Here is a 115,343-nt window from a genome sequence, read left to right as displayed (position 1 = left end):
CCTGGCGGGCAGCGGCAAGATCGATACCGGCAGCCTGCACGTGGCCCTGGAAACCGCCTATCAGATGGCCGAGACCCGTATATGACCGAGCATTACCAACACCGGGCGCGCAAGCGCTTCGGGCAAAACTTCCTGCACGACGCTGGCGTGATCGACCGCATCCTGCGCTCCATCCATGCCAAACCTGAAGACCGTCTGCTGGAAATCGGTCCGGGCCAGGGCGCGCTGACCCAAGGCCTGCTGGCCAGCGGCGGCCAACTGGACGTGGTGGAACTGGACAAGGACCTGATCCCGATCCTCAACCAGCAGTTCGCCGGCAAGCCCAACTTCAACCTGCATCAGGGTGATGCGCTGAAGTTCGACTTCAACACCCTCAATGCCGCGCCCAACAGCCTGCGTGTGGTGGGTAACCTGCCGTACAACATCTCCACGCCGCTGATTTTCCACCTGCTGAACAACGCCGGCATCATCCGCGACATGCACTTCATGCTGCAAAAGGAAGTAGTTGAACGTCTGGCCGCGGGTCCTGGCGGTGGTGATTGGGGCCGTCTGTCGATCATGGTTCAGTACCATTGCCGCGTCGAGCACCTGTTCAACGTGGGCCCTGGCGCGTTCAACCCGCCGCCTAAGGTCGACTCGGCCATCGTGCGCCTGGTGCCCCACGCCGTGTTGCCACACCCGGCCAAGGACCACAAGTTGCTGGAGCGCGTGGTGCGCGAGGCCTTCAACCAACGCCGCAAGACCCTGCGCAACACGCTCAAGGCGCTGCTGAGCAATGCCGAGATCGAAGCTGCCGGCGTCGATGGCGGCCTGCGTCCCGAGCAACTGGACCTCGCCGCGTTCGTGCGCCTGGCCGACCAGTTGGCGATCCAGCCTGCGCCAGCCGCAGACTGACAGCGCCGGGCTAGGCCAGACACATGTCTGGCCTAGTGCCCTCCTCTTGGCCTAGACTGACCCGCATCTGCTGTCCTCCGCTTTTAAGGCCTCTTGCATGTCCGATCCTCGCTACCAGATCGACGTCAGCGTCGTCACCCGCTTCCTGGCGGACCAATCCCAACCTGAACACAACCGCTTTGCCTTTGCCTACACCATCACGGTGAAAAACAACGGACTGGTGCCGGCCAAGCTGCTGTCGCGCCACTGGGTGATCACCGACGGTGACGGTCAGGTCGAAGAAGTTCGCGGTGCCGGCGTGGTGGGTCAGCAACCATTGATCGACAGCGGCGCCAGCCATACCTATAGCAGCGGCACGGTGATGACCTCCAAAGTCGGCACCATGCAAGGCTCGTATCAGATGAAAGCCACCGACGGCAAGTTGTTCGACGCCATCATCGCGCCCTTCCGCCTTGCCGTGCCGGGAGCCCTGCACTGATGGCGACGTACGCGGTCGGCGACCTGCAGGGCTGCCTCGAACCGCTCAAATGCCTGCTTGAACGCGTAGCCTTCAACCCAACCCACGATCGCCTGTGGCTGGTCGGCGATCTGGTCAATCGCGGCCCGAAATCCCTGGAAACGCTGCGCTATTTGTATAGCCTGCGCGACGCTCTAGTCTGCGTATTGGGTAATCACGACCTTCATCTGCTGGCCGCCGGCAATAACATCGAGCGTCTGAAAAAGGGCGATACCCTTCGGGAAATCCTCGAAGCGCCGGATCGCACCGAGCTGCTCGACTGGCTGCGCCGGCAGAAAGTCATGCATTACGACGAAGGCCGCAACATGGCCTTGGTCCATGCTGGCATCCCGCCGCAGTGGACACTGAAGAAAGCCCTCAAGTGCGCCGCCGAAGTCGAAAGCGCCCTGGCCGATGACAACCTGTACACCGCCTACCTCGACGGCATGTACGGCAACGAACCAGTAAAGTGGAACAACGACCTCACCGGCGTCACGCGCCTGCGGGTCATCACCAACTACTTCACGCGCATGCGTTTCTGTACCGCCGAGGGCAAGCTCGACCTCAAGAGCAAGGAAGGCGCTGAAACCGCGCTGCCGGGCTACAAGCCGTGGTTCGCTCACAAAGAGCGCAAGACCCGTGACACCAAGATCATTTTTGGCCATTGGGCGGCCCTTGAGGGCAAGTGCGATGAACCCGGCGTGTTCGCCCTCGACACCGGTTGCGTGTGGGGCGGCGCCATGACCCTGATGAACATCGACACCGGCGAGCGTTATAGCTGCCAGTGCGAATCCCCTCTTCCCGTTACACTGCCGGCTACTGCCAAGCCATAGGAGCCCGCCATGAGCGAATTCAAACGCATCCCCCCTGAACAAGCCCAGGCCCTGCGCGAGCAAGGCGCCGTGGTTGTCGACATTCGTGACCAGCCGACTTATGCGGCCGCCCACATCACCGGCGCCCGGCACCTGGACAACGTCAACATCGCCGATTTCATCCGCGCCGCCGACCTCGACGCGCCGGTGATCGTGGCCTGTTATCACGGCAACTCCAGTCAGAGCGCAGCGGCCTATCTGATCAGCCAGGGTTTCTCCGACGTCTATAGCCTGGACGGCGGCTTTGAACTGTGGCGTACGACTTATCCTGCGGAAATTTCTTCCGGCAATTCGCAATAATTTTTTTCACACCCCGCTACCCCGCGTGACGCTTGGGCTCGCGCCGTTTCTGACGAACGGCGCAGCCAAACTAATTGCGCATCGCGCCTTGACCTCTCTGATTCCGAACTATCCTTAAGCGCAGGCCATCCGAATCAGGGGAGAGCCGGTACACCGGCGTGCGGGTCATCGGTAGCGTTTCAGGGTGTTCTGGGGGGAAAACGGCCATTGGCGTCTGCCAATGTCTGCCAGCATCGACTGATTGATCCGGCGTCGGCTCCACGTATCGAGCGAGGTGACGACGTCATGAGTATATTCAGCCACTTCCAACAACGCTTCGCATCCACACAGCAGGAAGAACTCACGCTGCAAGAGTATCTCGAGCTGTGCAAACAGGATCGCAGCACCTACGCGTCTGCCGCCGAACGCCTGCTGCTGGCAATTGGCGAGCCAGAGCTGATAGACACCTCGAACAATTCGCGCCTGTCGCGAATATTCTCCAACAAGGTGATCCGCCGCTATCCGGCCTTTGAAGACTTCCACGGCATGGAAGAATGCATCGACCAGATCGTTTCCTACTTCCGCCATGCTGCCCAAGGTTTGGAGGAGAAGAAACAGATCCTCTATCTGCTTGGCCCCGTCGGCGGTGGTAAATCGTCCTTGGCCGAAAAACTCAAACAACTGATCGAAAAAGTGCCCTTCTACGCCATCAAGGGCTCACCGGTCTTCGAGTCGCCCCTGGGCCTGTTCAACGCCACGGAAGATGGCGCGATCCTCGAAGAAGACTTCGGCATCCCGCGCCGCTACCTCAACACCATCATGTCGCCCTGGGCCACCAAGCGCCTGGCCGAGTTCGGCGGTGACATCAGCCAGTTCCGCGTGGTCAAGCTCTACCCATCGATCCTCAACCAGATCGGCGTGGCCAAGACCGAGCCGGGCGACGAGAACAACCAGGACATCTCGGCGCTGGTGGGCAAGGTCGATATCCGCAAGCTTGAAGAATTCCCACAGAACGACGCTGACGCCTACAGCTACTCAGGCGCACTGTGCCGGGCCAACCAGGGCCTGATGGAGTTCGTGGAGATGTTCAAGGCACCGATCAAGGTGCTGCACCCATTGCTCACCGCGACCCAGGAAGGCAACTACAACAGCACCGAAGGCCTGGGCGCGATTCCGTTCACCGGGATCCTGCTGGCGCACTCCAACGAATCGGAGTGGCACACCTTCCGCAACAACAAGAACAACGAAGCCTTCATCGACCGGATCTATATCGTCAAGGTGCCGTACTGCCTGCGGGTCAGCGATGAAATCAAGATCTACGACAAGCTCCTGTTCAACAGCTCCCTGGCCAAGGCGCACTGCGCACCCGACACCCTGAAGATGCTCGCCCAGTTCACGGTGCTGTCGCGCCTCAAGGAGCCGGAAAACTCGAACATCTACTCGAAGATGCGCGTGTACGACGGCGAAAACCTCAAGGATACCGACCCCAAGGCCAAGTCGATCCAGGAATACCGCGACACCGCCGGTGTGGATGAGGGCATGAACGGTCTGTCGACACGTTTTGCGTTCAAGATACTGTCCAAGGTCTTCAACTTCGACCCCCACGAAATTGCGGCCAACCCGGTGCACTTGCTCTACGTGCTGGAACAGCAGATCGAACAGGAGCAATTTCAGGCCGAAACCCGCGAACGCTACCTGCGTTTCCTCAAGGAATACCTGGCGCCGCGCTACATCGAGTTCATCGGCAAGGAAATCCAGACTGCGTACCTGGAGTCCTACAGCGAATACGGTCAGAACATCTTCGACCGCTACGTGCTGTACGCCGACTTCTGGATCCAGGACCAGGAGTACCGCGACCCGGAAACCGGCGAAATCCTCAACCGCGTGGCCCTCAACGAGGAACTGGAAAAGATCGAAAAACCCGCCGGCATCAGCAACCCGAAAGATTTCCGCAACGAAATCGTCAACTTCGTGTTGCGCGCCCGCGCCAACAACAATGGCAAGAACCCAACCTGGCTCAGCTACGAGAAGCTGCGGGTGGTCATCGAGAAAAAAATGTTCTCCAACACCGAGGACCTGCTGCCGGTCATCAGCTTCAACGCCAAGGCCAGCAAGGAGGATCAGCAAAAACACAACGACTTCGTCACACGCATGGTCGAGCGCGGCTACACCGACAAACAGGTACGACTGCTCTCCGAGTGGTATCTGCGGGTTCGCAAATCGCAGTAAGGCAGCGACAGGCGTGAACTGCCGGGCCACTGGCCTGGCAGCTGACCGCTTGTCTCTAAGCTTCCAGCTCGCGGCTTGAAGCTTGTAACGTGAAGCTGCCCGGAGGGCTCCCCATGAGCTATGTGATCGACCGACGCCTCAATGGCAAGAACAAGAGCACGGTAAACCGCCAGCGTTTCCTGCGGCGTTACCGTGACCACATCAAAAAGGCCGTCGAAGAGGCCGTCAGCCGCCGTTCCATCACGGACATGGAGCACGGCGAGCAGATTAGCATTCCTGGACGGGACATCGACGAACCGGTGCTGCACCACGGCCGGGGCGGCAAACAGACCGTCGTTCATCCCGGCAATAAGGAATTCACGACCGGCGAACATATCCAGCGCCCCCAAGGCGGTGGCGGCGGTAAAGGGCCGGGCAAGGCGGGCAATTCTGGCGAAGGCATGGATGAGTTCGTGTTCCAGATCACCCAGGAAGAATTCCTCGAATTCATGTTCGAAGACCTGGAACTGCCCAACCTGGTCAAACGCAACCTGACCGGCACCGACACCTTCAAAACCGTGCGGGCCGGGATCAGCAACGAGGGTAACCCGTCCCGCATCAACATCATCCGCACCCTGCGCTCGGCCCATGCGCGGCGCATCGCCCTGTCGGGCAGCAGCCGCGCCAAACTGAGGGACGCCAAGGAAGAGCTGGCACGGTTGAAGCGTGAAGAGCCGGACAACTTCGGCGATATCCAGGAAATAGAGGCGGAAATCGAGAAACTAAGCGCACGTATTCACCGCGTGCCATTCCTCGACACCTTCGACTTGAAATACAACCTGCTGGTCAAACAACCCAACCCCAGCTCCAAGGCGGTGATGTTCTGCCTGATGGACGTGTCGGGCTCCATGACTCAAGCCACCAAGGACATCGCCAAACGCTTCTTCATTCTGTTGTACCTGTTCCTGAAGCGGAACTACGACAAGATCGACGTCGTATTCATCCGCCACCACACCAGCGCCCGAGAAGTCGACGAAGAGGAATTCTTCTACTCGCGGGAAACCGGCGGCACCATCGTTTCCAGTGCGTTGAAACTGATGCAGGAGATCATGGCCGAGCGCTATCCGGCCAATGAATGGAACATCTACGCCGCCCAGGCCTCGGACGGTGACAACTGGAACGACGACTCCCCAATCTGCCGTGACATCCTGATCAACCAGATCATGCCGTTCGTGCAGTACTACACTTACGTTGAAATCACCCCCCGTGAGCACCAGGCCCTGTGGTTCGAATACGAGCGCATCGGCGAAGCCTTTGCCGACACGTTCGCTCAGCAGCAACTGGTCTCGGCCGGCGATATCTACCCGGTCTTCCGTGAACTCTTCCAGCGCAGGTTAGTGACATGACCGCCAAAAAAGAGCAAAGACGCCAACCGATCTCCACGGGTTCCGAGTGGACCTTTGAACTGATCCAGGCCTATGACCGGGAAATCAGCCGCATTGCGGCGGGTTATGCCCTGGACACCTATCCCAACCAGATCGAGGTGATTACCGCCGAACAGATGATGGATGCCTACGCCTCGGTCGGCATGCCACTGGGTTATCACCATTGGTCCTACGGCAAACACTTCCTCAGCACCGAAAAGTCCTACACCCGCGGTCAGATGGGCCTGGCCTACGAGATCGTGATCAACTCCGACCCTTGCATCGCCTACCTGATGGAAGAGAACACCATCTGCATGCAGGCGCTGGTGGTGGCGCATGCCTGCTATGGGCATAACAGTTTCTTCAAGGGCAACTACCTGTTCCGCACCTGGACCGACGCCAGTTCGATCATCGATTACCTGGTGTTCGCCAAGCAGTACATCATGCAATGCGAGGAGCGCCACGGCATCGATGCGGTGGAGGACCTGCTCGACTCCTGCCATGCGCTGATGAACTACGGCGTCGACCGCTACAAACGCCCGTATCCGATCTCCGCCGAGGAAGAACGCCTGCGCCAGAAGGAGCGTGAGGAACACCTGCAGAAACAGATTAACGACCTGTGGCGCACCATTCCCAAGCGCGCCGGCAAGAATAGCGACAAGGATAATGCGCGCTTCCCCGCCGAACCGCAGGAGAACATCCTCTATTTCCTGGAAAAACACGCGCCGCTGCTGGAACCCTGGCAGCGGGAAATCGTGCGTATCGTGCGCAAGATCGCCCAGTACTTTTATCCACAACGCCAAACCCAGGTGATGAACGAAGGCTGGGCCACGTTCTGGCACTACACGTTGATGAATGACCTGTATGACGAAGGCCTGGTCACCGACGGTTTCATGATGGAGTTCCTCACCTCCCACACCAGCGTGGTGTTCCAGCCCGGCTTCGACAGCCCTTACTACAATGGCATCAACCCCTATGCCTTGGGCTTTGCCATGTACCGCGATATCCGGCGCATGTGTGAACACCCCACCGAGGAGGACCGCCGCTGGTTCCCGGAAATCGCCGGCAGCGATTGGCTGTCCACCATAAAATTCGCCATGAGCAGCTTCAAGGACGAGAGTTTTATCCTGCAGTACCTGTCACCGCAGGTCATTCGAGACCTGAAACTGTTCAGTATTCTCGATGATGACCTCAAGGATGACCTGGTGGTGCCGGCCATCCACGATGAACCCGGCTATCGCACCATCCGCGAAACCCTGGCGGCCCAGTACAACCTGGGTAACCGCGAGCCCAACGTGCAGATCTACAGCATCGATGTACGCGGCGACCGCTCGCTGACCTTGCGTCACCAGCAGCACGACCGCAAACCCCTGGGCGAGTCCACCGAGGAAGTGCTCAAGCACCTGCACAGGCTTTGGGGCTTTGATATTCACTTGGAAACCCTGCAGGGCGACCAGGTGATGAAAACCCACCACGTGCCACCGCGCACCGATCACAACGACAACGACTACGGCCGCCTGGACCTGGCCGTCGTTCATCTCTGAAACAGCAAAGCCTCCATTGGCCAGGCACAGGCGGTATCCTGTGCCGCTAATGGAGGCTTTTTCATGAAAATCTACAAAGTCGGCGGTGCGGTGCGGGATCGCCTCTTGGGTATCCCGGTGACCGATATCGACCGCGTCGTGGTGGGCGCGACTGCCGAAGAGATGCTCGCCAAGGGCTACAAGCCGGTGGGTGCTGACTTCCCGGTATTTCTGGACCCAAAAAACGGTGACGAGTACGCCCTCGCCCGCACTGAGCGCAAAAGCGGCCGGGGTTATGGCGGCTTTGTATTTCACGCCAGCCCCGAGGTGACGCTGGAAGAAGACCTGATCCGCCGCGACCTGACGATCAACGCTATGGCGGAAGACGACGACGGTAACTTGACCGACCCTTATCACGGTCAGCGAGATCTTGAAGCCCGCATTCTGCGCCATGTTTCTCCGGCGTTCGCCGAAGATCCACTGCGAGTGCTGCGTGTTGCACGCTTCGCCGCACGTTACGCGGCACTGGGGTTTATCGTCGCACCAGAAACACTTGAACTGATGCGCCAGCTCAGCGAATCCGGCGAATTGGAGGCGCTGACGCCTGAGCGCAGTTGGAAAGAAATCTCCCGCGCACTGATGGAAGACCAACCCCACGTGTTCATCCAGGTACTGCGCGACTGCGATGCACTGAAAACCTTGATGCCAGAAGTGAATATCCTGTTCGGCGTCCCACAACCGGAAGCCCATCACCCGGAAATCGACACCGGCATTCACACCTTGAGCGTGCTGGAACAAGCGGCCTTGCACCAGCAGCCCCTTACCGTGCGCTGGGCCTGCCTGCTGCACGATCTGGGCAAAGGCACGACGCCTGTGGATAAGTTGCCGCAGCACATCGCCCATGAACAGCGGGGTTTGAAGCTGGTCAAGGCCGTCAATGAACGCTTCAAGGTGCCAAGGGATTGCCAGGAATTGGCGTTGCTGGTGGGCCAATATCACACCCACGGTCATCGTGCGCTGGAGCTGAAAGCCTCGACGTTGCTGGAGTTGCTGCAAAGTTTCGACGTTTACCGTCGGCCGCAGCGCTTTGAGGAATTCGTGGTCGCTTGCGAAATGGACGCCCGAGGCCGCAAGGGTCTGGAGCAGAGAAGTTATCCACAAGCGGATTATTTGCGTGGGGCCGCGAAGGCAGCTCGCGAAGTGGCCGTTGCCCCCTTGCTGGAGAAGGGTTTCAAAGGCCCTGAGCTGGGCGAGGCGCTCAAGCGCGAACGGCTCAAGACCCTAAAAATCTACAAAGAACACCACGCACTGTAGGAGCCCGGCTTGCTGGCGATAGCGAGCTCAGGAACGCCATCGCCGGCAAGCCAGCTCCTACAGGAGAATGTTCGGCGTGAGTTGCTGGCCCTGCCATTCAAATGCGACAGGCGCCAGCACCTGGTCAATCTGCGCCTCGCGCCACAACTCGGCCAACGTCTTGCCCGCCTCAGGGTGCACACGTTCCGGCGCCATCAACGACAGCGGCCACAGCACAAAGGCGTTCTTGAGGATTTCTACACGCGGCAGGATCAATCCATCGAAGTTACCCACCAGATCGCCGTACAACAGCACATCGATATCCAGCGGCAGGCCCTTGCGATCCGGCGCGTAGCGACCGTTGTCGGCCTCGATGAGTTTCAACCGCCGGTCCAGCTCCATCAGCGGCAGGTCGGTGTAGGCCGACACCACCAGATTAAAGAACGGCCCGCTCTTGATGCCCACCGGCTGGCTTTCAAACACCGCTGAACAGCGCACATCCGTCAAAAAACTCGCCAGCGCATCCAGGCCAGCGCAGAGGTGAGACTCGCGCTCGATATTGCTGCCTAGACCTAGGTAAACCTGAGTTAGCGGCATCCGCGCTCGATCTCCACGCCCACACCCTTGGCCGCCGGAACGGCGCCTGGCTTGGTCAACTTGAGGTGCAACCAGGGAATCTGAAATTCACTCATCAGCACTTCGGCCAACCGTTCGGCAAAGGTTTCCACCAATTGGTACTGGGATAGTTCGGCAAAGGCCTGGATACGCGCGGATACACTGGCGTAATCCAGCGCCAACGTCAGGTCATCACCGGCCGCGGCCGGGCGGTTATCCCAGGCGAAGCTCAGGTCCAGGCGCAGACATTGACGGATTCCGCGCTCCCAGTCGTAGGCCCCGATCACGGTGTCGACTTCCAGGCCTTCGATAAACACTCTGTCCAAGCACTCTTCTCCGCAGCACGACAAGGGCGCGATGCCCCGTTAGAATCAGGGCGTCCTCGCCCGGAATAGTTAGCATGTTTTGGTCACTGGCGATTTTCGCCTACCTGCTCGGCTCGCTGTCCTTCGCCATTTTGCTCAGCCGCCTGACGGGAAATCCCGACCCGCGAATGAGTGGCTCAGGCAATGCCGGTGCCACCAATATGTTGCGCCTGGCCGGCAAGAAACTCGCCGTACTGACGCTGCTGGGCGACCTCTGCAAGGGCCTGTTGCCCGTGCTGATCGCCAGCCTCGCCGGCTTGACCCTGCAACAGCAGGCCTGGATCGGCGTATGCGCGGTCCTCGGCCACCTGTTTCCCCTGTACTTCCGCTTTCGCGGCGGCAAAGGCGTCGCCACGGCAGCCGGCATGTTGCTCGGGATCTACCCGCCGGCGGCGTTGCTGGCCGTACTCGCCTGGCTGCTGACGTTCTACCTGACCCGCACCAGCTCGCTCGCCGCGTTGATCGCCACCCCGCTCACCCTGCCGCTACTGGCCTGGCAAGAACCGGCGGCACTGCTGCCAATGAGCGTGCTGACACTGCTGATCGTCTGGCGCCACCGGGGCAATTTACGCGACCTGTTTGCCGGGCGCGAACGGCATTTTTAAATACCGTCGATGAGCCCGGCCCACCTTGCAGCCTTACAACGGCGACAACTGCTCCATCGGCCAGCGCGCCTGCACGCTGATTGCAAGACTTTCATGCTGACCAGCCTGCAGGCGCTGGCAACCGGCATAGGCGATCATCGCGCCGTTGTCGGTGCAGAACTCGGGGCGCGCGTAGAACACGTCGCCCTTCATGTCGCCGAGCATTTTTTCCAGCGAAGTGCGCAAGGCCTTGTTGGCGCTGACGCCGCCTGCGATCACCAGGCGCTTCATGCCCGCCTGTTTCAAGGCGCGCTTGCACTTGATGGTCAAAGTCTCCACCACGGCCTGCTGGAACGCCAGAGCGATGTCGCAACGGGCTTGCTCGCTGTCGTCTCCGGCGCTGACGCTTTGCTGCCAGGTGTTCAGCGCAGAGGTTTTTAAACCGCTGAAGCTGAACATCAGGCCCGGGCGATCGCACATTGGTCGCGGGAAGGTGTAGCGACCGGCAACACCTTTTTCGGCGAGACGGGCGATTTCCGGACCACCGGGATAATTGAGGCCCATCATCTTCGCGGTCTTGTCGAAGGCTTCGCCGGCGGCGTCGTCCAAGGATTCACCCAAAAGGGTGTATTGGCCGATTCCGTCCACCTGAACCAACTGCGTATGGCCGCCGGAAACCAACAATGCGACGAACGGGAACTCTGGCGGTGTTTTTTCCAGCATCGGTGCCAGTAAATGGCCTTCCATATGGTGCACGCCGAGGGCCGGAATACCCCATGCAAATGCCAGCGCCTGGGCACAAGAGGCCCCAACCAGCAGGGCTCCGACCAATCCGGGGCCTGCGGTGTAGGCGATGGCGTCGATCTCGGTCGGCACGCAGCCGGCCTCATCCAACACCTGGCGGATCAGGGGCAGCATGCGCTTGACGTGATCACGGCTGGCCAGCTCCGGCACCACGCCACCATAGGCACGGTGCAGGTCGATCTGACTGAACAGTGCATCGGCCAAGAGCCCGCGTTCACTGTCGTAAAGTGCGACACCGGTTTCGTCGCAGGAGGTTTCAAGTCCCAGTACTAGCATGGGTTTGCGCCTTGTAGAGGCTGAATTCGAAGGCGAGCATAATAGTCGCCACTCCCCCTCCCGACTAGCGGTTTTCGATCAGAGGCTTTGCATTCCGGGCAATGAGGGGTTAACATCCGCAACCCTTAAAAACCGACGACCTCAGCCGCGAATTTTTTGCGACGAGAACGTTGATCCCGGTAATGAAAGAAGGTAGCTCTGGATGCCAGCCGTCAAAGTTAAAGAGAACGAACCCTTCGACGTAGCTCTGCGTCGTTTCAAGCGCTCCTGCGAAAAAGCCGGTGTACTGGCTGAAGTTCGTAGCCGCGAATTTTACGAGAAGCCAACTTCTGAGCGTAAGCGTAAAGCAGCAGCCGCTGTTAAGCGTCACGCCAAGAAAGTTCAGCGCGAACAGCGCCGCGCCGTTCGTCTGTACTAATACACAGACGTTCATAGCAAGCTTCTGCCAAGCCCGGCCCTCAGCCGGGCTAATGGCATTTGCGGATATCGCTTGATGCTTCACTGTTGACGCCGCACATGCGACCGATACAACTGCTTCACACGTCAGGACTGGCTCTTTTGCCAGCGGTGCACGTCTCTTCTGACGAGCCTATCAAGGCTACTGACGAGCACACTTATTCTTCAAACAGGCGATCAACAGTATCGACTGTGCCCGACGACGAGCTTCCGAGGCCGCCATTGGCCAAGACCGGATGCCGGGGCAACATTTCCATGCCAAAAACCTGATTGAAACTAACGTCAGTGAATGAACGGCAGATACACTTCCTGAATGCCCAAGCAGACAACTGATGAACGAGCCACGCACTGCGTGCGCTTGAGCAATCATTGGGCCCTCATTGACACGCAGTGATGACGAGAACGCCATGGCCGGGCTGATTCCCCAGAGCTTTATTGACGACCTTCTGAACCGCACCGACATCGTCGATGTTGTCAGCTCGCGCGTGCAACTGAAAAAAGCCGGCAAAAACTACACCGCCTGCTGCCCGTTCCACAAAGAGAAAACCCCGTCATTCAGCGTCAGCCCCGACAAGCAGTTCTATTACTGCTTCGGCTGCGGCGCAGGCGGCAACGCCCTGGGTTTTCTCATGGACCACGACAACCTGGATTTCCCCCAGGCTATCGAGGACCTGGCAAAAACCGCGGGCATGGAAGTCCCTCGGGAAGAAAGCGGGCGGCCGCACAAGCCGCGCCAACCCACTGATTCGCCGCTTTACCCGCTGCTGACGGCAGCTGCCGACTTTTACCGTCAGGCGCTTAAAAGCCATCCGCAGCGCAAGGCCGCCGTCGACTATTTGAAAGGTCGCGGCCTCACCGGGGAAATCGCCCGGGACTTCGGCCTGGGGTTCGCCCCGCCCGGCTGGGACAACCTGTACAAGCACTTGAGCAGCGACACCCTCCAGCAAAAAGCCATGATCGACGCCGGCCTGCTGGTGGAAAACGCCGAGACCGGCAAACGTTATGACCGCTTCCGCGACCGGGTGATGTTCCCGATCCGCGACAGCCGCGGGCGCATCATCGCCTTTGGTGGCCGAGTACTGGGGGACGACAAACCCAAGTACCTGAACTCCCCGGAAACTCCGGTATTCCATAAGGGGCAGGAGCTCTACGGCCTGTTCGAGGCGCGCAAGAACAACCGCAACCTCGATGAGATCATCGTGGTTGAGGGCTATATGGACGTGATCGCGCTCGCCCAACAGGGCCTGCGCAATGCCGTCGCCACGCTGGGCACCGCGACCAGCGAAGAACACATGAAGCGCCTGTTTCGCGTGGTACCCAGCGTGCTGTTCTGCTTCGACGGCGACCAGGCCGGCCGCAACGCCGCCTGGCGCGCACTCGAGGCCACGCTGTCGAGCCTGCAAGACGGACGTCGCGCACGCTTCCTGTTCCTGCCCGAAGGCGAAGACCCGGATACCCTGGTCCGCTCCGAAGGCACTGACGCCTTCCGCGCGCGCATCAACCAGCATGCACAACCGCTGGCCGACTACTTCTTCCAGCAACTGACCGAAGAAGCCGACCCGCGCTCCCTCGAAGGCAAGGCCCACATGGCCACCCTCGCGGCGCCGCTGATCGACAAGGTTCCCGGCGCCAACCTGAAATCACTGATGCGCATGCGCCTGCAGGAAATCACCGGGTTAAGCGGCGAAGCCGTCAGCCAACTGGTGCACAACGCGCCGCATGACGCACCGCCGCCGACCTACGACCCAGGCATGGATTACGACGCCATGCCGGACTATTCCGACTTCCATCAACCGCAGGAGGCCTACGCGCCCCAGCAGGACTGGACACCGAAAAAGTCTGGCAGCGACGGCAAGAAATGGGAAAAGAAACCCTGGAGCAAGAATGGCAAGCGCGGAGACCGTGACGAGGCTTATGCCCCGCGAACGCCTGTCGCCGTAGAAGCGCCAACGCTCATTGCCCTGCGCACGCTCATCCATCACCCGCAACTGGCGGAAAAGGTCGAGAGTGCTGATCATTTTGCCAATGCGAGCAACACTTACGCCCAGGTACTGATCGCCTTGATCGAGGCGGTACAGAAAAATCCTAAGCTAAACTCAATCCAGTTGATGGCGCGCTGGCACGGCACCGAACAGGGCCGACTATTGAAAGCCCTCGCGGAAAAGGAGTGGCTAATTGACGGCGATAACCTTGAACAACAGTTTTTAGACACCATTACTAGGTTATCCGCGGGTCAGCACACGCAGACCCTCGATGACCTGATCAAGAAAGCAAGGCAGCCGGATTTATCGGCTGAAGAGAAGATTCAGATAGCAAAACAGATGCGCGACCTCTTAAAACAGAACGTTTGCACATCAAACCCGACCTCAACTGGCGCGTGAGGTCATAGCTCAGGTATAATCCTCGGCTTGTTTTTTGCCCGCCAAGACCTTCAGTGGATAGGGTGTTATGTCCGGAAAAGCGCAACAGCAGTCTCGTATCAAAGAGTTGATCGTTCTCGGTCGTGAGCAGGGTTACCTGACTTACGCGGAGGTCAACGACCACCTGCCTGAGGATATTTCAGATCCAGAGCAGGTGGAAGACATCATCCGCATGATTAACGACATGGGGATCAACGTATTCGAAGCTGCGCCAGATAAGGATTCCCTTATGCTGGCGGACGCCGATACCGACGAGGCTGCCGCTGAAGAAGCGGCCGCCGCGCTGGCTGCTGTGGAGACCGATATCGGTCGTACCACCGACCCTGTGCGCATGTATATGCGTGAAATGGGCACCGTCGAGCTGCTGACACGTGAAGGCGAAATCGAAATCGCCAAGCGTATCGAAGAGGGCATTCGTGAAGTGATGGGCGCAATCGCGCACTTCCCTGGCACGGTTGACCATATTCTCTCCGAGTACACCCGCGTCACCACCGAAGGTGGCCGCCTGTCCGACGTGCTGAGTGGCTACATCGACCCGGACGACGGCATTGCGCCGCCTGCCGCCGAAGTGCCGCCACCAGTCGACGCCAAGGCTGCGAAAGCGGACGACGACTCCGAAGACGACGACGCTGAAGCCAGCGGCGACGACGAAGATGAAGTTGAAAGCGGTCCAGACCCAATCGTCGCTGCCCAGCGTTTCGGTGCGGTTTCCGATCAAATGGAAATCACCCGCAAGGCCCTGAAAAAGCACGGTCGCGCCAACAAGCAGGCAATCGCCGAGCTGCTGGCCCTGGCTGAGCTGTTCATGCCGATCAAGCTGGTGCCGAAGCAATTCGAAGGCCTGGTTGAGCGGGTTCGCAGCGCCCTGGAGCGCCTGCGTGCACAAGAGCGTGCGATCATGCAGCTCTGTGTCCGTGACGCGCGCATGCCGCGTGCCGACTTCCTGCGTCAGTTCCCGAGCAACGAAGTAGATGAAAGCTGGACCGACGCACTGGCCAAGGGCAAGGCGAAATACGCCGAAGCCATTGGTCGCCTGCAGCCGGACATCATCCGTTGCCAGCAAAAGCTGCAAGCATTGGAGACCGAAACCGGTCTGACGATTGCCGAGATCAAGGACATCAACCGTCGCATGTCGATCGGTGAGGCCAAGGCCCGCCGCGCGAAGAAAGAGATGGTTGAAGCGAACTTGCGTCTGGTGATCTCCATCGCCAAGAAGTACACCAACCGTGGCCTGCAATTCCTCGACCTGATCCAGGAAGGCAACATCGGCTTGATGAAGGCTGTGGACAAGTTCGAATACCGTCGTGGTTACAAGTTCTCGACTTATGCCACCTGGTGGATCCGTCAGGCGATCACTCGCTCGATCGCCGACCAGGCCCGCACCATCCGTATTCCGGTGCACATGATCGAGACGATCAACAAGCTCAACCGTATTTCCCGGCAGATGTTGCAGGAAATGGGTCGCGAACCGACCCCGGAAGAGCTGGGCGAACGCATGGAAATGCCTGAGGATAAAATCCGCAAGGTATTGAAGATCGCTAAAGAGCCGATCTCCATGGAAACCCCGATTGGTGATGACGAAGACTCCCACCTGGGTGACTTCATCGAAGACTCGACCATGCAGTCGCCAATCGATGTCGCCACCGTTGAGAGCCTGAAAGAAGCGACTCGCGACGTACTGTCCGGCCTCACTGCCCGTGAAGCCAAGGTACTGCGCATGCGTTTCGGCATCGACATGAATACCGACCACACCCTTGAGGAAGTCGGTAAGCAGTTTGACGTGACCCGTGAGCGGATCCGTCAGATCGAAGCCAAGGCGCTGCGCAAGTTGCGCCACCCGACGCGAAGCGAGCATCTGCGCTCCTTCCTCGACGAGTGATACCAGAACCCCCGGCCCAGGCCGGGGGTTTTGTTTTGTATCGATAAAACCTTGCGCAACACCCCTCCCCCGCAATGCCCGTCTACACTCGAAACATTCCCCGTGCCATAACGAGACCGTTATGCCCAGATTGCCGGCTGTGTTTTTGCTGTGGCTGCTGACCTGGACCGCAACGGCTGGCGCGTTGACTCTTAGCGATGATGAGCGTGACTGGCTGGCGGACCATCAGGAGTTGCGCCTCGGGGTGGATGCGTCATGGCCACCCTTTGAATACCGTGACGAAAGTGGCCGCTACCAAGGCTTGGCGGCAGATTATGTGCGCCTGATCCAGGATCGCCTCGGCGTGCGCGTCAAGTTGATTGAGCCTGCAAACTGGAGTGCGGTCCTGGAGCAGGCCCGCAACAACCAACTCGACCTGCTGCCGGGCATCATGTCCACACCGGAACGCCAGGGCTATATGGCGTTCACCCGGCCTTACCTGGACTTCCCCATCGTTATCTTGGCCCATGAAGGTGGCGCCAAACCGCGCACCCTGAAAGACCTCTACGGCTTGAAGATTGCCGTGGTGGAAAACTACGCCCCCCATGAGCTGCTGCGCACCCATCACCCCGATCTCAACCTGGTGGCCATGCCGAATGTCAGCTCGACGTTGCAAGCCCTCGCCACCGATGAAGTAGATGCAGTGGTCGGCGATCTCGCCTCCAGTGTCTGGAGCCTGCGCCAACTCAAGCTCGATGGCTTGTACGTCAGCGGCGAAACCCCCTACCGCTACCAACTGGCGATGGGCGTACCGCGTGACAATAAAATGCTGGTGGGCATCCTGGACAAGGTACTCGCGGACCTCAGCCCGCAAGAAACCGACGCCATCCAGCAACATTGGGTCGGCAGCTTTACCGATCACCGCACCTTCTGGACCGACCTGCTGCTTTACGGGCTGCCTGCCGTGCTGTTGCTGAGCACCGTGTTGGCCGTGGTGATTCGGATCAACCGTCGTCTCAGTTCGGAAATTTCCCGCCGTGTCGCCCTCGAACAGGAGCTGCGCAGCAGCGAGTACCACTATCGCGGTTTAGTGGAGAGCCTGTCCGCCATCGCCTGGGAAGCCAATGTCACCGATTTCACCTACAGCTACGTGTCGCCCCACGCCGAAGAATTGCTGGGCTATCCGCGCGCCCATTGGCTGATCCCGGGGTTCTGGCGCAACATCATTCACCCCGCCGACCTGACCCGCGCCGAAGCCTACTGCTATCGCGAAACCCGCGCCAACCGTGACCACAGCATTGATTACCGAGTGATCACTGCTGACGGCCGTTGCTTGTGGGTGCGCGACATTGTCAGCCTGATCGAACATGGTCATGAGCCGGTTCTGCGCGGCTTGATGATCGATATCAGTGAGGCTAAGCGCACTGAAGAGGCTTTGCAGCTGTCCGAGCAGAAATTCGCCTCGGTGTTCCAGCAATGCCCGGACATGCTGGTGATTGCACGGCTGTCTGATGGCTGCCTGCTGGAAGTGAACAAGGCATTCGAAGACCAGATTGGCCTGACGGCCGAACAGGTCGTTGGTAAAGCCGCCACCGAGCTGAATATCTGGGGCATCAAAGGCGTCGGTCCCGACCTGCTGCAACGGGTGCAGACCACTAGCATCCGCAACCTGGAAATGCCCTTTCTGCGCAGCAATGGTCAGGCGTTCACTGGGCTGATCTCCGCCGAGCCGTTCCAACTCGACACCACAGAGGCCATAGTTGTGGTGGTGCGCGACATCACCCAACTCAAGGAAACCCAACAACAACTGCAAACCTCCGAAGAGAAATTTGCCAAGGCCTTCCACGCCTCCCCCGACGGCTTGCTGCTGAGCCGACAGCGCGATGGGTTGTTGATTGAAGTGAACGACGGTTTCAGCCGGATCACCGGCTTCACCAGCGCCACCTCTCTCGAACAATCCACCTTGGACCTGGGCATCTGGGTCGACCTCAACGAACGCAAACACATGCTGGAGATGATGCAGCGTGATGGTTTTGTGCGTGACTTCATCTGCCATATACGCCGCAGCGATGGGCAGATCCGCTTGTGCGAGCTGTCCAGCCGCCCGCTGCCGATTGGCGATGAAGACTGCATGCTGACCATCGCGCGGGACATCACCGAGCGCCAGTTGATGCAGGAAAAACTGCAACAGGCCGCCACGGTGTTCGAGAGCACGGCCGAAGGCGTGTTGATCACTGACACCCGGCAGAACATCAGCGCCGTCAACCGTGCCTTCACCGAGATCACCGGCTACAGCGAGGCCGAAGCCCTCGGCCACACCCCGCGCCTGCTGGCCTCCGGCCTGCATGACAGCGCCTTCTATGCCGCCATGTGGCATCAGTTGACCGCCCAGGGACACTGGCAAGGCGAGATCTCCAACCGCCGCAAGAACGGCGAAGTGTACCCAAGCTGGTTGACGATCAGTGCCGTGCGCAACCGCGACCAGTTGATCACGCACTTCGTCGCGGTGTTTGCCGACATCTCCAGCCTCAAGCTGGCTCAAGCCCGCCTCGACTACCAGGCGCATCACGACCCGTTGACCGGCCTGCCCAACCGCACGCTGTTCGAAAGCCGACTGCAAGCGGCCCTTAACGGGCACCAAGAAACGGGCAAACAAGGCGCCGTGCTGTTTCTCGACCTGGACCGCTTCAAACACATCAACGACAGCCTCGGCCATCCGATCGGCGACTTGCTACTCAAAGACATCGCCGTGCGCCTCAAGGAACAACTGCGCGACATCGACACCGTCGCCCGCCTGGGCGGTGACGAGTTCATCATCCTGCTCCCCGGCCTGCAGCACGCCAGCGACGCCCAGTACCTCGCCAATAAACTGCTGGCCTGCTTCACCCCCCCATTCCAGGCCGGTGAGCACGAGTTTTTTATCAGCGCCAGCATCGGCACCAGCCTCTACCCCGAGGACGGCACCGACGTCGCCACCCTGGTCAAGAACGCCGACGCGGCGATGTATCGCTCAAAGGCCAAGGGCCGTAACCGGGTCGAAAGCTATACCCGCGACCTGACTGCCCAGGCCAACGAACGCGTGGCACTGGAGCACGAACTGCGCCGCGCCATCGAGCGCGATGAGCTGAGCCTCTACTACCAGCCCAAGCTGAGCCTGACGACCCACGAACTGATCGGCGCCGAAGCCCTGATACGCTGGCGCCATCCCACCTTTGGCGACGTGCCCCCCGAACACTTCATCGCCCTGGCCGAAGAAAACGGCATGATCCTGCAGATTGGCGACTGGGTGCTGGAACAAGCCTGCCGGCAAATGCACGCCTGGCAAGGCCACTTCGACGATTTCGGCCCGCTGTCGGTCAACCTGGCCGGCGCGCAATTACGTCATCCCGGCTTATTGGGCCGCATCAAACAGCTGCTGCATGACTACCAACTCGACCCCGGTCGCCTGCAACTGGAGATCACCGAAAACTTCATCATGAGCCAGGCCGAAGAAGCGCTGGAGGTGTTGCACCAGCTCAAAGAGCTCGGCGTACAGCTTGCCATTGATGACTTTGGCACCGGCTATTCATCCCTCAGCTACCTCAAGCGCCTGCCCCTGGACTTCCTCAAGATCGACCAATCCTTCGTCCGCGGCCTGCCCGACGACCCCCACGACGCCGCCATCGTCCGCGCCATCATCGCCCTGGGCCACAGCATGCAATTCACCATCATCGCCGAAGGCGTGGAGAACCCCGCACAGCAAGCTTTCCTGGCCGCTGAAGGCTGCGAACAGATGCAAGGCTACATCGTCAGCCTGCCGCTACCGCCGGAGCTTTTTGCTGCTACGTTTCTTCGTATGCGCATTGAGGATTATTCGGATGGCACAGCGGGTAAACCATCGTTATAATCCGCGACCTACTGAGGGCCTATAGCTCAGTTGGTCAGAGCAGAGGACTCATAATCCTTTGGTCCACGGTTCAAGTCCGTGTGGGCCCACCAAACAAGAAAGCCGCGCATTGCGCGGCTTTTGTGTGTCTGGAAGCCTGTAATATGCTTCCCGCCCCCGCCCATACTCTGGAGCCCCCCCTTGTCCGCCCTAGATGAAATCGACCGCCAACTGATCGCCGCCCTGCAGCTCAACGCCCGCGAAAGCGTGGCCATGCTCGCCCGGCAGCTGGGCATCGCGCGCACTACCGTGACGTCGCGCCTGGCGCGCCTGGAGAAAACCCAGGTGATCACCGGTTATGGCGTGCGCCTCGGGCAGCGGGTGGTCGATGGTGGTTTGCAGGCTTATGTGGGCATCACCGTACAAGCGCGCTCGGGCAAAGAGGTGTTGCGCCGGTTGAGTGCCATGGCCCAGGTGCAGCAGTTGTGCGCGGTGAGTGGCGAGTTCGATTACGTCGCGTGGCTGCGCACCGATTCGCCGGAACAGTTGGACCAATTGCTCGATCAGATTGGCAGCGTCGACGGCGTGGAGAAAACCACCACTTCGATCATCCTCAGTAACAAATTGGATCGCGGACAACCAATCTGATCACCGCCCTCGTCACTCTGACTAAAAACAGAGCAATTTGACGACACTTTGCGTCTTATTAACGAACGCTACGCTCTCTAAACTGGCTGCCATCTTTTCCTATACTCAGCGGGTCACGCCCGCCTAGTCGCCAGTAAGGTCAGCCATGAGCATTCCGTCCAGCACCCTCAGCAAGACCAATCGCCACCCCGCCGACGGTAAGAAGCCCATCACCATCTTTGGCCCGGACTTCCCGTTCGCCTTCGATGACTGGATTGAACACCCGGCCGGCCTGGGTAGTATTCCTGCGGCCAACCACGGTGCCGAAGTGGCGATCGTCGGCGCCGGGATCGCGGGCCTGGTGGCCGCCTACGAGCTGATGAAACTGGGCCTCAAGCCGGTGGTGTACGAAGCCTCGAAAATGGGCGGACGCCTGCGTTCCCAAGCCTTCGAAGGTGCCGAAGGCATCATTGCCGAGCTGGGTGGCATGCGCTTTCCAGTGTCGTCCACCGCGTTCTACCACTACGTGGACAAGCTCGGACTGGAAACCAAACCCTTCCCCAACCCACTGACCCCGGCGTCCGGCAGCACGGTCATCGACCTTGAAGGCCAGACCCACTACGCGCAAAAACTCTCTGACTTGCCGGTGCTGTTCCAGGAAGTGGCCGACGCCTGGGCTGATGCCCTGGAAGCCGGTTCGCAGTTCGGTGATATCCAGCAAGCCATCCGCGACCGTGACGTGCCGCGCCTCAAGGAGCTGTGGAACAAGCTCGTGCCGCTGTGGGATGACCGCACCTTCTACGACTTCGTCGCCACCTCCAAGGCATTTGCCAAATTGTCCTTCCATCACCGCGAAGTGTTTGGCCAGGTCGGTTTCGGCACTGGCGGCTGGGACTCGGACTTCCCCAACTCCATGCTGGAAATCTTCCGTGTGGTGATGACCAACTGCGATGACCACCAACATCTGGTGGTCGGCGGCGTGGCTCAGGTGCCGATGGGTATCTGGCGTCATGTGCCGGAGCGCTGCGCCCACTGGCCGGCCGGCACCAGCCTGAGTTCGCTGCATCGCGGAGCGCCAAGGGCCGGGGTGAAGCGCATCGCCCATGCCGCCGATGGCCGTTTCGCCGTCACCGACAACTATGGCGACACCCGCGAATACGCCGCGGTGCTGACCACCTGCCAAAGCTGGCTGCTGACCACCCAGATCGAATGCGACGAAACCCTGTTCTCGCAAAAAATGTGGATGGCCCTGGACCGCACGCGCTACATGCAATCGTCGAAAACCTTCGTGATGGTCGACCGGCCATTCTGGAAAGACAAAGACCCAGAGACCGGCCGCGACCTGATGAGCATGACCCTCACCGACCGCCTGACCCGTGGCACCTACCTGTTCGATAACGGCGACGACAAGCCGGGAGTAATCTGCTTGTCGTACTCGTGGATGAGCGACGCGCTTAAAATGCTGCCGCAGCCCATCGATAAGCGTGTGAAGCTGGCCCTCGACGCCCTGAAAAAGATCTACCCGAAAGTCGATATCAAGGCGCGCATCATCGGCGACCCGATCACCGTGTCATGGGAAGCCGACCCGCATTTCCTCGGGGCCTTCAAGGGCGCGCTGCCCGGCCACTATCGCTACAACCAGCGCATGTATGCGCACTTTATGCAGAAGGACATGCCCGCCGAACAACGTGGGATTTTCATTGCCGGTGATGATGTGTCCTGGACCCCAGCCTGGGTCGAAGGCGCGGTGCAGACCTCGCTGAACGCGGTGTGGGGCATCATGACCCACTTCGGTGGCAGCACTCACCCGGAGAACCCAGGGCCGGGTGACGTATTCGATGAAATCGGGCCGATCGCCCTGGCCGATTAAGGAGTTGAACATGCGCGTCGCCCTGTACCAATGCCCACCGCTACCGTTGGATGTGGCCGGTAACCTCCAGCGCCTGCACGCTTTGGCGCATGAGGCCTCCAGTGCCGATGTGCTGGTGCTGCCGGAGATGTTCCTCACCGGCTACAACATCGGCGCCGAGGCGGTTGGCGCCTTGGCCGAGGCGCAGGATGGTCCGTCGGCACAGGCGATCGCCGAACTGGCCAAAGGCGCCGGGCTGGCGATTCTCTACGGCTACCCGGAACGGGCCGAGGATGGCCAGATCTACAACGCCGTGCAGTTGATCAACGCCCACGGCCAGCGCATGTGCAACTACCGCAAGACGCACCTGTTTGGTGATCTGGACCATTCGATGTTCAGCGCCGGCGACGATGATTTCCCACTGGTGGAGCTCAACGGCTGGAAGCTGGGTTTCCTGATCTGTTACGACCTGGAGTTCCCGGAAAACACCCGGCGCCTGGCCCTGGCCGGTGCCGAGCTGATCTTGGTGCCCACCGCCAACATGGTGCCATTTGACTTTGTCGCCGACGTCACCGTGCGGGCACGGGCCTTTGAAAACCAATGTTATGTGGCCTACGCCAACTATTGCGGGCACGAAGGCGAGATCCAGTACTGCGGGCAAAGCAGCATCGCCGCGCCGAATGGCCAGCGCATTGCCCAGGCGGGCCTGGATGAAGCCTTGATCGTCGGGGAGCTGGATCGTCAGTCGATCCTGGATGCCCGTGCCGCCAATCACTACTTGCAGGACCGTCGCCCCGAGCTGTATGGCGCGCTGCACAAGCCCTGATCCAGCCGGTTTGTTAGCATAGGCCTATTCTACGTTTCGGAACTGCCCATGCCTGCGCCGGCCCACCCTCATCACCGTCACCTGACCCTCGCCAATGGCTTGCGGGTTTCCTTGCAACATGCGCTACGTCTGAAACGTTGCGCCGCCGTTTTGCGCGTAGGCGCAGGCAGCCACGATGTGCCGCTGGCGTGGCCAGGGTTGGCGCATTTCCTAGAGCATTTGCTGTTCCTGGGCACCGAGCGTTTTCCCACGAACGATGGGCTGATGGCCTACGTGCAACGTCATGGCGGCCAGGTCAATGCCAGCACCCGTGAGCGCACCACGGATTTTTTCTTTGAATTGCCGGACGCAATGTCTGCCGGCGGTTTGGAGCGCTTGGGCGACATGCTGACCCACCCACGCCTGGCCCTGGAGGATCAACTGCGCGAGCGCGAAGTGCTGCACGCCGAGTATGTCGCCTGGGCCCAGGATGCCAGGGCACAGCAGCAGGTCGCGTTGCTGGAGGGGCTTGCGGCTGACCACCCGCTGCGGGGTTTTCATGCGGGTAACCGCGATAGCCTACCGGTGGAGCGTGAGGCATTTCAGCGGGCGTTGAGTGAATTCCACGCGCAGTTCTATCAGAGCGGGCAGATGACATTGAGCCTGGCGGGCCCGCAATCACTGGAAGAACTGGAAACCTTGGCGCAACGATTCAGTGAACAGCTGAGTTCTGGACCTCTGCGCCCACAATCCGCCCCGCCGGCATTAATGCAGGGTGATGCGCAGAGCTATCAGCACATCACCCTGCATCACCTGCACCACGTCATGACCTGTGATGCGCCACGCAAAGCACTTGAGTTTCTCTGCACCTGGCTCAACGCCTCGGGACCCGGCGGGTTGCTGGCTGAACTGAAAGCGCGGCAACTGGCGAGTGCACTGCAGGCGTCAGTGATTTATCAGTTCGCCGGGCAAGCCGTGTTGGATATCGACTTCACCATTCAAGGTGAATCAGCCACGCAGATCGAGGCGTTGCTGCACGACTGGCTGAGCTTTTTCGCACACAGCGACTGGACTTCATTGCGTGAAGAGTTCGCGCTGCTGGCCGCTCGTCAACAGCAGGTCCAAGGCGCCCTTGCGTTGGCCCGGAACGACAGCCAAGACCTATCGGAACAGGACGTTGTCGCCCTCAAGGCCATGCTTGATTCGCTGCACCTGCCAGAATCCACACACACTTGGCAGTTGCCGCCGAACAACCCGTTCCTGCGCCCACCGGCCAAGGAAGAACGCGCCGGCCTAATTCGCGGCCAGACCAGCGCTCACCGTGGCTTGCGCACCTTTGCCCAGGATCGCTCCCGTGGACGTAGGGAAGTGTCGGCGCTGACCTTCAGTCAGGCATTGGCAGGCGATGGCGATGAAGGCGCGCTGTATCTGCAATGGCAATCAGCCCCTTCCGGCCTGGAAAACGCTTTGCAGCCGTTGCGCGAGCATGCCGGTCAGGCGGGCGTCGAATTGTCGTTCGAAAGCCTGGGCCAAGACTGGCGGGTGAAAATGATTGGGCTACTGGAGCCCATGCCAGCCGTGTTGGACGTGTTGGCAAAAGGCCTGAATGAACCGCAAGAGGCTCAACCCGACTCACCGCAGATGATTGCCATCCGTGAATTGCTCAAGGCGCTGCCCGCTTGCTGCAACGGCCACAATCCCGAATCGGCATCCTGGTCCACTGCGCGCTGGCAAGGCCTGGGACTGGGCTTCTCCGCAGCGCATGAAGCCGCGATCAAGTCCGCAGCGGCCCGCCTGCCAGGGCAACCCGCGAATCTCACTCAGCGCGTGCCGTCTCTCAGCGATCAACGTATCTGGCACGCGATAAAAACCGACTCTGACGAAGCCGCATTGCTGCTGTTTTGCCCAACGCCGAGTCAATCCCTGGCGGACGAAGCCGCTTGGCGACTGCTTGGCCATCTGATCCAAGGCCCGTTCTACCAGCGCCTGCGCGTTGAGCTGCAAATCGGCTACGCCGTGTTCAGCGGTATCCGACAGATCAATGGCCAGACCGGTCTGCTATTCGGCGTGCAATCCCCCAGCGTGTCGCTGGAAGTCCTCGTTGATCACCTGCAAGTATTCCTGAAACAACTACCGGCACTGATCGATAGCAGCGACGACTTGGGCAACACGGCTTTGGCGCAGCAATTCTCAGCACAGACACTGCCCAACGCCCAAGCCGCCGAATTGTTGTGGCACGCCCATCTGGCGGGCCACTCGTCGGGTTACTTGGTTGACCTTCAATCCCACATCCAAACCTGCACCCGCGAAGCAGTGCAGCTTGCCGCCCAGCAACTGAACGACGCCGCAGGCGGCTGGCGTTGCGTGGCCAACGGCCCGCGCCTCTCGGATGCCTGGCAAGCAGCAGACTGATCATTGCCGCCGCTGCAAAAGCCTTTTTCCACCAAGACAGCGCTAACTTGAAAAGAATTGCGTAACATTCCTACGCACACATCTGAACATCTCCGACTGGAGGTGGACTATATGTATTACTTGGTAGTAAACGTCCCATCCCTTCGTAGGAGTAAGAATATGACCTGGTCCAAACCTGCTTACACTGATCTGCGCATCGGTTTCGAAGTCACCATGTACTTCGCCAGCCGTTAATCCGCTGGGTAATACAACGCCTCGGTTCGCCCGGGGCGTTTTTGTTTTGAGCTTGATGGAGCTGCCATGTTTGTCCAGATTCTAGGTTCCGCCGCCGGCGGTGGTTTCCCGCAGTGGAACTGCAACTGCGTGAACTGCGCGGGTTTTCGTGATGGCAGCCTACGGGCCCAGGCGCGCACCCAGTCGTCCATCGCGATCTCCGACGATGGCGTGAACTGGGTGCTGTGCAATGCCTCGCCGGATATCCGCGCGCAACTCCAGGGCTTTGCACCGATGCAACCCGGGCGCGCCCTGCGGGATACCGGCATCAGCGCGATCATCTTGATGGACAGCCAGATCGACCACACCACCGGCCTGTTGAGCCTGCGCGAAGGCTGCCCACACCAAGTGTGGTGCACCGACATGGTCCATGAAGACCTGAGCACCGGCTTCCCGTTGTTCACCATGCTCACCCACTGGAACGGCGGCCTGGCTTGGAACCGCATCGAGCTGGACGCCAGCTTCAGCATCCCGGCCTGCCCCAACCTGCGCTTTACCCCACTGCCACTGCGCAGTGCCGCGCCGCCCTACTCGCCGCACCGCTTCGACCCGCACCCCGGCGATAACATCGGCCTGATCGTCGAAGACCTGCGCACCGGCGGCAAACTCTTCTACGCGCCAGGCCTGGGGAAGGTCGACGCGCCGTTGCTGGAGATCATGGCCGGCAGCGACTGCCTACTGGTAGATGGCACGATGTGGGATGACGACGAAATGCAGCGCCGTGGCGTCGGCACCCGCACTGGCCGCGAGATGGGCCACCTGGCGCAAAACGGCCCCGGCGGCATGCTGGAAGTGCTGGAGCAATTGCCCAAGCAGCGCAAAGTACTTATCCACATCAACAACACCAACCCGATCCTCGATGAAGACTCCGCCGAGCGAGCGGAACTGGTGCGGCGCAATGTCGAAGTGGCTTACGACGGCATGAGCATTGAATTGTAGGAGCGATCGAAATGACTGACATGCCGTTGACCACCGTTGAATTCGAAGCCGCCCTGCGGGCCAAGGGCGCCTTCTACCATATCCATCACCCGTACCATGTGGCGATGTACGAAGGCCGCGCGACCCGCGAGCAGATCCAGGGCTGGGTTGCCAACCGGTTCTACTATCAGGTGAACATCCCCCTGAAAGACGCTGCGATCCTGGCCAATTGCCCGGACCGCGAGATCCGCCGCGAGTGGATCCAGCGCCTGCTCGACCACGACGGCGCCCCCGGTGAAGACGGCGGTATCGAAGCCTGGTTGCGCCTGGGCCAGGCCGTTGGCCTCGACCCGGACCAACTGCGCTCGCAGGAATTGGTACTGCCCGGCGTACGATTTGCGGTAGACGCCTACGTCAACTTCGCCCGTCGCGCCAGTTGGCAGGAAGCCGCCAGCAGTTCGCTGACTGAGCTGTTCGCGCCGCAAATCCACCAGTCGCGCCTCGACAGCTGGCCGCAGCATTACCCGTGGATCGACCCGGCCGGTTATGAATATTTCCGCACCCGCCTGGGCCAGGCCCGTCGCGATGTGGAACATGGTTTGGCGATCACCCTGCAGCACTACACCACCCGTGAAGGCCAGGAGCGCATGCTGGAAATTCTCCAGTTCAAACTGGATATTTTGTGGAGCATGCTGGATGCCATGAGCATGGCCTACGAACTCAAGCGTCCGCCGTATCACAGCGTGACCGAACAGCGGGTTTGGCATAAAGGGATCCCCCTATGAGCTTTGATCGCAGCAAGAAACCCACCTGGCGCCAGGGCTATCGCTATCAGTACGAACCCGCGCAAAAAGGCCATGTGTTGCTCTACCCCGAAGGCATGATCAAGCTCAACGACAGCGCTGCCCTGATCGGTGGTTTGATCGACGGCGAGCGCGACGTGTCGGCGATCATTGCCGAGCTGGATAAACAGTTCCCCGGCGTGCCAGAACTCGGTAAAGACATCGAGGATTTCATGGAGGTCGCCCGTGCAGAGCACTGGATTACCCTTGCCTGAAAAACCGCCGGTTGGCTTGCCGCTGTGGTTACTGGCCGAGCTGACCTACCGCTGCCCGTTGCAGTGCCCGTACTGCTCCAACCCGCTGGACTTTGCCGAGCAGGGCAAGGAACTGAGTACCGAGCAATGGTTCAAGGTGTTTCGCGAAGCCCGCGAGATGGGCGCGGCACAACTGGGGTTTTCCGGTGGTGAGCCGTTGGTGCGTCAGGATCTGGCCGAGCTGATCGCCGAGGCGCGCAGGCTGGGGTTCTACACCAACCTGATCACCTCCGGCATCGGCTTGACCGAGCAGAAGATCAGCGACTTCAAGAAAGCCGGCCTGGACCATATCCAGATCAGCTTCCAGGCCAGCGACGAACAGGTGAACAACCTGCTGGCCGGCTCGAAAAAAGCCTTCGCGCAAAAGCTGGAAATGGCCCGTGCCGTGAAGGCCCACGGCTACCCGATGGTGCTGAACTTCGTCACCCATCGGCACAATATCGACAAGATCGACCGCATCATCGAGCTGTGTATTGCGCTGGAAGCGGACTTCGTCGAGCTCGCCACCTGCCAGTTCTACGGCTGGGCCCAACTCAATCGCGTCGGGCTGTTGCCGACCCAGGCACAACTGGTGCGTGCCGAGCGCATCACCAACGAATACCGCGCCAAGCTGGAAGCCGAAGGTCACCCGTGCAAGCTGATCTTCGTCACACCGGATTACTACGAAGAACGCCCGAAAGCCTGCATGAACGGCTGGGGCAGTATCTTTCTGACCGTGACACCGGACGGCACCGCCCTGCCCTGTCACGGCGCCCGACAGATGCCGGTGCAATTTCCCAATGTGCGCGACCACAGCATGCAGCACATCTGGTACGACTCGTTCGGCTTCAACCGCTTTCGCGGCTACGACTGGATGCCCGAGCCATGCCGGTCATGCGATGAAAAGGAAAAGGATTTCGGCGGCTGCCGATGCCAGGCCTTCATGCTCACGGGGGACGCGAGCAATGCCGACCCGGTATGCAGCAAGTCCGAGCAGCACGGCATCATCCTGCAAGCGCGGGAAGAAGCCGAACACGCCACCCAGACCATCGAGCAGTTGGCCTTTCGCAACGAGCGCAACTCACGGCTCATCGCAAAAGGCTGACGGCCTCAGCGCTTGGCGATGATGTACACGGCGTGAATGATGCCCGGGAAGTACCCGCACAAGGTCAGCAGGATGTTCAGCCAGAATGCCCCGGCGAAACCCACTTGCAGGAACACACCCAGTGGCGGCAGCAGAATAGCGATGATGATACGAATGATATCCAAGGGTTCAGCTCCAGAAAATCGGCTCGTGTGAGCCGTGTAGCTAATCGACCTTGGGCGTTCGTGAGGGTTCAGTGGGATCTGGCGTTGGGCCATCCATCATTGCACAGGCAAAAAAACGCCCCCAGCCAAAAGAATCAGGCCGGAGGCGCCGCGTAGACCGCGAGACGGTTCAGAAATAAGGGGGTTAAACGGCGATACCCTTGCGGCATTGCAGTTGGGCGGTACGCACGCGGGAGAAGGCGCGGGCCAGGCGCAGGAGCATTTCGTCGATGTTGCTTTTGCTCACGGTCAGGGCCGGGGTGAAGCGCAGGCAGTTGGGTTGCGGAGCTTGGAGGATCAGGCCTTCGTGCAGCGCCGCTTTTACAACAGCATCCGCAGAATCATCCGACAACGTCAGGCCCCACATCAGGCCATGGCCACGCAATTGACCATGGTCGTAGCGGTAGGCCAGGCGGGCAAGACCTTCGCCCAGGTACAGGCCGGTCTCACGCACGTGATCCATAAAGCCGTGCTCCAGCACGGAGTCGAGTACTGCCAGCCCGGCCGAAGCCATCAGCGCATTACCGTGGTGAGTACCTTCCAACTCGCCCACGTCGAAGCAACAGGCTTTGCCCCGTGCCAGCAGCGCTGCGAGGGGCACCCCGCCGCCCAGGCCTTTGCCGAGGGTGATGATGTCGGCCCGTACGCCGTATTGCTGCTCGGCGAGCAAGGTGCCGCAACGGCCCATACCGGTTTGTACTTCGTCGAGAATCAGTAGGATCCCCAGTTCACGGCACAAACGCTCAACGCCTTTGAGGTAATGCTCGGTCGCAGGGATGACGCCCGCTTCGCCCTGGATCGGTTCGAGCAGGATGGCGACGGTTTGCGCATCGACTGCCGCATGCAGGGCCGGCAGGTCATTAAAAGGCACATGGCTGAAACCGGGCAACTGCGGTTCAAAACGATTTTCCGGGCCACCCGCCGAAGCCGACATCGCGGCAAAACTGCGGCCATGGCAACCGGCACTGGCACTGATGATGCGATAGGCACCCCCGCGATGCAGCTGGCCCCATTTGCGCGCCAACTTGATCGCCGCTTCAACGGCTTCCGCGCCGGTGTTGAGCAGGTACGCCTGATCGCTGCCGGTGCGATGGCACAGGCGCTCAGCCAGGTTGAGTTGAACGCGGTTATGCAGGCCGTTGCCGGGGTTGATCAGCGCCTGGGTCTGGTCAGCCAGCGCCTTGATCAGCACCTGAGGGCTGTGGCCGAGGCTGTTGGCCGCGTTGCCCTGACTGAAATCCAGGTAGGCACGGTCGTCGCTGTCCCACAGCCAGGAACCCTGACCGCGTACGAAAACTTGCGGCGGGCGAGCGACGGAGGGCATCAGGGATTCGCTGGAAGACGTATCGCCGGGCGCCTCGATAATCAAATCGTCCAGGCTCGGCGCGGGGCGACGGAACAGATTCATAGCTCACCCCCAATAGCAACCGGACCTTGGTCGGTGCGACACGCCAATACTGCCTTGAGGTTTTTTGCCTTGCCTATGTAAACGCCATCAACATAAACGCTGTTCATTGCCCGATCCGGCCCTGTAAGCCCTGCGAATAGGCGCTAGACTAGGCTCCTCAGGGCTCAACAGCCATTTCGTTTTTCCAGCTTTTTCGATAAGTAAGTCTTATGGATTTCAAGCAACTGCGTTATTTCGTCGCGGTGTATGAGGAAGGCCACGTAGGTCGTGCCGCCGAGCGCCTGTCGATCTCCCAACCAGCGCTGTCCCAGCAGATCCGCCAGTTGGAACAGAACCTGGATGTGAGTCTGTTCGAGCGCAGCAGCAAGCGCCTGTTGCCAACACTGGCGGCGCACACGTTGTACAACCACGCGTTGCCGCTGATAGATGGGATGCAGCAAGCCGTTGAAGCCCTGCGCAACTTCAAGGGCCAGGCGATGCGCACCTTGGCCATCGGCGTGTTGCAAACCGTGCACACCAGCCTGGTGCCGCAGATGCTCGAGCGCGTGCGCAAGGCCCAGCCACATTTGGTGGTGCAGATCTACGAATTGACCGGACTTGAGATCGAGCGACGACTGCTCAACGGCTCGCTGGATATCGGCATAAGCTACTTGCCGCCACGCCAGCCGGGGCTGCACGGCGTGTTGCTGTACGAAGATGAGCTGAAAGTCGTCATCCCCGAAGACCATCCCCTGCGGGAATTCAAGAAAGTCTCGCTGAAGCAGGCGGCAGAGCTGCCGATGTTGCTGCTGGGGGAGGAGTTCCAGGTCCGGCAGATCTGGCAAGGACAGCTGTCCAACCTCGGAAGACGCCCGCAAGTACAGGCAGAGTTGAACACCATGGTGGGGATTCTCGACAGTCTGCCGCACACAAAACTGGCGACGGTGCTGCCGGGGCGCTCGCAGGACGAACACAACAGTCAGTCGCTGTTATGGAAACCCTTGAGTGAACCCAGAGTGCCGCTGAAAGTCGGCCTGGTGTGCCGCGATGTGCAACGCCAGCAAGCGACAGTGGCGTTGCTGCGCACTCTGCTGGAAGACGTGATGAATGCCCCGCAGGCACAGCCCTGAACTCAAGCAGGCTGACTTTTTCGCGGGCAAAAGAAAACCCCGCCGAAGCGGGGCTTTGCAGACTGTTTCCCTGACATCCATTTCACTCCGCCGTCCTGGCAGAATCCTACGTGTCCGTGTTGTTGCTTTGCGCTTCCTGCGCGACGTCCATGTGAAGTAGATTATCCGTGGATCCAATATGGCGATAGAGGACGATTAGCAGCACGTCATGTAAGAGAATGCTTACACGCCCTCAAAGCCCTTAGAACAGGGCCTCATCCAGCAAGAACAGCGATTCGCTACCGGATTTTACCGACGCACTCAGCGAGTGAATGCGTGGCAACAAGCGCGCAAAGTAGAAGCGTGCAGTGCCTAGCTTGCTTGCGTAGAAGTCTTCTTCAGATTCCTTGCCCAACGCGGCCTTGGCCATGCGTGCCCACATGTACGCGTAGGCCATGTAGCCGAAGGCGTGCAAGTACTCCACCGACGCCGCGCCGATTTCATTCGGGTTGGTCTTGGCGCGGTCCAGTACCCAGGCGGTCAGCTCATCCAGGCTATCCACCGCCGCGCCCAGCGGTTTGGTGAACTCACTCAGCTCGGCACCCGCCGAGGCAATGAACGCGCGGATCTCATCGGCAAACAAGGTGTAGAACGCCCCACCACTGCCGACGATCTTGCGCCCCATCAAGTCCAGCGCCTGGATGCCGTTGGTGCCTTCGTAGATCTGGGTGATGCGCACATCCCGCACCAGTTGCTCCTGGCCCCACTCGCGAATGTAGCCATGGCCGCCGAACACTTGTTGGCCGAGCACGGTGGTTTCCAGGCCCAGGTCGCTCAAGAACGCCTTGGCTACTGGGGTCAATAACGCAACCAGGTTATCGGCGCGCTCACGGGCTGCGGCATCATCGCTGAACTTGGCGATGTCCAGTTGCGTCGCCACATAGGTGGAGAACGCACGGCCACCTTCGTTCGCGGCCTTCATGGTCAACAGCATGCGGCGCACGTCGGGGTGCACGATGATCGGGTCGGCCACTTTGTCTTTATGCTGTGCGCCGGTCGGTGCACGGCTTTGCACGCGGTCGCGCGCATATTCAATGGCGTTCTGGTAGGAACGCTCGCCCGACGCCAGGCCCTGAATGCCCACACCCAGGCGCTCGTAGTTCATCATGGTGAACATCGCCGCCAAGCCACGGTTCGGCTCACCCACCAGGTAGCCCACGGCTTCGTCGAAGTTCATCACGCAGGTCGCCGACGCCTGGATCCCCATCTTGTGCTCGATGGAACCGCAGCTCACGGTGTTGCGCGAGCCCAGGCTGCCGTCGGCATTGACCATGAATTTCGGCACCAGGAACAGCGAGATGCCCTTGGGACCGGCCGGTGCGTCCGGCAGCTTGGCCAGCACCAGGTGGATGATGTTGTCGGTGAGGTCGTGTTCACCCCCGGTGATAAAGATTTTGGTACCGCTGACCGTGTAGGAACCGTCTGCCTGCGGCTCGGCCTTGGTGCGGATAATCCCCAGGTCAGTACCGGCGTGGGCTTCGGTCAGGCACATGGAGCCGGCCCATTCACCGGAATACATCTTCGGCAAATAAGCGGCTTTCAGTTCTTCGCTGGCGTGGGTGTTGATCGACACGCAGGCGCCGGAGGTCAGCATCGGGTACAAACCAAACGCCAGGCTCGACGAGTTGATCATCTCTTCAACCTGGGCCGACACCGCCTTGGGCATACCCATGCCGCCGAACATCGGGTCACCACCTACCCCAACCCAGCCGCCTTCGGCATAGGTTTTGTAGGCCTGTGGAAAACCGTCCGGCGTGAACACCGCGGTGTTGTCCCAGCGGCAACCCTGCTCATCGCCACCGCGGCTGAGCGGGGCGATGGATTTGGCGGTGACCTTGCCGGCTTCTTCGAGGATGGCCTCTACGGTTTCGGCGTCAACGGTGTCTGCCAATGCCGGCAATTGGGCCCAAGTGGTGGCGACCTCAAAGACTTCGTTGAGGACGAAGCGCATATCACGCAGCGGCGCTTTGTAATCAGCCATGGCAAACCTCGTGAGAACGTGAAAAGTAATTCGGTAAGAGTCGGTTTTACAGGCTCAGAGTGTACCCGAACAACTTTTCAGACACATAGGGTCCACTTGTGACTGATCGGTATTTTTAAGTCACTGCAGCGCAAATGCCTCCGCAGGCAGACTCATCAGGCATTCGCTGCCCGCTTCCACCCCAGCACGGTGGGTGGCGGTACGTGGTAGCAGGCGCTTGAAATAGAAGTCGCAGGTCGCGAGCTTGGCCTTGGAGAAATCCGAGTCCGGTTGCTCAAGGGCAGCCATCGCCATACGCAGCCACAGGTAGGCAAGGATCACGTAGCCGCTGTACATCAAGTAATCCACGGCCGCCGCACCGACTTCATCGGGGTTCTTCATCGCGGCCATGCCGACTTTAGTGGTCAGTTCGCCCCACTCTCCGTTCAGCTGGCTGAGCTGCGCCACATAGGCCATGAGCTGCGGGTGCTCGGCATTAGCCGCGCAGAACTTATGCACGATCTTGGTAAACCTACGCAGCAACTTGCCCTGGCTGCCCAGCACCTTGCGCCCCAGCAGGTCGAGGGCCTGAATGCCGTTGGTGCCTTCATAGATCGGCGCAATCCGTGCGTCGCGGGCCAGTTGTTCCATGCCCCATTCGCGGATGTAGCCGTGGCCGCCGAAGATCTGCATGCCGTGGTTGGTCACCTCAAGGCCGGTGTCGGTCATGAAGGCTTTGCAGATGGGTGTGAGGAACGCCAGCAGGTCTTCGGCGTCCTGACGCTGGGTGGCGTCGCGGCTCAGGTGCGCGGTGTCGAGCAACTGTGCGGTGAAGTAGGTCAGTGCGCGGTTGCCTTCGTTGAAGGCCTTCATGGTCAGCAGCATGCGGCGCACGTCGGGGTGCACGATAATCGGGTCGGCGGCTTTATCCGGAGCCTTGGCGCCGGTCAACGAGCGCATCTGCAGGCGGTCGTTGGCGTATTTGATCGCGCCCTGGAAGCTCGCTTCGCCGTTGCACAAGCCCTGCATGCCGGTCCCCAGGCGCGCGTGATTCATCATGGTGAACATGCAGTTGAGGCCTTTGTTCGCCTCACCGATCAGAAAACCCTTGGCGCCGTCGAAGTTCAACACGCAGGTAGCAGAGCCCTTGATGCCCATCTTATGCTCGATGGAGCCGCAGTGCACCGCGTTACGCTCGCCCGAATCCGCATGGAACTTGGGCACGATAAACAGCGAGATACCCTTGGTGCCCGCCGGTGCGTCCGGCAGTTTGGCCAGCACCAGGTGGATAATGTTGGCGCTCATGTCGTGCTCGCCGGCCGAGATGAAGATCTTGCTGCCGGTGACCGCATAGCTGCCATCCGCCTGGGGCACGGCGCGGGTCTTGATCAGCCCCAGGTCGGTGCCGCAATGGGCTTCGGTGAGGCACATGGTGCCGGTCCATTCGCCGGCGGTGAGTTTGGTGAGGAACGTGTCTTTCTGCTCGGCGGTGCCGTGGGCGTGGATCGCCGACATCGCGCCGTGGGTCAGTCCTGGGTACATGCCCCAGGACGTGTTGCTGGAGCCGATCATCTCGCTAAGCACCAGGCCCAGCGACGACGGCAGGCCCTGGCCGCCGTAGGCCGGGTCTGCCGCCACGCCGTGCCAGCCGCCTTCCACGTACTGGGCGAAGGCTTCCTTGAAACCCTTGGGCGTAGTGACCACGCCGTTGTCAAAATGACAGCCTTCTTCGTCGCCGCTACGGTTGAGCGGTGCGAGGACGTTTTCGCAGAATTTGGCGCCTTCCTCGAGAATCGCGCTGACCATGTCCGGGCTGGCATCGGTGGCGCCCAAGGCGGCGTAATGGCCGTGGAAATCAAACACGTTGTCGATCAGAAAACGCATGTCGCGAAGGGGAGCTTTGTAGTCAGGCATGGCAATGTCTCCGTCAGCAGATGGCTTCAACCTACTGCCGGGCATTGCCTCGGACAATCACTGTAGCGCTGCTGAATACAGCGCCATTACTCAACCGGCAGCGCTCTCCATGCGCACCGCGCCACGTCGGGTTTGCCCGGCCGCGACCACGCAGTTACGCCCGGCGCCTTTGGCGGCATACAGCGCCTGGTCGGCGGATTTGAGCACTTCTTCCGGCGTGCGCTGCTCAGCCTGGCGCTCGGCCACGCCGATGCTGATCGTCACCGAGACACTCGAAGCGCCACTGCCCGCTCGGCGCTGACGGCCCTGGTGATCGTCCTGAGGACGGTCCGAATTGCGCAGCTTGATATCGTAATCCGCAATGATCTCGCGGATTTCCTCCAGGTGCGGCAAGCACTCTTCGACCGTCTTGCCGGCAAACACCACGGCGAACTCTTCGCCACCGTAGCGATAAGCCCGCCCGCCGCCGTTGACCTTGGACAGCTTGCTCGCCACCAGTCGCAGCACCTGGTCACCGACATCATGACCGTGGGTGTCGTTGAAGCGCTTGAAGTGGTCAACGTCGCTCATCGCCAGCACGTAATTGCGCCCCAGCCGCTGCATGCGCTCGTTCAGTGCGCGGCGCCCTGGCAAGCCGGTGAGTTCATCGCGGAAGGCCATTTGATAAGCCTCGTGGGCCACGCCGGCAGCAATCATCAGCATCACCTGGCTGCACATGATGTTAAGGGTGAACGGCAAGATGAAGGTCTGCGGCAACATCCAGAATAGGCCCAGCAGGCCCACCAATTGCGCCGCGTGCAGCGGGCGCGGCTGGTACCAGTACTGTGCCGCCAGAGTCAGGAAACCGATCAGGAACATCGGATACGACAGCTGGATCAGGCTCATCCAACTGCCATGCAGCGCCGGCCAGCGAATCTCCGCCAACCAATTCAGCACGGCTTGGGGATAACTCTGCTCCAGCGCCAGCGCCACGCTGCCCACCGCCAACAGCACCGCGCCACGGGCGACGAAGTCGCGGAACAGGTGGGTCTTCTCTTGCCACAGGGCATAGATGCTGAACAACAACGGCAACAGCAAGCAGCACAGGTGAAACACCACGGCCGCGTCTTCGCGCACGCGGCCGTTGTCGCGATAGAAATCGGTCTGGGTATCCAGCAGGAAGTAGGCGATGTACACCGTGATCATCAGGAACAGCTCGCGCTGACGGCGATACACCGCGCAATACGAACCGCCGAGCAACAGCACCAGGGTCGGCAACACATTGAACAGCGACGTGAAGAAGACGTTGAGGTCCTTGACGTACGCAGCCGAGAGCCCGGCCAGCAAGAGCAGCAACGAAGGTAAAAAATGACTGAAACGTACAGCGGACACGCGCGACAAGGGTAAAACTCCGACCCGCAAAAAGATGATGGCACTGTGCCTTTATGCCGACAGTTAAGCACAACCTGGCACGCATGTATCACATTGCCATCACTGTAACGGCAGCCAGCGGTAATCCCTGAGCGCTTTACTGTGGTTTTTTATCGCCCACAAAAAAGCCGCCGCTCCCGTGAAGGAGCGGCGGCTCTTGAAGTGAACCCGGTAAGGCTTAGTAAGCCAGGCCGAAGTCTTCTTCTTTCATGTCCATCAGGTTGTTTGCGCCCGACAGCATGGTGGCTTTATGGGCCAGGGTACGCGGCAGGATGCGCTGGAAGTAGAAGCGTGCAGTCTGCAGCTTGGCGGTGTAGAACGCCTCTTCGGTGGTGCCGGCAGCCAGTTTTTCGGCAGCCAGGCGCGCCATGTCAGCCCAAAAGTAAGCCAGGCACGCGTAACCGGAGTACATCAGGTAGTCCACCGAGGCGGCACCCACTTCTTCGCGGTCTTTCATCGCGGCCATGCCGACCTTCATGGTCAACTCGCCCCACTCTTTGTTCAGCGCAGCCAGCGGAGCAACGAACTCTTTGACGGCTTCGTTACCTTCGTTGGCCTGGCAGAACTTGTGCACGATCTTGGTGAAGCCCTTGAGCGCTTCGCCTTGGGTCATCAGCACTTTACGGCCCAGCAGGTCGAGGGCCTGGATACCGGTGGTGCCTTCGTACAGCATCGAAATGCGGCTGTCGCGAACGTTCTGCTCCATGCCCCACTCGGCGATGAAGCCGTGGCCGCCGTAGATCTGCACACCGTGGTTGGCAGACTCGAAGCCAACTTCGGTCATGAACGCCTTGGCGATCGGAGTCATGAAGGCCAGCAGGCCGTCGGCCTGTTTCTTGGCTTCGTCGTCGGTGCCGTATTTGACGATGTCCACTTGCTTGGCGGTGAAGTACACCATCGCACGGTTGCCTTCGGCGAAGGCTTTCATGGTCAGCAGCATGCGGCGCACGTCAGGGTGAACGATGATCGGGTCGGCGGCTTTGTCCGGTGCTTTCGGGCCGGTCAGGGAGCGCATTTGCAGGCGATCGCGAGCGTACTTCAGGCCGCCCTGGAAGCCGATCTCGGCGTGGGACAAGCCTTGCAGCGCGGTGCCCAGGCGAGCGGTGTTCATAAAGGTGAACATGCAGTTCAGGCCTTTGTTCGCCGGGCCGATCAGGAAACCGGTGGCCGCGTCGAAGTTCATCACGCAGGTGGCGTTGCCGTGGATGCCCATCTTGTGTTCCAGGGAGCCACAGGTCACGGCATTGCGCGCGCCGATCGAACCGTCGGCGTTCGGCAGGAACTTCGGCACGATGAACAGCGAGATACCTTTGGTGCCAGCCGGTGCGTCCGGCAGGCGGGCCAGTACGATGTGGACGATGTTGTCGGCCATGTCGTGTTCACCGGCCGAGATGAAGATCTTGGTGCCGGAGACTTTGTAGGAACCGTCAGCCTGAGGCTCGGCCTTGGTGCGCAGCATGCCCAGGTCGGTGCCGCAGTGTGGCTCGGTCAGGCACATGGTGCCGGTCCATTCGCCCGACACCAGTTTGGTCAGGTAAGCCTCTTGCTGCTCGGGAGTACCGTGCTCGGAGATGGTGTTCATCGCACCGTGGGACAGGCCCGGGTACATGCCCCACGACCAGTTGGCGGCGCCGACCATTTCACTGACTGCCAGGCCCAGGGATTCCGGCAGGCCTTGGCCGCCGTGCTCCACGTCGTGGGCCAGACTTGGCCAGCCGCCTTCGACGAATTGCTTGTAGGCTTCTTTGAAACCGGTTGGGGTTTTAACGCCCGACTCACTCCAGGTGCAGCCTTCGATGTCACCCACGCGGTTCAGCGGTGCCAGCACTTGCTCACAAAACTTGGCGCCCTCTTCAAGGATGGCGTCAACCATGTCCGGGGTAGCGTCCTGGCAAGCCGGCAGGCTCTGATAGTGCGCTTCATAGCCAAGCAGTTCGTCACGAACGAAGCGAATATCACGCAAGGGGGCCTTATAGTCAGGCATAGCGATAAACCTCTGCTGATGTATCTGGAATGAACAACCGCGTGGAATTGTTGTGGCGGTCAAACAGGTGTTTGAAACATACGTTTACCACCTGGGGATGTCAAGCGTCGTCCGGATGCCGTTTGTCATGACATGAATCAAAGGCGCGCACGGCAACGTCTGCGGCGAGTTGCCACATGATTCAGGAGTGTAGGAGTTCGACAATACGACGGAGGACAAATGTGGGAGCTGGCTTGCCTGCGATACAGGCGCCGCGGTAGATCAGTAGGACCGAGTCGAGGCTATCGCAGGCAAGCCAGCTCCCACATATAGCGAGAGCCGGCCGGGATTAAGCGTAGGTATCGATCAAAGTGCCGAGCATTTCATCCGAAGCCTTGGCAACTTTAGCGCCGAGCTCGACTTGAAACTTGCCTTGGGCCATTTCGACCATGTTGCTGGCCGAGTTGGACGGCTGGGCGCGGTTGTTGGCTTGCAGTCGGTCGCTTTGCGCATCCGAGGGCTGGGTCGTCGCGGCGCTGGCAATTTTACCGGCGGCCTGGTCGACACGGTTTTGCCCGGTCTGAATGCTGCTCAGGCCCGAGTAAAACGCGCTGCTTCCAGAGATTTCCATGGCGTAAGCCTGCCTTTAGAGAATCGTGAACCGTGATTGAAGCAGAGTCGCCCGCAAAATGCCCGTCAAAAACACTAATGGCATAATGCCTTAGCGATAGCCAAAATCAGTCAAGCAGGTCCAGCTGCAAGTACTCCGCGACGGCGCTAGCCCCCGCCTGCTTGAGTTTCGGCACGCGGCCCAGGCACGGTGCTGGCAGCCGCTCGGCCAGGGTGGCGAGGTTTTCTTCCAGACGAGAGGTCTTGGGGTCGATGATATTCGCCACCCACCCGGCCAGCTGCAAACCGTCACGGGCGATGGCTTCAGCGGTGAGCAAGGCATGGCTGATGCATCCCAGGCGCACGCCCACCACCAGGATCACCGGCAGCTTGAGCGCCACGGCCAAATCCGACAGGTTCGCCTGATCAGCCAGTGGCACCCGCCACCCGCCTGCACCCTCGATCAAGGTGAAATCCGCTTCTCGCGCCAGAATCTGCTGCATGGGTTTGAGCAAGGCTTGCACAGTCAGCGATACGCCCGCCTCCCGCGCCGCCAGATGCGGCGCGATGGCCGGCTCGAACGCCACCGGATTGACCTCGGCGTACGTCAGGGGCAACGAACATTCGGCCAGCAACGCCAGTGCATCGGCGTTGCGCAAGCCTTTGGGCGTGACCTGGCAGCCGGAAGCCACGGGTTTGCCGGCGGCGGTGCTTCTGCCAGCTTGCCGGGCTGCGTGCAACAGGCCGGCGGCGACGGTGGTCTTGCCGACATCGGTGTCGGTGCCGGTGATGAAGTAGGCGGCGGTCATAGAGGTTTCTCCAGTACGGCATACACCACTTGGTAAGTCGCCGGCAGACCTTGGGCCTGACGGAACCGCTCATACGCCTGCACCAGTGCAACAATCCGCGCACGCCCCGTCAACCCTCCCGGCCGGCCGGGGTTGAGGTTGTGTGCGCCCAGGGCCTTCAATTCATGGGTGAGGCTGCGCACGTCCGGGTAATGCAGCACATGGGGGCGGCGCTCCAGGCTCACCACCCGCAGGCCGCTGGCCGCGCACAGTTGTTGATAAGCCTCGAACGTGCGGAAACGGTTGACGTGAACCAGGCCATCCGCCGCGCGCCAGCTTTCGCGCAGTTCTTCCAGGGTGCCCACGCACAGGCTGGCGAAAGCCAGCACGCCGCCTGGTTGCAACACGCGAGAAGCCTCGCTGAGCACGACTTCGAAGTTCGCGCACCACTGCACCGCGAGGGAGGAGAAAATCAGCTCCAAGCTGTCAGTTTTAAGTGGCAAGCGTTCGGCGTCGCCGGCGATGAAGTGCTGGGCACCACCCAGCGGGCGCGCGTGGTTGAGCATGCCTTCGGCAATATCCAGCGCGATACCCCGGCTGGCTGGCAGCCGCTCGCTCAGCACGCGGCTGAAATAACCGGTGCCGCAGCCCATGTCCAGCCAGCGTTGCGGCGCAATGTCGGCCGGCATGCGCGCGAGCAATTGGCTGCCCACCGACCGCTGCAACTCGGCAACGCTGTCGTAACTGGCGGCTGCACGCGAAAACGATGCCGCTACTTGGCGTTTGTCGGGCAACGCACCTGGCAGCGGGGCGTGGGATAAATCAGTCATCGACGCACTCATGCAAAAAGGCCTGGATGGCCCCCGCGACGCCGTGGGGGTCTTCCAGAAGAAAAGCGTGGCCGGCCTGTTCAATCAGGCCGATTTCAACATCGGGCAGCAACGCCAGCAGGTCGCTGGCGGCTTCAGCGGGCACCAATCCGTCCAGCCCGGCGAACAGGTGCAACTGCGGGCCGCGATACGCCAGCAAGGCTTCGCGGGTGTCGAGTTGAGCGAGCAGTTCCAGACCAGGCATCAGCACACTGGAAGGCGTATTCGGCGCGCCACTGACCAGCAAGCGCGACAATCCGCGTGGGTCTTCGGCGCCTTTGGCGCACAGCAGGCCGAAGCGCTTGAGGGTAACTTGGGAGTCGGCGTGGCAACCGGCGAGAAACGCATCGAAGGTCTCAGCGGGCATCGCACTCCGCCAACCGTCATGGGCGACAAAGCACGGGTTGCTCGCCAGGGTCAGCAGGCCGCAGCAGCGCTCACCACGCCGCGCCGCCAATTCCGAAGCGAGCATGCCGCCCAAGGACCAGCCACCCAGCCAGGCGTTGTCCGGCAGCGTGGCGTCGAGTTCGTCGAGCCATTCCTGCAGGTCGCTGGAATCCATCGCGGGCAAGGGCTCGATCTGCACCTGCAGGTGTTCGTCCAGACCTTGCAATGCAGCGGCCAACGGCTCCAGCGGCGATATACCAAGGCCCCAGCCGGGCAGCAATATCAGTCGATCACGCATGGTCGGGCTCCGTGGCACCTAACAAGCGGAAACACTCTTCCAATGCGTTTAACAATAGCTGCACCTGCGCCGCGCTGTGGGCTGCCGTCAAGGTCACGCGCAAACGGGCGCTGCCGGCCGGCACGGTGGGTGGGCGGATCGCCGTCACCATCAAGCCGCGCTCGCGCAGCATCTGCGACAGGCGCATGGCCTTGGCGCTGTCGCCGATCAGGATCGGCTGGATCGGCGTGAAGCTGTCCATCAGGTCCAGCCCAAGCTGCTCGGCGCCGTGGCGGAACTGGCGGATCAAACGGTTGAGGTGCTCGCGCCGCCAATGTTCGGTGCGCAGCAGCTCCAGGCTTTTCAAGGTGGCGCAGGCCAGGGCCGGCGGTTGGCTGGTGGTGTAGATGTACGGGCGCGCGAACTGGATCAGGCTTTCGATCAGCTCTTCACTGCCCGCCACAAAAGCGCCGGCTGTGCCGAACGCCTTGCCAAGGGTGCCAACCAGTACCGGCACGTCCTCCTGGCTCAGGCCGAAGTGCTCGACGATACCGCCGCCGTTGGCACCCAATGGGCCGAAGCCATGGGCATCATCCACCATCAACCATGCGCCCTTGGCCTTGGTTTCACGGGCCAGCGCGGGTAGGTCGGCCAGGTCACCGTCCATGCTGAACACGCCATCGGTGACCACCAGCGTATTGCCGGTAGATTTCTCCAGGCGCTTGACCAGGCTTGCGGCGTCGTTATGCAAGTAGCGATTGAAACGCGCCCCCGACAGCAAGCCCGCATCCAGCAACGAGGCATGGTTGAGTCGGTCTTCCAGCACTGTATCGCCCTGCCCCACCAACGCTGTGACCGCACCGAGGTTGGCCATGTAGCCAGTGGTAAACAGCAACGCACGCGGACGACCGGTGAGCTCGGCCAACGCTTCTTCCAACTCATGGTGCGGCGTCGCATGCCCGACCACCAGGTGCGAAGCACCGCCGCCCACGCCCCAGCGGGACGCACCGGCGCGCCAGGCTTCGATCACTTGCGGGTGATTGGCCAGGCCCAGGTAATCGTTATTACAGAACGCCAGCAACGGCTGGCCGTCCACCACCACTTCCGGGCCTTGGGGGCTGTCGAGCAGCGGGCGCTGGCGATAAAGGTGTTCGGCACGGCGGGCAGCGAGGCGCGCGGCGAGATCGAAAGACATCCCTCACACCACAGCGTTATAGAACTGCTCGCTGCTCTTCTGCTCCACCAGCGCCTGCTCGATCGCCGCCTGATGCACTTCATCCGCGTGTTCTTCACGGGCTTCCGGCAGGATGCCCAAGCGTGAGAACAGTTGCATGTCCTTGTCAGCCTGTGGGTTGGCGGTGGTCAGCAGTTTGTCGCCGTAGAAGATCGAGTTGGCGCCGGCGAAGAACGCCAGGGCCTGCATCTGCTCGTTCATCGCTTCACGACCGGCCGACAGCCGCACATGGGACTGCGGCATCAGGATGCGCGCCACGGCGAGCATGCGGATGAAGTCGAACGGATCGATGTCTTCGGCGTTTTCCAGCGGCGTTCCGGCCACCTTCACCAGCATGTTGATCGGCACCGACTCCGGATGCTCCGGCAGGTTGGCCAGTTGGATCAGCAAGTTGGCGCGGTCATCGAGGGACTCGCCCATGCCGAGGATGCCACCGGAGCAGATCTTCATCCCCGAATCCCGCACGTAGGCCAGGGTTTGCAGGCGTTCGCTGTAGGTGCGGGTGGTGATGATGCTGCCGTAGAACTCCGGCGAGGTATCGAGGTTGTGGTTGTAGTAGTCCAGGCCGGCCTGGGCCAGGGCTTCGGTCTGGTCCTGATCGAGGCGGCCGAGGGTCATGCAGGTTTCCAGGCCCATGGCCTTCACGCCTTTGACCATCTGCAGCACGTAGGGCATGTCTTTGGCCGACGGGTGCTTCCAGGCGGCGCCCATACAGAAGCGGGTCGAGCCGATGGCTTTGGCGCGGGCAGCCTCTTCGAGGACCTTCTGCACTTCCATCAGCTTCTCTTTTTCCAGGCCAGTGTTGTAGTGGCCAGACTGCGGACAATATTTGCAATCTTCCGGGCAAGCGCCGGTCTTGATCGAGAGCAGCGTCGACACTTGTACACGGTTGGCGTCGAAATGCGCGCGGTGCACGGTCTGCGCCTGGAACAGCAGGTCATTGAACGGCTGCACGAACAGCGCTTTGACTTCGGCGAGGGACCAATCGTGACGCAAGGTGGCGGTGGTGCTGGCGCTCATGGGCGATTCCTTGATTATGCTTTGGCAAGCGCTGCGGGAAGGGCAATACCCACAGGCACGACACGGATGCTCGGCATATTTAAGGAAGATTCATGCACTGTCAACCTGACTACAAACACAAGGTTTACATCTGGTTAAAAAACACCCAGACCTGTTTAATCTGCGATGAGGCAACGGAATCAGCCGACTCTGTGTGCAACGTCTGCGAAACCGAGCTGCCGTGGCTGATAGAACACTGCAACCTGTGCGCCCTGCCCCTGCCGATGGAGGGCTTGATCTGCGGCCAATGCCAGAAACATCCGCCGGCCTTTAAACAGGTGATCGCGCCCTGGACCTACAGCTTTCCGATCGACAGCCTGATCAGCCGCTTCAAACACCAAGCGCGCTGGCCTCTGGGGCAGATGCTGGCGCGGCTGTTGACCCAGCACCTGCAACATCGCTTCGACAACACCGGACTCACTCGCCCCGACTGCCTGCTGCCGGTGCCAATGGCCCGCAAGCGCCTGCGGGAACGTGGCTATAACCAGGCCCTGATGCTGGCGCGATGGCTCAGCAGCGATTTGAACATCCCCTACGATGAACACCTGTTGTTACGCCCTCATGAAACCGTCGCCCAACAGGCCCTCGATGCCAAGACCCGCCAACGCAACCTGCTCGGCGCCTTCGCCCTGGCGCCCGACGCCAAGGTGCAAGGCCGTCACTTCGCACTGGTGGACGACGTGCTCACCACCGGTGCCACCGCCCACAGCCTGGCGCGGTTGTTGATGAACGCTGGGGCACGACAGGTCGATGTGTACTGCCTGGCCCGCACGCCCAAACCAGGCGGCTGACTTGACTCCGTCCCACCTTGGCCGCAACGTTCGGTCCATCACATCGAAGCGTATCCCCATGTCTCTGCCAACGTCCCTCAGCCAACACATCATCCGCCGTCCCCAGCGCATTGCCTTACTGGCGCATATCGCCGAGCAAGGCTCCATCACCCGCGCGGCAAAAAGTGCCGGCTTGAGTTACAAAGCGGCGTGGGATGCCATCGACGAGTTGAACAACCTGGCGCAAAAACCGCTGGTGGAACGCAGCGTCGGCGGCAAGGGCGGCGGCGGCGCCAAGTTGACGGCGGAAGGTGAGCGCGTGCTGCGTCTTTACCAACGCCTGCAAGTACTGCAGGCCGAAGTGCTGGGCTCGGACGAAGCCGCCAGCGATTTCAACCTGCTCGGCCGCCTGATGCTGCGCACCAGCGCGCGTAATCAACTGCATGGTCAGGTCGTCGCCATCGAGCAGCATGGCCGCAATGATCTGATCCGCCTGCAACTGGCCGGCGGGCTGACCCTGGCGGCACAGATTACCCATGACAGCACGCAGCGACTGGAGCTGGAAACTGGCGTGGAAGTAGTCGCACTGATCAAGGCCGGCTGGCTTGAATTGCTGGCACCCGAGGCTCCCGTAACAACTGGACACAATTGTATGGGTGGCATCGTCGACGCCATTCTCGATGCTGAGGACGGGCCCAGCGAAGTGCGCGTCACCCTGCCCAACGGCCAGGTTTTGTGCGCCCTGGCGCAGCCCGCCACGCTCAAGGCGCTGCGCGTGACCGAAGGCAAAGCGATTCAGGTGCAATTTGCGCCGAGTAATGTGCTGCTCGGCACACCGGTGTAAACGGCCCGCCATTTAAACTGCAACAATTTCGTCACGCCCGCTCCTTATGGTGTCTGCAAAAACCGCAGGGAGCCTGAGATGAGCCTATTAGAAGAAAACCAAGCCACCGACCTTGAGCAGATGGTCGGCCTCACCCGCCGCCGTTTCATCGGCGCAGGTGCCCTGTGTGGCGCCGCGATGTTCCTGGGTGGCAACCTGCTGACCCGCAGCGCCCTCGCCGTCAACGCCGCCAGCGCCAGCCCGTTGCTGGGGTTCACCAGCATCGCCGCCGCCACCAGCGACGCCATTACTTTGCCGCCAGGCTATAGCGCTTCGGTGCTGATCAGCTGGGGCCAGCCGTTGAGCAAGAGCGCGCCGGCCTTCGACCCGTCCGGTAACGGCACGGCCAAGGCCCAGGAACAACAGTTCGGCGACAACAATGACGGCATGAGCCTGTTTGCCTTCCCCGGCGACGATAATCGCGCGCTGATGGCAATCAACAACGAATACACCAACTACCGCTACCTCTTCGCCCACGGCGGCGCGCCGCAATCGGCCGAAGACGTGCACAAGGCCCAGGCCAGCGAAGGCGTGTCGGTCATTGAAGTGCGGCGCAAGGGCGACACCTGGCAGTTCGTGCAGGACTCACGCTACAACCGCCGCATCCACGGCAACTCGCCGATCCGCCTCAGCGGCCCCGCCGCCGGCCACGACTGGCTCAAAACCAGCTCCGACAAATCCGGCAAAAAAGCCCTGGGCACCTTCCAGAACTGCGCCAATGGCAAGACGCCGTGGGGCACTTATCTGACGTGTGAAGAGAATTTCACCGACTGCTTCGGCAGCAGCAACCCACAACAAACCTTCGACGCCGGGCAGAAACGCTATGGCGTAGTCGCCGCCAGCAAAGATATCAACTGGCACCAGCATGACCCGCGTTTCGATATGGCGAAGAACCCCAACGAACTCAACCGTCACGGCTGGGTCGTGGAAATCGACCCGTTCGACCCGCAATCCACCCCGGCCAAGCGCACCGCCCTGGGTCGCTTCAAGCATGAAAACGCTGCCCTGGCGGAAACCCGCGACGGCCGCGCAGTGGTGTACATGGGCGACGATGAGCGCGGCGAGTTCATCTACAAGTTCGTCAGCCGCGACAAAATCAACCACAAGAATCCCAAGGCCAACAAAGACCTGCTCGACCACGGCACCTTGTATGTGGCGATCTTCGACGCGGGCGACGGCAACGCCGACCACCCCAAGGGCAAGGGTCAATGGGTCGAGCTGACCCACGGCAAAAATGGCATCGACGCCAGCACCGGCTTCGCCAACCAGGCCGAAGTGCTGATCCACGCGCGCCTGGCTGCCAGCGTGGTGAAAGCCACGCGCATGGACCGCCCCGAATGGATCGTGGTCAGCCCCACCGACGGCCAGGTCTATTGCACCCTGACCAACAACGCCAAGCGCGGTGAAGACGGCCAACCAGTCGGGGGCCCGAACCCTCGTGAGAAAAACGTCTACGGTCAGATCCTGCGCTGGAAGGCAGATGCCGATAACCACGGCAGTATGGAATTCACTTGGGACCTGTTTGTGGTGGCCGGCAACCCAGGCGTTCACGCCGGAACACCGAAGGGCGGGTCGTCGAATATCAACCCGCAGAACATGTTCAACAGCCCCGATGGCCTGGGGTTCGACAAGGCCGGGCGCTTGTGGATCCTCACCGACGGGGACTACAGCAACGCGGGGGATTTCGCGGGAATGGGTAACAACCAGATGCTCTGCGCCGACCCTTCCACCGGAGAAATCCGCCGCTTCATGGTAGGACCGGTGGCCTGTGAAGTGACGGGTATCAGCTTCTCGCCGGATCAGAAGACGCTGTTTGTGGGGATCCAGCACCCAGGCGAAACCGGCGGCTCGACCTGGCCGGAGCACCTGCCGAATGGCAAGCCGCGGTCGTCGGTGATGGCGATTCGTAGGGATGATGGTGGGATAGTCGGCGCCTGATAAGCCCTCTTCGCGAGCAAGCCCGCTCCCACACTTGACCGAGTTCCAGCATGAGAATGCGGTCGAATGTGGGAGCGGGCTTGCTCGCGAAGGCGTCCGCACAGTCACCACCTATCACTGTTACCATACCCGGCCGGACGCGGCGCCCTGCTGCGCGCAGGAGTTCGCATGGCCCACCCGTTTGAAACACTCACGCCCGACCTGGTGCTCGACGCTGTCGAAAGCATCGGTTTCCTCAGCGATGCTCGCGTTCTAGCGCTCAACAGCTACGAAAACCGCGTTTATCAAGTGGGCATCGAAGACTCGGAACCGCTGATTGCCAAGTTCTATCGGCCGCAGCGTTGGACCAACGAGGCGATCCTCGAAGAACACCGCTTCACCTTCGAACTGGCCGAATGCGAAGTGCCGGTGGTCGCGCCACTGATCCACAACGGCGAAAGCCTGTTCGAGCACGCCGGTTTCCGCTTCACCTTGTTCCCCCGCCGTGGCGGCCGTGCGCCGGAGCCGGGCAATCTCGATCAACTGTATCGCCTTGGGCAATTGCTCGGCCGTTTGCATGCGGTGGGCTCCACCCGCCCGTTCGAACACCGCGAGGCCTTGGGCGTGAAGAACTTCGGCCACGATTCCCTCACCACGTTGCTGGAAGGCAATTTCATCCCCAAGAGTCTGCTGCCGGCGTACGAGTCCGTGGCACGCGACCTGCTCAAGCGTGTGGAAGAGGTGTACAAAGCCACGCCGCACAAAAACATCCGCATGCACGGCGATTGCCACCCCGGCAACATGATGTGCCGTGACGAGATGTTCCACATCGTCGACCTGGATGACTGCCGCATGGGCCCGGCGGTGCAGGACCTGTGGATGATGCTCGCCGGCGACCGTCAGGAATGCCTGGGGCAGTTGTCGGAATTGATGGACGGCTACCAGGAATTCCATGACTTCGACCCGCGTGAGCTGGCACTGATCGAACCCCTGCGCGCCTTACGCCTGATGCACTACAGCGCCTGGCTGGCACGGCGCTGGGACGACCCGGCGTTCCCCCACAGCTTTCCATGGTTTGGCAGCGAACGTTATTGGGGCGATCAGGTGTTGGCGTTGCGTGAGCAACTCTCGGCCCTGAACGAAGAACCCTTGAAACTCTTCTGACAGCTTCTCTGTGGGAGCCGGGCTTGCCCGCGATGCATGCGCCTCGGTTTTGCAGGAGTACCGAGGTGATGCTATCGCGGGCAAGCCCGGCTCCCACAGAAAGCAGATCCCATTGCCTGAGAAATATCCTTACAATCGCGCTTTGTTAGCTGCCTAAGCAAGGATTCTGCAATGCAAGCCGCCAACCCTCGCAAGGGGTACATCCTGGGCCTGAGCGCCTACGTCATCTGGGGTCTGTTCCCGCTCTACTTCAAAGCCATCGCCAGCGTTCCGGCCGCCGAGATCATCGTGCACCGCGTGTTGTGGTCGGCGCTGTTCGGCGGTTTGCTGTTGATGGTATGGAAGCATCCCGGCTGGTTCCGCGAGCTACGCGACAACCCCAAGCGCCTGGCGATCCTGGCCCTCAGCGGGTCGTTGATTGCGGCTAACTGGCTGACCTATGTGTGGTCGGTGAACACTGGGCGCATGCTGGAGGCGAGCCTGGGTTACTACATCAACCCGTTGGTGAACGTGGTGCTGGGCATGCTGATTCTGGGTGAGCGCCTGCGCCGCTTGCAGTGGGTCGCCGTCGGGCTGGCGGCCGTGGGTGTGGCGCAACAGGTATGGCAGGTCGGCAGCTTGCCGTGGGTGTCGCTGGTGCTGGCGTTGACCTTTGGTTTCTACGGGCTGATCCGCAAGCAGGCGCCGGTCAAGGCGCTGCCGGGGCTGGTGGTGGAAACCTGGATGCTGGTGCCGATTGCGATTGCGTGGCTGCTGTTCAACCCAACCGCCCATAGCGCGCAAATGGCGTTCTGGAGTACGTCCGAAGCCTGGTGGCTGGTGGCGGCTGGTCCGGTGACGCTGATCCCGCTGGTGTGTTTCAACGCCGCCGCACGGCATTTGCCCTACACCGCGCTGGGCTTTTTGCAGTACGTCGCACCGACCCTGGTATTGCTCGAAGCCGTGCTGTTGTTCGGCGAACACCTGGCACCGAGCACCCTGACCGCCTTCGCTTTCATCTGGGCGGGCCTGGTGGTGTACAGCGTGGATATCTGGCTCAGCGCGCGCAAACGCTGATCAAATAACGTACAAACCTCTGCAAGCCACAGCGGGCGTGGCTTGCAGGCATCAACCCCAAGGTTATCCACAACCTGATCCCCGCCATTTGTGCACAAGCTTTTGAAATTGCTCGTTTTTTGCTCAATCAGCGAAGACCCCCGGCCGGCGTGGCCTGGCGAGGGGTCTCTACAGGTTATCCACAGGCCCATGCAAGATTTCCATGCATAACCCTGTGGGCAGATCATTCCTCGTGGTGCAGTTCCACCATCAAGTCATCGGCCAGGGTTTCCAGAGACAACTGCAAGGTATCCAGGGATAACGCGGCCGGCACCTGCAACAGTGCCTCGGCGGTAAACAACGGATCACCGCTCATAGGGGCCGGGCGTACATCGGTGCTCAGGCTCTCCAGGTTCACGCCCTGCTTGCTCAGCAGCGCGGTGATCTCGCGCACAATGCCCGCACGGTCATTGCCCACCAGCGTCATCATGATCGATTTGGAGGCCGAGGCCTGCCCGCTGCTGCCCTCGCCCACCAGCACGCGAATGCCATGGGTGGATAAATCCTCCAACGCCCCGACCAATGCCTGACGTTGCTCTTTAGGCACACTGACCCGCAGGATCCCGGCAAACTGCCCGGCCATGTGCGCCATGCGGCTTTCCAGCCAGTTGCCACCGTGGGCGGCGATGTTCTGCGCGATGCGTTCAACCAGGCCGGGTTTGTCGGCAGCGATAATTGTGAGTACAAGATGGTCCATGGCAACGCCCTCTGGAATTCAATCTACAAGGTGGACCCGAAGGCCCCCGATAACAAATCGTGTACCATTTTTATATTTATCTGGAACAATCCAATAGTTTTTTGAGAACATCCGGTTCTCCGCTGTGACCGTACGACCAAAGTGGGTCGCTAAACGACGTATTTAGTCTAATTTTCACAACCGCAAGTCATCATGTAGTATGCCCAACCGTGCACTACATAATGAAAATCTGAAAAAGCGCATAAGCTCCGCAGAGTGAGGCAAGCAATGACTGAACACGTTCAAGTCGGTGGCCTGCAGGTCGCCAAAGTCCTGTTCGACTTCGTGAACAACGAAGCCATTCCCGGCACCGGCATCACTGCCGACCAGTTCTGGGCCGGCGCCGACAAGGTCATCCACGACCTGGCACCGAAGAACAAAGCCCTACTCGCCAAACGCGACGATTTCCAAGCGCGGATCGATACCTGGCACCAGACCCACGCAGGCCAGGCGCACGACCCGGTGGCTTACAAAGCCTTCCTGCAAGACATTGGATACCTGCTGCCAGAAGCCGCGGATTTCCAGGCCACGACCCAAAACGTCGATGACGAGATCGCCCGCATGGCCGGCCCACAGCTGGTGGTGCCGGTGATGAACGCCCGCTTCGCCCTCAACGCCTCGAATGCGCGCTGGGGCTCGCTGTATGACGCGCTGTATGGCACCGACGCCATCAGCGAAGCCGACGGCGCCGAAAAGGGCCAGGGCTACAACAAGGTGCGTGGCGACAAGGTCATCGCCTTCGCCCGCGCCTTCCTCGATGAGGCCGCACCGCTCATCGCTGGCAGCCACGTCGATTCGACCGGCTACAAGATCGTCGACGGCACGCTGATCGTCAGCCTCAAGGGCGGCAGCAACAGCGGCCTGCGCGACGACGCACAGTTGATCGGTTTCCAGGGCCCTGCGGCTGAGCCGATTGCGATCCTGCTGAAACACAATGGCCTGCACTTCGAAATCCAGATCGACGCCAGCACCCCGGTCGGCCAGACCGACGCCGCCGGCGTCAAAGACGTGCTGATGGAGGCCGCGCTGACCACCATCATGGACTGCGAAGACTCCGTCGCCGCCGTGGATGCCGATGACAAAGTGGTGATCTACCGCAACTGGCTCGGCCTGATGAAGGGCGACCTGGCCGAAGAAGTGGCCAAGGGCGGCAAGACCTTCACCCGCACCATGAACGCTGACCGCGTTTATACCGGTGTGGACGGCCAGGACGTGACGCTGCACGGTCGTTCGCTGCTGTTCGTGCGCAACGTGGGTCACCTGATGACCATCGATGCGATCCTCGACAAAGACGGCAACGAAGTGCCAGAAGGCATCCTCGACGGCCTGCTCACCAGCCTCGCTGCCACACACAGCCTCAACGGCAATAACAGCCGCAAGAACAGCCGCACCGGTTCCGTGTACATCGTTAAGCCGAAGATGCACGGCCCGGAAGAAGCTGCGTTCACCAACGAGCTGTTCGGCCGCATCGAAGACGTGCTGAACCTGCCGCGCAACACGCTGAAAGTCGGGATCATGGACGAGGAACGCCGCACCACGGTCAACCTCAAGGCATGCATCAAGGCCGCCAGCGAGCGCGTGGTGTTTATCAACACCGGCTTCCTTGACCGTACCGGCGATGAGATCCACACCTCCATGGAAGCCGGCGCGATGGTGCGCAAGGCGGCGATGAAGGCAGAAAAATGGATCGGCGCCTACGAAAACTGGAACGTCGATATCGGTTTGAGCACTGGCCTGCAAGGTCGTGCGCAGATCGGTAAAGGCATGTGGGCCATGCCCGACCTGATGGCGGCGATGCTCGAACAGAAAATCGCCCACCCACTGGCCGGCGCCAACACCGCCTGGGTGCCGTCGCCAACCGCCGCCGCGCTGCACGCGTTGCATTACCACAAGGTTGATGTATTCGCCCGCCAGGCCGAGCTTGCCAAGCGCGAGCGTGCGTCGGTGGACGACATCCTAACCATTCCTCTGGCCAGCAACACCGATTGGTCCGACGAAGAGATCCGCAACGAGCTGGACAACAACGCCCAAGGCATCCTGGGTTATGTGGTCCGTTGGATCGACCAGGGCGTAGGTTGCTCGAAAGTGCCGGACATCAATGATGTGGGCCTGATGGAAGACCGCGCCACCCTGCGTATCTCCAGCCAGCACATCGCCAACTGGCTGCGCCACGGCGTTGTCACTCAGGATCAGGTGATGGAAAGCCTCAAGCGCATGGCGCCGGTGGTGGACCGTCAGAACGCCGGGGACAAGCTGTACCGCCCGCTGGCCCCGGATTTCGACAGCAACATCGCGTTCCAGGCAGCGGTGGAGTTGGTGATTGAAGGGACTAAGCAGCCTAATGGGTATACCGAGCCGGTGTTGCACCGTCGGCGTCGGGAGTTCAAGGCTAAGAACGGCCTGTAAATGAAAAAGCCCTGATCACACGATCAGGGCTTTTTTATGCACCGGAGTTTTACTGCGCCATCCCCAACTCCCGCTTCACCAGCTTCGCCAACTTCCCGCTATCAATTGGCTTCAGCAAAAAATCCACCACACTCAAATGCATGGCATCAATCACGTCCGGCGCCTCGGCATCCCCCGACATGATGATGATCGGCAGCGCCGCGCGTGGGGACTCACGCACTTGTCGGATCAGTTCCAGGCCGTTGCTGGGCGCCATGCGCAGGTCGGTGATCAGCAAACCGATGGAGCTGCTCGACTTCAACAAATCCCACGCCGCCTCACCACTGTCGGCGGTCAGGCAGCGAATACCGTCCAGCCCCAGGATTTCCGCCAGCAGTTCGCGCGCATCCTTGTCGTCGTCAACAATCAACACGCGTTGTGGCGGTAAATCAGGCTCCAGCATCACGGCGCTCAGCGCCTCGCGCTCGGCATCACTCAAAATATCGTGGTCGGACATACGGTTCTCAGCAGTTCTAATCAATCTCCCAGCACACTCGTCAGACATCTGCGGAAGGGCGTTCAATGTGCACTTCGTCGGAAAGTTTGCCTAGTGGGCGTTCTACGGGTTTTGGACGATATTCATGTAAGGTTTTTCCCTAGGTTTGTACCCTTTGTATCGACCTAGACTTACGTCCAATGGGCACCCGCTGCGCAGGAGTCGACCATGGGGGACGATAACGACAAAAAATCTGCGGTCATTGTTATGAGTAAAGCTGATGCCTTCGCCCAGGCGGGGAAAACTGCTGTGTTGCAAAATATCCACGGCACCCTGCAGTTCCTGCAACGCTTCCCGCCGTTCAACCAGATGGAAAACGCCCACTTGGCGTTTTTGGTGGAGCAGTGCCAGTTACGCTTCTATGGCCCCGGCGACAGCATCCTCAAACCCTCGGGCGGGCCGGTCGAGCACTTTTATATCGTCAAGCAGGGCCGGGTCGTCGGTGAGCGGCCGGACAGCGCCGAAACCACCTTCGAAATCACCACCGGCGAGTGCTTTCCCCTGGCCGCGTTGCTGGGCGAACGGGCGACCCGCACCGAGCACAAGGCCGCCGAAGACACCTTCTGCCTGCAACTGAACAAACCGGCGTTCATCAAGCTGTTCGCACTCTCCAGCCCGTTTCGCGATTTTGCCCTGCGAGGCGTCAGCAGCCTGTTGGACCAGGTGAATCAGCAGGTGCAGCAAAAAGCGGTGGAAACCCTCGGCACTCAATACTCCCTGAACACGCGGCTCGGCGAGTTGGCCATGCGCCATCCTGTCACGTGCAGCCCCGCCACGCCGCTGCGCGAAGCCGTCACGTTGATGCATGAGCAGCAGGTTGGCAGCATCGTGATCGTGGATGAACACAAGGCGCCCCTTGGGATTTTCACCCTGCGCGACCTGCGCCAAGTGGTGGCCGATGGCACCAGCGATTTCAGTCAGGGCATCGAAGGGCATATGACCCAGGCGCCCTTCTTCCTGACGCCGGACCACAGCGCTTTCGACGCGGCAATCGCCATGACCGAGCGGCATATCGCCCACGTCTGCCTGGTCAAGGATCAGCGCCTGTGCGGCGTGGTGTCCGAGCGCGATCTGTTTTCCCTGCAACGGGTGGACCTGGTGCACCTGGCGCGCACCATCCGCAATGCGCCGAGGGTGGACAACCTGGTGGCGATACGCGGCGAGATCGGCCAGTTAGTCGAACGCATGCTGGCCCACGGTGCCTCGTCCACCCAGATCACCCACATCATTACGCTGCTCAACGATCACACCGTGTGCCGGGTGATCGAACTGACCCTGGCCGAAAAAGGCGACCCCGGCGTGCCGTTCAGTTGGTTGTGCTTTGGCAGCGAAGGCCGCCGCGAGCAGACGCTGTACACCGACCAGGACAACGGCATCCTGTTTGACGCCAAGGACGCGGCCGAAGCGGCGGCGATCCGAGGCCGGTTGTTGCCGCTGGCCCAGCAGATCAACCAGAGCCTGGCCTTGTGCGGGTTCAGCCTGTGCAAAGGCAACATCATGGCCGGCAACCCAGAGTTGTGCCTATCGCGGGCGGAATGGGCGCGGCGGTTTGCGGCGTTTATCCGCGAGGCGACGCCAGAGAATCTGCTGGGCTCCAGCATCTATTTCGATCTGCGTGTGGTGTGGGGCGATGAGCGTGGCTGCGAGCAATTGCGCCAAGGCATTCTCGACCAGGTGGCGGACAACCGCTTGTTCCAGCGCATGCTGGCCGAAAACGCGTTGCGCCAGCGGCCACCCGTAGGACGCTTCCGCGAATTTGTACTCACGCGTAAAGGGGGCGAAAAAGCTACGCTCGACCTCAAGGTGCAGGGCCTGACCCCCTTTGTCGACGGCGCGCGCCTGTTGGCCCTGGCCAATGGTATTCACGCCAACAACACCTTGGAGCGCCTGCGCCAGTTGGTGGTCAAGGAAGTGATTGAGCCGCTGGACGGCGCTGCGTATGAAGAGGCCTACCACTTTATCCAGCAGACCCGTATGCAACAGCACCAACTGCAAACCCGCGAGAACCAGCCGTACTCCAACCGTGTCGATCCTGACAGCCTCAACCACCTGGACCGGCGCATCCTGCGTGAATCCCTGCGCCAGGCCCAACGCCTGCAAAGCAGCCTGACATTGCGGTACCAGCTGTGAGCTTGTTCAACTGGCTGCGCAAGAAAAAGCCGGGGCTCGACAGCGCGCAACAACAGCGCCTGGCGCAACTGCGCAAACCCAGGCCGCTGGGCGAAGACACCCTGCGCAGCCAACGCTGGGTGGTGGTGGACCTGGAAACCAGCGGCCTCAACCTCAACCGTGACCAGGTGCTGTCCATCGGCGCGGTGGTGATCGAGGATGGCGCGGTGGATTTCTCGCAACTGTTTGAACGCACCTTGCAACGGGCTGAAACCAAACTCAGCCCCAGTGTGTTGATCCACGGCCTCGGCCCCAGTGCGATTGCCGCCGGCAGCGATCCGGTCGACGCGTTACTGGACTTCATGGACTTTGTGGGAGACAGCCCATTGCTCGCCTTCCATGCGCCATTCGATCAACACATGCTGTGCCGGGCGCTCAAGGACAGCCTGGGGTACCGCCTGGCCCATCCGTTTCTCGATGTTGCAGACATCGCCCCGCTGCTGTGCCCGGATGCGCATATCCGCGAAGCCGGGTTGGACGATTGGATCAACCACTTCCATCTGCATGTGGGCGAGCGCCATCACGCCAGCGCCGATGCACTGGCCACGGCGGAGCTGATGCTGATCCTGTTCAGCCGCGCGCGCCAGCAACACATCGACACGCCACAGGCGTTACAAGAGCGTTTGAGCCAATGGAAACGGCGTCAACACGCGCCATCGTTTTAATGTCATCTCCCGACAGACGCCAATTGCGCCCACTCCACGGCTCTGACACAATCGCGAATAATTCTCGTTAGTTTAAACATCCCGTTTACTAGGTGATGCCTTGTCGTCGATCCAGAACCCACACAGTGAGCTTGTTGGCGCGTTGTATCGCGACCATCGTGGCTGGCTGTTGGCCTGGCTTCGACGCAACGTGGCCTGCCCGAGCCGCGCCGAAGACCTGAGCCAGGACACCTTCATGCGCCTGCTCGGCCGTGATGAGTTGCGTGAACCCCGCGAACCCCGGGCGTTCCTGGTGGCAATCGCCAAGGGCTTGTTGTTCGACTATTTCCGTCGCGCCGCCCTGGAACAGGCCTACCTCACCGAACTGATGCTGATCCCGGAAAGCGAACACCCTTCGCCGGAAGAACAGCAACTGATCCTCGACGACCTCAAGGCCATCGACCGCCTGCTCGGCAAGCTGTCGACCAAGGCCCGCGCCGCCTTCCTCTATAACCGCCTCGACGGCATGGGCCACGCCGAAATCGCCCAGCGCCTCGGCGTGTCGGTGCCCCGCGTGCGCCAGTACCTGGCCCAGGGCATTCGCCAGTGCTACATCGCGCTGTATGGCGAGCCGCTGTGACGGTGATCAGTTCCAAACCGGTCTCGGCCCGCGTGCTGGATGCGGCGATCGCCTGGCAGCTGTCCCTCGATTCGGGCGACGGCAGCGCAATTGAGCGTGAAGAATTCAATAAATGGCTGGCCGGCGACGAAGAACACGCCCGCGCCTGGCGTCAGTTGGGCATGCTCGACCAGCGTTTCAGCGTGGCCTCGGGCCCGGCGCGGGCAGCGTTGCTGCAATCGCGTGAAGGCATTCGCCAACGTGTGCGCAAGCTGGGCAGTGGTCTGGCGAGCATCGCGCTGGTCATCGGCCTGGCGCTGTTTGCCGGTGAGCGCTATGTGCCGATCCACTATTGGCTGGCCGACCAACGTACCGCCACCGGCGAGCAGCGCACGCTGAAGCTGGCGGATGGCACGCTGATCAACCTCAATACCCACAGCGCCATCGACGTGCGTTTTGATGAAAAACGCCGGCTGATCGTGTTGCAGGAAGGCGAAATTCTGGTCGAGACCGGCCACAACGATGCGCGCCCGTTCTATGTGCAAACCCGCGACGGCAGCCTGCGGGCGCTGGGCACGCGGTTTATCGTCAAGCGCGAAGACGACGCCACGCGCTTGAGCGTGCTGCAATCGGCCGTGGCCGCCCAGCCCGAGGCGCTGCAGCAGGAACAGATCTTCAAGGAAGGCCAGCAAGTGCTGATGCGCAGCGATGGCCTCGGCCCTGCGCTTGCCGTCACCCCCGCCACCGACGCCTGGACCCGCGGCATGCTGGTGGTCGACAACGCGCGCCTGGGCGATGTGGTTGCGGAACTCAGCCGTTACCGCACCGGTTACCTGGGTGTGGATAAAAACGTGGCTGACCTGCGCATTACCGGCAGCTTCCCGTTGCGCGACACCACGCTGGCGCTCAATGCACTGCTGCCGACATTGCCGGTGCAGATCCAGCATCATACGCCTTGGTGGGTCACGGTGAACGCCAAGGCGAAAAACACCGAATCACTTAGTAGGAAATGAATAAACCGTCATTTCGAACGTGTCTAAAAAACTGTAATCCCTCACAGGTTTCATCCGTACCGTAACGTCCTTCAATAGACATCCCTAGTTGTTCTATGAGGATGAAACCATGTCGACGCTCCCGCACATCACCCGGCACACTTTTGCCTTCTGCTTCCCCGGCCAAGGCAACGACCCCTGCGGTGCCTTGGCTGACCTGCACCAACACGCCGAGGAATTGCGTACCTCGATAGATGCCATACTGGCGCTCATCGAACATGAAGCGGCGCAGCACGAACCCGGCCTGCAGCCCGGCCTGGTCACCCAAGTGTTACTGACCCATCAGCATGCTTTGCCGCTGCCTTCCGGAGTCACGCAACTGGCCCTGTATGGTGCGGCCGTGGTGCTCAACCAACTGCTCCACGACGCAGGCGTGCGGCCGGCACTGATTGTCGCACAGAGTTTTGGTGAGATTGCTGCGCGAGTGTGCGCCGGTGTACTGAGCATTGAGCAGGGCGTGCGTGCGGTCTGCGCCCTCAATGCGGCCTACCGTAGTGAAGAAGGCCGCGGCGGCATGTTGCTGGTCAACTTGTCGCCGGAGATGACGCAAGCGCTGCTCGACAGGTGGCCTGAACTGAAGCTGGAGTTGGGGTCGGTCAATGCCCCTGAGCAATGCATCATCAGCGGAGAAATGGACGCATTGCACGCTCTGCTTGAGCGTTACGGCGACAGCACCCCGCCGTTGCGCTGGGTGTCGATCGCCTACGCATCCCATTACTCGGCGCATCGGCATGTCGCAGAACTCATGAACGCATTGCTGCAACCCCTGGAGCAACAGCCGTTCAGGACCCCCGTCTATTCGACCGTTTTGGGGGGCTGTTACCAGCACGGGGATGACCTGCACGAGCTGTTCACCTTGGGCGTGACCGACCCCACCAACCTGCCCGAGACACTGGGCGCGTTGCCACTCGACAAATGCTGCGTGTTTATCGACATGGGTGTAAACCGAGGCATGTCGATGTGCATCCTCAAAAGCCTGCGCGATGCCAAGACCTACACGCCCCTCGCCGCACCACCTAGTGAACTTCGCCAACTACTGGCCGACTCACATACCCTGGACACTCTGCGCCAGCTGGTCAACGGGCCCGTCACCGCCCAGGCCCATGCGCACATGGCTCACACGTTCAACGACCCTGAGTTGCATCCGCAAACCAACCTGACCTTCCACGACGGCCACCGTCAGACCTATCGGCGCTTGCAGCATCTGCTCAAACAACTGCCCGACGGTATCCACGGATTCAAACAACCGGAGTGGTTGATGGCCGTGGCCACCCACGCGGCGGTCAATGATCCGTCGCTGTTCATGGGGTGCGTGATTCAGCAGGGTTTGTGCATCGGTACACTCCTGGCGTTCGAACAGGACCACCCGTACGCCGCCAAATGGCGATGCGAACTGGAGAAGGGCCAATGCCTGGGGGTCTACGCGCTGACTGAAATCGGCCGTAGCAACTCACACATGGGCCCCTGCCTGGAGGCGGTATTCGACACCGACACGCGCACGTTTGTGTTGAACACACCCAACAACGCTGCGCTGAAATTTGCCAATGTCGGTATCAATGATCTCAACAAGTTGGGCGTGGTGTTTGCCGAGTTGAAGGTTCAGGACCAACGCTGTGGTGTCTTCGCCTTTGTCTTGCCATTAAGCGACACACAGGGTCCATGCCCTGGCATTGAAATGTCTTCACCAGCAGAAATTCGCGCCGTACCGTTGGATTACGGCTTGTTGCGTTTTAATCAGGTCCGCGTCTCTTTTGACGCGTGGCTGTGTGACGGAGCGAACATTGATCAGTCCAACCGCTTTCAAGACCCACTGGGCAGCACTGACCGCCGTCTGATCCGCTCACTGTTCGCCCCCAAGAACGTGTGGGCGATGGTCGGCACCGGCTTGAGCTCCGTCATGCTGGCCTGTGCAACCCTGGCCCTGACTCACGCCAACCGGCGCACCACCCAGGCGAGAATCGGCAACGGCACAGGCTTGCTGGACTTTCGCACCCAGCGCCGGGCGTTATTCGGCTGCCTGGCGACAGCGTACGTCATGAAATGCTTTGCCAATGACTCCGCCCGCCTATGGATCGAAGGCACCGCCAGCCAGGCCTCCCTGCAAACAACCGGCACGGGCGATGTGACATGGACACCCTGGGCCGCCATCAGCCAGACCCTGGCGCTGACCAAAGCCCTGTGCGCGCCCGCCGCTGAGGCCGTGGCCACCGAATGCCGATTGCGCTGCGGCGTGGCCGGGGCGCTCAACCTCAATCGTTTCGCCGACTATGAAGGCATGGCCAAGATCTACCAGGACGCCGGTGGCAACAACCGCATGATCCTGCTGGATGCCGCCAAGGTCCTGATTGGCCAACCCTTGACCGAGCCCGCCCATCCGGACCCGCACGCTAACCTGGACGACGTTGACTACGGGCTGAGCATGGTCCGCACCCTGGAATACCGTTTGCTCACGGAGGTGGCCCACCATGTCGCCGCACACCGGGCTCAGGGAGAGGACGACATGCAGGTCTGGAACTCAAAACTGATGGTGGTTGCACGCGCTGGCGAGGCGCATGCCCAGCGCCTTGCCATCGAGAGTGCGGTAAAGGCCGGCAACTCACTGCAGCCTGGGCTTGCAAAAGATCTGGTGAGCGCGTTGTACGACCTGTACGTACTCGACTACCTGAACAAACACGCGGCCTGGTTTCTCAGCGAAGGGTTCATGGATGGCAAGCGCTACCGGGCACTGGAGGAACACCTCAATCAACGCAGCGACTTCCTGGCCACCCACGTCACGCTGTTGATCGAGGCCTTCGGCCAGGGTGATGCGACGCGTGCGGCAATCGCCAGTGCAGAAACTTACCCGGACGCCTTGGCCGCTAAACTGCAATGGGCGCAGGGCTAAACCTCACAACACACCTGAACCTTCAGGGCCATGCAGTGCGAAGAGTTGTGACCACTCACAGATTTATTTTCATTTGGCCCTATCACTTTTCGATTCTCGTTCGGCACCCAGGCAATTGAGAAATATTTCCATTCAGGAGCCGCCCCATGTCCCGCACGCTAGACACCTTGTTGCGCCCCAGCCTGTTAGCCGTGGCCATTGCCCTCAGTGCCCCGCTGGCCAGCACTACGCTGATCGCCGCGGAGCAGGCATCCAGCGTGCGCACCTACAACCTGCCGGCGGCACCACTGGCGACTACCCTGAACCAGATCGCCAGCCAGGGCGGCCTGGCGCTGACCCTCAGCCCGGCATTGGCGTCGGGCAAGACCTCGGCGCCGGTCCAGGGCCAGTTCGATGCGCCGGGTGCGCTGCGTGAGGCGTTGCGTGGGACGGGGTTGCAGCTTGAGCAGAGCACGGCGGGGACTTATACCCTGGTAGCGATTCCGGAGGGGGTCGTAGCGTTGCCGACCACCAATATCACCGGGCAGGACAGCTATGAAAGCGCCTGGGGCCCGGTCGACGGTTACCTGGCCAAACGCACCGCCGCGGGCACCAAGACCGACACCGCGCTGGTCGAGGCCCCGCGTTCGATCTCTGTCGCCACTCGCGAGCAGATGCAAGACCGCAACGTGCAGAACCTGGATGACGCCGTGAAATACATGCCGGGCATTGTGTCCGCCAGCTACGGCAGCGACACCCGCTACGACTGGATGCGTGTACGTGGCTTCGAACCCACCCAGTTCCTCGATGGCCTGCCGCTGCCGCGTGGCGTGTACGCCAACCCGAAGGCCGAGACCTGGAACCTCGACCGCCTCGCCCTGCTGCGCGGCCCGGCCTCCTCGGTCTATGGTCAAACCCCGCCGGGCGGCCTGTTGGATATGGTCAGCCGTCGTCCCAACGAAGAGTCGAGCAACGCCATTCAGGTGCAGTATGGCAGCGACAACTACCGCCAGATCAACTTCGCCAGCACCGGCAAGATCGACGATGACGGCCAGTTCCTCTACGGCCTCAGCGGCGTGGTGCGCGATGCCGGCACCCAGGTCGATCACATCGACAACAAGCGCTACAACCTTGCGCCGAGCCTGACGTGGAACATTGATCCGGACACCAAGCTGACCTTCCTGTCGCAGTTCACGCGGGACGATACGGGTACTACCAGCCAGTTCATGCCGATCCAAGGCACCAAGATTAAATCGCCGCTGGGTGACATTTCCCACCACAAGAACCTGGGCGATCCGGACTACGAGTTCTACGATCGCACCTACTACGCGCTGGGCTATGCGTTCGAACACCGTTTCAACGACACCTGGCAGTTCAAGCAGAACCTGCGCTACACCAAGTCGGAACTGGACTTCCGGCAGTTGACCGTGGGCTCTTATGCATTTTCCCCGGCAAATGCGGCGGGCGATATCAGCCGCTCGACCACCAACGTAAACGAAAACATTGGCCAGTTCGCGGTGGATAACAATTTCCAGGCGGATTTCGCCACAGGCGACGTTATCCACACCCTGTTGCTAGGCCTGGATCACCAACGCACCGACACGTCCTACCGTGCGATTTACGGGACCGCGTCAAACATCAACATCTTCAACCCGGTCAACACCACGCCGACGCTGCGCCCAACCGGCGTGCGACCTTTCTACGACTACAACCAGAAAACCGTGCAGACCGGCCTCTACGTGCAGGACCAGATGGCCTTGGACAAATGGCGCCTGACCCTGGGCGGGCGTGAAGACTGGGTACATCAGGGCACCACGTACTTCAACGATAACGACGCGACCAACACTGACCGCATCAAGCATTTCAGCGGCAACGCGGCACTGAGCTATGTGTTCGATTCGGGCTTCGTACCGTACTTGTCCTACGCCGAGTCCTTCCAGCCGGCGAGCAACGCCGATACCAATGCCACCAAAACCTTCAAACCGACGGAAGGCAAACAGTGGGAAATGGGCGTCAAGTATCAGCCGCCCGGCTCCAATACCTTGCTGAGCGCAGCGGTGTACGACCTGACGCAGAAAAACGTGCAGGTCACGACGCTCGGCGCAGGAGGCCAGCAAATCAACAGCCAGACCGGCGAAGTGAAGGTCAAGGGCCTGGAGCTGGAAGCCGTGTCTGACGTGACCGAGAACCTCAAGGTGATCGCCGCCTACACCTTGGCCAAATCCGAGGTGCAAAAAGGCATCTACAAAGGCAACCGCCTGACGTTGATGCCTAACCAGCAAGCCTCGCTGTGGACTGACTACACTTGGCACACCGGCCCGCTCGACGGCTTCGGCATCGGCTTTGGCGCGCGCTACACCGGCAACACCTACGGCGACCAGGCCAACACTTGGCTGGGCAAGGCCAACGCCTACACCGTGTTCGACGGCTCGGTGCATTATGACCTGGGCCGCCTGGATAACAGCCTCAAAGGTGCTTCGGTCAAGTTGAATGCCACCAACTTGTTCAACAAGGACTACCTGTCGACCTGTGATGGCAACTACTGCTACTTCGGCGACCAACGCAGCGTCGTCGCCAGCGCCACCTACCAGTGGTAATCGGCTGAGTTAACAACCGGGCCGCCCCTGTGGGCGGCCTTGGCATGTCTGAAGGCTGGAAAATGAAAAGCAAAACCATCCGCCGCTGGTCCTTCATCCACACCTGGACCAGCCTGATCTGCACGGTATTCCTGCTGCTGCTCGCCCTCACTGGCTTGCCGTTGGTGTTTCACCATGAGATCGACCACCTGCTGGGCAACGAGCCTGAATTGGCGCAAATGCCTGCCGACACACTGCAGCTCAACCTGGAGCAACTGGTGGCCAAGGCGCAGGCCCATCGCCCCGGCGAAGCCATGCAGTACCTGGCCTGGGACGAAGATGACAAGAACGGCGTGATCGCGATCATGGCCGCCACCGCCGGCACCGAGCCCAACGCGTCCCACACCTTCATGCTCGACGCGCGCACCGGTGAAGCGGTGGAAACTCCGGCGGCCAACGGCGGGTTGACCCTGTTCCTGCTGCGCCTGCATGTGGACATGTTCGCCGGCCTGCCGGGCAAGTTGCTGCTGGCGTTCATGGGCATTCTGTTTGTGCTGGCGATCATCTCGGGCACGGTGCTGTACCTGCCGTTCATGCGTCGCTTGAAGTTCGCCACCGTGCGCCAGGACAAATCCACGCGCCTGCGCTGGCTCGACCTGCATAACCTGATCGGCGTGGTCACCCTGACCTGGGCCTTGGTGGTGGGCGTGACCGGCGTGATCAGCGCCTGCGCCGACCTGATCATCGCCGCCTGGCGCCAGGACAGCCTCAGCGCCATGATCGAACCCTACAAAAACGCCCCTCCGCTGATCCAGCGCGCACCGGCTACCGAGCTGCTAACGATCGCCGCCAAGGCCGCGCCGGGCATGGAGCCGGACTTCATCGCCTTCCCCGGCACACGCTTTTCCAGTGAGCACCATTACGCCGTGTTCATGAAGGGCAGCACCCATCTCACCTCGCACCTGCTCACACCCGTGCTGATCGACGCCAGCACCCTGGCCGTCACCGCCATCGCCGAACGGCCCTGGTACATGGACGCCATGGGCATGTCCCAGCCGCTGCATTTCGGTGACTACGGCGGCATGCCGATGAAAATCCTCTGGGCGGCGCTGGATGTGCTGACCATCATCGTGCTGGTCAGTGGGATTTACTTGTGGATCGTGCGGCGCAAGGCGGGCAAGGCATGAAGCCGCGTCAGTCGAACTTCTGGAAAGTGTTTGGGATTCCGCTGGGGATCGGCTTGCTCAGCGCGGCCGGGTTGTTTGCGGCGTTGCTGGGGGATGGGCTGTGGGATTCGCTCAGTTGGGTCGGGTTGGGGGTGCCGGCAGTCATTGCGCTATGGGGACTGCTGCACCGCTGAGGCGGGCGCAAGAGATAACTCCATTGCAATAATTAGACATTAATAACAATTTATATACTTTGTTTAAATTCGATTAATCTCTGCCCCAGTCCACACATCCAGTGTCGTCAGCCTGCGGGGCAACACCCAATGACGTTTCCCATCTATAGCCTTCGCGATCTGCGCGCAGTGCTAAAGCGCAGTGACATGCTGCGCGTGACACGCGACGCCTGTATTCAACATTCCCAAAACAACATCGTCAGTGCCACGCCCGGCGAACTGCTGTTTCAAGCGCCTCCCGGGGATTGCCATGTCAGGCTCGGCTATTTGCGAGGCGGTGAGACCTTCGTAGTCAAACTGGCCATGGGTTTTTATGAGAACCCGTCCAAAGGGCTGCACACCAATAACGGGCTGATGCTGGTCTTCAGCTCACACACCGGCAAGCTCGTCGCCATCCTCAATGACGAGGGCTGGTTGACCAGTTGGCGGACAGCCGCAGCCGGGGCCTTGGCTGCAAAGGCTGGCGCACCCTCACAGGTCACCGCGCTGGGTATTCTCGGTACCGGGCATCAGGCCGAACAACAGGCCCAATGGGCTGCACAGCTCCTCGGGACGCCGCGTGTATTCATCTGGGGGCGGGACCCGAACAAAGCCACCCGCCTGGTTGAGAAGCTGGTGCATCAGGGCTTGACCGCCCAAACGGCCGCAACGGTGGAGGACGTATTCGAACACTGTAATGTCGTGATTACCTGCACACCGTCGACTCAGGCAATCGTTCCGGTGTCCGCTGTAAAACCCGGAACCCATATCGTCGCCATGGGCGCAGACAGCCAGGGAAAACAGGAGCTTGACCCTCAAATACTCGCGTTGGCCCGGGTCGTCATGACCGACGACCACCAGCAATGTGCCGAACGCGGAGAACTCGCCCACGCCCTTCGCGCCGGGTTGATCACCCACACCACCGACATCTCGCTGGGGCACGTGCTGGCCGGCAACCTCCCGGGGCGCACAAGCGCTGACGACGTGACCGTCGCTGACTTGACCGGCCTTGCCGCCCAGGACATTGCGATCGCCAGCCTCGCGCTTGGTCTGATCCAGGCCACGCCGTCTCCCTGATCCTCACCCATATGACACCTGAACCAACAATAACAATAAGGTAGGTATTCACATGAAAAAGCTGATGAGCACGATGACCGCAGCCACCGCCTGGCTGCTCTGCACCGCCGCGGGTGTTGCACAGGCAGAAACACTGCGCATTGCCAGTGAAGGGGCTTACCCACCGTTCAACTACGTGGACTCAACCAACACACTGCATGGCTTCGATATCGACATTGCCAACGCGTTGTGTGAGCGAATGAAGGTGCAGTGCACCTTTGTCACCCAGGACTGGGAGGGCATGATTCCCGGCCTGCTGGCGAAAAAATACGATGCGATCGTTGCCTCGATGAATGTCACCGAGGAGCGCAAAAAGACGGTCGCCTTCACCGATCGTTACTACCGCACACCGCTGTCGATCGCCGTGCCCAAAGACTCGGACATCAGCAACGCCCAGTCCAATTTCAAAGGCCTGACGGTGGGAACCCAGTCGTATTCGACACAAGCTATCTACGCCGAAGAACACTATGCCGCGGCCGGTGCCACCGTGAAGCTCTACCCCTCCCAGGACGAAGCCGCCAGCGACCTTGCAGCCGGGCGCCTGGACGCCGTCATCGCCGACAAATACCCCCTGCTGGCCTGGATAGAAGGCGCGGGCAAAGCGTGCTGCAGATTCCTCGGGGACGTCGACGGTACCAATACCGACGCTGCAATTGTGGTACGCCAGGGCGATGTGGCACTGCGTGAGCGACTGAACAATGCGCTGGACGAAATCGTCACCGATGGCACCTATAAAAAGATTTCCAGCCGTTACTTCGCCTTCGATATCTATTGATCTGCGGGGGCTCGCATGCTCGAACAATTGTCACTGTTATCGTTCGCCAGCGGCGGCTGGGGCTGGGCGCTGCTCGTCGGTGCCTTGGTCACCCTCGCGCTGGCCCTCGCCTGCGTGCCGCTCGGCTTACCCTTGGGCCTCGGAGTGGCCTTGGCGGCACGCTCCAAACGACGCTGGCTGCGTGCGCTAGCCACGGTATTTTCCACGGTGTTCCGTGGGTTGCCCGAGCTATTGACACTGCTGCTCATTTATTACGGCTGCCAAATAGCTGCACAACACGTGCTCGCCGCCGTGGGCTATCAAGGCGAGGTGATGATAAACACCTTTGTCGCGGCCATGATTGCATTCAGCCTGGTGTTTGCCGCGTTTTCCAGCGAGATCTGGTTGAGCGCTTTCAAGACCGTGGACAGGGGTCAATTCGAGGCTGCAGCGGTGTTGGGCCTGTCCACAGCCACGACCTTTCGCACCGTGGTCCTGCCACAACTGACGCGCACTGCCTTGCCAGGTCTGTCGAATAACTGGCTGTCCCTGCTCAAGGACACCTCGCTGGTGTCGACCATCTCCCTGGTCGACCTGATGCGCCAGACCAGCCTGGCGGTCAGCGTGACCAAAGAGCCCATGCTGTTCTACACAGTGGCCTGCTTGGCATATTTGCTTTTTTCGGCGCTGTCCGGCCGCGTGTTCCAGGTTCTGGAGCGACATTTCAGCCGCCATCAGCGGAGTACTCTGTCATGACCTTCGAGCATTGGCTGAGCAGGCTTCTCAACCTGGAACTGCTTGAGCGTTACGCCCCCCGTTTTATCGACGGCCTGCTGGTCACCGCTAAACTCGTGGCGATTTCTTTCAGTCTCGGTGCACTGCTGGGCCTGCTGATTGCGCTGGGCCGTTTGTCGAGCCATCGCTGGCTGCGCGGTTTCACTGGCGTCTACGTGTATGTCTTTCGCGGCTCTCCGCTGCTCGCCCAATTATTCCTGCTGTATTACGGCCTGGGGTCATTCAAACACTTCTGGCAAGACGTCGGCCTCTGGTGGTTCTTCCGGGATGCCTGGCTGTGCACCCTGCTGGCCTTCACCCTGAACACCGCCGCCTATCAAGCCGAGATCATGCGCGGTGCCCTGACCGCTGTCGCACCGGGCCAGCGCGAAGCCGCGCAAACCCTGGGCCTGTCGCGCTGGACCACCTTGAGAAAAGTCATCCTGCCGCAGTCGCTGCTGGTGGCCATAGGGCCGCTGGGTAACGAATTGATCCTGATGATCAAGGCCAGCGCCATTGCCTCACTGGTCACGCTTTATGACCTGATGGGCGTGACCAAATTGGTGTTCTCACGCAGCTTTGATTTCCAGGTCTACCTGTGGGCAGCAGCGCTGTACCTGGCAATCGTCGAACTGGTCAGACGAGCGCTCAAGCACCTTGAGCGGTCACTGAGCAAGCACATCGGGTAATCCGATTTCAACATCCCCACCCTTACGGTCCAGAGGGCAAGCCATGAATTCGTACACCATCGCGCCAGACGGTCTTCACCCTTCAACCAAGGCACCGCCAGAACCCGCGGTGCACATAAGCGGGTTGAACAAGTGGTATGGCAACTTCCAGGTCTTGCACGCCATTGATCTGACCGTCCGCCAGGGTGAGCGCATTGTCCTGTGCGGGCCTTCCGGCTCGGGAAAATCGACCTTGATTCGCTGCATCAGTCGCCTTGAAGTTGCCCAAAGTGGTGTTATTCGAGCCTTGGGAACCGACCTCGGCAAACCTACGCCAGCCAGGCATAAAACGCTGCAAGAGATAGGGATGGTCTTCCAGAACTTCAACCTGTTTCCCCACATGACCGTCCTGCAGAACTGCACATTGGCCCCCATGTCGGTGCGCGGCCTGGCACGCAGGGCCGCCGAAGAACTCGCCCGGCATTACCTTGGCAAGGTCGGTATTGCCAACCAGGCGGACAAGTATCCCAGCCAACTGTCAGGCGGCCAGCAACAGCGGGTGGCGATTGCCCGGGCATTGTGCATGGAGCCGAAAATCATGCTGTTCGACGAACCCACCTCGGCACTCGACCCGGAAATGGTCAACGAAGTGCTGGAGGTCATCGTCACATTGGCCGGCACCGGCATGACGATGCTGTGCGTCACCCACGAAATGGGCTTTGCCCGCCAAGTGGCCGAGCGGGTGCTATTCCTCGACGCAGGACGCATTGTCGAAGACCTGCCCCCTGAGGAGTTTTTTAACGCCCCCAAGAGCGACAGGGCTCAAGCATTCCTGGCGCAGATCCACCACTGAGAGCCGCGCCAACGCACCTGTCAAAGGTATGGACGACTCCGTACAATCACTCCCTCCACCTACCTGTGCTTGGATCGCCATGGCCAGTATCGCCTTCATGAATGCAGCGGCAGACGGCATCGCTGCTTTGCTTTTCCCCGACCTGGAAGCGGTGGTTCACGATGTCCGCAGCGGTTTGATCGTGCACATTGCCAACGGGTTCTCCAAGCGCAAAGTCGGTGATGCATCGCTGATTTGTGATCTTCCGGACCTGGCCCCTGGGCTGGATGTGCTAGGACCGTATGAGAAGGCAGGCCCCAACAATCGCACGCTACGCTCGATTTCTATCGTTGCCCGCTCGGAGAGCGGCGATATCGTTGCGCTCCTGTGTCTGAACTTCGATGTCACGGCGTTATCGCAGGTGCAGAAGCTGTTGAGTGGTTTTGCCGTGGGCCTGCAACCCCAAGCACGCCCCGCCCCTTTGTTCAGCGCTGACTGGCGGGAAACACTCAACGACATCGTCGAAAAGATATCCGTCGAACACTGCGTGCGGCGAAGTGACTTCGGGCGTACCGAAATCATGCTCGTCCTCGCACAAGCGCAAGCCAATGGGCTGCTGGACATACGCAACTTCGTCGATTATTTCGGCGAGTACTTCGAGATCTCCCGAGCGACGGTTTACAACTATTTGAAAGCCATTGCGCAAGAAAGCAATTGAACACAGGCCCCACTGCCCTTACCGAGGAATGCCCATGTCCACACCCAGCATGACCTTGTTCCACAACCCCGCATCACCCTTCGTGCGTAAGGTTCGCGTGTTGCTGGCTGAAACCGGCCAACAGGACCGCGTTGCGCTGCGCGGCTGCATGCCGACCCCGGTCAACCCGGATGCGCAGGTGCTGCAAGGCAACCCCGTGGGCAAGATCCCGGCCCTGCGCCTGGCCGATGGCACGGTATTGCACGACAGCCGGGTGATCCTCGATTACTTCGATCACCAGCACGTCGGCAACCCACTGATTCCCCGCGACGGCTCGGCCCGCTGGCGCCGCCTGACCCTGGCCTCGATGGCCGACGGCATCATGGATGCCGCCGTGTTGGTGCGTTACGAAACCGCCCTGCGCCCAGCGGAAAAGCACTGGGACCAGTGGCTCGATGAGCAGCGCAACAAAATCCGCCGCAGCCTCTCTGAGTTGGAAGCGGATGCGATTGCCGAACTGACCAGCCACTTCGACATCGCCGCGATCAGCGTGGCTTGTGCCTTGGGTTACCTCGACTTCCGTCATCCGGACATGCAATGGCGCCTGGATAACCCGAAGCTTGCCGCCTGGTATGCCGAGGTCAGCCAGCGGGCTTCGATGCAAGAGACCCAACCCCCGACCTAAAACCCACCGCAGTCCAGTGTGGGAGCGGGCTTGCCCGCGAATGCGGTCCATCAGTCACGGATTCATCAACTGACCCACCGCCTTCGCGGGCAAGCCCGCTCCCACAGTGGACGGTGGCGTTGTTGAGGTAGTCGATAATCCGCGCCTTCATTTGCTGATCCTCCCGCAACCCGATCATTGCACCGCCTCCAAATCAAATTCCAAAGGCTGTGCCGCTTTACGCTTGCCCACGCCATACCAATCCAACTTACGCGTCAGCACCATCACCGTGCCCAGCAGGCCGAACAGCAGCAACGAGCCCATCAGCAACGCGTAATCCTCGGCACTCAACAGCCCGTACAACAAGCCATACAACGCCGCCAACCCCGCCGAAAACCCCAGGCCGTGAGCGACGCTGCGCAGCACATGGCACACATAGAAGCCAATCAACAACACGCAGGCGCTGGCAGAGATGAGATAAGCCAGCGCGAACCCAATGTGCTCGGACAACGACAGCAACAGCAGGTAGAAAAACGCCAGCGCAAACCCCACCAACGCGTACTGCACCGGATGCACTGCCAGGCTCTTGAGTACTTCGAACAGGAAGAAGCCGGCGAAGGTCAGGGCGATGAACAGCAGCGCGTATTTGATCGCACGGTCGCTCTTGAGGTACTGGTCCACCGGATCGATGAAGTTCACGCCGAAGCTGCGGTTGTTGAAGTCTTCACAGCCCTGCTTGTCCAGGCAGGTTTGCAGCGCTTGCTCAAGGTTGGTGGAGAAGAACGAGGTCTGCCAGTTGGCGCTGAAGCCCTTGTCGGTAATCTCGCGTTGTGCCGGCAGGAAATTGCCGATGAAGCTGGGATGTGGCCAGTTAGAAGCGAGTGACACCTGGCTGGTCTTGCCCACCGGCACCACTTGCAGTTGCTCGGTGCCTTGCAGGCGCAGGTCGAAAGCAAAGTTCACGACGTTGGGCTTTTTGCTGTCGTGCTCCGGCAGTGTCACGTGCACGCCTTCGCCCAGCCAGTCCACCTGGGAGCCCGGTTCGAACTCCAACTGCTGGCTGCCCAGCTCCAGTTTCAGCGCGTTTTCGATGCCGCGAATATCGCTGATGCCCACCGCCAGAAACGCCGGCTCAAAGCGGTAATCGGCGAAGTCTTCGGTGATACCCAACTGCGCAGGCAATTCGAAACGCCCGCTGATGCGGTTGTCGGCATGGAACAGCCGCGCCTGGTAGATACCCCGTGCGCGCAGTTCGGTCTGCACCTTGCCGTCGAGCTCAAATCGGTCCGGCAGGAAATACAGACGACCGCGCTCTTCACGGGTGACTTCGTAGCGTTTGTTGAGCTTTTCATTGAGCTTCCACTCGCGGACGGTCTTGCGATACGGCACTACCATCACCGGGCCGGTGAGGCGCTGGGCGTAGCTGGAGCTGCGGGCGATGTCCATCAATACGCCATCGCGCAGTTGCTGGCGGTCGCTGATAATGCCGTTGATCATCAGCAACGGAATCAGCAACAGCAGGATCAGCAGCGCAATCGCGCCAAGTTTGAAAAGCAGGCTGCGGTTCATGGGTCTCTCCCTGTTTTGATGGGGAGAGTCTGGGCAGACCGTGTGGGGGATTTATGTGGGCAATGTGGAGACTGTGTGGAGATGCAGCACCACCTGCACGCCGCCGTCGACATTGCCGATCTGCAACGCGCCGCCGTGCAGCTTCATCACTTCCTCGACAAAGTTGAGGCCCAGGCCCGTGCTTTTGCGACCGCTGGCCGGGCGCGGCAGCGAGTAGAAACGCTCGCTCAGGCGTGGCAGGGCGTAGTCGGGAATCGGTGCGGCCTGGTTGAACAGGCTGACGTGCACATTGTCGTGTCGCGTCTGTGCGCTGAACTTCAACAAGCCGCCGGGCGGCGTGAAGTCCAGGGCATTGTCCAGCAAATTGCCCAGGGCCTGACGCAACAAGAACGGTTCGCCGTACACCCTCACATCCGCCGCAATAGTCTGCTCGACCTGCAACCCGGCGCCTTCAATCCGTGCGCATTGGGCCTTGAGTACCTCATCAACCATCGTCGCCAACGGGATACTCGCCTGCTCTTCCAGGCCCTGGCGCTGCTCGACCTGTGCCAGGTTCAGCAGGCGCTCGATCAACTGCTGAAGACGCGCGCTTTCGCTGTCGATATTGCCGACGAAACGCTGCTGTTGATCGCGGGTCATATCGCCCTGCAACAACTCTGCCGCGCCGCGAATCGCGGCCAAGGGGCTTTTCAATTCGTGGGTCAGGGTGTGTACGTAATGCTCGACGTAAGCCTTACCTTCCAACTGCGTGCGCATGTGCTCCACAGCGGTGGACAGCTGCTTGAGTTCACCACCACGGTAATGGGGCAGCTCGGCACGCCGCCCCTCGCTGACGGCTTCAGCGTAGGCAGTCAGACGGCGCAACGCGACGCTCAGCCACCATGACAGCAGCGCGCCCAACAGCAGGCCCAGAATCACCAGGCCCGCGCCGTACCACAGCAGGCGGCGTTCGGTGCGATCGACATAAGGCTGCAATGAACTGTTGGGTTTGGCCACAGTGACCACGCCGATGATCTGGCCGTTGTCGCGGATCGGTGCGCCCACATGCATAACCGACGAGGCAGGGTCATCCAGTTCGCTGCGGGTGGAGCGCGCGCCGTACTCGCCACGCAAGGTCAGGTACACGTCATTCCACTTCGAATAGTCTTGCCCCACCGCTTCGCCCGTGGAGTCGAGCAACACGGTGCCCTTGGCATCGGTCACGTAGATGCGATGATTGACCTGGTTCTTCGGCAAACCCCAGATGGTCGCCCCCGGCTGGCGGTTGCCATATGCCTTGAGCAGCTCCGGCCAGTGGCTTTGGCCGAGGGTGCCGTTCTTCACGTCATTACGCACGATCTCGGCCAGCAGGTTGGCGGTGTCCACCAGGGTTTCTTCGGTGGACTGGCGCACGCCGGGGCGGATTTCCTTCATCACCGTGCTGAGCACGAAGTAGCCGGTGAAGCCGATAAACAGCGCATACACCAGGAAAATCCGCAGCCCCAGGCGCATCAGCTGTTGCTCGGGCTGTAACTGTAGCCGAGGCCGCGATGGGTCTGGATCGGCTCGGCATCGGCGGCCACGCTGCGCAACTTGCTGCGCAGGCTTTTGATATGGCTGTCGATATTGCGCTCGTAGCCGGCATCCGCCGCCACGCCCACCGCGTCCAACAGTTGCTCGCGGCTGAACACGCGCTCGGGTTGTTCCAGCAGGCTTTGCAGCAGGCGGAACTCGTGTCGTGTGAGGCTCAACGGTTGGCCGCGATAGCTGATCTGCATACGCTCCAGATCAACCTGGAACACCGCGGGCGCAGCACCTGGGCCAATCCGTTTCAGGATCGCCCGGACCCGCGCCGTCACTTCCCGTGGGCTGAAGGGCTTGACCACATAATCGTCGGCGCCGATCTCCAGGCCCACCACGCGGTCGATCTCGCCATCTCGTGCGCTGAGGAACATCACCGGCACTTCACTGAACCGGCGCAGTTGCTTGCAGGTTTCAAAACCCGTGATATCCGGCAGCCCGATGTCGAGGATGATCAGGTCGGCAGGCGTCTGGCGCTGATGCTCCAGCGCCGCCTGGCCGAGGGTCAGCCAAGTGGTGGTGAAGCCCTCGCCTTGCAGGGCGAAAATCAGCGTGTCGGCAATTGCCGCCTCGTCTTCGACAATCAGGATATGCGCCATGGTGGTCCGTCAGCAGTCCGGTTTGTCGGCAGTGTAACGACGGGCCGGGTTCACCGCCGCGCCAAATTCACGCAGGGCCTTGGCGCCGATCAACAGCGGGTAGTTGAAGCTGCTGCGGTCGGTGAGGTTGACCTCAACGGTGCGCTTGACGTCGCCCAGGCACATTTCCAGGTCGATCACCGGGCGCTTGGCCACGGTGGCTTCGTCCTTGTCGTCGTCTTCATCGGCGCGGCTCTTGATCTTGCTGATGCGCGAGACTTTGTGTTCGTAGACTTTGTTGGAGGCATCCTTGCCGCCGAGGCGGAAGCGCACCCAATCGTCGCCGTCACGGGTGAAGGTCTGGATGTCACGGGCCGACAGCGAGGCGGTCAGCGCGCCAGTGTCCATCTTGGCCTTGAAGGTTTCGCCGATCTCCGGCAATTGGATGTATTCGTAGCGACCGTAGAGGGTCGGTTCGGCGGCCATGACCGGCAGGGCAACCAGGGCGAGAGAGGCAAGGAGCAGTTTCACGAAGTGATTTCCTCGGAAAGAAGTAGGCGGATTCTAGACCGCAAAGGCAGCACTTAGTTAGCTCACCCAGCATAACCGGCACATTGTGAAACATTCGTCCGGCGAATTGGGATTTGGCCTCTAGACTCAAGCTGCTTATCATGGCCCGCCCACAGGATTTCAAGAGTTACTTATGCGCCGCCTGCTCACCGGCTGTTTTGTCTCATTGCTACTGCTGCTCAACACCCTGATCCTGATCGGGCCGTTGATGGTGTTTGCCCTGCTCAAGCTGGTGGCTCCCGGCCGCTATCGTGACTACATGTCGTGGGCGGTAATGTGGATCGCCGAGACCTGGGCCGAGATCGACAAGTTGATCTTCGCGCTGTGCATTCCGACCCAATGGGACATTCGCGGCGGCGACGATTTGCGCGGTGACACGTCCTACCTGGTGATCAGCAATCATCAATCCTGGGTAGATATCCCGGCGCTGATCCAGGCCCTCAACCGGCGCACGCCGTTCTTCAAATTCTTCCTGAAAAAAGAGCTGATCTGGGTGCCCTTCCTCGGCCTGGCTTGGTGGGCGCTGGATTACCCGTTCATGAAGCGCTACACCAAGGCCTTCCTGGCCAAGCACCCGGAACTCGCGGGGCAGGATTTAAAAATCACCAAGGAAGCCTGCGAGCTGTTCAAGCGCCAGCCGGTGACGGTGGTCAATTACCTGGAAGGCACGCGCTTCAACGAAACCAAGCGCAAGCAGCAGGATTCGCCCTTCACTCGCTTGCTCAAGCCCAAGGCGGGCGGTGTGGCGTTCGTGCTGGCAGCGATGGGTGAACAGCTGGATGCCGTGCTCGACGTGACCGTGGTCTATCCACAGCAAAAGATTCCGGGGTTCTGGGATTTGATCAGCGGCGCGGTGCCAAAGGTGATCATTGATATCCGCACCCGCGAACTGGATCCGGCGTTGTGGCAAGGGGATTACGAGAATGATCCGGCGTTTCGCCAGACCGTCCAGAACTGGGTCAACCAGCTTTGGACGGAGAAGGACGCGCGCATCGAGCAACTGCGCGCGGAGACGCTTTAGCTGCCGGTGCCCCAGGCCTGGGCCAACTTGCCCAGCACCGAGCTGCTGGCGCCCTGGCCGCCCAGGTATTGCAGGATCACCGGGGCAAACTGGCCAACCATGCCGCTGTCCATGCCCAAGGCGCTGAAGGCTGTATTCAGGTCGTTGGTGTTCTTCACGTTACCCAGCAGACCGTCCAGGCCGCTGGTCTTGCTGCCGCCGGTCTGGCCGAGCATCCCGCTCAAGGCGCCGAGGCTGCCCAAGGCGTTGTTGCCCGACAACTGGTCGAGGCCCGGCACGCTGTTGCCCAGTTGCGAATAATCGTTGCCGCTCAGTTTGTTCTTGGCCAGGCCCAGCATGGCGCCCGTACCGCCGACCGCTTGTTCGGGGGTGATGTTCAGTTGCGAGGTGAGTGCGCTCAACAGGCCGGCCGTCTCGGACGACGGTGCCGCAGCGGCTGCCTTGTTGTTGCCGCCCTGCATGCCGGAAATCGCATTGGCTGCATCGCCAAGGCTGAAGCCCGCGGCAAACACCGGGGCGGCTGCCAGGGTCATCAGGCAGGAAAGGGCGAAACCGCGTGAAATCTTCATCGAAACAACCTCTGGATGTAAGAGCTGAAAGCAGGCGTTTGACTGGGTATCCGACGCATTGTTCCGGACGCGAGCCGGGTCGTTGGTAAGCAGCCGATGGGCCGGACTGTCTATCAGGGTGCTCTGGCAACACGCTGAAGCTGATAAACGTGATGAGCCCAAAATGCGGTATAGGATTTTTCGGAACTGAAACACCGTAACAGCCACATAGGGCAGTCTTCTCGGTAATACACATAGGGAAGATCGCCCAATCAAACAAGGAGCTGTAACGATCATGATCGGATTGATTCCCAATTTCTATGTTGCCTTCAGCGCAATCATCCATTTGCCATCTCGCAGCCAGGCCCAGGCTTCACGGCCCCAGGCCACCGGCATCGACCAATGCCCCACCCCCCGCGACATCCAATCCACACCCTACACAGACCCTGACGTTCCCGCGCCCTATGGCGAGGGCTATCAATACACGGCTACGGCCAACGGCAAGGCATGGACAGGGCAAACGGCAGCCACCAAGGATGACTATCTGGCCCCGGAGTACGAACTCAAGGCAGAGGCCATCAATGAACGCAACGACAAAATCCATTGCGACTACGGCGGCAAGCGCCTGATCAAGAACGGTGAAGTGGCCGATCCCTATCTGCGACTCACCACCATCAAGTAACCCATAAAAAATGGCGACCTCCGGGGTCGCCATTTATTCAGCCTTGAACTTACGCAGCACTGAACAGCTTGTGCGGATCAATCACAAACTTCTTCGGCACGCCCGCATCGAACTCGCCGTAACCACGCGGTGCGTCATCCAGGCTGATCACCTGTACGCCTACGATCTCGGCAATGTTGATACGGTCCCACATAATCGCCTGCATGAGCGCGCGGTTGTACTTCATCACCGGGGTCTGGCCGGTGTGGAAGCTGTGGGATTTGGCCCAGCCCAGACCAAAGCGAATGCTCAGGCTGCCCATTTTGGCGGCGGCATCCACTGCACCTGGATCTTCGGTGACGTACAGGCCAGGGATACCGATCTTGCCCGCCACGCGCACCACGCCCATCAGTGAGTTGAGCACGGTGGCCGGCGCTTCGGCTTTCACGCCTTCATGGCCGTGGCCACGGGCTTCGAAACCTACAGCGTCGACGGCACAATCCACTTCCGGCTCGCCCAGCAACGCAGCGATCTGTTCGTGCAGCGGGGTGTCGGTGGACAGGTCGGCCACTTCAAAACCCTGAGCCTTGGCGTGGGCCAGGCGGATCGGGTTGACGTCGCCGATGATCACCACTGCGGCGCCCAACAGGCGTGCAGAGGCGGCAGCGGCCAGACCGACCGGGCCGGCGCCCGCGATGTAGACGGTGCTGCCTGGGCCAACGCCCGCAGTGACGGCGCCGTGGTAGCCCGTCGGGAGGATGTCGGACAAGCAGGTAAGGTCGCGGATTTTTTCCATGGCCTTGTCGCGGTCCGGCAGTTTCAGCAGGTTGAAGTCGGCATACGGCACCAGCACGTATTCAGCCTGGCCGCCGGTCCAATCGCCCATGTCGACATAACCATAGGCACCACCGGCACGGGCCGGGTTGACGGTCAGGCATACGCCGGTGTGTTGCTCTTTGCAGGAACGGCAGCGGCCGCAGGCCACGTTGAACGGCACGGAAACCAGGTCGCCGATCTTCAGGTTCTCGACGTCGCTGCCCTTCTCGATCACTTCACCGGTAATTTCATGACCGAGCACCAGGCCGGTCTGGGCAGTGGTGCGGCCGCGCACCATGTGTTGGTCGGAGCCGCAGATGTTGGTGGAGACCACGCGCAGGATGACGCCGTGCTCAATCTTCCTGCCACGGGGGTCCTGCATTTTGGGATAGTCGATTTTCTGTACTTCGACCTTGCCGTTGCCGAGATACACGACACCACGATTACCAGACATGCTTTCACCTCGCTGTTGTTTTTATGGAACTGCGTTGCCCGTTGGGTGGGCAGCGCGTTTAAGTGCTCGGGTACAGATGCTGTTTTTGCGTTGTTTGTAAGGGCCTCATCGCGGGCAAGCCCGGCTCCCACATTTTGATCTGTGAACACATTCAAAAATGTGGGAGCTGGCTTGCCTGCGATAGCGATCTAAAGAACGACCGTGCGATTGGCGTTCAAAAACACCCGCCGCTCAATGTGATACCCCACCGCCCGGGCCAATGTCAGCCCTTCAATATCTCGCCCCTTGGCAATCAAATCCTCGGGATAGTGGCTGTGATCCACCACCTCCACGCCCTGGGCAATGATCGGGCCTTCGTCCAGATCGTTGTTGATGTAATGCGCCGTGGCCCCCACCAACTTCACGCCCTTGTTGTACGCCTGGTGATACGGCTTGGCGCCCTTGAACCCCGGCAACAACGAGTGGTGAATGTTGATGGCCTTGCCATCCAACTTGCGGCACAGCTCCGGCGACAGCACTTGCATGTAGCGCGCAAGGATCACCAATTCGGCGCCGGTGTCTTCCACCACCTGCCACACCTGACGCTCCTGGGACGGCTTGTCATTGGGGTCGAGGGGGAAATGGTAGTAGGGAATCTGGTGCCAGTCGGCCAACGGCTTCAAATCGGGGTGGTTGGACACCACCGCGACCACGTCCATCGACAGTTGGCCGATGCGCTGGCGATACAGCAGATCGTTCAGGCAGTGATCGGCCTTGGAGACCATGATCACCACTTTTGGCCGATAGTTCGGCGCCGTCAGTTCGAAGATCATGCCGAACGCTTCACCACGGGTGGCCAGGCCATCGCGGAAAGCCTGCTCGTCGAAGCCGTCGGGCTGGCGAAACTCCACGCGGATGAAGAACCGGCCCGAGAGCCGGTCATCGAACGAGTGGTGCTCGGTCACGTAACAACCCTGCTCGAACAGATAGCGGGTGACCGCGTCCACCGTGCCGAGCACGCTGGGGCAGTCGGCGGTCAAAATCCATGTATCGGGTGCGCGGCTCATGGGGTATTCCTCAGGCTTGGACGCTCAGGCCGAATTCGGCGGATGCATCCTGTAACCACAACCACCAGTAATCCGAGAAGCTGCGGCGAATCAGCAGTTCCCAAGTGTCTTCAGCCGTGTGACGGATCACCAGCTGCGACTTGGCGAACACCGTGCCCACCGCCTTGCCCACCGGGAAGTTGTTCGGGTGCACGTCGTAGCTGGTGGACTTCATCAGCACATCGCGCACATTCGGGCCGCTGAGTTCGAGGATCTGCTGGCCGCCGCTGACGTTGACGACCTGGATGTGCAACTCACCCAACGCGGCACGCAGGTTTTGCTCGGCCGCGAATTCTTCACCGCTTGGCACGATCAGCAACCACTCATCCGGGCCGAGCCACTGCAGGCTGGTTTCACCCTTGACGATCACTTGCAAGGCGCCGGGCAATTCGATGCCCAGGGCCTTGTGCACGCCGGCAGCGAAGGCTGCGTCATGGCCGTCGCCCCGGATAGTCAGGTGACCCAGGAGTTTCTTTTCACGCACGGTCACGCCGGCGTTCTTGCGGCCCTTGCCGACCAGGCTGGCGAGGTCGGCATGGTGCAGCGACGACTCGGCCTTGGCCCCAGTGGTTGGGCGTTGTTGGTAAACATTGGCTGCTGTCATAAAGCACCTGTTCTGAATGCTGTGGTGTCTGTTCTGGCCTCATCGGGAGCAAGCCCCCTCCCACATTTTTGAATTGTGAATAGATTCAAATGTGGGAGCTGGCTTGCCTGCGATGCAGGCGGCTCGATCTATCAGATGTTCTGGCGATCGCCTTTGGGGTCGAAGAACACCGAGGACACAATCTCCGCCTCGATCACGCTGCCATCCGCTTGCGGTGAGAACACCCGCTCGCCGATGCGCTTCAAGCCGCCCTTCACCACCGCCATCGCAAACGAATAACCCAGGGAGTTATGCGCATAGCTCGATGTCACGTGGCCGACCATCTTCATCGGAATCGACTGCTTCGGATCAAACACCAACTGCGCGCCTTCCGGCAGCCAAACGGTCGGGTCGATCGGCTTCAAGCCCACCAGTTGCTTACGCTCTTCGCGCACGCAGTCTTCACGGTTCATGCCGCGCCAGCCGATCCACGAGAATGGTTTGGTGCGACCAACGCACCAGCCCATGTTCAGGTCGTCCGGGGTCATCGAGCCGTCAGTGTCCTGACCGACGATGATGAAGCCCTTCTCCGCCCGCAGCACGTGCATGGTTTCGGTGCCGTACGGGGTCAGGTTGTACTTCTTGCCGGCGTCGACGATTTTTTCCAGTACGCCCATGGCGTAGTCGGCCTGCACGTTGACTTCGTACGACAGCTCACCGGTAAACGAGATCCGGAACACACGGGCCGGTACGCCGCCGACCAAACCTTCCTTCCAGGTCATGAACGGGAAGCCGTCCTTGTCCAGGTCGATGTCGGTGACTTCCGCCAGCAGCTTGCGGCTGTTGGGGCCGGACAGGGTCATGGTCGCCCAGTGGTCCGTGACCGAGGTGAAGTACACCTTGAGGTCTGGCCATTCGGTCTGCTGGTAGATTTCCAGCCACTGGAGTACGCGGGCGGCGCCGCCGGTGGTGGTGGTCATCAGGAAGTGGTTGTCGGCGAGACAGGCTGTGACGCCGTCGTCGAAGACCATACCGTCTTCCTTGCACATCAGGCCGTAGCGCGCCTTGCCCACGTCGAGTTTGGTCCAGGCGTTGGAGTAGATGCGGTTGAGGAATTCGCGCGCGTCCGGGCCCTGGATGTCGATCTTGCCGAGGGTCGACGCATCCAGCAGGCCAACGCTGTCGCGCACGGCCAGGCATTCGCGTTTCACCGCCGCATGCAGGTCTTCACCGTTGCATGGGAAGTACCACGGACGTTTCCACTGGCCGACGTCTTCAAACTCGGCGCCATTCTTCACGTGCCAGGCTTGCAGCGCGGTGTAGCGAACCGGTTCGAAGATGTGCCCGCAGTGACGGCCCGCCACCGCGCCGAAGGTCACCGGCGTGTAGTTCGGGCGGAACATGGTGGTGCCCATCTGCGGGATGGTCACGTTCAGCGAACGAGCGGCAATCGCCAGGCCGTTGACGTTGCCCAACTTGCCCTGGTCGGTGCCGAAACCCAACGCGGTGTAGCGTTTGACGTGCTCCACCGACTCGAACCCTTCACGGGTCGCCAGTTCGATGGCGGCAGCGGTCACGTCGTTCTGCAGGTCGACGAATTGCTTCGGCGCCCGTGCGGTTGGCTTGTCGTGCGGCACTTGGTAGATCGCCAGCGTCGGCTCTTCCAGGCGGCTCAGGGCTTTCGGCAAGGTGCCTTCCACTGGCGCAAAACCGGCTTCGCTGGCTGCGCGCACGCCGCCTTCAAAACCGTCTGCCAGGGAATTGCCAAGGCCGTAGACACCGTTGATACCACCTACGCACACGCGTTTCTGCGGTGCTTCGCCCGGTACAAAACCGAGGATGTCTTCACGCCAGGTCGGCTTGCCGCCCAGGTGCGAAGCCAGGTGGACCACCGGGCTGTAGCCGCCAGAGCTAGCGACCAGATCGCAATCCAGCCATTCGCCTGGGCTGGTGACTTTATGCGCTTTCACATCAATCGCAGCGACGCGGGCAGCAGTGACGTGCTTGCTGCCGCGAGCCTCGATCACAGCGCTGCCGGTGAGGATTCGAATACCTTTGGCGCGGGCTTCTTCAACCAGTGCGCCGCGTGGGTTGTGGCGTACATCAGCCACGGCCACCACTTGCAGGCCGGCGTCGAGCCAGTCCAGCGCAACGCGGTAGGCGTGATCGTTGTTGGTCGACAGCACCAGTTTCTTGCCCGGCGCCACGCCATAGCGACGCACGTAAGTAGAAACCGCACCGGCCAGCATGTTGCCCGGCACGTCGTTGTTGCCGTACACCAGCGGGCGCTCACACGCACCGGTCGCCAGCACCACACGCTTGGCGCGCACACGGTGGATGCGTTGGCGCACCACACCAATCGGCGCACGGTCACCGAGGTGGTCGGTGAGGCGTTCGTGAATGGTCAGGAAGTTATGGTCGTGGTAGCCGTTGACGGTAGCGCGGGGCAGCAGCACCACGTCCGGCAGGGCTTTCAATTCAGCAATGACGCTGGCAACCCATTCAGCGGCTGGCTTGCCGTCGAGGCTTTCGCGCGAGTCCAGCAGCGAACCGCCGAACTCTTCCTGCTCATCAGCGATGATCACACGGGCACCGCTGCGTGCGGCGGCCAATGCTGCGGCCAAACCCGCAGGGCCCGCGCCGACGATCAGCACATCGCAATGACGGTTGAAGTTGTCGTAGGTGTCCGGATCGTTCTCGGTTGGCGAGCGGCCAAGGCCGGCAGCCTTACGGATGTACTTCTCGTAGGTCATCCAGAACGATTGCGGGTACATGAAGGTTTTGTAGTAGAAACCCGGTGGCATCAGCTTGCCGCCGACCTTGCCAAGAATGCCCATCACGTCAGTGTTGACGTTAGGCCAGCCGTTGGTACTGGTGGCGACCAGGCCTTGGTACAGCGCCTGTTGCGTGGCGCGCACGTTGGGAATCTGGGTGGCTTCGGTGGCGCCGATCTGCAGCACCGCGTTCGGCTCTTCGGCGCCCGCAGCGAAGATGCCGCGAGGGCGCGAGTACTTGAAGCTGCGGCCGATGATGTCGACGCCGTTGGCCAGCAGGGCTGCGGCCAGTGTGTCGCCCTCAAAACCTTTGTAGCTCTGGCCGTTGAAGGTGAACGTCAGGACTTTATTACGGTCGATCCGGCCACCGTTGGACAGGCGATTGGTCTGGCTCATACCTTCTCTCCAGAGGCCTTGGCGGTGAATTGTGGCTTCTCACCGATCTTGTAGGTTTCAAGAATTTCGTAGGTCAGGGTGTCGCGGGTCGCGTTGAAGTATTGGCGGCAACCGGCGGCGTGAATCCACAGTTCGTGGTGCAGGCCACGGGGGTTGTCGCGGAAGAACATGTAGTCGCCCCACTCTTCATCGGTGCAGGCATTCGGGTCCAGCGGGCGCGGGATGTGCGCTTGGCCGGACGCGTGGAATTCCTCTTCGGAGCGCAGTTCGCCACAGTGAGGACAGAAGATATGCAACATAGGGAATTTCTCCTGTTAGTGGGCGACGGCCGCAGCGCCGTGTTCGTCGATCAACGCACCGTTGTGGAAACGGTCGATGGAAAAAGGTGCGGCCAACGGGTGCATTTCACCCTTGGCGAGGCTGGCGGCAAACACGTTGCCTGAGCCCGGCGTCGCCTTGAAGCCACCGGTGCCCCAACCGCAGTTGAAAAACATGTTCGGCACTGGGGTCTTGGAAATGATCGGGCAGGCATCCGGCGTGGTGTCGACGATGCCACCCCACTGGCGATTCATGCGTACGCGCGACAGCACCGGGAACATCTCGACGATGGCCTGGATGGTGTGTTCGATCACCGGGTACGAGCCGCGCTGGCCGTAGCCGTTGTAGCCGTCGATACCGGCGCCGATCACCAGGTCGCCCTTGTCGGATTGGCTGATGTAACCGTGTACGGCGTTGGACATGATCACACTGTCGATAATTGGCTTGATCGGCTCCGACACCAACGCTTGCAGCGGGTGGGACTCAATTGGCAGGCGGAAGCCCGCCAACGACGCCATGTGCCCGGAGTTACCGGCAGTGACCACACCGACGCGCTTGGCGCCGATAAAGCCCTTGTTGGTTTCCACGCCGATGCACACGCCGTTTTCCTTGCGGAAGCCGATCACTTCGGTCTGCTGGATCAAATCCACGCCGAGGGCGTCAGCCGCACGGGCAAAGCCCCAGGCCACCGCATCGTGACGGGCCACGCCGCCGCGACGTTGTACGGTGGCGCCGAGGACCGGGTAGCGGGTGTTCTTGGAGCAATCGAGGTACGGGATCTCGTCGGCCACTTGCTTGGCGTTGAGCAGTTCGCCGTCCACGCCATTGAGGCGGTTGGCGCTGACGCGGCGCTCGGAATCACGGATGTCTTGCAGGGTGTGGCACAGGTTGTAGACGCCACGCTGGGAGAACATCACGTTGTAGTTCAGGTCCTGGGACAGGCCTTCCCACAGTTTCATCGCGTGTTCGTACAGGTGGGCCGACTCATCCCACAGGTAGTTGGAACGCACGATGGTGGTGTTGCGCGCGGTGTTACCGCCGCCCAGCCAGCCTTTCTCGACCACGGCCACATTGGTGATGCCGTGCTCCTTGGCCAGATAGTAGGCGGTCGCCAGACCATGCCCGCCGCCGCCGACAATGACCACGTCGTAGACCTTTTTAGGGGTCGGCGTGCGCCACATTTTCTGCCAGTTTTCGTGGTGGCTGAGTGAGTGCTTGAAGAGGCCGAAGCCCGAGTAGCGTTGCATAGTCATTACTCCAAAACCGCGCTCAGCGATAAACCGGGAAATCAGCGCACAGGGCAGACACGTGCTTGGCCACGTTGGCCTCGACATCGGCATCGCCGAGGTTGTCGAGGATGTCGCAGATCCAGCCAGCCAGCTCGATGCACTGCGGCACTTTGAAACCACGCGTGGTCACCGCCGGGGTGCCGATGCGCAGGCCCGAGGTCACGAATGGCGACTGCGGGTCATTCGGCACGGCGTTCTTGTTGACGGTGATGTGGGCGCGGCCCAGGGCGGCATCCGCCTCTTTGCCGGTGAGGCCCTGACGGATCAGGCTGACCAGGAACAGGTGGTTGTCGGTGCCGCCGGACACTACATCGTAGCCGCGTTTGATAAACACGCTGGCCATGGCCTGGGCGTTGTCGATCACTTGTTGCTGGTAGACCTTGAAGCCTGGCTCCTGGGCTTCCTTGAAGCACACGGCCTTGCCGGCGATGACGTGCATCAGCGGGCCGCCCTGGGCGCCTGGGAATACCGCAGCGTTGAGTTTCTTTTCGATTTCTTCGTTGGCCTTGGCCAGGATCAGACCGCCCCGTGGACCGCGCAGGGTCTTGTGGGTGGTCGTGGTGACCACGTCGGCATACGGCAGCGGGTTCGGGTACAGGCCGGCGGCAACCAGGCCGGCGACGTGGGCCATGTCGACGAACAGCAGTGCGCCCACCTTGTCGGCGATCTGACGGAAACGTGGGAAATCCAGAGTCTTGGAGTAGGCAGAGAAACCGGCTACGACCATTTTCGGCTTGTGCTCGACGGCCAGGCGCTCGACTTCGTCGTAGTCGATCAGGCCGGTGTCAGTGTTGATGCCGTATTGCACCGCGTTGTACAGCTTGCCCGAGGACGACACTTTGGCGCCGTGGGTCAGGTGGCCGCCGTGGGCCAGGCTCATGCCGAGGATGGTGTCGCCGGCGTTCAACAGGGCCAGGTACACCGCGCTGTTGGCGGAAGAACCGGAGTGCGGCTGCACGTTGGCGTAATCGGCGCCGAACAATTGCTTGGCGCGTTCGATGGCCAGGGCTTCGACCTTGTCCACGTGCTCGCAGCCGCCGTAGTAACGCTTGCCTGGGTAGCCTTCGGCGTATTTGTTGGTGAGGCCGCTGCCTTGAGCTTCCATCACGCGTTTGCTGGTGTAGTTCTCTGACGCGATCAGCTCGATATGATCTTCCTGACGCTGCTCCTCGGCATTCATGGCCGCCAGCAGTGCGTCGTCATATCCCTGAATCTGGTCTTGTTTGCTGAACATCGCGTCTCTCCCAGCCTTTCGTATTGTTAAGGCCCGTGCAGGGCCCTTTGATGCGATGGTAGGGCTGGCGCCAGCAGGTCAAATGCCTACGCACGCCACGCAAAGGTGCGTTTACGACATTGCTCAAACAACGCCGAACAAATGTGGGAGGGGGCTTGCCCCCGATAGCGGAGTGTCAGCCACTGCATCTGCAAGCTGACCCATCGCTATCGGGGGCAAGCCCCCTCCCACAAGGGTTTATACGATGGTCTGGCGGACGAGTAGCAGCAGCAGGAAATGCAGGGGATAGAGGGTGTAGGCCCAGCGGCGCATAGCGGGTGGCGAGATGTTTTGCCCATGTCGCAGCACGGCCAATCCAGCCAATGGCGCGATCAGGCACATGACCAAACCGAGCATGGCAATCAGGCTGCCGCTATTGAGCAATATCTGCCATTGGTTGGCGGCGACACAAACCAAACCCGGTAATACGCTGAAATACCAGGGACGACGGAACACCAACAGCATCGCCAGCGGCAACAACACACCGAAAAAACCAAACATCAGCTGCGTGGAAAACACCGCCGCAATCGTGGCCGCGATCAGCGCCAATCCGCGATCAAAAAGCGCTTTCTGCTGCCATCCTCGGGCAATAAGCAAGCCCAACGCCAACGTCGGCAATACGTTCAATGTATCGGCATCATCGATAAAAAGTCGGTACGGCGCTTCGCTGATCACGCTAAACAGCAACAGCCAGCCCAAGTACCGCCACTGGCCCGTGACAGGTGAGTTTCTCGCCCGATGCAAGTTGGCCGCAATCGCCAGGCAAAACCACGGGAACGCCAGGCGCCCCGGCACATACAGGCCGTCCAGGCTCAAACCGACATAGCGCAAGTGGTCCAACACCATACTCAACAGCGCCAGCCACTTGAGCAGATCCAAAGCGCCATCACGGACGCGTCCGACAGGAATCGTTTCAGTACCGTGCATAATTCCCCAGTGACTTTGCATTTACAGTACGTGCGCACCCGCGACAATCTTGGTTACAGTGCGCACCAACATCGACCACAGGAATGGGCCATGACCGACAAGAGCCAACAATTCGCCAGTGACAACTATTCGGGCATCTGCCCGGAAGCCTGGGCCGCCATGGAACAAGCCAACCAGGGCCATCAGCGCGCCTACGGCGATGATGAATGGACCCACCGCGCCGCCGACGGTTTCCGCAACTTGTTCGAAACCGACTGCGAAGTGTTCTTCGCCTTCAACGGCACCGCCGCCAACTCCCTGGCGTTGTCTTCGCTGTGCCAGAGCTACCATAGCGTGATTTGCTCGGAAACCGCCCACGTCGAGACCGACGAATGCGGCGCGCCGGAGTTTTTCTCCAACGGTTCCAAGCTGCTCACCGCTCGCACCGAAAACGGCAAGCTGACCCCGGAGTCGATCCGCGAGATCGCCCTCAAGCGCCAGGACATCCACTACCCCAAACCACGCGTGGTCACCCTGACCCAAGCCACGGAAGTCGGCAGCGTGTATACCCCGGATGAAATACGCGCCATCAGCGTGACCTGCAAAGAGTTGGGGCTGAACCTGCACATGGACGGCGCGCGGTTCTCCAACGCCTGCGCGTTCCTCGGCTGCTCGCCCGCCGACCTGACCTGGAAAGCCGGCGTGGACGTGCTGTGCTTTGGCGGCACCAAGAACGGTATGGCCGTGGGTGAAGCGATCCTGTTCTTCAACCACAAGCTGGCCGAAGACTTCGACTACCGCTGCAAGCAGGCCGGCCAACTGGCCTCGAAAATGCGCTTCCTGTCCGCGCCGTGGGTAGGCCTGCTGGAAAACGACGCCTGGCTCAAACACGCGCGTCACGCCAACCACTGCGCTCAACTGCTGAGCAGCCTGGTGGCGGATATTCCCGGCGTGGAGTTGATGTTCCCGGTGCAGGCAAACGGCGTGTTCCTGCAACTCTCGGAACCGGCGATTGCCGCGTTGACCGCCAAGGGCTGGCGTTTCTACACCTTTATCGGCAAAGGCGGCGCACGCTTCATGTGTGCGTGGGATACCGAGGAAGAACGTGTAAGAGAATTGGCGGCGGATATTCGGAAAGTGATGGAAGCCTGAAACCACGGGCCTTTCAGCGCGTTTTCAGAGACTGTTTGTACGTATTTCTGACAGTATCTATCTACCCCCTGTCTTGGATAGGATCTCGTCACCCCGAACAAACGGATGCGTTACTTCGGGGCTGACTGCCTGCCGAATAGTCGGCTGGAAATGGAAATCCTATCGAGGGCAACATCATGGAAATTCAATGCTACACCACTGATTCGCAATCGCGCGCCGACGTCAACGCCACGCTCGTCGGCTTGGACGATCTTAGGAAGCTGGCGAACGTCGGCGACACCATCATCGAGCCATCCAGAACTTTTACCGTCACTGGAAAAGAGTTCGAAATGACAGCATCCGGCGGATACATCATCAACCTTTTTGTCCGCTAACCACTAAGGCCCGCGCCGCAGACTCATGACCTGCAACGCGGGACTGTTGATCGTTCCCACGCTCTGCGTGGGAACGATCATTGGTCAGAACTCGATGCGCACATCACCCTTCGGCACGCTGCAGCACGACAGGATGTAGCCTTCGGCTTCGTCTTCTTCCGTAATCCCGCCGTTGTGGTCCATCTCGACCTCGCCGCCCAGCTTCATCACCTTGCAGGTGCCGCAAATGCCCATGCCACAGGCTTTCGGGATCAACAGCCCAAGCTTGGCCGCCGCCGCATGCACGGTTTCACCAGGGGCGACACGAATGCTTTTACCCGATGCAATGAACTCCACCTGATGCAGATCCGCCAGGTCGATTTCCGGCGCGTCGGCGGCTTGTTCGGCTTGTTCGACCGCATCCGCACGGGCTTCCGGCGGCGTGGCGCCGAACGATTCCTCGTGGTAACGCGTCATGTCGAAACCCGCCACTTCCAGCAGGCGCTTCACCGCGTTCATGTACGGCGTAGGCCCGCAGCAGAACACTTCACGCTCCAGGAAGTCCGGCACCATCAGTTCGAGCATCTTGTGGTTCAGGTAACCGCGATAACCCGCCCATGGCTCACCCAAGCCGTGTTTCTCGCAGATCAGGTGCAGGCTGAAGTTATCGATCCGCGACGCCATGTGTTCCAGCTCACGGTGGTAGATGATGTCCTTGGGCGAACGGGCGCTGTGGATAAACGTCATGTCGACGTTGGCGTTGGTGTCGTAGAACCAGCGCGCCATGGACATGACTGGCGTTATCCCCACACCGCCGCTGAGATACAACACTTTCGGGCTTGGGAAGTCGATGGCATTGAACAAGCCCACCGGCCCGTGCACCGCCAGCTCTTGCCCTTCATGCAGGGTGTCGTGCAACCAGTTGGAAACCTTGCCGCCCGGCACGCGCTTGATGGTCACCGAGAAACTGTACGGCACCGACGGTGAGCTGGAAATGGTGTAGGAACGCATGATCGGCTGGCCTTCGATTTCCAGCTCCAGGGTGACAAATTGCCCCGGCTTGAAAAAAAACAGGATCGGTTGATCGGCCATGAAACAGAAGGTGCGCACGTCCCAGGTTTCCTGGATGACTTTGACGCAACGGACAATGTGCCGACCATTGGCCCAGGTCTGGGTGGTTACCGGATTCAGGAAATTATTGGACATGTTGTTCTCCACCGCCGACATCGGCCTTATGGTGGCGATTCTGCGTAACGCCAGAACCACCCATTTACCTATCTGCGACATTCACATACTTATCGCGACCAGCCCCCAACGACCTAGGGTTGCGCGTCGGGAACAGATTGGGCCATGTCGCCCATGGATAAGGTTCGGCGCATCGGCGGCCCCACACTCGCTCCCAACACAGACGCTTTCTTTACGCCTTGCTGCAAACCTGATTAGCCACTTATCTCGGCCACACAGAATGGCCATGAGGACACACACGATGGACGTCACCGCAACCTTAAGCTTGGGCGATCCGCTGGAACCCGCACGCAAGGCCACCGCGCAAATGCTGCAAGAGCGCGAGCGCACTTTCTCGCTGCCACAGCCGTTCTACTCTGATGAACGGCTGTTTGATATCGACATGCAGGAGATCTTCCAGAAAGAGTGGCTGATCGCCGGCATGACCTGCGAGATCCCCACCAAGGGCAACTATCTGACCCTGCAAGTAGGCAAGAACCCGATCATCGTGATCCGTGGCGCCGAAGGCGTCGTGCATGCCTTCCATAACGTGTGTCGTCACCGTGGTTCGCGCTTGTGCACCAGCGACAAGGGCAAGGTCGCCAAACTGGTCTGCCACTACCACCAGTGGACCTACGAACTGGACGGCCGACTGCTGTTCGCCGGCACCGAGATGGGCGCCGACTTCGACATGAAGCAGTACGGTTTGAAGCCGGTGAACGTAAAGACCGCTGGCGGCTACATCTTCATCAGCCTGGCGGAGAACCCGCCGGCCATCGATGATTTCCTGTCGACGCTGAACCATTACATGGAACCCTACGACATGGAGAACACCAAGGTGGCGATTACCACCACCTTGATGGAGAAAGCCAACTGGAAGCTGGTGCTGGAAAACAACCGCGAGTGCTACCACTGCAACGCGTCGCACCCGGAACTGTTGAAAACCCTGCTGGAATGGGACGACGTCACCGACCCGCGCGCCGACCAAGCGTTCAAGGATCACGTGGCCGCCTCCGCCGCCGCCTGGGATGCCGAGAAGATCCCGTACGCGCACGCCAGCTTCGGCTTGCGTAACCGCATCGTGCGCATGCCGCTGCTCAAGGGCACCGTGTCGATGACTCTGGACGGCAAGCAGGGCTGCGCCAAACTCATGGGCCGCATCAAGAACCCAGACCTGGGCTCGATGCGCATCCTGCACCTGCCCCACTCCTGGAACCACTGCATGGGCGATCACATCATCGTGTTCACCGTGTGGCCGATCAGCGCCCAGGAAACCATGGTCACCACTAAATGGCTGGTGCACAAGGACGCCGTGGAAGGTGTGGACTACGACGTCGAGCGCATGCGCCAAGTGTGGGACGCCACCAACGACCAGGACCGTCGCCTGGCCGAAGAGAACCAGCGCGGCATCAACTCCACCGCCTACCAGCCAGGTCCGTACTCCAAGACCTATGAGTTCGGCGTGGTGAACTTTGTGGATTGGTACAGCGAGCGCATGCTGAACAACTTGGGGGCGGCTCCAGCGCCGTACCTCAAAGGTGTTGCAGTTCACGAATAACCTTTTGATCTCCAGAGGGCTGGGTTGTACAAAAAACACCCAACCCTCTGATAACCCTTGATTCCCCTGCCCTCCAGCCTTTACCCAACAAGTTATCCACAAAGCCACCCACAGCAATTGTGGGCAAGTACGCTTCCCTCCTGAAATTAAGTGAAAAAAATCCGTGACTTAATCCAGTCAGTCGGTCTGGCCCAGCCTTGTTCATTTATTGATCAACTGAATAGAAGCCATGATTTACGTGGCCTGTAGCGGTACGCGAACACCTTATCCACAGAAGCACCAACAGACTTTGGGGGCAACTCGGAGAACGCTGTGGAAAACCACCTAAAACCTTCACAAAACGCGGTTTCCAGGGATTTCAGCCGGAAAAAAAACCAATTCGATCATATTTTGATCAATCCAGTGAAAGCCTTGATTAATAAGGGCTTCAGCGGAGAGCGAACATGTTATCCACAGAAGCGCCAACAGACTATGGGGGCAAGTCGGTCTGGAGAAATGCACAAGAGCAACGAAAAACCCAAGTAAAAACCGTCAGTTAGCCTGGTTGTTTTTCGTACAGAGGGCTGCAGGGCTTGATTCACAGGGGGTGTGGACAACCGCGAACAGGTTATCCACAGACGGGTCAACAGGGATTGTGGGTAAACCCTCTGTAGGAGCCGGCTTGCCGGCGATGACGGCGTGTCAGTCGAGACATCCATCGGCTGAACGATTGCTATCGCTGGCAAGCCAGCTCCTACGGGGGGTTAGCGTACGACGCCTTCCTCTACAAGCAGTTTGAGGATAGCTTCGGCGCCCGCTTCCGGACTGAGGCCCTTGAGCACTTGCCCACCGCCGCCACTGGCCTTGGCAGTGGCGGCTTTCATACGGTCGGCACCGCTCTTGGCCTTGATCACCTTGAGGCGTTTGGGCCTTGGTTTGGCCGGCTGGAGCACGGCGCCTGTGAGTAACTCGTCTTGTTCGATTTCGACTTCATGGGCCGCCAGCTCACCGCGCTGCGCCGGGCCGTAAGCGCTTTGCCGAGGCTTGGGCGCGGCGTTATCCACTGTCGCCAGGAACGGCAGGCGTACCTTCAGGCGCCGCCGCTGCCCGCGTGGCAAGGCTTGCAGCACATGGGCCACGCCGCCATCGATGGACTCGACCTGCGCCAGCCCGACAATCAGCGGCCAACCCAACTGCTCAGCCAGCAGGTACGGCAACATACCCGAACCTTCGCCGGTTTCGGCCTGGCTACCAGCGAGCACCACTTGGGCACCGGCGTCGCGCAGGTATTCACTGAGAACGGGCAAGGCATCGCTGCCCGCCGGTTGCTCCAGCACATGCAACTGCGGCAATCCCATGCCCAGGTAGCTACGCAGGGTCGGCTCATTGATGTTGCCGGCGTGCAACACTTGCAACTTATCCCCAGCCATTTGCAGGCCGAGTTCCACCGCACGCGCGTCTTGTTCGGCGCGGCGCGGGCGCCCGGAGGTCGGGTGGGCGCCGATGGATACCAGGCTGATGACATTCGTGTTCATGCTCATATCCTCAAGCCGCGTCGCGCTTGGCGCCGTTGCGGTAGGCCTCGACCGCAACGATCAAGGCTTGCAGAATCGCGGCGCTTTCGCCGATGACCGAGAGATCGGCCCGCTTGATCATGTCGCAACCAGGGTCGAGGTTGATCGCTACTACCTTGTCGCAGGCACCGATGCCTTGCAGGTGCTGGATCGCCCCGGAAATACCCACGGCCACGTAGACCCGCGCCGTGACCCAGGTGCCGCTGGCGCCGACTTGGCGATCACGCGCCATGAAGCCATCGTCCACCGCCACCCGCGAGGCGCCTTCGGTGGCGCCCAGGGCCGCCGCGGTCTGGTGGAACAAGGCCCAGTCCTTCACGCCGTTGCCGCCGGAGAAAATGAATTCCGCTTCGGCCATGGGAATCGCCGCCGGATCCACCGCCACCGCACCGAGGTCTTCGATGCGTGGCAGGCTGCGCGCCAGGGCTGTGGATAACTCCACGGGGAGCACTTCGTGACGGGTTTCACTGACGGGATCGGCACATTCAACGGCCGCCAGAATCAGGCGTGGCAGCGCACGGGCCAAGTCTTCCTGGCCTGCACCGGCGCGGCCGATGCACTCGTCGCCCTTGATCTGCCAAACCCGCGTAGCCGGGCGCTCCTTGAGGCTGGCGGCAAACCGTCGGCCCAGTTCGCCGCCACCGCTGCGGCTATCGGGCAGCAACCAGTGGCGCGGGTTGAACTGGTTATCCACCGCACGCAAACCCTGCACGCGTTGTTCCGGTGAATAACCGTCGAATTCGTGGCCGTCCATCACCAGCAGGCGGTCGACGCCTGCGGTGGCAAACGCATTTTCCTTGTGTTCGCCAAACACCACCGCCAGCACCGCGCCGTCGCTGCCAGCCAGTTGCCGGGCCAGGCCGAGCAAGTCGCGGTCGTGGCTGCTCAAGCGACCACCGACCATGTCCGGCACCACGTTGATGTAGAACGCAGGCGCCGCCACCTGATGCAGTGGCAACTGCACTTCCACGGCCGCGGTACGCTTGGCCGCGCCACCCTGCTGGGCGCCACTGCGGTCGATGCGCTTGATGCCATTGGGGCCGATGAAGCCGACGCCATGGACGTTCTTGCGGATGACCCCGTTAGGTCCCATCCAGCTGTGTTGCACCGGTTGCATCGCTGCGTGCAGCGGGTGCAGGCGGTTGCGGGCGATCCATTCGGCCCGTGGGTCGCGGCGGATAATGTCGCTCATTAATGCACCTCCGCAGGTTCACGCTTGATGGGAGCTTTGGTGGGCACTGCATCTTCAAGTAATGCGTCGGCCACCAGCTCGGCAATATCCTTGATCAACGGGCGCGGCTCGACTACGCCTTCCAGCATCGCCGTGCATTGCGGGCAACCCACGGCCACCAGCTCGGCGCCGGTTTCGCGGATGTCGTCCATGCGCATGTCCGGGATCCGTTGCTTACCGGGAATGTCGGTAATCGGCGCACCGCCACCCCCACCGCAGCAGCGTGAGCGGAAGCCCGAGCGTTGCATCTCCTTGACCTCGATGCCCAAGGCCCGCAGCACTTGGCGCGGCGCCTCGTATTCGCCGTTGTAGCGGCCCAGGTAGCACGGGTCGTGATAGGTCACACTGTTGCCTTTGTGCTGGCCCAGGTTCAGTGCGCCTTCGCCGATCAACTCGGCCATGAACGTACTGTGGTGCTGCACCAGATAGTTACCATTGAAGGCGCCGTATTCGTTTTTCAGCACATGGAAGCTGTGCGGATCGCAGGTGACGATACGCTTGAAGCTGTATTTGGCCAGGGTCTGGATATTGCGCGAAGCCAGCAACTGGAACGTCGCTTCGTCGCCCAGACGACGGGCCACGTCGCCGCTGTCACGCTCTTCCAGGCCCAGCACGGCAAAGTCGACCTTGGCGGCTTTGAGCACTTTGACGAAGGCACGCAGGGTACGTTGGTTACGCATGTCGAAGGCACCGTCGCCGACCCAGAACAGCACCTCGCAGCTGCCTTTTTCGCTGAGCAGCGGCAGGTTCAGGTCTGCCGCCCAGTTCAGGCGACCACCCGGTGCGAAACCGCCGGGGTTGTCGGTGGCGATCAGGTTCTCCAGCACTTCGGCGCCCTTGTTTGGCGTGGCGCCTTTTTCCAGGGTGAGGTGGCGGCGCATATCGACGATGGCGTCCACGTGCTCGATCATCATCGGGCACTCTTCCACGCAGGCGCGGCAGGTGGTGCACGACCACAGGGTCTCGGCGTCCACCAGGCCGTTGACGATGGGCTGGTGCGGGCTGCCGCTGTGTTCGCCGATCGGTTTGCCTGGATAGGGGCTGCCGGCGAACTTGGCATCCGTGCCGCCGGCCAGGCCAACGACCATATCCTGGATCAGTTTTTTCGGGTTCAGTGGCTGGCCGGCGGCGAACGCCGGGCACGCGGCTTCGCACTTGCCGCACTGCACGCAGGCGTCGAAACCGAGCAGTTGGTTCCAGGTGAAATCCTTGGGTTTTTCCACGCCCAACGGCGCGGTTTTATCGCTGAGGTCCAGCGGCTTCAACCCGGTGGAACGGCCACCGCCAAAGCGCTCGGCGCGACGGTGCCAAGCCAGGTGCAAGGCACCGGCGAAGGCGTGTTTCATCGGGCCGCCCCAGGTCATGCCGAAGAACATCTCGGACACGCCCCACAGCACACCAACACCCAGCAACGCGGCCAGCAGCCAACCGCCGAAATCAGCCGGCAGGATGCCAGCCACCGGCAGCGTCACCAGGAAGAAGCTCACCGAGAACGCCATCAGGCTTTTCGGCAGGCGCATCCATGGGCCTTTCGACAGGCGCGACGGCGGATTGCGCCGACGCAGGTACACGAATGTGGCACCGACAAACATCAGCACCGAGGCCAGTAGCAAGGCATAACCGAGGATGCGGTTATGCAGGCCAAAGCCGTGCACCAGGATCGCCAACAGCGCCGACAACACAAAACCCAGCGCGGTAGCGACGTGGGTGTTGGCGATGTATTTGTCGCGGGCAACCACGTGGTGCAGGTCGACCATGTAGCGCTTGGGCATGGCCAGCAGGCCGCCCAGCAGGTCGACCTTGGACGCGCGGCCACGGCGCCACATGTTCACCCGGCGCAAGGCGCCGAGGACAGCAAGGCCCAGGGCGGCAAACAAGAGAATAGGCAGCAAGGTGTTCAACATGGTGAAGCTCCCACAGACCACACAGGTCTACTGTGAAACTGGCGCTGAATGTGGGAGGGGGCTTGCCCCCGATAGCAGTGGGTCAGCTACAGCTGTATCAACTGACACTCCGCCATCGGGGGCAAGCCCCCTCCCACATTTTGACCGAGTACACATTGGTTCAAGGTGGCTCAGAAATCCTTGCACAAGCGCAGGGCGTCATAGATCGCAGCGTGGGTATTACGCTGCGCCACACAGTCACCAATGCGGAACAGCAAGTACCCATCACCCGCCTCGCTCAGGCACGGCTGCGGCTTGATCGCGAACAAGGCTTCGACGTCGATCTGGCCCTTGTTGCGCGAGCCTTCCTTGAGTGCGTAGTAGATGGCTTCGTCCGGGCGCACGCCGTTCTCGACGACCACCTGGTCCACCACCCGCTCCTCTTTGGCGCCGGTGTATTCGTTTTCCAGCACCGCCACCAGCTTGTCGCCTTCGCGGTAGACCTTTTCCAGCATCATGTCGCCGGTCATGATCACTTCCTTCGGGTACATGCTGCGGTAGTAGGTCGGGAACGACGTACCGCCAATGGCTACGCCCGGCTTGATGTCGTCGGTGACGATTTCGACCTGGCTGCCTTTGTCCGCGAGGAAATCCGCCACCGACATGCCGGTGAATTCGCAGATGGTGTCGTACACCAGCACGTTCTTGCCCGGCGCGACTTTGCCGTCGAGCACGTCCCAACTGCTCACCACCAAGCCTTCGGCTGCGCCCCAGTGTTCGTTCTGTTCCACGTTCGGATGTCCGCCCACCGCCAGCACCACCACGTCCGGACGTACGTCCAGGATAGTGTCGGCATCGGCGGCCACGCCCAGGCGCAGGTCGACCTTCAACCGCGCCAGTTCCAGTTGGTACCAGCGGGTGATACCGGCAATCTGGTCACGTTGCGGCGCCTTGGACGCCGTGGTGATCTGCCCACCAATAAACTCTTTCTTCTCGAACAGGGTCACGTCGTGACCACGCTCGGCGGCCACGCGCGCAGCCTCCATCCCGGCCGGGCCGGCACCGACCACCACAACCTTGCGTTTGACGCCGGTGGTTTTTTCGATGATGTGCGGCACACCCATGTATTCACGGGAGGTCGCGGCGTTCTGGATGCACAACACATCCAGGCCCTGGTACTGGCGATCGATGCAATAGTTGGCGCCGACGCACTGCTTGATTTGGTCGATCTGGCCCATCTTGATCTTGGCGATCAGGTGCGGGTCGGCGATGTGCGCACGGGTCATGCCGACCATGTCCACATAGCCGCCCTCGAGGATGCGCGTGGCCTGGTTCGGGTCCTTGATGTTCTGCGCGTGCAGCACCGGAACCTTGACCACTTCCTTGATGCCGGCTGCCAAGTGCAGGAACGGCTCCGGTGGATAACTCATGTTGGGGATCACGTTGGCCAGGGTGTTGTGCGTGTCGCAACCCGAGCCCACCACGCCGATGAAATCCAGCATGCCGGTGTCGTCGTAATACTTGGCGATCTGCTTCATGTCTTCATGGGACAGGCCGTCCGGGTGGAACTCGTCACCGCACAGGCGCATGCCTACGCAGAAGTCGTCACCGACCTCGGCGCGTACGGCTTTCAATACTTCCAGGCCGAACTTCATGCGGCCTTCGAAGGTGCCGCCCCACTCGTCAGTACGCTTGTTAACCCGCGGGCTCCAGAACTGGTCGATCATGTGCTGGTGCACAGCGGACAACTCAACACCGTCCAGGCCGCCGGCCTTGGCGCGTTTGGCGGCGCTGGCGTAGTTGCCGATCACGCGCCAGATTTCTTCCGGCTCGATGGTCTTGCAAGTGGCACGGTGCACCGGCTCACGTACGCCGGACGGCGACATCAGGGTCGGCCAGTTGAAGCCGTCCCAACGCGAGCGACGGCCCATGTGGGTAATCTGGATCATGATCTTGGCGCCATGCTTGTGCATGGCGTCGGCCAGGTTTTGGAAGTGCGGGATGATGCGGTCGGTGGACAGGTTGACCGAACTCCACCATTCCTGCGGGCTGTCGATAGCCACAACAGAGGAACCGCCGCAGATCGCCAGGCCGATACCGCCCTTGGCTTTCTCTTCGTAGTACTTCACATAGCGGTCAGTGGTCATCCCGCCGTCGGTCGCGTAGACCTCGGCGTGGGCGGTGCTGAGCACGCGGTTGCGGATGGTCAGTTTGCCGATCTGGATCGGCTGGAACATTGCTTCGAAAGCCATGGCACGGTCCTCGGCTTACAACGGCTTGACGGTAAACAGGCCGTCATCGTGGCCCTCTTCGGAGCCTCCGTAGACTTGTTCGGCGACAGTGCGGATCTGGCTGCCGCGGGCTTGCAGAATCTGGTCCATGGCGCCGGCAAACCAGCCAGTGAACATGTAGTCCACTTTGCGCCCGACCTTGCCGTACACGTACACAAACGCGGAGTGTTCCAGCTTGACGCTGCAGGTGCCCTTGTCGAGGTCGATGTCCTGGATCTTGAACAAGCCCCAGCCGCGTTGCGACAGGCGCTTCATGTAGTGCTCAAACACCGCGACGCCTTCCAGGCCGTGGCATTCAGCTTCTTTTTCACACCAGTGCCAAGCGGACTTGTAGCCAGCCTTGTAGAGGATTTCGGCGTAGGCATCGGCGCCCAGCACTTCTTCGATACCGATGTGGTTGTTGACGAAGAAATGGCGCGGCACGTACAGCATGGGCAGGGCGTCGGAGGTCCAGACACCGGTTTCGCTGTCGACTTCGATAGGCAATTGCGGGGCGATCTTGGCCATGGAAACTTAACTCCAGAAAAATTCTTGTTAATGCCCCCGGCGCGAACGGCCGGGGGAAAAGATGCGTTGGCGGTGGCTTATTCGCCCCAGACGTCTTTCAAGACGTTGACCCAGTTTTCGCCCATGATCTTGCGTACCACGCGCTCGGGGTGGCCGCGCTTGAGCAGGGTCTCGGTGAGATTGGGGAACTCGCCCACGGTGCGGATGCCCAGCGGGTTGATGATCTTGCCGAAGCTGGTCAGGCGGCGGGCATAGCCCTTGTCATGGGTCAGCATTTCGAAGAAATCCTGGCCATGGCCCTGGGTGAAGTCGGTGCCGATGCCGATGGCGTCTTCGCCGACGATGTTCATGGTGTATTCGATGGCTTCGGCATAGTCGTCGATGGTCGAATCGATGCCCTTGGCCAGGAACGGCGCGAACATGGTCACGCCGACAAAACCACCGTGGTCGGCGATGAACTTCAGCTCTTCATCGGACTTGTTGCGCGGGTGCTCTTTAAGGCCGGACGGCAGGCAGTGGGAGTAGCACACTGGCTTTTTCGATTCGAGGATGACTTCTTCGGAAGTCTTGGAGCCGACGTGGGACAGGTCGCACATGATGCCGACGCGGTTCATCTCAGCAACGATTTCACGGCCGAAACCCGACAGGCCGCCATCACGCTCGTAGCAACCGGTGCCGACCAGGTTCTGGGTGTTGTAGCACATCTGCACCACACCGACGCCGAGCTGCTTGAAGATCTCGACATAGCCGAGCTGGTCTTCAAAGGCGTGGGCGTTCTGGAAGCCGAAGATGATGCCGGTCTTGCCTTGTTCCTTGGCACGGCGGATGTCGGCGGTGGTTTTCACCGGGATCACCAGGTCGCTGTTTTCACGGATCAGGGTCTGGCTGGCCACGATATTGTTGATGGTGGCCTGGAACCCTTCCCACACCGACACGGTGCAGTTAGCGGCAGTGAGACCGCCTTTGCGCATGTCCTCGAACAGGTCGCGGTTCCACTTGGCAATAATCAGCCCGTCGATAACGATGCTGTCGGCGTGCAATTCGGCTGGGCTCATCAGGCGTCCCCTTATTGGCGATTCATGCGCCGAATCGTCTGCCGGCGCTTTGGGGCCAGCATATGCCCAGGGGCCGACAGAGCCGGGTGCAAAAACGACAGGGGAATTGCCGAAAGCGTCAATCCACGACAAAGGCTGGTATGAGAGGTCTGACTGGCGGCTGTTCTTTGTCTTACGCTTGAGCCAGAATTCCCGCATCACCTGATATGAGACGGCGCAATGAAATCGATTTTCCTGGCTTTGGCACTCATCGCAACCGGCGTCCACGCCGCCGAAGACACCGACAGCACGCCGTGCGATGGCATCGAAAACGACAAGCAAACCCTGGAATGCGCCTCCTATAACAAAACCACCGCCGAGCAATTGCTCAAGGATAACTATCAGGGCCTGCTGGAACGCATGGCTTCGACCTACGGCAGCGACAAGACCAAGCTGGCGGACATTACCGCTCGTCTGAAGGATGCCCAGCAGAAGTGGGAAAAGTTACGCGATGCCGACTGCGCCGTGGACACCTTCCCGGCAGTGAACGGCACCAAGGCGTATGCGATTGCGCAGAATGATTGTCTGGCACGGATGAGCGATGAGCGGTCGGAGTTTTTGGAGTCGATCGGGCAGGAATAAACGACAATCACCGCCACTTTTCTCTGAACCAAGGCTATTCATGACTATTTGCGGCATCGAAATCAAAGGCAGCGAAGCCATCATCGCGGTCGCCCTCCTGGACAATCAGGCGTTGAGCCATGTCGCCCTGGCGACCAAGAAGATCGCACTTGAAGACGACGATGAGGCCGCCAACGTCAAAGCCTTCGCCGCTCAAGTGAAAACGTTCGTACAGGAAAACGGCATCACCCGTATCGCCATCAAGAAGCGCAGCAAAAAAGGCGAGTTTGCCGGCGGCCCGACGACGTTCAAGATTGAAGGGGTGTTTCAGTTGCTGGACGGTGTTGAAGTGACGCTGCTGTCGCCGCAGACCATTAATGCGCAGAACAAGAAGCACAATTTTGATCTGCCCGCGACGCTGAACAAGTACCAACACGAAGCCTACAAAGCAGCGTGCTCGGCCCTGTTAAAGAAATAAGCCACACACAACCCTTGTAGGAGCCGGCTTGCCGGCGATAGCGGTGTGTCAGCCAATAGATACAGGGCTGACTGGACGCCATCGCCGGCAAGCCGGCTCCTACGGTGTTGTGGCGTTTTTGCGTTTTTGCCGCAACCAGTCACCAAAGGTCTTGTCTTCTAGGGCATACCCTCCCCGGCTCGACTTCCACACCAGTTCCTTGTCACGCAGGGCATCGATGCAAGCCTGAATCGTCTGGGTACCTGGCACCATATCGCTGCCCATCTCTTCCAGCGCTTTGCTGACCGCCGTGAGCGTACTGTCGGTAAACGGCGCGAACGGTTCGTTGTTCTGTGAGCGCTCCACCATCACTTCCAGCACCGCACGCTGGGGAATGGTGAGGGCGTTCCAGGCACTTTCGAACTCGGTCCAAACGCCGGCGCGCAACAGTTCGGCGCGGCTGTGCAGCAGTTGACCCAAATTGCTCGCCTCGCCCAACTCCAGCGCCACTTCTCCAATGATGGTACGAAGCATCTCGGGGCGACGGCCAACCAGCTCAAAAGCCTCATCAATATCGTCCGCGCTGAATTGGTTGGTTTTCGCCAAGTGCGCATTGAGGTGCGCGGTATAGGCTTGTGTGAACGCCTTACCCAGCAGCGGAAACGGCGTGATGCTGGAGCCGAAGAATGGCTGGCTTTTGCCCAGAACCAAATGGGCCAGCTTGTCGCGATTGGAGCCGGTGAACACCAGATGCAAACCGCTGCCGTCCTCGTCACGCCCCTGGTTGAGCTGATCCCGGGCGGCCTTCAGCGCAAACATCGCATTGATGCCTGAATCGCTGGTCAACGCGTGCTGCGCTTCGTCAATCACCAGGACCACGGGTTTTTCCGCCGCGTGATGGAGCAACTCCAAGGCCTGGGTCAACGTCGCGCCGACGGGCAATTGAGGCTTGCTGAAGTCCCAGGACAACGTGCGCAGAAAGCTCAGTTTCTCGATCCCAAGGTTCTTGGCGAGCTTGCGAATGCCCTTTTCATAGGGAACCAGCGCTGCGGCGATGGCGCTGGCAATCAACTCTGCGGGGTCTTTTTCTTTGTCAGCCCACAGATCGACGTACACCGCCAGCCACCCTCGAAGCTGACACTCCGGGATCAGGTCTTCGCGCAAAAAAGTACTTTTGCCCGTGCGACGCGGCGCCGCGAGAAACAGGCCAGAGGTGAAATCCTGGATACCGGCCCCCACCAGACCATCGGCAATACTGCTTGCCAGCGTGGGACGGCGGAATACAAAGCCGCTGTGCTTGGACATGGTTTTACACTCAATTATGGAAATGACTATAAATTATAGTCATGAGTATAATTGACTATAATTGGCCGTCAAACAACCTCTCGTCGCCGATCCTCCCGTGGACACTTGGCAAACCGCGCCCGATAACTGCGGGTGAAATACGACGGAGATTCAAACCCGCACGCAATACTCACTTCCAGCACGCTCATACCGCTTTGACGTAAGAGCTGCCGGGCTTTTTCCAGGCGCAGGCCAAGGTAGAAGTTGCTGGGGGTGTCGTTCAGGTGCAGACGGAACAGGCGCTCCAGTTGGCGACGCGTCACTTTGATCGCCTCGGCCAGGGCCAATGTGCTCAGGGGCGGCTCAGTGTGCTGCTCCATCTCGCCGATCACCTGCACCAGCTTCTTGTTGTTGATGCCGTAGCGCGTGGCGATCTGCATGCGCTGGTGGTCTTTGCGTGGGCGGATGCGGCCGAGCACGAATTGTTCGGAGACCTGGATCGCCAGTTCGGGGCCGTGGGACTGGGCGATCAGGTCGAGCATCAGGTCGATCGAGGCCGTACCGCCGGCGCAGGTGATACGGCGGCGGTCGATCTCGAACAGTTCCTGGGTCACGGTGAGCTGTGGATAAGATTCCTTGAAGGCGTCGATGGCTTCCCAGTGCAGGGTCAGGCGGTGGCCGTCGAGCAGGCCCGCTTCGGCGAGGACGCAGGCGCCGGTGTCAATGGCGCCGAGGGTCACGCCATCATGGTCGAGGCGGCGCAGCCAGTGTTCCAACGCGGGGGTGGCGAATTGCAGCGGTTCGAAGCCGGCCACCACCAGCAAGGTCGCGCCTTTCTTCAGCGGTTCCAACGCGGCATCGGCGTTGACCGACATGCCATTGCTCGCCAGCACCGCGCCGCCATCGGCACTCAACACATGCCAGCGGTACAGCTCGCCACGAAAGCGATTGGCCACCCGCAACGGTTCCAGCGCGGAGATAAAGCCGATGGCCGAGAAGCCCGGCATCAGCAGGAAGTAGAAATCCTGGGACATGGTGGCGCTCTCGTAGGACGGGCAGCGTGGCACTGTGATACTCCCGTTCTCGGGTGGATTCAAGGGGGCAGGTCGCTGCAGTGCAAGAGCTGGTCGCCGCCGTGCGTTTTGTCGCCCCCAAAGCTACGTAACTTGGCTCCACGGTGCACAAAGACACCGGCCCCCACAATAACGACCTGCCGAGGGATCCACCATGAACCGACTGATCAGCCGCTGTGTGCTTGCACTCAGCGCCAGCGCCATCTTGAGCACGAACGTACTGGCTGCCGACGCGGCATCCTGCCAGAACGTGCGCATGGGCGTGGTGAACTGGACCGACGTAATCGCCACCAGCGCCATGACTCAAGTGTTGCTCGACGGCCTCGGCTACAAGACCAAACAGACCAGCGCCTCCCAGCAAATCATCTTCGCCGGCATCCGCGACCAGCGCCTGGACTTGTTCCTGGGTTACTGGAACCCGCTGATGACCCAGACCATCACGCCGTTCGTCGACGCCAAGCAAGTCAAAGTCCTCGACAAGCCCAGCCTGGAAGACGCACGCGCCACCCTCGCCGTGCCGACTTACCTGGCAGACAAAGGCCTGAAAACCTTCGCGGACATCGCCAAGTTCGAGAAAGAACTGGGCGGCAAGATCTACGGCATCGAGCCAGGCTCGGGCGCCAACACCCAAATCAAGGCGATGATCGCCAAGAACCAGTTCGGCCTGGGCAAGTTCCAACTGGTGGAATCCAGTGAAGCCGGCATGCTCGCCGCCGTCGACCGGGCGGTGCGCCGCAAGGAAGCCGTGGTGTTCTTTGGTTGGGCGCCGCACCCGATGAACGTCAACGTCGCCATGACCTACCTGACCGGCAGCGACGACGCCCTGGGCCCGAACGAAGGCATGGCCACCGTGTGGAGCGTCACCGCGCCGAACTACGCCGAGCAATGCCCGAACGTGCACAAACTGCTGACCAACCTCACCTTCACCGCCGCCGACGAGAGCCGGATGATGCAGCCGTTGCTGGATCACAAGGACGCCATCGAGTCCGCCAAGCAGTGGCTCAAGGATCACCCGCAAGACCAGGCGCGCTGGCTGGAAGGTGTGACAACCTTCGACGGCAAGCCGGCCGCGGCCAACCTGCAACTGACCAGCAAATAACTTTTTCTGAACCACCGTTTCGCAGCTCAACCGGGCTGCGAACGGCACCACCACGCCTGTAAGGAACCGCCTAATGAACCACGACGTCATCATCACCTGCGCACTCACCGGTGCTGGCGACACGACCAGCCGCAGCCCACACGTGCCGGTCACCCCCAAACAAATCGCCGCCGCCGCCGTGGAAGCTGCCAAGGCCGGCGCCACCGTTGTGCACTGCCATGTGCGCGACCCTGAAACCGGCAAGTTCAGCCGCGACGTCGCCCTGTACCGCGAAGTGATGGAGCGCATCCGTGAGGCTGACATCGACATCATCGTCAACCTCACCGCCGGCATGGGCGGTGATCTGGAGATCGGTGGCGGCGAGAACCCGATGGCGTTCGGCCCCAACACCGACCTGGTCGGCCCGTTGACCCGCCTGGCTCACGTCGAAGAGTTGCTGCCAGAAATCTGCACACTGGACTGCGGCACGCTGAACTTTGGCGATGGCGACACTATTTACGTCTCCACCCCGGCGCAACTGCGGGCCGGCGCCAAGCGCATCCAGGAACTGGGCGTGAAGGCCGAGCTGGAAATCTTCGACACCGGTCACTTGTGGTTCGCCAAGCAGATGATCAAGGAAGGCCTGCTCGACGACCCGCTGTTCCAACTGTGCCTGGGCATCCCATGGGGCGCGCCGGCGGACACCACCACCATGAAAGCCATGGTCGACAACCTGCCAGCCGACGCGGTGTGGGCCGGCTTCGGCATCGGCCGCATGCAAATGCCAATGGCGGCACAAGCGGTGCTGCTGGGCGGCAACGTGCGGGTCGGCCTGGAAGACAACCTGTGGCTGGACAAAGGCGTGCTCGCCACCAACGGCCAGTTGGTGGAACGGGCGAGCGAAATCCTCAGCCGCCTGGGTGCACGGGTCATGACCCCGGCCGAAGGCCGAATCAAGATGGGTTTGACCAAACGCGGTTGATCGCTGCCACCACTATTTTAGGAATTTGCCATGAGCTTTATCACCGAAATCAAAACCTTCGCCGCCCTGGGCAGCGGTGTCATCGGCAGCGGCTGGGTGTCCCGCGCCCTGGCCCATGGCCTGGATGTAATCGCCTGGGACCCGGCGCCCGGTGCCGAAGCCGCACTGCGCAAACGTGTCGCCAACGCCTGGGGCGCCTTGGAAAAGCAAGGCCTGGCGCCGGGTGCGTCCCAGGACCGCCTGCGCTTTGTCGCCACCATTGAAGAGTGTGTGAAAGACGCCGACTTCATCCAGGAAAGCGCCCCGGAACGCCTGGAGCTGAAACTCGACCTGCACAGCAAGATCAGTGCTGCGGCCAAGCCGAATGCGTTGATTGGGTCGAGCACGTCCGGCCTGTTGCCGAGCGAGTTCTACGAGGGCTCGACCCACCCTGAGCGGTGCGTGGTCGGCCATCCGTTCAACCCGGTTTACCTGTTGCCGCTGGTGGAAGTGGTCGGCGGCAAGAACACCGCGCCGGAAGCCGTTCAAGCCGCGATCAAGGTGTACGAATCCCTCGGCATGCGACCCCTGCATGTGCGCAAGGAGGTCCCAGGCTTTATCGCTGACCGTCTGCTCGAAGCGCTGTGGCGTGAAGCCCTGCATCTGGTCAATGACGGCGTGGCCACCACCGGCGAAATCGACGACGCGATCCGCTTTGGCGCGGGCCTGCGCTGGTCGTTCATGGGTACCTTCTTGACCTACACCCTGGCCGGCGGCGACGCCGGCATGCGCCACTTCATGGCGCAGTTCGGCCCGGCACTGCAATTGCCGTGGACCTACCTGCCGGCGCCGGAGCTGACCGACAAGCTGATCGACGATGTAGTCGACGGCACCAGCGATCAACTGGGCAAACACAGCATTTCGGCGCTGGAGCGCTATCGTGATGACTGCCTGCTGGCGGTGCTGGAGGCGGTGAAAACCACCAAGGCCAAGCACGGCATGACCTTCGCCGAATAACGGAACCCCTGACATGCCCGCACTCACCACCTACACCACCCAGGTCCACCCCGACTGGGTGGACTACAACGGCCACCTGCGCGACGCGTTCTATCTGCTGATCTTCAGCTACGCCACCGACGCGCTGATGGACACCCTGGGCCTGGACAGCGAAAACCGTGAAACCAGCGGCCATTCACTGTTCACCCTGGAGCTGCACCTCAACTACCTGCACGAAGTGAAACTCGGTGCCGACGTGGAGGTGCATACCCAACTGATCGCCTTTGATGCCAAGCGCCTGCACCTCTATCACAGCCTGCATTTAGTGGGAGATGAAAAGGAGCTGGCGGGCAACGAGCAGATGCTGCTGCACGTTGATCTGGCGGGCCCGAATTCGGCGCCGTTCACCGAGGCCACGTTGGAAAAACTCACGGCTATCAGTGCGGAGCAGGCCGACCTGCCGCGCCCCGCACTGCTTGGCCGAGTGATTGGACTGCCGCTGAAAAAATAGCCACCCAAAAAATAATAAGGAGCCACCATGCAAACCGCCGCTGTCGCCGATTTCCGTACCTACCCGAAGATCTGCGACATCGCGGACGTGCGGGTGCTGGAAGATCAAATCCTTGTGCATTGGGCCGACGGGCGGGTCAGCCCGTTCCATCATCAATGGCTGCGAGACAACTGCCCCTGTGCAGAATGCGTGTACAGCGTGACCCGTGAACAAGTGCTGGAGATTGTCGACATAGATGCCGATCTCAGGGCTGCCTCGGCACGTCTTGACCAAGGCAACCTGTTGTTGGCATGGAGCGGCGGCCACCGCAGTCAGTACGATCCCGGCTGGTTGCGGGCCCATGCCTACGACGATGAATCCCGTGCCGAACGCCGTGCGGCAAAGCCCCAATCGCAGCTGTGGGACAGTCGCTTCGAACTGCCGGCGTTCGAATACAAGGCCGTCATGGAAGACCCGAACGCGCTACTGCAATGGTTGCTGGCGCTGCGCGATTCAGGCCTGACGCAAATCCGAGGCGTCCCAACCGAGCCCGGCTCCCTGGCGCTGATCGCCAAGCGCATATCCTTCATCCGCGAGAGCAACTTCGGCGTGCTGTTCAATGTGCAATCCAAGGCCGATGCCGACAGCAATGCCTACACCGCGTTCAACCTGCCCTTGCACACTGATCTGCCCACGCGGGAGCTGCAACCGGGCCTGCAATTCCTGCACTGCCTGGTGAACGATGCCAGCGGTGGCGAGAGCATTTTCGTCGATGGATTTGCCATCGCCCATGCGTTGCGCACAGAAGACCCCAAAGCGTTTCGCGCGCTGTGTGAAATACCCGTGGAGTTTCGCAACAAGGACCGTCACAGCGACTATCGCCGCCTGGCGCCGATCATTGCGCTGGATGCGTTGGGGGAGGTGGCGGAGATTCGCATGGCTAACTTTTTGCGTGGGCCGTTCGAGGCCAGTGTGGAGCAGATGCCCTTGCTGTATCGGGCGTATCGGCGGTTTATTGCGATGACGCGGGAGGATCGCTTTAGGCTGGTCAAGCGCCTGAACCCGGGTGAGTTGTGGTGCTTCGACAACCGCCGCACCTTGCATGCGCGCAATGCTTTTGATCCCACTTCGGGGGCGCGGCATTTTCAGGGGTGCTATATCGACCGGGATGAATTGCTCTCGCGCATCCTGGTGTTGCAGCGCTAGACCGTGGCGCGGCTATTGCCGGCGATGGCGTCCGTGTAATCAGCACAAATCCCAGGCAAAAAAAGCCCCGATCCAGCCGTGACTGGATCGGGGCAGAGTGCCTTGTGTGAGCGTGACATCCTGAGGGTGACCAAACCTTCAAGCTGAGTGCCTGAGTTCAGTGTGCCCATTAATGCGTTCGGTAAACGGCCCGAAAACGACATGCTCATAGCCATCTGAGGCATTCGTGCAATCGGCCCTTGCCGACCGCTTGGGTGGCTACCAGAATCCAGTTCGAGCCCCGTTCCCTTCACCAGGATAAACGTCATGATGCATGCGGATTTGATTGACCAGGATGACCTGCTGGGCCAACTGCGCTCACTGGGTTTCGAAGTGTCCAGCGGCGCCACCGCCGAACAGGCCTGCGAGTGCGCCGTACGCGGTTTGAGCCCGGCGCGGGCCAAGGCCCTCAAGGGCATGGTTGAGCAGATGTACACCGGCAGTGCGACGATTCTGCCGGCCGTGAGGCAGGCAATCGACAAACAGCTGTTGCCGGCATTGGTGCAGTTCAAACAGAACTCCGGCGCCTGATAAAGCGCCATCGCAGGCAAGCCAGCTCCCACATTTGAATGTATTCACAGATCAAAATGTGGGAGCTGGCTTGCCTGCGATGAAGCCCCCTCGGTTTAGAGCCTTACGCTGGCAAACGTCGATTCATTACGCGCCTGACTCAACGCCGACATCGGCCCCGACAACGGTGACAACACCAGCGCCTGCGGGATTGGCATCATCGCCACTTGCTGGGTGGTGTTGGAGCCCACACGCTCATCCCGTGGCGGAATGCCGAAGTATTCGCGGTAGCACTTGGAGAAATGCGGTGTGGAGACAAACCCGCACACCGACGCCACTTCGATGATCGACATCGGCGTTTGCTTGAGCAACTGCCGTGCACGGATCAGGCGCAGCTTGAGGTAGTAACGCGACGGCGAACAATGCAGGTATTTCTGGAACAGGCGCTCCAACTGGCGACGCGACACGGCGACGTACACCGCCAGTTCGTCCAGGTCGATCGGCTCTTCCAGGTTGGCTTCCATCAGCGCGACGATTTCCTGCAGCTTCGGCTGGTTGGTGCCGAGCATGTGCTTGAGCGGCACACGCTGGTGATCCTGTTCGTTGCGGATGCGTTCGTACACGAACATCTCGGAGATCGCGGCCGACAGTTCACGGCCGTGGTCGCGGCTGATCAGGTGCAGCATCATGTCCAGTGGCGCGGTGCCGCCGGAGCTGGTGAAGCGGTTGCGGTCGAGGGTGAACAGGCGTGTGCTCATGGCCACGCGGGGGAAGGCTTCCTGCATCGAGGCCAGGCATTCCCAGTGCACGCTGCAATCAAACCCATCGAGCAAACCGGCGCAGGCCAAGGCCCAACTGCCGGTGCACACCGCGCCAAGGCGACGGGACTGACGCGCCTGGCTTTGCAGCCACGACACATGTTCACGGGTAACGGTACGTTGGATACCCACGCCGCCGCACACGATTACGGTGTCCAGGGCCGGGGCTTTGTGCATGGAAGCATCGGGGGTGATTTGCAGACCGTCGCTGGCCCACACCTGGTTTCCGTCGACGCTCAAGGTCGTCCAGCGATACAGCTCGCGGCCGGAAAGCTGGTTGGCCATGCGCAGGGGTTCGACTGCGGAGGCCAGGGAAATCAGCGTGAAATTGTCCAGCAGCAAAAAGCCGATGGATTGAGGCGCACGGTTCTGGGGTTGGGCCCCGGAGTTGAACGACGTCATCGCGGTATCTCCTCACACAAAGCGGGTGATGGCCTCAGGCGAGGCTCTTGTTATTGCGCTCTTCATCCAGCGAGGAGAGAGGCTTTGAATTGATAGAGCAAATGCCATGCCTAAAATTGAATGGCCATCCAATAACTCCTAAAAACGACCTGATGACGCGTCTAGATAAGCCCGCGCCGCGAGTACGGATATAGCTGAAATCAGCCGTAGGAATGAGTCTGCCCACGGGGCGTGAGCAGATCGGTAGCACTTGTGGGAAGGCGCTTTGCGGGTATGGGAAAAGTCTGTCACCCCAAGCACGGGTGACAGCGGGTCGGGCGGGAAATCGTTCGGTAGCTACTTATCTGTTTGCGACGCGCTAAAAGGTGGCGCTTTTGCATCCGGGTGTTCACTTTATGCGCAATGTTGTCTGGACTACCGTAGTCGCGAGCAAGCCCGCTCCCACACTTGACCGCGTTCTCATGTTGGAACTCGATCAAATGTGGGAGCGGCGGTGCGACGATTCGACTTGCTCGCGAATACAGGCGACGCGGTCTCAACATTCAACAGCGCTGACCGCCAACCCACCCCGCGATGTCTCTTTGTATTTGTCATGCATATCCGCCCCGGTATCGCGCATGGTGCGAATCACCCGGTCCAGGGAGATAAAGTGCTGGCCATCGCCACGCAGCGCCATTTGCGCCGCGTTGATCGCCTTCACTGCCGCAATTGCATTGCGCTCGATGCACGGCACTTGCACCAGCCCACCCACCGGGTCGCAGGTAAGGCCCAAGTTGTGTTCCAAGCCGATTTCGGCGGCGTTGCACAGCTGTTCCGGCGTGGCGCCAAGGATCTCGGCCAAACCAGCAGCCGCCATCGCGCAGGCCGAACCCACTTCACCCTGACAACCGACTTCGGCACCGGAGATCGAGGCGTTCTTCTTGCACAGGATCCCCACCGCCGCCGCACCCAGCAGGTAGTCGACCACATTGGCTTCGGTGACTTCCTCGCTGAACTTCATGAAGTAGTGCAACACCGCCGGGATAATCCCCGCCGCGCCGTTGGTGGGTGCGGTGACCATGCGTCCACCGGCGGCGTTTTCCTCGTTGACTGCCAGGGCGAACAGGTTGACCCATTCCATGGCGCTCAAGGTCGAACCGATCACGTTCGGCTTACCCAACTCTTGCAGGCTGCGATGCAACTTGGCGGCGCGGCGGCGCACGTTCAGGCCGCCAGGCAGAATGCCTTCGTGCTTGAGGCCCTGCTCCACGCAATCCTGCATGGCGCGCCAGAGTTTCATCAGGCCGCTGCGGATTTCTTCTTCGGAGCGCCAGGTTTTTTCGTTAGCCAGCATCAACTCGGCGACGCGCAGGTTGTGGGTCTTGCACAACTGCAGCAGCTCCACCGCGCTGGAAAAGTCGTAAGGCAACTCGGTACGGTCCATATCGGCCACGCCGCTTTGCGCCTGGGCTTCATCCACTACAAAACCGCCGCCTACTGAATAGTAGGTATCGCGGTGCAGTTCACCCTTGTCACCGAACACCACCAGTGTCATGGCGTTGGGGTGGAACGGCAGGTTTTCGTCGAGCAGGCGCATGTCCCGCGCCCAGACGAAGGGCACCGGCAGGTGCCCGTCCAGCAGCAACGTGTCGGTCTCGCGCAGGGTGTGAATGCGCAGGCCGATTTGCGACGGATCGATCGCGTCCGGCCATTCGCCCATCAGGCCCATGATGGTCGCGGTATCGCTGCCGTGGCCGATGCCGGTGGCGGACAAGGAGCCGTAGAGCTGAACTTCGACGCGCCGCACTTGTTCCAACAGTTCACGTTCACGCAAGCCTTGAACGAACAACGCCGCGGCGCGCATGGGGCCGACGGTGTGAGAACTCGAAGGCCCGATGCCGATCTTGAACAGGTCGAAAACACTGATAGCCATTAACGTGGAACTCCGCAGGTGAACAGGCCGGACACCAACGAGCTGCTACGCTCAGATCGCCCAGATGGCGGCATCATCAAGCTTTTACTTGCCGTCACGGCGTCTCACACCGACGCACTCATGCTCACAAGCGTCGCTACCGTGCGATCACCTGTTTTGGCCGTTTTTAGCGGTGCAGATGGGCAAAACCTGCAGTTTTGCCGCTGGAAAAATCTGTAAGCGACGTCACCGACACTGGATACGACCATCCCTGTACTGGATACGACGCCCCCTGTAGGCGTCAGATTTTCACTGGTACATGATCAGTCTCGACTCGTTTGCAAGGCACCGTGCCAGAGCTGTTGTCGCACGCACCAACCGCAACACTTATAAAGCGCGGCGAATGCCGCCAGAAAAAACACAGGAGTCTACCCAGATGAAAGGTTCACCCTCGTTGTTGTTGGCCGCCATGCTGAGTCTGCCAGTCATGGCGCACGCCGCAGAACCGGCACAATGTCAGACCGTCAACTTCTCCGATGTCGGCTGGACCGACATCACCGTCACCACCGCGACCACCAGCGAGATCCTCAAGGGCCTGGGCTACAAGCCGCGCACCACGATGATTTCGGTACCAGTGACCTACAAGTCCCTGGCCGACGGCAAGAACATGGACATCTTCCTCGGCAACTGGATGCCGACCATGGAAAACGACATCAAGCAGTACCGTGATGCCGGCACCGTGGAAACCGTGCGCGCCAACCTGGAGAACGCCAAGTACACCCTGGCCGTCCCGGAAGCGCTGTACAACAAGGGCCTCAAGGACTTCGCCGACATCGCCAAATTCAAGGATGAGCTGGGCAGCAAGATCTACGGCATCGAGCCCGGCAATGACGGCAACCGCACCATCCAGACCCTGATCGACAAAGACGCCTTCGGCCTGAAAACCGCCGGCTTCAAAGTCGTCGAATCCAGCGAAGCCGGCATGCTCTCCCAGGTCGAACGCGCCACCAAGCGCGACCAGGCCATCGTGTTCCTCGGCTGGGAACCGCACCCGATGAACACCCGCTTCAAGATGAAGTACCTGACCGGCGGGGACGACTCGTTCGGCCCCAACTACGGCCAGGCCACCATCTACACCAACACCCGCAAGGGCTACACCGAGGAATGCAGCAACGTGGGCCAGTTGCTGAAAAACCTGGTGTTCACCCTGAACATGGAAAGCACCCTGATGGGTAACGTCCTGGACGACAAACAAAAGCCTGACGCCGCCGCCAAGGCCTGGCTGAAAGCCAACCCACAAGTCCTCGACACCTGGCTCGCCGGTGTCACTACCGTAGATGGCAAACCAGGACTCGACGCCGTTAAAGCCTACCTCGCCAAGTAATGTTGTCCCCGGGGCGGTGCGCTGCCCCGGGATGTTTTCCCTCTTCGCATGTGGACATTCACTACCATGCTGACTGAACAGAAAATCCCACTAGGCCAGTACATCGCTGCCTTCGTCGAATGGTTGACCCAACACGGCGCCAACTACTTCGACGCAATCGCATCGACTCTGGAAACGATGATCCACGGCGTGACGTTCGCGCTGACCTGGTTCAATCCGCTGGCATTGATCGGTCTGATTGCGCTGCTGGCTCACTTTATCCAACGTAAATGGGGACTGACTGTTTTTGTCATCGCCTCCTTCCTGCTGATCCTCAACCTGGGGTACTGGCAGGAAACCATGGAGACCCTGGCGCAAGTGCTGTTCGCCACCCTGGTCTGCGTGGTCATCGGTGTGCCGCTGGGCATTGTTGCCGCGCACAAACCGTTGTTCTACACCATGATGCGGCCGGTGCTCGATCTGATGCAGACCGTACCGACCTTCGTCTACCTCATCCCTACCCTGACCCTCTTCGGGCTGGGTGTGGTGCCTGGGCTGATTTCCACGGTGGTGTTCGCGATTGCCGCGCCGATCCGTCTGACCTACCTGGGTATCCGTGATGTACCGCAAGAGTTGATGGACGCCGGCAAGGCCTTTGGCTGCTCGCGCCGTCAGTTGCTCTCGCGCATTGAACTGCCCCACGCCATGCCGAGCATTGCCGCCGGCATTACCCAATGCATCATGCTGTCGTTGTCGATGGTGGTGATCGCGGCCCTGGTGGGCGCCGACGGCCTCGGCAAACCCGTGGTCAACGCACTCAACACCGCCGACATCGCCCTGGGCTTTGAAGCCGGTCTGGCGATCGTGCTGCTGGCCATCATGCTCGACCGCATCTGCAAACAACCCGACGCTAAAGTAGGGGGTGATGCATGAGCATTATCCGATTCGACAAGGTCGACGTGATCTTTTCAAAAGACCCACGCGAGGCGCTCAAGCTGCTGGACCAGGGCATGAGCCGTAACGAGATCCTGAAAAAGACCGGGCAGATTGTCGGCGTTGAAAAAGCCAGCCTGGATATCGAGAAAGGCGAAATCTGCGTGCTGATGGGCCTGTCGGGCTCCGGCAAATCCAGCTTGTTGCGCTGCATCAATGGCCTCAACACCGTCAGCCGTGGGCAACTGTTCGTGGAACATGAAGGTCGCCAGATCGACATCGCTTCCTGCACACCTGCCGAGCTGAAAATGATGCGCACCAAACGCATCGCCATGGTGTTCCAGAAATTCGCCCTGATGCCTTGGCTGACGGTGCGCGAAAACATCAGCTTCGGCCTGGAAATGCAGGGCCGTCCGGAGAAAGACCGGCGCAAGCTGGTGGACGAAAAGCTCGAGCTGGTAGGCCTGACCCAATGGCGCAACAAGAAGCCGGACGAACTCTCCGGCGGCATGCAACAGCGCGTCGGCCTGGCCCGCGCGTTGGCAATGGACGCCGACATCCTGCTGATGGACGAACCCTTCTCCGCCCTCGACCCGCTGATCCGCCAAGGCCTGCAGGACGAGTTGCTGGAACTGCAACGCAAGCTGAGCAAGACCATCGTGTTCGTGAGCCACGACCTCGACGAGGCGCTCAAACTGGGCAGCCGCATCGCGATCATGAAAGACGGCAAGATCATCCAGTACAGCGTGCCGGAAGAGATCGTGCTGAACCCGGCGGACGACTATGTGCGCACCTTCGTCGCGCATACCAACCCGCTGAACGTGCTGTGCGGGCGCAGCCTGATGCGCACCCTGGACAACTGCAAGCGCGTCAACGGTTCGGTGTGCCTGGACCCGGGCGGCGACTCGTGGCTGGACCTGGCCGAAGGCAACACCATCAAGGGCGCCCGCCAGAATGGCGCGGTGATGAATTTGCAGAACTGGGCACCGGGACAAGCGGTGGAAGGTTTGGGCCGAGTACCGACGCTGGTGGATTCGAATATCGGCATGCGTGACGCGTTGCAGATTCGTTATCACACCGGGAACAAGCTGGTGTTGCATGACAACAACCAGGTGGTGGGGATCTTGGGCGACAGTGAGCTTTACCATGCCCTGCTAGGCAAGAACCTCGGCTGACAGATACCGCAAACGCAACTGA

Annotated in this window: 102 protein-coding genes and 1 tRNA gene (1 of these 103 running past the window's edge); 62 read left to right on the top strand and 41 right to left on the bottom strand. The window is 60.6% G+C overall.

The window, feature by feature from the left end:
- From pdxA to WH299_RS08035, 9 genes are all read left to right on the top strand, one after another.
- On the top strand, window positions 1-85 hold the end of the coding sequence (gene pdxA / locus WH299_RS08075) for a 4-hydroxythreonine-4-phosphate dehydrogenase PdxA (protein WP_339550002.1). It extends 905 nt beyond the left edge of the window; 85 of the gene's 990 nt are visible here — the last part of the coding sequence; its start codon lies beyond the left edge, outside the window; it ends in the stop codon at window positions 83-85.
- On the top strand, window positions 82-894 hold the full coding sequence (gene rsmA / locus WH299_RS08070) for a 16S rRNA (adenine(1518)-N(6)/adenine(1519)-N(6))-dimethyltransferase RsmA (RefSeq protein ID WP_016977876.1): 813 nt from the start codon (window positions 82-84) through the stop codon (window positions 892-894). The genes pdxA and rsmA overlap by 4 nt, the downstream gene beginning before the upstream one ends.
- Before the next feature lie 97 nt (window positions 895-991).
- Window positions 992-1,372, top strand: coding sequence for a Co2+/Mg2+ efflux protein ApaG (gene apaG / locus WH299_RS08065; RefSeq protein ID WP_068936224.1), 381 nt, complete (start codon window positions 992-994; stop codon window positions 1,370-1,372).
- Window positions 1,372-2,223 (top strand): symmetrical bis(5'-nucleosyl)-tetraphosphatase, encoded by an 852-nt coding sequence (locus WH299_RS08060; protein WP_339550000.1) that lies wholly within the window; start codon window positions 1,372-1,374, stop codon window positions 2,221-2,223. Before apaG ends, WH299_RS08060 begins: the two co-directional genes overlap by 1 nt.
- A gap of 9 nt (window positions 2,224-2,232) precedes the next feature.
- Window positions 2,233-2,562, top strand: coding sequence for a thiosulfate sulfurtransferase GlpE (glpE, locus tag WH299_RS08055; protein ID WP_339549999.1), 330 nt, complete (start codon window positions 2,233-2,235; stop codon window positions 2,560-2,562).
- Window positions 2,563-2,847: 285 nt separating this feature from the next.
- Window positions 2,848-4,770, top strand: coding sequence for a PrkA family serine protein kinase (locus WH299_RS08050; protein ID WP_016977873.1), 1,923 nt, complete (start codon window positions 2,848-2,850; stop codon window positions 4,768-4,770).
- Window positions 4,771-4,883: 113 nt separating this feature from the next.
- Window positions 4,884-6,155: a YeaH/YhbH family protein gene (locus WH299_RS08045; protein ID WP_015886179.1), complete on the top strand. Its 1,272-nt coding sequence runs from the start codon at window positions 4,884-4,886 to the stop codon at window positions 6,153-6,155.
- Window positions 6,152-7,717: a SpoVR family protein gene (locus tag WH299_RS08040; protein ID WP_122729430.1), complete on the top strand. Its 1,566-nt coding sequence runs from the start codon at window positions 6,152-6,154 to the stop codon at window positions 7,715-7,717. The genes WH299_RS08045 and WH299_RS08040 overlap by 4 nt, the downstream gene beginning before the upstream one ends.
- Before the next feature lie 63 nt (window positions 7,718-7,780).
- Window positions 7,781-9,010: a multifunctional CCA addition/repair protein gene (locus WH299_RS08035; protein WP_339549998.1), complete on the top strand. Its 1,230-nt coding sequence runs from the start codon at window positions 7,781-7,783 to the stop codon at window positions 9,008-9,010.
- A 57-nt stretch (window positions 9,011-9,067) separates the two neighbouring features.
- Here WH299_RS08035 and folK read toward each other — a convergent pair whose 3' ends face one another.
- Together folK and folB are read right to left on the bottom strand one after the other, a co-directional pair.
- Window positions 9,068-9,586 carry a 2-amino-4-hydroxy-6-hydroxymethyldihydropteridine diphosphokinase gene (gene folK / locus WH299_RS08030; RefSeq protein WP_122729434.1) on the bottom strand — a complete coding sequence of 173 codons (519 nt, stop codon included), beginning with the start codon at window positions 9,584-9,586 and terminating at the stop codon, window positions 9,068-9,070.
- On the bottom strand, window positions 9,577-9,930 hold the full coding sequence (gene folB, locus WH299_RS08025) for a dihydroneopterin aldolase (RefSeq protein WP_339497796.1): 354 nt from the start codon (window positions 9,928-9,930) through the stop codon (window positions 9,577-9,579). Before folB ends, folK begins: the two co-directional genes overlap by 10 nt.
- A gap of 74 nt (window positions 9,931-10,004) precedes the next feature.
- On the opposite strand from folB, the gene plsY reads away from it, so the two are divergent.
- Window positions 10,005-10,574, top strand: coding sequence for a glycerol-3-phosphate 1-O-acyltransferase PlsY (plsY, locus tag WH299_RS08020; protein WP_010206988.1), 570 nt, complete (start codon window positions 10,005-10,007; stop codon window positions 10,572-10,574).
- Between the two features lie 33 nt (window positions 10,575-10,607).
- Here plsY and tsaD read toward each other — a convergent pair whose 3' ends face one another.
- Complete coding sequence (gene tsaD, locus WH299_RS08015; protein ID WP_028618170.1) at window positions 10,608-11,633, bottom strand: tRNA (adenosine(37)-N6)-threonylcarbamoyltransferase complex transferase subunit TsaD; 1,026 nt, start codon at window positions 11,631-11,633, stop codon at window positions 10,608-10,610.
- Between the two features lie 202 nt (window positions 11,634-11,835).
- Between tsaD and rpsU the strand changes: the two genes are divergently transcribed.
- The 14 genes from rpsU to pqqE all read left to right on the top strand — a co-directional run bounded on the left by rpsU (window position 11,836) and on the right by pqqE (window position 29,296).
- Window positions 11,836-12,051 carry a 30S ribosomal protein S21 gene (gene rpsU / locus WH299_RS08010; protein ID WP_002551877.1) on the top strand — a complete coding sequence of 72 codons (216 nt, stop codon included), beginning with the start codon at window positions 11,836-11,838 and terminating at the stop codon, window positions 12,049-12,051.
- 445 nt (window positions 12,052-12,496) lie between these two features.
- On the top strand, window positions 12,497-14,470 hold the full coding sequence (dnaG, locus tag WH299_RS08005; protein ID WP_339550016.1) for a DNA primase: 1,974 nt from the start codon (window positions 12,497-12,499) through the stop codon (window positions 14,468-14,470).
- A gap of 67 nt (window positions 14,471-14,537) precedes the next feature.
- Window positions 14,538-16,388 carry an RNA polymerase sigma factor RpoD gene (gene rpoD / locus WH299_RS08000; RefSeq protein WP_028618173.1) on the top strand — a complete coding sequence of 617 codons (1,851 nt, stop codon included), beginning with the start codon at window positions 14,538-14,540 and terminating at the stop codon, window positions 16,386-16,388.
- Window positions 16,389-16,509: 121 nt separating this feature from the next.
- A complete protein-coding gene (locus WH299_RS07995; RefSeq protein WP_122729442.1) occupies window positions 16,510-20,253 on the top strand; it encodes an EAL domain-containing protein in 3,744 nt (1,247 codons plus the stop codon).
- 15 nt (window positions 20,254-20,268) lie between these two features.
- A tRNA-Ile gene (locus tag WH299_RS07990) sits at window positions 20,269-20,345 on the top strand.
- Window positions 20,346-20,433: 88 nt separating this feature from the next.
- The gene (locus tag WH299_RS07985; RefSeq protein ID WP_122729444.1) at window positions 20,434-20,880 is read left to right on the top strand and encodes an Lrp/AsnC family transcriptional regulator; all 447 of its coding nucleotides are present in this window, start codon (window positions 20,434-20,436) and stop codon (window positions 20,878-20,880) included.
- 145 nt (window positions 20,881-21,025) lie between these two features.
- Window positions 21,026-22,729, top strand: coding sequence for a flavin monoamine oxidase family protein (locus WH299_RS07980; RefSeq protein ID WP_028618176.1), 1,704 nt, complete (start codon window positions 21,026-21,028; stop codon window positions 22,727-22,729).
- 10 nt (window positions 22,730-22,739) lie between these two features.
- Window positions 22,740-23,534, top strand: a complete 795-nt coding sequence (locus WH299_RS07975; protein WP_339549997.1) for a carbon-nitrogen hydrolase family protein — start codon at window positions 22,740-22,742, stop codon at window positions 23,532-23,534.
- 48 nt (window positions 23,535-23,582) lie between these two features.
- On the top strand, window positions 23,583-25,925 hold the full coding sequence (gene pqqF, locus WH299_RS07970) for a pyrroloquinoline quinone biosynthesis protein PqqF (protein WP_339549996.1): 2,343 nt from the start codon (window positions 23,583-23,585) through the stop codon (window positions 25,923-25,925).
- Between the two features lie 159 nt (window positions 25,926-26,084).
- Complete coding sequence (gene pqqA, locus WH299_RS07965; protein ID WP_003194766.1) at window positions 26,085-26,159, top strand: pyrroloquinoline quinone precursor peptide PqqA; 75 nt, start codon at window positions 26,085-26,087, stop codon at window positions 26,157-26,159.
- Window positions 26,160-26,225: 66 nt separating this feature from the next.
- On the top strand, window positions 26,226-27,137 hold the full coding sequence (pqqB, locus tag WH299_RS07960) for a pyrroloquinoline quinone biosynthesis protein PqqB (RefSeq protein WP_028618179.1): 912 nt from the start codon (window positions 26,226-26,228) through the stop codon (window positions 27,135-27,137).
- 11 nt (window positions 27,138-27,148) lie between these two features.
- The gene (gene pqqC, locus WH299_RS07955) at window positions 27,149-27,901 is read left to right on the top strand and encodes a pyrroloquinoline-quinone synthase PqqC (RefSeq protein WP_339549995.1); all 753 of its coding nucleotides are present in this window, start codon (window positions 27,149-27,151) and stop codon (window positions 27,899-27,901) included.
- On the top strand, window positions 27,898-28,173 hold the full coding sequence (gene pqqD / locus WH299_RS07950) for a pyrroloquinoline quinone biosynthesis peptide chaperone PqqD (protein WP_028618181.1): 276 nt from the start codon (window positions 27,898-27,900) through the stop codon (window positions 28,171-28,173). Before pqqC ends, pqqD begins: the two co-directional genes overlap by 4 nt.
- A complete protein-coding gene (pqqE, locus tag WH299_RS07945; RefSeq protein ID WP_050587907.1) occupies window positions 28,166-29,296 on the top strand; it encodes a pyrroloquinoline quinone biosynthesis protein PqqE in 1,131 nt (376 codons plus the stop codon). The genes pqqD and pqqE overlap by 8 nt, the downstream gene beginning before the upstream one ends.
- Window positions 29,297-29,301: 5 nt before the next feature.
- Here pqqE and WH299_RS07940 read toward each other — a convergent pair whose 3' ends face one another.
- Together WH299_RS07940 and WH299_RS07935 are read right to left on the bottom strand one after the other, a co-directional pair.
- On the bottom strand, window positions 29,302-29,460 hold the full coding sequence (locus tag WH299_RS07940) for a YqaE/Pmp3 family membrane protein (RefSeq protein WP_010207008.1): 159 nt from the start codon (window positions 29,458-29,460) through the stop codon (window positions 29,302-29,304).
- Window positions 29,461-29,644: 184 nt separating this feature from the next.
- Window positions 29,645-30,907 (bottom strand): aspartate aminotransferase family protein, encoded by a 1,263-nt coding sequence (locus WH299_RS07935; protein WP_126569558.1) that lies wholly within the window; start codon window positions 30,905-30,907, stop codon window positions 29,645-29,647.
- Between the two features lie 209 nt (window positions 30,908-31,116).
- On the opposite strand from WH299_RS07935, the gene WH299_RS07930 reads away from it, so the two are divergent.
- Window positions 31,117-32,016, top strand: coding sequence for a LysR family transcriptional regulator (locus WH299_RS07930; protein WP_016977852.1), 900 nt, complete (start codon window positions 31,117-31,119; stop codon window positions 32,014-32,016).
- A gap of 241 nt (window positions 32,017-32,257) precedes the next feature.
- On the opposite strand, the gene WH299_RS07925 is transcribed toward WH299_RS07930, so the two are convergent.
- From WH299_RS07925 to bioB, 10 genes are all read right to left on the bottom strand, one after another.
- The gene (locus tag WH299_RS07925) at window positions 32,258-34,036 is read right to left on the bottom strand and encodes an acyl-CoA dehydrogenase C-terminal domain-containing protein (protein WP_122729453.1); all 1,779 of its coding nucleotides are present in this window, start codon (window positions 34,034-34,036) and stop codon (window positions 32,258-32,260) included.
- 120 nt (window positions 34,037-34,156) lie between these two features.
- On the bottom strand, window positions 34,157-35,929 hold the full coding sequence (locus tag WH299_RS07920) for an acyl-CoA dehydrogenase C-terminal domain-containing protein (RefSeq protein ID WP_339549994.1): 1,773 nt from the start codon (window positions 35,927-35,929) through the stop codon (window positions 34,157-34,159).
- 90 nt (window positions 35,930-36,019) lie between these two features.
- On the bottom strand, window positions 36,020-37,309 hold the full coding sequence (locus tag WH299_RS07915) for a GGDEF domain-containing protein (RefSeq protein ID WP_068936293.1): 1,290 nt from the start codon (window positions 37,307-37,309) through the stop codon (window positions 36,020-36,022).
- Between the two features lie 208 nt (window positions 37,310-37,517).
- Window positions 37,518-39,323: a phenylacyl-CoA dehydrogenase gene (locus WH299_RS07910; protein ID WP_016977848.1), complete on the bottom strand. Its 1,806-nt coding sequence runs from the start codon at window positions 39,321-39,323 to the stop codon at window positions 37,518-37,520.
- A gap of 328 nt (window positions 39,324-39,651) precedes the next feature.
- Window positions 39,652-39,933 (bottom strand): pyrroloquinoline quinone biosynthesis protein PqqE, encoded by a 282-nt coding sequence (locus tag WH299_RS07905; RefSeq protein ID WP_122729457.1) that lies wholly within the window; start codon window positions 39,931-39,933, stop codon window positions 39,652-39,654.
- 106 nt (window positions 39,934-40,039) lie between these two features.
- On the bottom strand, window positions 40,040-40,720 hold the full coding sequence (bioD, locus tag WH299_RS07900) for a dethiobiotin synthase (protein ID WP_339549993.1): 681 nt from the start codon (window positions 40,718-40,720) through the stop codon (window positions 40,040-40,042).
- Entirely contained in the window at window positions 40,717-41,529 is an 813-nt protein-coding gene (gene bioC / locus WH299_RS07895; protein ID WP_323622838.1) for a malonyl-ACP O-methyltransferase BioC, read from the bottom strand. The genes bioD and bioC overlap by 4 nt, the downstream gene beginning before the upstream one ends.
- Window positions 41,522-42,253, bottom strand: a complete 732-nt coding sequence (locus WH299_RS07890; protein ID WP_339549991.1) for an alpha/beta fold hydrolase — start codon at window positions 42,251-42,253, stop codon at window positions 41,522-41,524. Before WH299_RS07890 ends, bioC begins: the two co-directional genes overlap by 8 nt.
- The gene (gene bioF, locus WH299_RS07885; RefSeq protein WP_339549990.1) at window positions 42,246-43,427 is read right to left on the bottom strand and encodes an 8-amino-7-oxononanoate synthase; all 1,182 of its coding nucleotides are present in this window, start codon (window positions 43,425-43,427) and stop codon (window positions 42,246-42,248) included. Before bioF ends, WH299_RS07890 begins: the two co-directional genes overlap by 8 nt.
- Window positions 43,428-43,430: 3 nt before the next feature.
- On the bottom strand, window positions 43,431-44,486 hold the full coding sequence (gene bioB / locus WH299_RS07880) for a biotin synthase BioB (RefSeq protein ID WP_016977842.1): 1,056 nt from the start codon (window positions 44,484-44,486) through the stop codon (window positions 43,431-43,433).
- A gap of 92 nt (window positions 44,487-44,578) precedes the next feature.
- On the opposite strand from bioB, the gene WH299_RS07875 reads away from it, so the two are divergent.
- The 5 genes from WH299_RS07875 to rarD all read left to right on the top strand — a co-directional run bounded on the left by WH299_RS07875 (window position 44,579) and on the right by rarD (window position 50,315).
- Window positions 44,579-45,316: a ComF family protein gene (locus WH299_RS07875; RefSeq protein WP_123475052.1), complete on the top strand. Its 738-nt coding sequence runs from the start codon at window positions 44,579-44,581 to the stop codon at window positions 45,314-45,316.
- A 58-nt stretch (window positions 45,317-45,374) separates the two neighbouring features.
- Window positions 45,375-46,139 (top strand): TOBE domain-containing protein, encoded by a 765-nt coding sequence (locus tag WH299_RS07870; RefSeq protein WP_122729469.1) that lies wholly within the window; start codon window positions 45,375-45,377, stop codon window positions 46,137-46,139.
- A gap of 78 nt (window positions 46,140-46,217) precedes the next feature.
- Window positions 46,218-48,116: a PhoX family protein gene (locus WH299_RS07865; protein ID WP_339549989.1), complete on the top strand. Its 1,899-nt coding sequence runs from the start codon at window positions 46,218-46,220 to the stop codon at window positions 48,114-48,116.
- A 168-nt stretch (window positions 48,117-48,284) separates the two neighbouring features.
- Complete coding sequence (locus WH299_RS07860; protein WP_010207031.1) at window positions 48,285-49,259, top strand: serine/threonine protein kinase; 975 nt, start codon at window positions 48,285-48,287, stop codon at window positions 49,257-49,259.
- A gap of 171 nt (window positions 49,260-49,430) precedes the next feature.
- Entirely contained in the window at window positions 49,431-50,315 is an 885-nt protein-coding gene (rarD, locus tag WH299_RS07855; protein ID WP_126569551.1) for an EamA family transporter RarD, read from the top strand.
- A gap of 223 nt (window positions 50,316-50,538) precedes the next feature.
- Here the strand turns inward: rarD and WH299_RS07850 are convergent, their stop codons facing one another.
- Entirely contained in the window at window positions 50,539-51,051 is a 513-nt protein-coding gene (locus WH299_RS07850) for a glycine cleavage system protein R (RefSeq protein ID WP_339549988.1), read from the bottom strand.
- A 267-nt stretch (window positions 51,052-51,318) separates the two neighbouring features.
- Between WH299_RS07850 and WH299_RS07845 the strand changes: the two genes are divergently transcribed.
- Window positions 51,319-53,496 carry a malate synthase G gene (locus WH299_RS07845; protein ID WP_339549987.1) on the top strand — a complete coding sequence of 726 codons (2,178 nt, stop codon included), beginning with the start codon at window positions 51,319-51,321 and terminating at the stop codon, window positions 53,494-53,496.
- Between the two features lie 49 nt (window positions 53,497-53,545).
- On the opposite strand, the gene WH299_RS07840 is transcribed toward WH299_RS07845, so the two are convergent.
- Window positions 53,546-53,992, bottom strand: a complete 447-nt coding sequence (locus WH299_RS07840; RefSeq protein ID WP_339549985.1) for a response regulator — start codon at window positions 53,990-53,992, stop codon at window positions 53,546-53,548.
- Between the two features lie 246 nt (window positions 53,993-54,238).
- On the opposite strand from WH299_RS07840, the gene WH299_RS07835 reads away from it, so the two are divergent.
- The 15 genes from WH299_RS07835 (at window position 54,239) to WH299_RS07765 (ending at window position 70,858) form a co-directional block, all read left to right on the top strand.
- Window positions 54,239-56,161 (top strand): putative nucleotidyltransferase substrate binding domain-containing protein, encoded by a 1,923-nt coding sequence (locus WH299_RS07835; RefSeq protein WP_323988044.1) that lies wholly within the window; start codon window positions 54,239-54,241, stop codon window positions 56,159-56,161.
- A complete protein-coding gene (locus WH299_RS07830) occupies window positions 56,158-56,865 on the top strand; it encodes a 3'-5' exonuclease (protein ID WP_339549983.1) in 708 nt (235 codons plus the stop codon). Before WH299_RS07835 ends, WH299_RS07830 begins: the two co-directional genes overlap by 4 nt.
- Window positions 56,866-56,965: 100 nt before the next feature.
- Window positions 56,966-57,484 (top strand): RNA polymerase sigma factor, encoded by a 519-nt coding sequence (locus tag WH299_RS07825; protein WP_122729484.1) that lies wholly within the window; start codon window positions 56,966-56,968, stop codon window positions 57,482-57,484.
- Window positions 57,481-58,476 carry a FecR family protein gene (locus WH299_RS07820; RefSeq protein ID WP_339549982.1) on the top strand — a complete coding sequence of 332 codons (996 nt, stop codon included), beginning with the start codon at window positions 57,481-57,483 and terminating at the stop codon, window positions 58,474-58,476. The genes WH299_RS07825 and WH299_RS07820 overlap by 4 nt, the downstream gene beginning before the upstream one ends.
- 109 nt (window positions 58,477-58,585) lie before the next feature.
- Window positions 58,586-61,399, top strand: a complete 2,814-nt coding sequence (locus WH299_RS07815; RefSeq protein ID WP_339549981.1) for an acyltransferase domain-containing protein — start codon at window positions 58,586-58,588, stop codon at window positions 61,397-61,399.
- 146 nt (window positions 61,400-61,545) lie between these two features.
- Window positions 61,546-63,975 carry a TonB-dependent siderophore receptor gene (locus WH299_RS07810; RefSeq protein WP_339549979.1) on the top strand — a complete coding sequence of 810 codons (2,430 nt, stop codon included), beginning with the start codon at window positions 61,546-61,548 and terminating at the stop codon, window positions 63,973-63,975.
- A 62-nt stretch (window positions 63,976-64,037) separates the two neighbouring features.
- Complete coding sequence (locus tag WH299_RS07805) at window positions 64,038-65,141, top strand: PepSY-associated TM helix domain-containing protein (protein WP_339549978.1); 1,104 nt, start codon at window positions 64,038-64,040, stop codon at window positions 65,139-65,141.
- Complete coding sequence (locus WH299_RS07800) at window positions 65,138-65,314, top strand: hypothetical protein (RefSeq protein ID WP_016977827.1); 177 nt, start codon at window positions 65,138-65,140, stop codon at window positions 65,312-65,314. Before WH299_RS07805 ends, WH299_RS07800 begins: the two co-directional genes overlap by 4 nt.
- A gap of 129 nt (window positions 65,315-65,443) precedes the next feature.
- Window positions 65,444-66,409 (top strand): ornithine cyclodeaminase, encoded by a 966-nt coding sequence (locus WH299_RS07795; protein WP_339549976.1) that lies wholly within the window; start codon window positions 65,444-65,446, stop codon window positions 66,407-66,409.
- Window positions 66,410-66,461: 52 nt separating this feature from the next.
- Window positions 66,462-67,223, top strand: coding sequence for a transporter substrate-binding domain-containing protein (locus tag WH299_RS07790; protein ID WP_178083518.1), 762 nt, complete (start codon window positions 66,462-66,464; stop codon window positions 67,221-67,223).
- A 15-nt stretch (window positions 67,224-67,238) separates the two neighbouring features.
- Window positions 67,239-67,958 (top strand): ABC transporter permease, encoded by a 720-nt coding sequence (locus WH299_RS07785; protein WP_126569545.1) that lies wholly within the window; start codon window positions 67,239-67,241, stop codon window positions 67,956-67,958.
- On the top strand, window positions 67,955-68,665 hold the full coding sequence (locus tag WH299_RS07780) for an ABC transporter permease (RefSeq protein WP_123475028.1): 711 nt from the start codon (window positions 67,955-67,957) through the stop codon (window positions 68,663-68,665). The genes WH299_RS07785 and WH299_RS07780 overlap by 4 nt, the downstream gene beginning before the upstream one ends.
- 43 nt (window positions 68,666-68,708) lie before the next feature.
- Complete coding sequence (locus tag WH299_RS07775) at window positions 68,709-69,497, top strand: amino acid ABC transporter ATP-binding protein (RefSeq protein WP_122729499.1); 789 nt, start codon at window positions 68,709-68,711, stop codon at window positions 69,495-69,497.
- Window positions 69,498-69,576: 79 nt separating this feature from the next.
- A complete protein-coding gene (locus WH299_RS07770; protein ID WP_122729501.1) occupies window positions 69,577-70,194 on the top strand; it encodes a helix-turn-helix transcriptional regulator in 618 nt (205 codons plus the stop codon).
- A 34-nt stretch (window positions 70,195-70,228) separates the two neighbouring features.
- A complete protein-coding gene (locus WH299_RS07765) occupies window positions 70,229-70,858 on the top strand; it encodes a glutathione S-transferase family protein (protein ID WP_339549974.1) in 630 nt (209 codons plus the stop codon).
- 174 nt (window positions 70,859-71,032) lie between these two features.
- Here WH299_RS07765 and creD read toward each other — a convergent pair whose 3' ends face one another.
- The 4 genes from creD to rloA2 are packed head-to-tail and all read right to left on the bottom strand — an operon-like array spanning window position 71,033 to window position 75,075.
- A complete protein-coding gene (creD, locus tag WH299_RS07760) occupies window positions 71,033-72,406 on the bottom strand; it encodes a cell envelope integrity protein CreD (protein WP_339549973.1) in 1,374 nt (457 codons plus the stop codon).
- A 51-nt stretch (window positions 72,407-72,457) separates the two neighbouring features.
- Window positions 72,458-73,897: a two-component system sensor histidine kinase CreC gene (gene creC / locus WH299_RS07755; protein WP_339549971.1), complete on the bottom strand. Its 1,440-nt coding sequence runs from the start codon at window positions 73,895-73,897 to the stop codon at window positions 72,458-72,460.
- Window positions 73,897-74,565 (bottom strand): two-component system response regulator CreB, encoded by a 669-nt coding sequence (creB, locus tag WH299_RS07750; protein ID WP_028618212.1) that lies wholly within the window; start codon window positions 74,563-74,565, stop codon window positions 73,897-73,899. The genes creC and creB overlap by 1 nt, the downstream gene beginning before the upstream one ends.
- 9 nt (window positions 74,566-74,574) lie before the next feature.
- Window positions 74,575-75,075: a retropepsin-like aspartic peptidase RloA2 gene (gene rloA2 / locus WH299_RS07745; protein WP_068936265.1), complete on the bottom strand. Its 501-nt coding sequence runs from the start codon at window positions 75,073-75,075 to the stop codon at window positions 74,575-74,577.
- 172 nt (window positions 75,076-75,247) lie between these two features.
- On the opposite strand from rloA2, the gene WH299_RS07740 reads away from it, so the two are divergent.
- Window positions 75,248-76,135 (top strand): acyltransferase, encoded by an 888-nt coding sequence (locus WH299_RS07740; protein WP_122729510.1) that lies wholly within the window; start codon window positions 75,248-75,250, stop codon window positions 76,133-76,135.
- Here the strand turns inward: WH299_RS07740 and WH299_RS07735 are convergent.
- Complete coding sequence (locus tag WH299_RS07735; RefSeq protein WP_339549970.1) at window positions 76,132-76,704, bottom strand: DUF2780 domain-containing protein; 573 nt, start codon at window positions 76,702-76,704, stop codon at window positions 76,132-76,134. The two genes, WH299_RS07740 and WH299_RS07735, sit on opposite strands and share 4 nt — an antisense overlap.
- A 274-nt stretch (window positions 76,705-76,978) precedes the next feature.
- Between WH299_RS07735 and WH299_RS07730 the strand changes: the two genes are divergently transcribed.
- Window positions 76,979-77,365, top strand: a complete 387-nt coding sequence (locus tag WH299_RS07730; protein ID WP_339549968.1) for a hypothetical protein — start codon at window positions 76,979-76,981, stop codon at window positions 77,363-77,365.
- Window positions 77,366-77,414: 49 nt separating this feature from the next.
- Here the strand turns inward: WH299_RS07730 and fdhA are convergent, their stop codons facing one another.
- The 8 genes from fdhA to WH299_RS07690 form a co-directional block, all read right to left on the bottom strand.
- Complete coding sequence (gene fdhA / locus WH299_RS07725; protein WP_016977809.1) at window positions 77,415-78,614, bottom strand: formaldehyde dehydrogenase, glutathione-independent; 1,200 nt, start codon at window positions 78,612-78,614, stop codon at window positions 77,415-77,417.
- 188 nt (window positions 78,615-78,802) lie between these two features.
- Window positions 78,803-79,660, bottom strand: a complete 858-nt coding sequence (gene purU / locus WH299_RS07720; RefSeq protein WP_005792124.1) for a formyltetrahydrofolate deformylase — start codon at window positions 79,658-79,660, stop codon at window positions 78,803-78,805.
- Between the two features lie 10 nt (window positions 79,661-79,670).
- The gene (locus WH299_RS07715) at window positions 79,671-80,303 is read right to left on the bottom strand and encodes a sarcosine oxidase subunit gamma (RefSeq protein WP_028618218.1); all 633 of its coding nucleotides are present in this window, start codon (window positions 80,301-80,303) and stop codon (window positions 79,671-79,673) included.
- Between the two features lie 131 nt (window positions 80,304-80,434).
- Window positions 80,435-83,452, bottom strand: coding sequence for a sarcosine oxidase subunit alpha (locus WH299_RS07710; RefSeq protein WP_339549966.1), 3,018 nt, complete (start codon window positions 83,450-83,452; stop codon window positions 80,435-80,437).
- The gene (locus WH299_RS07705; RefSeq protein WP_010207083.1) at window positions 83,449-83,751 is read right to left on the bottom strand and encodes a sarcosine oxidase subunit delta; all 303 of its coding nucleotides are present in this window, start codon (window positions 83,749-83,751) and stop codon (window positions 83,449-83,451) included. Before WH299_RS07705 ends, WH299_RS07710 begins: the two co-directional genes overlap by 4 nt.
- Before the next feature lie 15 nt (window positions 83,752-83,766).
- Window positions 83,767-85,017, bottom strand: coding sequence for a sarcosine oxidase subunit beta (locus tag WH299_RS07700; RefSeq protein ID WP_010207084.1), 1,251 nt, complete (start codon window positions 85,015-85,017; stop codon window positions 83,767-83,769).
- 22 nt (window positions 85,018-85,039) lie between these two features.
- Window positions 85,040-86,293 (bottom strand): serine hydroxymethyltransferase, encoded by a 1,254-nt coding sequence (gene glyA, locus WH299_RS07695; RefSeq protein WP_339549965.1) that lies wholly within the window; start codon window positions 86,291-86,293, stop codon window positions 85,040-85,042.
- Between the two features lie 237 nt (window positions 86,294-86,530).
- Window positions 86,531-87,259 (bottom strand): TraX family protein, encoded by a 729-nt coding sequence (locus WH299_RS07690; RefSeq protein ID WP_123475012.1) that lies wholly within the window; start codon window positions 87,257-87,259, stop codon window positions 86,531-86,533.
- A gap of 90 nt (window positions 87,260-87,349) precedes the next feature.
- Here WH299_RS07690 and WH299_RS07685 point away from each other — a divergent pair, with 90 nt between their 5' ends.
- Together WH299_RS07685 and WH299_RS07680 are read left to right on the top strand one after the other, a co-directional pair.
- The gene (locus WH299_RS07685; protein WP_028618222.1) at window positions 87,350-88,390 is read left to right on the top strand and encodes a threonine aldolase family protein; all 1,041 of its coding nucleotides are present in this window, start codon (window positions 87,350-87,352) and stop codon (window positions 88,388-88,390) included.
- A gap of 176 nt (window positions 88,391-88,566) precedes the next feature.
- On the top strand, window positions 88,567-88,764 hold the full coding sequence (locus tag WH299_RS07680; RefSeq protein ID WP_123475010.1) for a hypothetical protein: 198 nt from the start codon (window positions 88,567-88,569) through the stop codon (window positions 88,762-88,764).
- An 84-nt stretch (window positions 88,765-88,848) separates the two neighbouring features.
- Here WH299_RS07680 and gbcB read toward each other — a convergent pair whose 3' ends face one another.
- Complete coding sequence (gene gbcB / locus WH299_RS07675; protein ID WP_028618224.1) at window positions 88,849-89,949, bottom strand: glycine-betaine demethylase subunit GbcB; 1,101 nt, start codon at window positions 89,947-89,949, stop codon at window positions 88,849-88,851.
- A gap of 280 nt (window positions 89,950-90,229) precedes the next feature.
- Here gbcB and gbcA point away from each other — a divergent pair, with 280 nt between their 5' ends.
- The gene (gene gbcA, locus WH299_RS07670) at window positions 90,230-91,525 is read left to right on the top strand and encodes a glycine-betaine demethylase subunit GbcA (RefSeq protein WP_068936255.1); all 1,296 of its coding nucleotides are present in this window, start codon (window positions 90,230-90,232) and stop codon (window positions 91,523-91,525) included.
- Between the two features lie 743 nt (window positions 91,526-92,268).
- On the opposite strand, the gene etfB is transcribed toward gbcA, so the two are convergent.
- From etfB to WH299_RS07640, 6 genes are all read right to left on the bottom strand, one after another.
- The gene (gene etfB / locus WH299_RS07665; RefSeq protein ID WP_323622851.1) at window positions 92,269-93,039 is read right to left on the bottom strand and encodes an electron transfer flavoprotein subunit beta; all 771 of its coding nucleotides are present in this window, start codon (window positions 93,037-93,039) and stop codon (window positions 92,269-92,271) included.
- A gap of 10 nt (window positions 93,040-93,049) precedes the next feature.
- A complete protein-coding gene (gene etfA / locus WH299_RS07660; protein ID WP_339549964.1) occupies window positions 93,050-94,270 on the bottom strand; it encodes an electron transfer flavoprotein subunit alpha in 1,221 nt (406 codons plus the stop codon).
- A complete protein-coding gene (dgcB, locus tag WH299_RS07655) occupies window positions 94,270-96,213 on the bottom strand; it encodes a dimethylglycine demethylation protein DgcB (protein WP_339549963.1) in 1,944 nt (647 codons plus the stop codon). Before dgcB ends, etfA begins: the two co-directional genes overlap by 1 nt.
- A gap of 170 nt (window positions 96,214-96,383) precedes the next feature.
- Entirely contained in the window at window positions 96,384-98,444 is a 2,061-nt protein-coding gene (dgcA, locus tag WH299_RS07650) for a dimethylglycine demethylation protein DgcA (protein ID WP_016977794.1), read from the bottom strand.
- Window positions 98,445-98,459: 15 nt separating this feature from the next.
- Window positions 98,460-98,990 (bottom strand): DUF5943 domain-containing protein, encoded by a 531-nt coding sequence (locus WH299_RS07645; protein ID WP_033898043.1) that lies wholly within the window; start codon window positions 98,988-98,990, stop codon window positions 98,460-98,462.
- 77 nt (window positions 98,991-99,067) lie between these two features.
- The gene (locus tag WH299_RS07640) at window positions 99,068-100,045 is read right to left on the bottom strand and encodes a dipeptidase (RefSeq protein ID WP_005792153.1); all 978 of its coding nucleotides are present in this window, start codon (window positions 100,043-100,045) and stop codon (window positions 99,068-99,070) included.
- A 219-nt stretch (window positions 100,046-100,264) separates the two neighbouring features.
- On the opposite strand from WH299_RS07640, the gene WH299_RS07635 reads away from it, so the two are divergent.
- Both WH299_RS07635 and WH299_RS07630 read left to right on the top strand, forming a co-directional pair.
- A complete protein-coding gene (locus tag WH299_RS07635; RefSeq protein ID WP_016977792.1) occupies window positions 100,265-100,666 on the top strand; it encodes a lysozyme inhibitor LprI family protein in 402 nt (133 codons plus the stop codon).
- Between the two features lie 40 nt (window positions 100,667-100,706).
- On the top strand, window positions 100,707-101,123 hold the full coding sequence (locus WH299_RS07630) for a DUF3010 family protein (protein WP_126569534.1): 417 nt from the start codon (window positions 100,707-100,709) through the stop codon (window positions 101,121-101,123).
- Between the two features lie 99 nt (window positions 101,124-101,222).
- Here the strand turns inward: WH299_RS07630 and WH299_RS07625 are convergent, their stop codons facing one another.
- Both WH299_RS07625 and WH299_RS07620 read right to left on the bottom strand, forming a co-directional pair.
- Entirely contained in the window at window positions 101,223-102,407 is a 1,185-nt protein-coding gene (locus tag WH299_RS07625) for an AAA family ATPase (RefSeq protein ID WP_323622854.1), read from the bottom strand.
- Window positions 102,408-102,475: 68 nt separating this feature from the next.
- Window positions 102,476-103,420, bottom strand: coding sequence for a helix-turn-helix domain-containing protein (locus WH299_RS07620; RefSeq protein ID WP_164393849.1), 945 nt, complete (start codon window positions 103,418-103,420; stop codon window positions 102,476-102,478).
- Window positions 103,421-103,613: 193 nt separating this feature from the next.
- Between WH299_RS07620 and WH299_RS07615 the strand changes: the two genes are divergently transcribed.
- From WH299_RS07615 to WH299_RS07590, 6 genes are all read left to right on the top strand, one after another.
- The gene (locus WH299_RS07615; protein ID WP_028618234.1) at window positions 103,614-104,558 is read left to right on the top strand and encodes a choline ABC transporter substrate-binding protein; all 945 of its coding nucleotides are present in this window, start codon (window positions 103,614-103,616) and stop codon (window positions 104,556-104,558) included.
- Between the two features lie 73 nt (window positions 104,559-104,631).
- Window positions 104,632-105,519 (top strand): 3-keto-5-aminohexanoate cleavage protein, encoded by an 888-nt coding sequence (locus WH299_RS07610; RefSeq protein WP_122729538.1) that lies wholly within the window; start codon window positions 104,632-104,634, stop codon window positions 105,517-105,519.
- Between the two features lie 30 nt (window positions 105,520-105,549).
- Window positions 105,550-106,515, top strand: a complete 966-nt coding sequence (locus WH299_RS07605) for an L-carnitine dehydrogenase (protein ID WP_028618235.1) — start codon at window positions 105,550-105,552, stop codon at window positions 106,513-106,515.
- A gap of 13 nt (window positions 106,516-106,528) precedes the next feature.
- Entirely contained in the window at window positions 106,529-107,005 is a 477-nt protein-coding gene (locus tag WH299_RS07600) for a thioesterase family protein (RefSeq protein WP_339549962.1), read from the top strand.
- Window positions 107,006-107,032: 27 nt separating this feature from the next.
- Complete coding sequence (locus WH299_RS07595; protein ID WP_339549961.1) at window positions 107,033-108,190, top strand: gamma-butyrobetaine dioxygenase; 1,158 nt, start codon at window positions 107,033-107,035, stop codon at window positions 108,188-108,190.
- Between the two features lie 306 nt (window positions 108,191-108,496).
- Window positions 108,497-108,760 carry a hypothetical protein gene (locus tag WH299_RS07590; RefSeq protein WP_028618238.1) on the top strand — a complete coding sequence of 88 codons (264 nt, stop codon included), beginning with the start codon at window positions 108,497-108,499 and terminating at the stop codon, window positions 108,758-108,760.
- A gap of 95 nt (window positions 108,761-108,855) precedes the next feature.
- Here the strand turns inward: WH299_RS07590 and WH299_RS07585 are convergent, their stop codons facing one another.
- A complete protein-coding gene (locus tag WH299_RS07585) occupies window positions 108,856-109,959 on the bottom strand; it encodes a GlxA family transcriptional regulator (RefSeq protein WP_005792167.1) in 1,104 nt (367 codons plus the stop codon).
- 535 nt (window positions 109,960-110,494) lie between these two features.
- A complete protein-coding gene (locus WH299_RS07580; protein ID WP_068931607.1) occupies window positions 110,495-111,871 on the bottom strand; it encodes an L-serine ammonia-lyase in 1,377 nt (458 codons plus the stop codon).
- A 415-nt stretch (window positions 111,872-112,286) separates the two neighbouring features.
- Between WH299_RS07580 and WH299_RS07575 the strand changes: the two genes are divergently transcribed.
- The 3 genes from WH299_RS07575 (at window position 112,287) to choV (ending at window position 115,321) form a co-directional block, all read left to right on the top strand.
- Window positions 112,287-113,234: a choline ABC transporter substrate-binding protein gene (locus tag WH299_RS07575; protein ID WP_339549960.1), complete on the top strand. Its 948-nt coding sequence runs from the start codon at window positions 112,287-112,289 to the stop codon at window positions 113,232-113,234.
- 66 nt (window positions 113,235-113,300) lie between these two features.
- Window positions 113,301-114,146, top strand: coding sequence for a choline ABC transporter permease subunit (choW, locus tag WH299_RS07570; protein ID WP_016972877.1), 846 nt, complete (start codon window positions 113,301-113,303; stop codon window positions 114,144-114,146).
- Entirely contained in the window at window positions 114,143-115,321 is a 1,179-nt protein-coding gene (gene choV / locus WH299_RS07565) for a choline ABC transporter ATP-binding protein (protein ID WP_028618241.1), read from the top strand. The genes choW and choV overlap by 4 nt, the downstream gene beginning before the upstream one ends.
- The last annotated feature ends 22 nt before the right edge of the window (window positions 115,322-115,343 follow it).

It is taken from the genome of Pseudomonas sp. MYb541 (genome assembly GCF_037479595.1).
Classification (GTDB): Bacteria; Pseudomonadota; Gammaproteobacteria; order Pseudomonadales; family Pseudomonadaceae; genus Aquipseudomonas; species Aquipseudomonas canadensis.
The sequence above is the reverse complement of the archived record's forward strand: the minus strand, read 5'-3'. Positions and strand labels throughout refer to the sequence as shown.

Coding starts and splice junctions, on each gene's coding strand:
- pqqF (WP_339549996.1), top strand. CDS start 23,583: ATGCCTGCGCCGGCCCACCCTCATCACCGTCACCTGACCCTCGCCAAT.
- rsmA (WP_016977876.1), top strand. CDS start 82: ATGACCGAGCATTACCAACACCGGGCGCGCAAGCGCTTCGGGCAAAAC.
- creD (WP_339549973.1), bottom strand. CDS start 72,406: ATGAACCGCAGCCTGCTTTTCAAACTTGGCGCGATTGCGCTGCTGATC.
- WH299_RS07925 (WP_122729453.1), bottom strand. CDS start 34,036: ATGGCTGATTACAAAGCGCCGCTGCGTGATATGCGCTTCGTCCTCAAC.
- WH299_RS07850 (WP_339549988.1), bottom strand. CDS start 51,051: ATGGACCATCTTGTACTCACAATTATCGCTGCCGACAAACCCGGCCTG.
- WH299_RS07840 (WP_339549985.1), bottom strand. CDS start 53,992: ATGTCCGACCACGATATTTTGAGTGATGCCGAGCGCGAGGCGCTGAGC.
- WH299_RS07780 (WP_123475028.1), top strand. CDS start 67,955: ATGACCTTCGAGCATTGGCTGAGCAGGCTTCTCAACCTGGAACTGCTT.
- WH299_RS07630 (WP_126569534.1), top strand. CDS start 100,707: ATGACTATTTGCGGCATCGAAATCAAAGGCAGCGAAGCCATCATCGCG.
- WH299_RS07765 (WP_339549974.1), top strand. CDS start 70,229: ATGTCCACACCCAGCATGACCTTGTTCCACAACCCCGCATCACCCTTC.
- WH299_RS07845 (WP_339549987.1), top strand. CDS start 51,319: ATGACTGAACACGTTCAAGTCGGTGGCCTGCAGGTCGCCAAAGTCCTG.
- WH299_RS08060 (WP_339550000.1), top strand. CDS start 1,372: ATGGCGACGTACGCGGTCGGCGACCTGCAGGGCTGCCTCGAACCGCTC.
- WH299_RS07865 (WP_339549989.1), top strand. CDS start 46,218: ATGAGCCTATTAGAAGAAAACCAAGCCACCGACCTTGAGCAGATGGTC.
- WH299_RS07835 (WP_323988044.1), top strand. CDS start 54,239: ATGAGTAAAGCTGATGCCTTCGCCCAGGCGGGGAAAACTGCTGTGTTG.
- WH299_RS07975 (WP_339549997.1), top strand. CDS start 22,740: ATGCGCGTCGCCCTGTACCAATGCCCACCGCTACCGTTGGATGTGGCC.
- WH299_RS07700 (WP_010207084.1), bottom strand. CDS start 85,017: ATGCAACGCTACTCGGGCTTCGGCCTCTTCAAGCACTCACTCAGCCAC.
- bioB (WP_016977842.1), bottom strand. CDS start 44,486: ATGAGCGCCAGCACCACCGCCACCTTGCGTCACGATTGGTCCCTCGCC.
- dnaG (WP_339550016.1), top strand. CDS start 12,497: ATGGCCGGGCTGATTCCCCAGAGCTTTATTGACGACCTTCTGAACCGC.
- WH299_RS07590 (WP_028618238.1), top strand. CDS start 108,497: ATGATGCATGCGGATTTGATTGACCAGGATGACCTGCTGGGCCAACTG.
- WH299_RS07715 (WP_028618218.1), bottom strand. CDS start 80,303: ATGACAGCAGCCAATGTTTACCAACAACGCCCAACCACTGGGGCCAAG.
- WH299_RS07600 (WP_339549962.1), top strand. CDS start 106,529: ATGCCCGCACTCACCACCTACACCACCCAGGTCCACCCCGACTGGGTG.
- WH299_RS07735 (WP_339549970.1), bottom strand. CDS start 76,704: ATGAAGATTTCACGCGGTTTCGCCCTTTCCTGCCTGATGACCCTGGCA.
- WH299_RS08050 (WP_016977873.1), top strand. CDS start 2,848: ATGAGTATATTCAGCCACTTCCAACAACGCTTCGCATCCACACAGCAG.
- WH299_RS07860 (WP_010207031.1), top strand. CDS start 48,285: ATGGCCCACCCGTTTGAAACACTCACGCCCGACCTGGTGCTCGACGCT.
- WH299_RS07605 (WP_028618235.1), top strand. CDS start 105,550: ATGAGCTTTATCACCGAAATCAAAACCTTCGCCGCCCTGGGCAGCGGT.
- WH299_RS07705 (WP_010207083.1), bottom strand. CDS start 83,751: ATGTTGCATATCTTCTGTCCTCACTGTGGCGAACTGCGCTCCGAAGAG.
- WH299_RS07875 (WP_123475052.1), top strand. CDS start 44,579: ATGCACTGTCAACCTGACTACAAACACAAGGTTTACATCTGGTTAAAA.
- gbcB (WP_028618224.1), bottom strand. CDS start 89,949: ATGTCCAATAATTTCCTGAATCCGGTAACCACCCAGACCTGGGCCAAT.
- dgcA (WP_016977794.1), bottom strand. CDS start 98,444: ATGGCTTTCGAAGCAATGTTCCAGCCGATCCAGATCGGCAAACTGACC.
- rpoD (WP_028618173.1), top strand. CDS start 14,538: ATGTCCGGAAAAGCGCAACAGCAGTCTCGTATCAAAGAGTTGATCGTT.
- WH299_RS08040 (WP_122729430.1), top strand. CDS start 6,152: ATGACCGCCAAAAAAGAGCAAAGACGCCAACCGATCTCCACGGGTTCC.
- folK (WP_122729434.1), bottom strand. CDS start 9,586: ATGCCGCTAACTCAGGTTTACCTAGGTCTAGGCAGCAATATCGAGCGC.
- creC (WP_339549971.1), bottom strand. CDS start 73,897: ATGCGCCTGGGGCTGCGGATTTTCCTGGTGTATGCGCTGTTTATCGGC.
- WH299_RS07730 (WP_339549968.1), top strand. CDS start 76,979: ATGATCGGATTGATTCCCAATTTCTATGTTGCCTTCAGCGCAATCATC.
- WH299_RS07805 (WP_339549978.1), top strand. CDS start 64,038: ATGAAAAGCAAAACCATCCGCCGCTGGTCCTTCATCCACACCTGGACC.
- WH299_RS07870 (WP_122729469.1), top strand. CDS start 45,375: ATGTCTCTGCCAACGTCCCTCAGCCAACACATCATCCGCCGTCCCCAG.
- WH299_RS07935 (WP_126569558.1), bottom strand. CDS start 30,907: ATGAATCTGTTCCGTCGCCCCGCGCCGAGCCTGGACGATTTGATTATC.
- WH299_RS07710 (WP_339549966.1), bottom strand. CDS start 83,452: ATGAGCCAGACCAATCGCCTGTCCAACGGTGGCCGGATCGACCGTAAT.
- dgcB (WP_339549963.1), bottom strand. CDS start 96,213: ATGTTGAACACCTTGCTGCCTATTCTCTTGTTTGCCGCCCTGGGCCTT.
- pqqC (WP_339549995.1), top strand. CDS start 27,149: ATGACTGACATGCCGTTGACCACCGTTGAATTCGAAGCCGCCCTGCGG.
- WH299_RS07610 (WP_122729538.1), top strand. CDS start 104,632: ATGAACCACGACGTCATCATCACCTGCGCACTCACCGGTGCTGGCGAC.
- choW (WP_016972877.1), top strand. CDS start 113,301: ATGCTGACTGAACAGAAAATCCCACTAGGCCAGTACATCGCTGCCTTC.
- rpsU (WP_002551877.1), top strand. CDS start 11,836: ATGCCAGCCGTCAAAGTTAAAGAGAACGAACCCTTCGACGTAGCTCTG.
- WH299_RS07995 (WP_122729442.1), top strand. CDS start 16,510: ATGCCCAGATTGCCGGCTGTGTTTTTGCTGTGGCTGCTGACCTGGACC.
- plsY (WP_010206988.1), top strand. CDS start 10,005: ATGTTTTGGTCACTGGCGATTTTCGCCTACCTGCTCGGCTCGCTGTCC.
- WH299_RS07795 (WP_339549976.1), top strand. CDS start 65,444: ATGACGTTTCCCATCTATAGCCTTCGCGATCTGCGCGCAGTGCTAAAG.
- WH299_RS07595 (WP_339549961.1), top strand. CDS start 107,033: ATGCAAACCGCCGCTGTCGCCGATTTCCGTACCTACCCGAAGATCTGC.
- WH299_RS07740 (WP_122729510.1), top strand. CDS start 75,248: ATGCGCCGCCTGCTCACCGGCTGTTTTGTCTCATTGCTACTGCTGCTC.
- rarD (WP_126569551.1), top strand. CDS start 49,431: ATGCAAGCCGCCAACCCTCGCAAGGGGTACATCCTGGGCCTGAGCGCC.
- etfA (WP_339549964.1), bottom strand. CDS start 94,270: ATGAGCGACATTATCCGCCGCGACCCACGGGCCGAATGGATCGCCCGC.
- bioD (WP_339549993.1), bottom strand. CDS start 40,720: ATGACCGCCGCCTACTTCATCACCGGCACCGACACCGATGTCGGCAAG.
- WH299_RS07815 (WP_339549981.1), top strand. CDS start 58,586: ATGTCGACGCTCCCGCACATCACCCGGCACACTTTTGCCTTCTGCTTC.
- fdhA (WP_016977809.1), bottom strand. CDS start 78,614: ATGTCTGGTAATCGTGGTGTCGTGTATCTCGGCAACGGCAAGGTCGAA.
- creB (WP_028618212.1), bottom strand. CDS start 74,565: ATGGCGCATATCCTGATTGTCGAAGACGAGGCGGCAATTGCCGACACG.
- tsaD (WP_028618170.1), bottom strand. CDS start 11,633: ATGCTAGTACTGGGACTTGAAACCTCCTGCGACGAAACCGGTGTCGCA.
- WH299_RS07905 (WP_122729457.1), bottom strand. CDS start 39,933: ATGGAAATCTCTGGAAGCAGCGCGTTTTACTCGGGCCTGAGCAGCATT.
- WH299_RS07685 (WP_028618222.1), top strand. CDS start 87,350: ATGACCGACAAGAGCCAACAATTCGCCAGTGACAACTATTCGGGCATC.
- glpE (WP_339549999.1), top strand. CDS start 2,233: ATGAGCGAATTCAAACGCATCCCCCCTGAACAAGCCCAGGCCCTGCGC.
- WH299_RS07770 (WP_122729501.1), top strand. CDS start 69,577: ATGGCCAGTATCGCCTTCATGAATGCAGCGGCAGACGGCATCGCTGCT.
- WH299_RS07980 (WP_028618176.1), top strand. CDS start 21,026: ATGAGCATTCCGTCCAGCACCCTCAGCAAGACCAATCGCCACCCCGCC.
- WH299_RS07890 (WP_339549991.1), bottom strand. CDS start 42,253: ATGCGTGATCGACTGATATTGCTGCCCGGCTGGGGCCTTGGTATATCG.
- pqqD (WP_028618181.1), top strand. CDS start 27,898: ATGAGCTTTGATCGCAGCAAGAAACCCACCTGGCGCCAGGGCTATCGC.
- WH299_RS07810 (WP_339549979.1), top strand. CDS start 61,546: ATGTCCCGCACGCTAGACACCTTGTTGCGCCCCAGCCTGTTAGCCGTG.
- WH299_RS07910 (WP_016977848.1), bottom strand. CDS start 39,323: ATGCCTGACTATAAGGCCCCCTTGCGTGATATTCGCTTCGTTCGTGAC.
- WH299_RS07615 (WP_028618234.1), top strand. CDS start 103,614: ATGAACCGACTGATCAGCCGCTGTGTGCTTGCACTCAGCGCCAGCGCC.
- WH299_RS07645 (WP_033898043.1), bottom strand. CDS start 98,990: ATGGCCAAGATCGCCCCGCAATTGCCTATCGAAGTCGACAGCGAAACC.
- WH299_RS07920 (WP_339549994.1), bottom strand. CDS start 35,929: ATGCCTGACTACAAAGCTCCCCTTCGCGACATGCGTTTTCTGATCGAC.
- bioF (WP_339549990.1), bottom strand. CDS start 43,427: ATGTCTTTCGATCTCGCCGCGCGCCTCGCTGCCCGCCGTGCCGAACAC.
- glyA (WP_339549965.1), bottom strand. CDS start 86,293: ATGTTCAGCAAACAAGACCAGATTCAGGGATATGACGACGCACTGCTG.
- apaG (WP_068936224.1), top strand. CDS start 992: ATGTCCGATCCTCGCTACCAGATCGACGTCAGCGTCGTCACCCGCTTC.
- WH299_RS07930 (WP_016977852.1), top strand. CDS start 31,117: ATGGATTTCAAGCAACTGCGTTATTTCGTCGCGGTGTATGAGGAAGGC.
- WH299_RS08035 (WP_339549998.1), top strand. CDS start 7,781: ATGAAAATCTACAAAGTCGGCGGTGCGGTGCGGGATCGCCTCTTGGGT.
- WH299_RS07785 (WP_126569545.1), top strand. CDS start 67,239: ATGCTCGAACAATTGTCACTGTTATCGTTCGCCAGCGGCGGCTGGGGC.
- WH299_RS07775 (WP_122729499.1), top strand. CDS start 68,709: ATGAATTCGTACACCATCGCGCCAGACGGTCTTCACCCTTCAACCAAG.
- WH299_RS07580 (WP_068931607.1), bottom strand. CDS start 111,871: ATGGCTATCAGTGTTTTCGACCTGTTCAAGATCGGCATCGGGCCTTCG.
- gbcA (WP_068936255.1), top strand. CDS start 90,230: ATGGACGTCACCGCAACCTTAAGCTTGGGCGATCCGCTGGAACCCGCA.
- WH299_RS07790 (WP_178083518.1), top strand. CDS start 66,462: ATGAAAAAGCTGATGAGCACGATGACCGCAGCCACCGCCTGGCTGCTC.
- WH299_RS07690 (WP_123475012.1), bottom strand. CDS start 87,259: ATGCACGGTACTGAAACGATTCCTGTCGGACGCGTCCGTGATGGCGCT.
- pqqB (WP_028618179.1), top strand. CDS start 26,226: ATGTTTGTCCAGATTCTAGGTTCCGCCGCCGGCGGTGGTTTCCCGCAG.
- WH299_RS07635 (WP_016977792.1), top strand. CDS start 100,265: ATGAAATCGATTTTCCTGGCTTTGGCACTCATCGCAACCGGCGTCCAC.
- WH299_RS07620 (WP_164393849.1), bottom strand. CDS start 103,420: ATGTCCCAGGATTTCTACTTCCTGCTGATGCCGGGCTTCTCGGCCATC.
- WH299_RS07800 (WP_016977827.1), top strand. CDS start 65,138: ATGAAGCCGCGTCAGTCGAACTTCTGGAAAGTGTTTGGGATTCCGCTG.
- WH299_RS07585 (WP_005792167.1), bottom strand. CDS start 109,959: ATGACGTCGTTCAACTCCGGGGCCCAACCCCAGAACCGTGCGCCTCAA.
- choV (WP_028618241.1), top strand. CDS start 114,143: ATGAGCATTATCCGATTCGACAAGGTCGACGTGATCTTTTCAAAAGAC.
- WH299_RS07625 (WP_323622854.1), bottom strand. CDS start 102,407: ATGTCCAAGCACAGCGGCTTTGTATTCCGCCGTCCCACGCTGGCAAGC.
- WH299_RS07575 (WP_339549960.1), top strand. CDS start 112,287: ATGAAAGGTTCACCCTCGTTGTTGTTGGCCGCCATGCTGAGTCTGCCA.
- WH299_RS07680 (WP_123475010.1), top strand. CDS start 88,567: ATGGAAATTCAATGCTACACCACTGATTCGCAATCGCGCGCCGACGTC.
- etfB (WP_323622851.1), bottom strand. CDS start 93,039: ATGAACACGAATGTCATCAGCCTGGTATCCATCGGCGCCCACCCGACC.
- purU (WP_005792124.1), bottom strand. CDS start 79,660: ATGAGCCGCGCACCCGATACATGGATTTTGACCGCCGACTGCCCCAGC.
- WH299_RS07640 (WP_005792153.1), bottom strand. CDS start 100,045: ATGAGCCCAGCCGAATTGCACGCCGACAGCATCGTTATCGACGGGCTG.
- WH299_RS08045 (WP_015886179.1), top strand. CDS start 4,884: ATGAGCTATGTGATCGACCGACGCCTCAATGGCAAGAACAAGAGCACG.
- bioC (WP_323622838.1), bottom strand. CDS start 41,529: ATGACTGATTTATCCCACGCCCCGCTGCCAGGTGCGTTGCCCGACAAA.